A 111,104-nucleotide genomic window follows, 5' to 3' on the forward strand; every position below is an offset into this window, starting at 1 on the left:
ATCCGCGAAGAAACCAGCGGGATGGAATTGCTCCAGATCGGCCAGGAGCAGCTCGACGCGTACGGCTGTGACAGCTACCGCGACATGATCACCTCCTGCTCCCGCCCGGAGGACGAGAAGCACTTCCAACTGTCGGGCAACAGCGCCGACTACGTCGCCGAGATGGTCGTGCTCGCGACGGGGTTCAACGACGTCCGTCCGGATCCGCCGTTGCCACGGACCGGCCGGGGATTGCACTACTGCCTGCACTGTGACGCACACATGTTCGTCGACGAACCTGTGTACGTGATGGGTCACGGCGAGAGTGCCGTTCACGTCGCCGCGATTATGCTGAACTTCACCGACGAGGTGGACCTGTTGATCCGCGGCAAAGAGCCCGAGTGGAGCGACGAGAGCGCCGCCGTCCTGGAGAACCATCCCATCGATGTGATCCACGCGGACATCACTGGCGTCCAGAACGGCGAAGACGGCTGGCTGAAAGCGCTCGAGTTCGAAGACGGGCAGACTCGCGAGTACAGGGGCGGCTTCGCGATGTACGGTGCGGAGTACAACAACGGTCTGGCCCGGGAACTCGGCTGTGCGATCAACGACGACGGCACGATCCAGGTCGGCGACCACGGCGAGACGTCGGTCGACGGTGTCTATGCGGTGGGCGACTGCACACCGGGGCACAACCAGCTCCCGATCGCGCTCGGACAGGGAGCGAAAGCCGGCATCGATATCCACTTCCAGTTGCGTGACTTCCCTCGCGAACCCGAGCAACTCGACGACCTGGGACCCGTCCGCGCCGAGGAGGTCCCCGGCATCCCGGACGAGCTACTGGAACAGGCGATCGACTTCCATACCTACGAGCGACAGTAGCACACGAAATTCACATCCCTTCGTGCCGGTTCGCTCGCTCGTGAATTCGCTCGCTGCACGGGCGCGAGGGGCGCTCGTTCGATCGTCGAACAGATCGGCCTTTGTGGCGTGAGGAGGCTGCATTCGAAGGGTGTGAAATACACCGAAAGACACAGTAATCTGTATATCCATAGATTTCTGTATACCCAGTATCACCGTCAACGTTGACGACAATCTTAAAGAGCGAATGAACAACCACCCGGAAATCAACTGGAGTGAAGTCACGCGACAGGCCATCCAGGAGAAGATCGAAACACTGGAACTGATGGCGGAACTGACCAGCGAGAGCGAACTCACTGACAGCGAGGTCCAGGACATCGCCCGGAAGATCAACGAGCGGGGACGCAAGCGAGCTGACGACGAGTTGGGAAAGACCGAATGAAGCTGGTCATCGACGCCAACGTTGTCATCTCCGCCCTCATCGCCGATGCGAAAACGCGGGAGCTCATCGTGACGCTTGAGCCCAAACTTCTGACGCCCGCGTTCGTCTCCGACGAGATCGAGAACTACGAGGCGATGATCGCGGAGAAGTCCGGGATGGAACCGGACCGAGTGGCATAGTTCATCGATCTCCCGTTCCAGTATATCGACGTTGTCCCGGCGGAAGACTTCCACCCGGCCATCGAGCGCGCAGACGAGGCGATCGGCGACACCGATCCCGACGACGTGCTCTATCTGGCGTGTGCGATTGCCAGCGATGGGGGCATCTGGAGTGACGATGCTAACTTCGATCAGCAGAATCTGGTCGAGACGTACTCGACAAGCGAAGTGATCGAGTCGTCCGACAAGCTCGCTCCTCACGATCGCACCCAGAAAATCGCCGCGACGGCCGATCGGCTTGCCGGCCTCGTCGAGGTCGCCGACACGGAGACCGTCAAGGAAGTCGAACCGGACATCTAGACTGCCTTTGACAGTATCGACGACCTCACGCGGACTACAGACAGCGATGTCTCTGATTCAGAAACTCGGACTATCCTTCTTTATCGGTCCGAATGAAAGACACCAATAATGCCGGTTGAATAACAACTATCGGGATATTTGATGACACGAATATCTTCATGTCTTTGTCCAGAGTGATACTAATCGCCAGAGCCGAGTGGAAACGTCACCGGCGAGCATACGGCTCAATATTCACGGCTCGACCTATCTTGCTTGCTATTATCGGCGTCACTGGAGTTCTTCTTGGCTGGTTCGCATATTTTATCGGACACCGGTTTACCACAGCTCAGTCACTACCGTATGCCCGGCTGAGCGCGCTCGTGAGTGGTGCGTTCGTCTGGCTGGTCTGGCGCAGTTCGAAATACACCCATACCAGATTCGAACAGGTAAACTCCGATCTGCTGTTGACGACTGTGCCTGCAAGCACAGCCTCTCTCGGACTGCTTGGCTTCGTCTATGTGCGCTTGCTTGCAACACTCGCCCTCCCAACATTGGGCATCGCGATCGGAACGGCCGTTGGACTCGGGTCAGTACTGATCGCGTTCACCGTTATTTTCGCTATCGGAAGTATGGCAGCAGCAGCCACCGTCGTTGGGACGGCGAGTAGACTCGTTGTTCGTCTTGTTGCACTCCGGGCCGTCCGCGTACGATTCTATCGCGATTTCTTGATCGTGTTCGGTTGGATCCAACTCGTCATCGGGGCCATGCTCTTGCAGGAACTGTCGGTATCGCTGGTCCCGCTCATCGCGGTTTTCGACGCGATACCACTCGCTTGGTTCGTCGATCTAGCACTCCTCGGCAGTATAGATGCTGAACTCGGATCGCCAGTCCGTGCGCTGGGTGCAATTGCTGTCGTCGCCGTCACCGTTCCGGTTCTCGCACTCCTGACGACCGTCTTCGCCCGTCGCGTGTGGGAAAGCGAACCCACGAGTGCGATAGGAACACGCGGCTCACATTCGTTGCTTGATGAAGGCGTTCTAGAGCGGTTCACTGGCGACCGACTCCCCCGTGCAGTGTACACCGTCGCCCGAGAGCGATGGCTCATCGAACGGCGTGTTCCACGTGGGTTGCTGTCTTCGGGGTATGCCCTGCTGTTCATGGGCGTGTTCGGGTTCCCGCTGGTCGCGCTTGCAGGAAGTCCGACTGCACTCCTGTTATTCGTCGCTGTCACGATCGGCCCCACTGCAGGCATTGCCTTCGGCTCGGATCCAATCGGGACGGAATATCGGACAATCCCGGTCTGGGTTTTCTCCCTGCTGCGACATCCGGTCTGGATATTGCAGGCATCCGCGTCATCAGACGTTTCAATCCCGGTCTGGGTTTTCTCCCTGCTGCGACAGGACGGTGACATCGGGTACTTCGAGGAGCAGGGCGGTTTCAATCCCGGTCTGGGTTTTCTCCCTGCTGCGACCGGATCTACGGCGCTCGGGCGCGGATCGAAAACATCGTTTCAATCCCGGTCTGGGTTTTCTCCCTGCTGCGACCCGGCGGATTCCGCTACCGAGAGCGTGCCGGAGTGGTTTCAATCCCGGTCTGGGTTTTCTCCCTGCTGCGACAACCGGGCGGCCTTCAATAGCGTTGTATGCTTGCCGTTTCAATCCCGGTCTGGGTTTTCTCCCTGCTGCGACGAGTGCACTGAAAGACGAGTTGAACGTTCTCGGCGTTTCAATCCCGTCGTGGGTTTTCTCCCTGCTGCGACCCCTCTTTGTCCTCGGGGTGGTTTGGGACGATCTCCCCGTTTCAATCCCGTCGTGGGTTTTCTCCCTGCTGCGACGCTATGGTCGTTCTGTAAGCGATGAATCTTCCAGATCGTTTCAATCCCGTCGTGGGTTTTCTCCCTGCTGCGACTATAGACTTCAACGCGGTGCGTGACGGCTTTATGCGTTTCAATCCCGTCGTGGGTTTTCTCCCTGCTGCGACGACAGCATTGAGTTTTACACTGTTCTATCCAGTGCGTTTCAATCCCGTCGTGGGTTTTCTCCCTGCTGCGACAACAAGCGCTACCTCCAACTCGTCGGCGACGTCAAGTTTCAATCCCGTCGTGGGTTTTCTCCCTGCTGCGACGGTACATCGACGCTCCCGTGGTCGTAGTGCATGCTAGTTTCAATCCCGTCGTGGGTTTTCTCCCTGCTGCGACCATATCGTGCTGTTCCAGCGCGGCCTTGAGATGGTGTTTCAATCCCGTCGTGGGTTTTCTCCCTGCTGCGACTGTTGATGATGGCCAGGATGAGCCAGAGGTGCAAGAGTTTCAATCCCGTCGTGGGTTTTCTCCCTGCTGCGACCGACGACCCTCGCGATGGGCGTCGCGCTCGCCCTGTTTCAATCCCGTCGTGGGTTTTCTCCCTGCTGCGACCAGAAACTTTCCTAAGGTGATCTCAATGACTATCAAGTTTCAATCCCGTCGTGGGTTTTCTCCCTGCTGCGACACGGCGACGGCGATCGCCACTACGTCGAGAACCCGGTGTTTCAATCCCGTCGTGGGTTTTCTCCCTGCTGCGACTCGTCTCCGGCGCGGACGGCGTCCCTGTTCTTGATGTTTCAATCCCGTCGTGGGTTTTCTCCCTGCTGCGACCTGGGTGACGGCTACTGGCAAGGAGTTCCTCCGCGAGTTTCAATCCCGTCGTGGGTTTTCTCCCTGCTGCGACCTGGGTGACGGCTACTGGCAAGGAGTTCCTCCGCGAGTTTCAATCCCGTCGTGGGTTTTCTCCCTGCTGCGACCTGACAGCTAGCGTCAGCGTTCCCGTGACCGCCAGGTTTCAATCCCGTCGTGGGTTTTCTCCCTGCTGCGACGCGACGCTCCACATCAAGGCGCCCGAGCACCAGCGTTTCAATCCCGTCGTGGGTTTTCTCCCTGCTGCGACAGTCTCGCGGACCTGGATATCGTACTGGCCGTAGTCAATGTTTCAATCCCGTCGTGGGTTTTCTCCCTGCTGCGACGCGCCAACAGGAACTCCTGCACCTCCTGCCAGCCTCGTTTCAATCCCGTCGTGGGTTTTCTCCCTGCTGCGACACGCAGACAGTCGCGATCGCGTCGTCCGCGAGTTGATGTTTCAATCCCGTCGTGGGTTTTCTCCCTGCTGCGACCCGACGCCTTCGGTGGTGTGATCGACCGGTTTAGTTTCAATCCCGTCGTGGGTTTTCTCCCTGCTGCGACGTCATTCAGCTCTCGGAGGAACTCTTCGATCACATGTTTCAATCCCGTCGTGGGTTTTCTCCCTGCTGCGACGACGCTCTGCACGACTCGCCGAGCGTAGCCCGCCGTGTTTCAATCCCGTCGTGGGTTTTCTCCCTGCTGCGACGCCGCATTACAGCGGCGACGACGGCCACGTAGATAAGGTTTCAATCCCGTCGTGGGTTTTCTCCCTGCTGCGACTCCATTACCTCGCGGCAGTGTCGGCAGGCGGCGATGTTTCAATCCCGTCGTGGGTTTTCTCCCTGCTGCGACACGACGGCAGGGACTGATCGCCATGTCCGGGACTGATGTTTCAATCCCGTCGTGGGTTTTCTCCCTGCTGCGACGACGCTGGTCCTGGGCGACGTGCTCGCGACAGATCGGTTTCAATCCCGTCGTGGGTTTTCTCCCTGCTGCGACCGGACGTCCTCGCGGGATCGCTCGGCGGCGTCGCGATGTTTCAATCCCGTCGTGGGTTTTCTCCCTGCTGCGACGGGAGAATCAGTTTGACGTACGGCGCGAGCGGGAGCGTTTCAATCCCGTCGTGGGTTTTCTCCCTGCTGCGACGATCTCGGCCGTTTCAGGCTCTCTACTTGTGTGTGGTTTCAATCCCGTCGTGGGTTTTCTCCCTGCTGCGACAGGGGGTCGAAATCCGTCCAGAGCGAGTATAAATCTTGCTCCGCTCGTGAATTTCGCGCCCCTGTTCGTCGACCGGGGCCGTACAGAGACTTCAAAAAGGTCCACGAAGATATCGACTCAGGTCTGCAATGACCAGGCCTTCGATAGTAGCTCACCCGAGAACGAAACCCTGACTTGTTTGGCTTTTTCACTCGTGTCCGCCTCGACGACTTCGGCCTCTTCGAGAGCATTGACGTGTCGAATGACGGTGCTTTTTGATTGGCCGGTCCCGTCGGCAATCCCCGTGAGCGTCTGCCACCCGTCGCCGATGACGATCGATTCAAATGTTTTCTGCGTGCGCTCGGGCACTCGCGCGGTCAGCTCCGGTAACGACAGTGGACGGACATCCTGGTCGATATCACTGAAAAACAGCGCCTGATCGACACGGTGTGAAAAAACGAGCGACGCGATCGTCAACGGAAGCAAGATATCCCGCGCACCACCGCCAAGGGAAACGATCGTCTCGGACTCGTCCGGGACTGACTCCAGTATAGCACAGCACTCCCGAACCGTCTTTTCGAAACCCTCTGTCGAGACTCGCTCGATGGTGTGATCTGCAGCTGCTTCGATCTCCTGCAGTAGCGACTCGACGTCTGCAATTGCTCGGTTCGCTCGTTCAGTATCGGATTCCTCGTCTGGACGGATCATTACGACCGTATCGTCCGCGCTGAGGCCAGTCGTGACGACTGGGCGGGTCACCCGCCGCGTGTCGTAGCCGATCGGCGAAACATAGGTCCGCATGCGTTGTCTCTGCGCGGCCTGGAGTAAATGCGTGTCGCTGCACTCTGTCGAAGTGGCCCGCCAAAAGTTGCGCCGTCGCGCATACATCTGATTACTTCCAAATAAGTTTTAAGTGCTTATCGTGTGAACGGCGGGCCATGGCACTTACCGACGGGCTGGACGGCCAAGCCAGTCCGAGGGTCCGACGAGTGACCGCGACGCTGACGCCCGACTCACGGTTTCCCGTTCCGCAGTCTGACGGATACTCCGTGTATTCGGCACTGCTATCGATCTTGTCGGATACTGACGAGGATGTCGGTTCGAGCGTCCACGACTCTGAGTTGGGGAGCCTCCACTGCAGCGGGTTACAGGGGCGGTTCGGCGAGAGTGACCGGCCGCATCACAAGACGCTGCTTCCGGGCGAAACCTACGAGCTTTCGCTTGGGATCGTTCACCCCGACGACGAGGCCGTCTTTCAGGCACTCGTGAACGCGCTCGTGCTGGAAGGCGAATCGATCAAATTGAGTCACGGATCGCTCACTGTCGAGCGCTTCGAGAGCGAGAACGCGAGTCCCGAGGAGCTGCTGGAACAGGCGAGCGAGTACGACGATCCGACGATCGAGATCACGTTCGAGACGCCGACGTGTATCGAGGAGAGCGGGGAAGTAACGACGATGTTCCCCCACAGGTGGGCGGTGTTCAACTCGCTGCAGGGCAAGTGGAACAAGTCCTGTCCCGAGGATCTGGAACTCGACCTCTCACGGAAAGACGTCGAAGCGCACGTGATTGAGAAGCCAGATCCGGGACAGCATGACGGATACTGTCTCGACACCCACAGCGTGCTGGTCAATCGCGTCAAGAACGACGACGGGGAAAACCGGAACCTCTTCTCGCAAGGGTTCACAGGCACGTGCGCCTACGAGTTCAAGGACGCGAGCGAGAGCGTCGAGAATGCGGTGACGGCCCTGGCGCTGTTCGGGGAGTACAGTGGTATCGGGAGTGCGGTTGCAAGAGGGTGCGGAGATGTGGAGGTCGAAATAGATTCATGAATCAAAAGACAAAACACTCGATAGAAGCGGCTGAAAACGCCCATCGCTGGCTCGTCGACAGTAGCCTCTATTCGAACGTCCTCACGAGTGCGGGTGAATACGACTCCAAAATCGAACCGGAAGAAAACGCGTCGCTTGCTGCACACGTCCTGAACGCGGTCACCGTCGCGGTGAACTCCTTCGTCTACGATGCGTTCTCGCCAGGGGACGACATCGAAGACTACGAGGAGGAGATTCGAGTCCTTGCGTCCGCGACGGCCCTCCACGACACGAACAAGTACGTCCGCGAAGCGTACGAGTTCGAGGCTGACGACAACACGGGAGCGGCCTTCGAGGTTTACTTTGGCGACCACGACGAGGTCGACAACGAAGGGGACGACTTCGGAATCGAGGAGTTTCTCGGTGAGGGATACCGTGAGGATCTCCTCTATCTCGTTCAGCGGTGTGAGATCGGCGAGGATAGCCGAGAAACCCGACGGATGGACACCGAGTTCCGCGGTCTGGAGCGGTACTGCAGGATCGGCGATCAAGTCGCGTCGATCGCACAGCGAGATGGCGTCAACGCGGTGTACGAGAAACTCGTCGAGAAGTTCGACGAGCGAACCGTCCATCACCTGTCGTTCGATGCGCTCGAACAGCCAGTCCTGAACGACCTCCTCGTTGGATCGGTCAAGGAAGTCCTGAGCGGAGACGGCGACAGAGAGGCGTTCGGTGTTCCGATTGGAAGTACGGCCGATACGGTGGTTTACCTCGGGGACGATATCAATCGCAAGGAGCTACGGACTCAGGTCGAGGAAATCGTTCCGAGCAAGGTCAACGAGGAATTCGACTTTTCCTGCAAGCTCAATTGGAACGCCTTCGATTACGACATCCTCGCCGAAGTCGGCATTCCAGTGGCCGAAAAGGAGGAGATCATCGCCGACGCATTCCGCGACCTGCTTCACGATGGAACGGCGGGTGTCGAGGGGTTCGAACACATCCCTGAGGAGTTCGATCAGTACTTCCCGGTCCTTGCAAAAGCGATCTATCTCGACGGTCGGTCGGAATTCGACGATGAATCGATCCAGGATGCCTATGACGAAATCCGCGAGAACCAAGGGGCACAGAAAGCCAAAATTCACTTCATCGCCTACCTGATCCGAGAGTTCGACGACGTTCAGCCGTTCTTACAGACGCTTCTCGAAGAGCTTGAGCCGGATCTTCATGAGGAACTCGAACCGGAAAGTGACGCTATCGGCACCGCCATTGATCGGTTCTTCGGTAAAACCGCCGTTCGGACACTCGGAACGAAAGACGAGATGTGTTTCCTCTGTGGCGAACAGACCGAAACCAAGTATCAGAAGGGTCTGAGCGCAATCTACCGGACTCAGGAGTACTCGCGGCGGGTCGAACCACACGCCAAGTACAAGTCGATCTGTGAGGTGTGCAACCTGGAATACGCACTCCTCGCCGATATCTGCGACCGGAGTGGCATCAGTACGAACAACGACCTCGAAGTGGCATATTTCTACTTCGACGACTTTCTCGGCGACGTTCGACTCCGGGGTCGTCGATCGGGGAGCATCGTGCAGGGCGATACGATCGACATCGACGACCCGGAGATCACGAGGAGTTTGATCGGTCCGCAGTACTTCATCCAGCCGTTCTACATCATCGACGAGAATCACCGGATGTCGGTTGTCCGCCAGATCATGCAGACGGCCAGGGACTCTGGGATGAAGGTGGTCATCGGACGCCCGTTCACGCGCTTCCAGAGCGCGGACGAGGTTTTCACTGACGAGGAGGCCACCCGACCACAAGAACTCTTGGGACTCGACGAAGCGCGACGGTTCGGACCGCTTCCCGACTTCGTCGATTGGACAGACGACTCGCATCTCCGACGAGCACTCGCGCTGTTCAAGATCATGAGCATGGTCGGGCAGGATGCGAACATGTCGAATCCGTACATTCACCTCGACAGAGACACCTTCCACAGCATCGCGAATTACGCAGTCGTCAACCACGACAATGCAACTGGACTGTCAGATATCAGATCGTACTTCGAGACGTATCACACGGAGGCATTCATGAACATGCAAACGGTCGCTGAACGAGGGATCGACCTCTTCGGCGAGCAATACGACAGCAAGTACAAGAAAACGAAGGTCTTCCGCGAGGCGCTGGACGCGTTCCTCAGCGGCATGCACCAGGATATGGACGACGAGGAGTTACTCGAATACGTTGCGAGCCAGGTGTACGCCGCCGCGGACCGGGAGGACTACGCAGGCCACGTCGAAACCGAAGACGCGAAGGCCTTCGTCGAAGCGCTCCGGTCGTATCTGGTCGAGAACGACCTGCACGACCTGAAGAAACTGTCCGACTGGGAAGACGCACTGGTGAACTCGTACTACTACGCGTACGACCAACTGCTGTACGACTAACAATGACACTCGAAACCCCCGACAAAGGCCTCGTTGAATCGTTCGACATCTACCGCAAGCGCAAGCCCTCGGTGACGCTCGTCGTTCGGCGCGAGATCCTCGAACCGACGCTGTTCCGAAACTCCAACCACGATCGTGCGGAAACCCAGGAGTTCGGTGACAAACTCCACGCACAGGTGAATGGAGAGAAGTTCACGAGCAAGGAGCGGCTGACCGGTCTCGACCTGCTCCGACGCCTGGATGACGACCTTGTGGACGACGCCTACGCGTACAACGAGCCGACCAACCTAGAGGAATCGCTTAACGTCGATACGGTGACCTACGGGCTTGCGGGGACCGGTGATCAGGACTTCGCCGTCAAATCCCGCGTCGTCGAGGGATACACCTACACGACAGAGGAGTACGACCTGATGAACAAGGAAACTCGCAATGCGGTCCACGAGTCCGGGACGATGCGCGACGAGAAGGGCGAACAGTCCGAAGCGCTGTTCGATTTCGTCAAAGTCCAGCCTGGGAACGATCTCGTCCACTTCATTACGCTCGAGGCAGCGACGTCCGAGATGCTGCTGTACACTCTGCACAACGTACTGAACACGGGGAAGTACGGAGCTCGCGAAACCCGGACCGGGCGAAACGTCCGGAACGAAATTCTCGGCGTGGTCCTCGGAGATCACGACACCTCCCTCTCGACTGGCGAACTCCTGATGGAATATCACGAACCCGGCGACGACCTGACCGACAGCATCGGGTCATACGTCAGTGAGGTTCGGCAGTCGGACTGGGACGTGTACGGCGATATCGCCGGAGCCGATCCAAGTCCGTCGTGGTTCGATCGCATGGTCGCCGTTGCCGGACGGGAAACTGACGACGCCGACGAAATCCTTCGAGAGGAGTTCGAGTCGCTGACCGCAGCTGCTCGTGACACCTTCGGCGTCGACAATGATTGAACGGACCTACGAGGCAACGCTGTACGCACCGCTCTTCTATTCGAGTTCGGAAGGGCGGTCGATCCGGACCCAGCCGACGCTCTCGGCAACTGCGCTCATGCACGCGCTCGGCTACCGGTACTTTGGGCTCGAAAAGCGATACGCCGAACGCGGCGACGAGGCGACGAGTCCCGATTACAGCCATCTCGTCGAACAGCCGTACTTCGTCACCGACATGCGGCCGGTCAGCGTGGAGACCGACGAACGAACGTTTCGAAGCACGGACTACCGATCTGAGCGGCACTTCACGACGAACGACAAGGACGTAGCTGAACGAATCAACGGCAAGAAGGCCGTTCCAAACATCCTCGAAACCTCCGGCGCAGCGTGGCAAACCATTCGGAACTACGTCGGAATCGCGCCAGGGTCGACCTTTGAGTTCACGATCTGGAGTGACGATCCGCTCCCAGACCGGCCGTTCTTCCGGATGGGTGTCAAACAGACCGGTGAGTTCAGAGCGCAAGAACGGTCCCTCAGTACGATTGTTCTCAACAAGTTTCTGCTCTCCGAAGTCTACGGTCTTCCGGATGATCTGCTGACCGAAGCGATGAAACGGAGTGCATCTTTCAACCGCGGCAACGATCCACGACTCCAGCACTTCGTCAGCGTCGATCCGTCGTTCGTTCGCGACCGGATCGTTCCGGAGGTGGTCTGATGCGAATTCGTGGGGCGAATCTGGCGACCGAAGAGCCAAAATATGGTTTTGAGGATCGAGGATTCGACTACGCCAGGGCGTTTCAGAACCGCGTTGCTGAGTGGGTTCACGAGGGTAACGAACCGGTCGCTGTCCTTCGTGCACCGACTGGCGCGGGGAAGACCGCCACCTTTCACGAACTCATCGAGGCCAATGACATCACACTACTCGTCTATCCGACGAACGCATTATTGAAGCAACAGGCCAGCCGGTTCGAAGACGAAGGCGTGGCCACGAAAGTACTCACGGGCGACACACTCGAAGGTCACCACCGCGAACGCACGGAAAATCTCCTCCAAGCCGTCACGAAATACGCGAGCGATCACGATGTAGTCGTCACGAACCCGGACATCCTCCAAGCCATTGTCCAGGACATGTATTCCGGCGGCCAGGCGATGGAGTTTTTCGATCGGTTCGACGCGATCGTCTACGACGAATTCCATTTTTACGGAGATCTAGCCGCTAGTGGTCTCCTCCTGCAAACGCGGATCATCGCGGATCGCAATCCGACTGCTCAGATCTTGCTTGCCTCGGCCACGCCAAACGAAGCCTTCGTCGAGTTCGTTCAGTCGGTTTTCGAACTCCCTGTCGAAACAATTGACTCGGAATATGACTCCAAGGGCGATCGATTTCGACATGAGGTCCAACTTGACCGTCGTGAAGCTGACCGGATCATGGATGATCGTGAGGCCGTCGTCGAGCGACTCCGGGATGCCATCGATGGTGTCGAACCAGGGGAAACCCGAGCAGTCGTGGTCTTCAATAGCGTGAAAGACAGCAACGACTTCCACGCGTATATCGAATCGAACCATCCAGATCTCTTTGAACGTGTCGAGAAGGACAATGGGTTCGACACGAACGATCCGGATTTCGATATCAGAGAGCGGGAATTTTCCATCCTCAACACCACGAGCAAGGGCGAAGTCGGACTCGATTACGACATTCGGACCCTGATCATGGAAACACCTCGGGGACCGACAGCGGCCAGCGATTTCCTCCAGCGGTTCGGTCGTGCTGGTCGAGAGGCAAACGCCTCGGTGGACGTGTATGGGCTCGGTCAGGTCTCCTGGAGCGATGAGATGTCGTTCCCGGAGTTTGCTTCCGAGATCTATTCGACGTTGAACGACTCGAAGATGGATCTCGATGGCCTAGCCGATCTCGTTGCACTTCGAGCCGCGTACGCACTTCACGTCCGCAATCACGGATATAACCCCGAACTTAGAGACGACTTCGCCGCCGTAGATGGATATGATCGCTGGCGTGGCTTCATCGTGTCCGTACAGGAAGCGCTCAACGATGTCGGTGGTCTCGGGGCCTCTCTTCAGAGCAACGATTTAGAAGCGAAATTTCTCACATTCACCCACCACTGCTTCGATGTCTTCCGAGGACTTCGAGGTCGATCACTCTCTGGGGACGTGAAATATCCACGCGGAGATCGAGTCGCGCTGACAAATTACGATCTTCTGACGACGCTCAGACACTACGATATCGCTGGTATCGAAGGAGATGACGTAATCGTTCTCAAGAAGGTCCGCGGCGAGCACCCGATGCAAGTAACGGCCCATTTGCCAGGATACGAATCTCGACCGCGAGATTACGGCTCCTCGATCGGTGATATCGAGGAGCGACTCAGTCAGTGGGTTCACCGCGAAATTGACCGAGGGGATTTCAACTCGACCGCCGATGTGAGCGCAGAACTCCTCCATTTGTTCTTCAAACGGATTCGCATTACTGAGGCAGTCGTCCCTGAACTCGTTCGCTGTGGGAAGTTTGAGATCGACGTCGAAAATGAGGGTATTCCATCGATTTCGGCCCATAAACGGAATGTATGACTGACGAACTTGTCAACGTCTCCGATCTGAATCAGTTTCAGTACTGTCCGCGAAGATACTGGTATCTTCACTTCTTCGACACTCAGGGCCGAAACTATCAAAGGGTAGAGGGAAAGACTCGTCACGAGAACCAAGCCACTCGGGGAGACTGGGTAAACGAACTCTATCTCGAATCCGAATCGATCGGACTCAAAGGAAAAATCGACGTGTTGGACCTCGAAGATGGCCGTAAGGTCCCTGTCGAGCGAAAGCGGGCGAGAAGCGGCGAGTATCACTGGAACGATGAGGTTCAGATCGCAGGCTACTGTCTCCTGCTTGAAGACCACATCGGCGAACCCGTCCATGAAGGTGCGATCTATCTCTACGAAACCGATCAACGAATGCACGTGCCGATTACACAAGACCACCGAAATGCAGTCAAAGACACCATCGAAGACATGCGATCAATGTCACCCGACAGTGTTCCATCCCTCGTCGACAACCCCAACAAGTGCGAAAAGTGCTCAACCCGCGAATACTGCATGCCTGCCGAAACAGCCCAACTTGAGCCCGAACGCGCCCAAGGCACGGGCTGGGAGGATCACATATGAAGGCCACCGAGGGAATGTTCGACGAGTCGGTCGTCTACGTCACCAAGCAGGGGACGCAGGTCCGCACCGACGAGGGAAGAATCGTCGTCTGGGATGTCGACGCCGAGGAAGACGAAGACCCGGAACTCGCCACCTATCCCAAAGAGAAACTGGACACGATCAACGTCTTCGGAGGCGTGAACTTCTCGACGCCGTTCGTCGCGGAGGCCAACGAACACGGGATCGTCCTCAACTACTTCACCCAGAACGGCAAGTACCGCGGGAGTTTCGTCCCGGAAAAGAACACCATCGCCGAGATTCGCCGCGCCCAGTACGCCCTGGGATATCCAGAAGAGCTTGCTATAGCAAAGGAAATCATCACAGCGAAGATTCGCAACCAGCGGACACTCCTCTCACGAAAGGGAGTCCATGGGACGGATGTACTCAAAGATCTCGGCGAGCGCGCTCAAAGCGTCTCGGACAAGGACGATCTTCGTGGCGTCGAAGGCGAAGCCGCCGAACGATACTTCGACTGTCTCGACGAGACGCTCGTCTCGGGTTGGACCTTCGAGAAACGAACGAAACGACCACCAGAGGATCACGTCAACTCACTACTGTCGTTGACCTATACCTTCATGAAAAACGAGGCGATGAGTGCATTGCGACAGTACAATCTCGATCCGTTTCTCGGGATTTTGCACGCGGACCGCCACGGCCGACCGTCACTTGCGCTGGATCTCGAAGAGGAGTTTCGACCGATCTTCTGTGACGCGTTCGTGACGCGACTGATCAATCGTGGTGTGTTCACGCACGATGACTTCACAACGGACAACCATCTGAGCGACGATGCGTTCAAGACCTATCTGTCGAAATTCGACGACTTCATGCAAGAGGAGTTGACCCACCCGTACTTCGAATACACAGTGACACGGCGAAAGGCGATCCGTCAGCAAGCGATCCTGCTTCGAAAGGCGATTACAGACGAACTCGACGCGTATCACGCACTCACATTCGACCGATAACCATGCGACTCGCTGTCGCCTACGACGTTAGTTCGGATTCGAACCGCCGGCAAGTCTATCGGACGCTCCAGCGATACGGTGCCTGGAAGCAGTACAGCGTCTTCGAGCTGGAGGTTAACAAAACCGAGCGCGTGGAACTCGAAGACGAACTCGAGTCTCACATTAACCCTGACGACGGCGACAGGATTCGAATCTACCGACTGTGCGATTCGTGTCTGGATGATATCTCTGACATCGGGGCAGAGCCACCTGACGAACAGTCGAACGTACTGTAGAATTTTCGTGGACCTTTTTGAAGTCTCTGTACAGCCCCGGTCGACGAACAGGGACGCGAAATTCACGAGCAGAGCAAGATTTATGATCCCTCTGGACGGATTTCGACCCCCTGTCGCAGCAGGGAGAAAACCCAGACCGGGATTGAAACCTGGGGTTCGCAGAGGCGACCTGGCTGAATCTCGGGTCGCAGCAGGGAGAAAACCCAGACCGGGATTGAAACCAAATGTCTGAGCTAGTCATGTACGCCGAGGAAAACGTCGCAGCAGGGAGAAAACCCAGACCGGGATTGAAACCCGGATGCTCGTCGAGCCACATCGTCACCTCCGGTCGTCGCAGCAGGGAGAAAACCCAGACCGGGATTGAAACTCGAGACGACCAGCACGAGTGCGAGTGCGAGTGCTTGTCGCAGCAGGGAGAAAACCCAGACCGGGATTGAAACACGCCATCCCAGCAGACCCGGCCAATAACGTCCGGGTCGCAGCAGGGAGAAAACCCAGACCGGGATTGAAACAGCTTGGCCCGGGGTACGCGCCGGTCGTGGCGTACGTCGCAGCAGGGAGAAAACCCAGACCGGGATTGAAACACTCTCTCGCGCTCTCGGCGGCTCGCAGGGCTCGGGTCGCAGCAGGGAGAAAACCCAGACCGGGATTGAAACGTCGGACATGGTCTGTCTCACATATACAACTATATGGTCGCAGCAGGGAGAAAACCCAGACCGGGATTGAAACTACTCCTTGAACTTCTGAACCTCACTCAGCCCGCTGGTCGCAGCAGGGAGAAAACCCAGACCGGGATTGAAACATCGTCCACCCGTCGGTGGTAAGATGAACCTTACACGTCGCAGCAGGGAGAAAACCCAGACCGGGATTGAAACCGGGAGGGGGACGGGCCGCCCGACGCTCCGCTCAATGGTCGCAGCAGGGAGAAAACCCAGACCGGGATTGAAACATGATCGGTCTGTTACTGTTCGTCGTGCTCGCCCGTCGCAGCAGGGAGAAAACCCAGACCGGGATTGAAACAGAGACGCGCTCGATGACGTCCGCGACGAACTCAAACGGTCGCAGCAGGGAGAAAACCCAGACCGGGATTGAAACGCTGGGATCGCGACGACCTCATCTACGACGCGATGGTCGCAGCAGGGAGAAAACCCAGACCGGGATTGAAACCAGCCCTCGCAGCGGAGCTCGGCGATGACGACCCGGCGGTCGCAGCAGGGAGAAAACCCAGACCGGGATTGAAACTTCTTCGGCGTCGCTGATTCGTTAGCGCTACTGCGGTCGCAGCAGGGAGAAAACCCAGACCGGGATTGAAACCTGCATCGGCCGCGTCGTCGACGATGTCTGACAGCGGTCGCAGCAGGGAGAAAACCCAGACCGGGATTGAAACACGGCGACGGCGGCGATCGTCGGCGGCGTGCTCGCGTCGCAGCAGGGAGAAAACCCAGACCGGGATTGAAACGGGTCTACCATGGAACCACCGAAGTATCAGGGTCGGTCGCAGCAGGGAGAAAACCCAGACCGGGATTGAAACTCATGAGAGAACCACCCCGGATGCGGGGGTGTGTCCGGTCGCAGCAGGGAGAAAACCCAGACCGGGATTGAAACATTCGTGAGCTGCTCGACGATGTCGACGACCTCTCCGGTCGCAGCAGGGAGAAAACCCAGACCGGGATTGAAACAGCTCCCGCTCATCAGCCGCAAAAACAGCAGCAGTCGTCGCAGCAGGGAGAAAACCCAGACCGGGATTGAAACTCCGGGCCGTTCTCTCCCTCGACAATGTCGGCGCGGGTCGCAGCAGGGAGAAAACCCAGACCGGGATTGAAACTAGTAATCAGTCCTGCGCGTACTTGAGAACGGCCTGTCGCAGCAGGGAGAAAACCCAGACCGGGATTGAAACACGGGCAAACCAGGGACGGGCAAGTCAACCCTCGCAAGTCGCAGCAGGGAGAAAACCCAGACCGGGATTGAAACTCGCCGGTCATACACGTAAAAGTCCGAGAACGATTGTCGCAGCAGGGAGAAAACCCAGACCGGGATTGAAACCGTCTCGCGTTGTAGGGTCATGCACACAGTCTGAGGTCGCAGCAGGGAGAAAACCCAGACCGGGATTGAAACCCGCTGGCCGTTAGCGGCCGAGTGGACCGCCCGGGAGTCGCAGCAGGGAGAAAACCCAGACCGGGATTGAAACGTATCGGCCTACAAGCTGGCCCGCATGATCGCTAGCGTCGCAGCAGGGAGAAAACCCAGACCGGGATTGAAACGCTTTGCGTGCTTGTGTGAGTGAAACTGACAGCAAGGTCGCAGCAGGGAGAAAACCCAGACCGGGATTGAAACAGGATGGCGTCGACGCTGACGATGTCGAGACGCCCGGTCGCAGCAGGGAGAAAACCCAGACCGGGATTGAAACGTTTCGGGGATCGTCTCGGTACTGCCGTCCGGGTGGTCGCAGCAGGGAGAAAACCCAGACCGGGATTGAAACGATTTCCCCAGTCCGCCAAGTGACAACTGGCCGCGGTCGCAGCAGGGAGAAAACCCAGACCGGGATTGAAACTACGGACAATCCGCCGGAGGTAATCGAGTATGTAAACGTCGCAGCAGGGAGAAAACCCAGACCGGGATTGAAACGCAGCGGCAAGAGCGGGCTCGCCGGCCGAATCTGGAGTCGCAGCAGGGAGAAAACCCAGACCGGGATTGAAACTCTTCCAGTCGGTCGGCGGTGTCCTGGAAGGTCTCGTCGCAGCAGGGAGAAAACCCAGACCGGGATTGAAACGCCGAGGGGGGACAGAACTCGCTCGACTCGTTCGGGTCGCAGCAGGGAGAAAACCCAGACCGGGATTGAAACCTTGCCGACCCCGATATGTGGGAGTCGGCGGCCGGTCGCAGCAGGGAGAAAACCCAGACCGGGATTGAAACGTCATCACGTAGTCGAGTGCGACAGTCGGCGCGACGCGTCGCAGCAGGGAGAAAACCCAGACCGGGATTGAAACGATGGCGTTCTGCGACATATTATCGCTCGGCGGTTGTCGCAGCAGGGAGAAAACCCAGACCGGGATTGAAACGGCAAGCATACAACGCTATTGAAGGCCGCCCGGTTGTCGCAGCAGGGAGAAAACCCACGACGGGATTGAAACGGCAGATTAGAGTCTTCAGTCTTGGCGTCACTGCCTTGTCGCAGCAGGGAGAAAACCCACGACGGGATTGAAACATGAGTGTGTCAGTCATTGCTGGTGCACCGCGAGGGCGTCGCAGCAGGGAGAAAACCCACGACGGGATTGAAACTTCGAGGCGTTCCAACTGGGCTATTTCGGTTCGAGAGTCGCAGCAGGGAGAAAACCCACGACGGGATTGAAACCGAATGGCGAGTTCCCGGCACAGATCGCATATAACGAGTCGCAGCAGGGAGAAAACCCACGACGGGATTGAAACCTGCACCCGACCGCTCGACTGCTAAAGCTCCGGGTCGCAGCAGGGAGAAAACCCACGACGGGATTGAAACATCGACGCGGTGGGCGACGTGCAGATGAGCGAACTGTCGCAGCAGGGAGAAAACCCACGACGGGATTGAAACGCTGGCCTCGGGGCCTTCGCCATCGCCTACGGCGGGGTCGCAGCAGGGAGAAAACCCACGACGGGATTGAAACGGATTACCGTCTTCAGCATATGCGCACTGGAAGACGACGTCGACCTGTTCGAGTGAGTCGGCGAAACAACTACAGGGACCAATATACAACGTATACGTATGACCACAACCATCCGAGTTTCCGACGACGTCAAAGATCGGCTCGAACGGCTGAAGCGCGACGACGAGACGTTTGACGAGTTGCTCGATCGACTCAGCCGAGATGAAAAGGATATCGAAGCCATCGCTGGCAGTTTCGATCGGCCAGAAGACGAGGGGCTGTCCGAATCCGTCATCCAAACACACGAGGAGCTAAACGAGTCTCTCGAAGATCGAACGGAGCGGTCTGAACAGTGATCGTGCTCGACAGCGACGTTGCGGTGAAATTGCTCCGCGAAGACGATCCGGTGGTGAAATCGCATCTGAGCCAGTACAGCAACGACGCCTGGGCGATCCCGTCGTTGGTCGGCTTCGAGTTCTTCCAGCACTACGAGCGGTTGGATGTCGTTTCTCAGACCCAGCAGCGGCTTCTCAGAGTCTTCGACGAGATCCTTCCATTCACAGACGATGTCGCAGTTGAAGCGTGGCGACTCAACGATCGGCTCCTTTCACAGGATGTTGCACTCGACAAACTCGACCTCCTGAACCTTGCCACCGCCCGCGAAGCCGGCGCGACGTTCGTCACTCACAACAGCAACGACTTCGACAAACCCCCGATCTACCAACTCGTCGATCTCGACGTCATCGTTTCCTGACCTCTGTCCGGTTCTGTGGTCGAAGAACCCCGACAATCCAGACCGAAATTAGCTGAATGCAGGCGCTAAGCCCTCTCCCTCAAGGAGTCGTTCGAGAATCTCCGATTTTCGGACGACACCGCGGTCCGCGCGAGCGGACAAGCAGCGCAGCAGGGAGGGAATACAGCGCCGTCTTCGTTTTTCAGACACCGTGGTTGTTGCAAGCTCACAGGTCTACGTAATGCAAGCATATATTAAGTATCAATCGTATAGTATACATACGGTGAAACGGAAGACAATCACCATCCGAAAAGACCAAGAAGAATGGATTCAGGAGAATCACCTGAACCTCTCCTCGTTCATCCAAGAACAACTGGATGAACGTATCGAAGAACGCGACTTATAGCCCATGAATTACAACTACAGGTATCGCCTCACGCCGACCAAAGCCCAGCGTGAGACGCTGGATTACCACCGCGATACCTGTAGACAGCTTTACAACCACGCCCTGTACCGCTTCAACCAGATTCCCGAAGACGAGGGTACTGTCAAACAGCGTGTCCGCACAATCCGTGACGAAATTCCCGACCTCAAAGACTGGTGGGACGCACTTACCGACGTGTACTCGAAAGTGCTTCAGCCTACCGTCATGCGGATTGCGAAGAATATCAAACGCCTCGGACAGCTCAAAGAGCAGGGCTACAAGGTCGGTGAACTTCGGAGGAAGTCACAAATCAGTTCCCCTGTCCGAACAGCGAGTCAGTCTCGAAGATCGCAAGTGTCTCGACCTCAACAGTGACGGCGTCGGCAGAGGAACCGACAGCCAGATCCTCGCCGGAGAACAGGTCGCGAGTCTCGACAGTCGGGCGGAGCTGGACCCGCCGCGGTTCGGGTGCGAAGTTGACGACGACCACGCGTTTCTCGTCGCCGGCGTCGCGGCCGAACACGAGCACGTCGTCGGTAGCGTCGGTCCGGTGGGCCTCACGCACGAGGTCGGCGGTCGGGCCGAAGACGGGCGAGTCGTGATAGCAGTCGATCAGCGCGTCGACGAACGCGAAGTGCGCCTCGTCGTACTCCTCCCAGTTCATGAACGCCCGCTTGTAGGGGTCTTTCTCGATGTCGTCGAAGCGGTCGTCCCGGTCCGCGAAGGAGCTCTCCCGGCGGGTGCCATACTCGGCGATGAGCCGTTCCTGCCCGTAGTAGAGGAAGGGCACGCCGGGCAGCGTGAACGCGGCCGCCAGCGCGGCGCGCTCGGCCTGGGCGGGGTCCTCGCGGTGGCCCTCGGCCTTGGCTTCCCAGTAGATGCGCGGTTCGTCGTGGTTCTCGGTCGTGTTGAGGATGCGACTGTATGTGGGGAAGCCGTGCTCCGTCCGGGCGTCGATCGCGTCAAGCAGGTCGCTGGGCGGGCGCTCGCCGCGGGCGACCGCGTGGGCGGTGAACATGAACTCGGTCGTGTCGAAGTGCAGGTCGAACTCCGACTCGTCCATCGAGGTGAGATAGGGGATCGACTCGTCGAGCCACATGAACTCGGCGTCCTTCTGTCGGGTGAGCCGGCGGGCCTCCTTCCAGAAGGAGTGGGGGACGCCCCAGGCGATGTCACACCGGAAGGCGTCGACGTACTCAGACCAGAAGTCCACCGCGGCCAGGATGTGCTCACGCAGCGCCACGTTGCCGTAGTTGAGGTTGGGCTGCAGGCGGACGTTGAAGAAACTCGTCTGGGCCGGCGCGGCGTCCTCCTCGGAGGGGGTGGTCTGGCGGTCGAACCAGTCGAAGTACGGCGAGTCGGTGTCCCAGGCCTCGACGTCGGGGAACGCGTAGGGGTCCTCGGGCTGGTCGCCGAGCTCGGCGATCGTGTCCTGCCAGTGGTCGTTGGTCCACCCGCAGTGGTTGACCACGAGGTCGAAACACACCCGGATGTCCGCCTCGTGGCAGGCGTCGACGAACGCCTCGAAGTCCGCCAGCGTGCCGAGGTCGTCGGCGACGTCGAAGTAGTCGGCCGTGCTGTAGCCGTGGGGGCCGCCGGGCGGCGTGTCGATCTCCGGGCTCCAGGCCGGGACGATCGGTGTCAGCCAGACCACGTCGACGCCCAGGTCCGCGAGGTAGTCAACCTTCTCGGTGAGGAACGCGAAGTCGGCCTCACCGGACTCGCCCGCGAACGACCGCGGGAAGATCTCGTACATCACGGCGTCGTCGAGCCACTCCGGGGGCCGGTTGGGGTACTCGATCCCACCGTCGGGCTCGAGGACGATCTCGTCGGTCGCGCCCACCCGAACCCCATCGAAGGGGGCCGCGAACAGGCTGGTCGGTTCGTCGACGGCCTCGACCGGGATCCGAGCGGTCGTCCCCTCGACGGTGACGTCCTCGGCCGAGAGGGCGGCGGCGTCGTGGGGCCGAAACGAGACCGCCAGATCGTCCTCGACGGTGAAGGCGTCGGCGGCGAGTTGCGGGTTCGACTCGACGACGAACGCCCCGGCCTCGGCGTCGAACTCGCCGACGAGTTCGAGGTGGGGCGGACCGCCGATATCGGCTTCCTCGACGCCGCCGACCGCGCCTTCGATGTCGAAGACTTCGATTTCGTCGTCGAGGTCTGGCGTCGGAAACGCCTCGATCGTCAGCTCGTGGGTCCCGTCAGGGGCGTCGAGTTCGAGGCGGTAGACGCCCGGCGTATCGGGCTGGAACTCGACGGTGTTGTGCAGTCCTTCGTCGTACTGGGTCCGGTCGTCGTACGGTGTCGGCGCGTACTCAAGGCCGGCGTCGCTCCCGTCGGGCGTCTCGAGCAGCCGCCACGTGAAGTCGCTTCGATCGGACGGGTCGGGGTCGCGCTCGGGCGTCCCCGCGACCGTCGGTGCGAGGTTGTCCCGGTCGTAGCCGTGAGCCATATCGACGTAGATCGGGTCGACGATCCGCTCGCCGACCTGGACGAACCGCGGCGGCCCGGGATGGTGCGTGTCGGTGTGAGAGTGATCAGTCATGAATGTGCTCCTGTAGGGAAACGAGTCACGCCGATATCCGCGACGCCCGGCGAGAAAAGTGTTCCGTCGCTCGGTTCACCGGCACGGGGCTAGCCACTCCAGCACGGACGGGGACCACGACGGCGCGACCTGCCGCCAGCCGAACCTATTTTCGGCTGGCCACCGACGAGACAGGTATGAGCGACCTGCTCTCGGACGACGAGATCGACCGTCAGCTACCGAACGGATGGGAACGGGACGGCGAGGAGATCACCAGGGCCTTCGAGTTCGACTCGTATCTCCCGGGCGTGGGGTTCGCGTCCGCGGTGGGCGGCCTCGCCGAGGAGGCCTGGCACCACCCCGAGATCACGATCACGTGGGGCGAGGTCGAGGTGCGGCTGACGACTCACGACGCGGGCGGGATCACCGAGAAAGACATCGAGCTCGCCGGACGCTGCAACGAGATTTACGAGTGATCGGACGAGTGAGTCGTCGTCGCCGCTCGATGGCGGTGCCGGCACGACCGAACCCTGTCTCGAGCTAGCGTCATACGTGGAACCGCCACTGGTGTTTTCCGGGTCGGCGTGTACGTCGCACGATAGCGTTGCCACGGGCCGCGAGTTTAAGACCGCCGGCGTGCACACACGTGTATGGACGAACTAGACAAGGACCCGGAACTGCGAAGCTCCGAGGTCACGGAAGGCACGGAACGCGCCCCGCACCGGGCGATGTTCCGAGCGATGGGGTATGACGATCAGGACCTCTCCTCGCCGATGGTCGGGATCGCCAACCCGGCGGCGGACATCACACCCTGTAACGTCCACCTCGATGAAGTCGCCGAGTCGGCCTACGAGGGCATCGACGAATCCGGCGGCATGCCCATCGAGTTCGGGACGATCACCGTCTCCGATGCGATCTCGATGGGGACCGAGGGGATGAAGGCGTCGCTGATATCCAGAGAGATGATCGCCGACTCGGTCGAACTGGTGAGTTTCGCCGAGCGAATGGACGGGCTGGTGACGATCGGCGGTTGTGACAAGAACATGCCGGGGATGATGATGGCCTCGATCCGGACCGATCTCCCTTCAGTGTTCCTCTACGGCGGGTCGATCATGCCCGGCGAGCACGACGGCCGCGAGGTGACGATCCAGAACGTCTTCGAGGGCGTCGGGGCGGTCGCGCAAGGCGAGATGTCCGAGGACGAACTCGACGAGATGGAACGCCACGCCTGTCCCGGAGCCGGCTCCTGTGGCGGGATGTTCACGGCCAACACGATGGCCTCGGTTTCGGAGGCGCTCGGGTTCGCGCCGCTGGGCAGCGCCGCGCCGCCGGCCGAGGAGTGGTCGCGCTACACGGTCGCCCGCGAGAGCGGCGAACTCGCCGTCGAGGTCGTCGAACAGCAACGTCGACCCTCGGATTTCCTCACCGAGGCGAGCTTCGAGAACGCGATCGCGCTGCAGGTCGCCGTCGGCGGCTCGACCAACGCCGTGTTGCATCTGCTGGCGATGGCCGCCGAGGCGGGCGTCGACCTCGACATCGAGGACTTCAACCGGATCAGCGCACGCACGCCCAAGATCGCCGACTTCCAGCCCGGCGGCGAACGGGTCATGAACGACCTCTACGAGGTCGGCGGCGTCCCGGTCGTGCTGCAGGCCCTGCGCGACGCCGACCTGATCGACGGCGATGCCCGGACGGTCACGGGCAACACCATCGGCGAGGAACTGGACGCGATGGAACTGCCGACGATCGGGGAACTCGACGTCGACTACCTCCGGCCGGTCGAGGACCCGTTCCACGAGCGGGGCGCCATCCGGATCCTCTCGGGTAACCTCGCGCCGGACGGCGCGGTCATCAAGATCACCGGCTCCGATCACCTGCACCACGAAGGGCCGGTCAGGGTCTTCGAGGAGGAGTCCGAGGCGATGGAGTACGTCCAGGAAGGCCACGTCGAGGCCGGCGACGCGATTGTCATCCGCAACGAGGGGCCACGCGGCGGGCCCGGCATGCGGGAGATGCTCGGGGTCACCTCGGCGGTCGCCGGCCAGGGCCACGCCGAGGACGTGGCGCTGCTGACCGACGGACGCTTCTCGGGGGCGACTCGCGGGTTCTCGATCGGACACGTCGCGCCGGAGGCGTACGTCGGCGGCCCGATCGCCGCACTCGAGGACGGCGACCTGATCACGATCGACATCGACGACCTCGAGCTGTCGGTCGATCTCAGCGACGACGAGATCGAACGCCGACTCGAGGCGCGCGACGAGCCCGAGCCGAACTACGAGGGCGGGTTCCTCGCGAAGTACCACCGCGACTTCGGCTCCGCGGCGAACGGTGCGGTGACGAACCCGGCAGCCAAGTGGGAGTGATACTGGTGGCTATACGTTCGTAACGATATCTGGCACGACGGCGTGCCAGATCATTTCGAAATGGTATAGCCACCAGTATGAGTCGACGGGCGCGTACCGGTAGCCGCTTTCTCAACAGAGGGTCACCGGTAATACTCCGGCTGTGTTCGCGTTTGAGAAGAGTTAAGTCCGAACTGGAGCGAAAATCTCGACGTGCAACCGAACCAGTGGGTCATGGCGGTTATCGTGGGACTGCCGTTCCTCGCTGCAGCCCTGACGCCGCTCGTCTACCGGCTGCTCGGCGAGCGAACTGCCTACGCGTCTGCGGCGGTTGCGGCTGTCTCGTTCGGTCTCGTCGGCTGGTTTGCGACGACCGGCGCGCGCGGGCTCGTCTCCTGGACGTGGATCGACGCGCCCGGGTTCGAGGTCGCGCTGTCGTTTTACGTCGACGGACTCTCGCTTCTGATCGGCTTTCTGGCCAGCGGGATCGGCGTCCTGATTCTCACCTACTCCGGCGGATACATGCACGAAGAGCCGGGGAAAATGAAGTTCTACGCGACGCTGCTGGCCTTCATGGGGTCGATGCTCGGCGTAGCGTTCGCCGCCGATCTCGTGGTGCTGTTCGTCTTCTGGGAACTGACCAGCATCTCGTCGTTCATTCTGATCGGCCACTACACCGGCGAGTCGTCCTCGCGGTACGCCGCCCGCAAGTCGATGCTGATCACGGTCGCGGGTGGACTGTTCATGTTACTTGGATTTCTGTTCCTTGCCGGCGAGGGAGGGACCTTCCAGTTGCTCGGGACCGATCGGGCGCTGCTCGCGCAGGCCGAATCACTGCGCGAGGGACTCCGTGCGGACGGGCTGTTCGTGCCCGCGCTCGTGTTGATCGGGATCGGTGCCGCCGCCAAATCCGCGCAGGTCCCACTGCATATCTGGCTGCCCAACGCGATGGAAGCGCCCACGCCGGTCTCGGCATTTCTCCACTCGGCGACGATGGTCAAGGCCGGCGTCTACCTCGTCGGACGCTTCCGCCCGCTTCTGGCCTCCGAGGAATGGCAACTGCTGTTCGTGGCGATGGGGCTGGTGACGATGACCGTCGCCGCAATCCTGGCCGTCGGAGCCAGCGATATCAAGGAGTTGCTGGCCTACTCGACGGCGTCGCACCTCGGGTTGATCATCGCCGGGTTCGGCGTCGTCGGAGGCGGTGCGAGCGCCTACGGAGCCGAAACCGGGTCGTTCCACGTTCTCAACCACGCCGCGTTCAAGGCCGCGCTCTTTCTCGTGGCCGGGATCATCGCCCACGAGGCCGGATCGCGCCTGATCGACGACCTCGGCGGGCTGTGGCGTGACCTCCCGATTGCCGCCGGCGTGACGGTCATCGCGGCGCTCGGGATGGCCGGCGTGCCGCCGTTCAACGGCTTTTATTCCAAGGAGTTCCTCTTTGAGGCGACCTACGAACTCGCGCACGCCTCGGGCGGACTGTGGTGGATACTGCCCGCGGTCGCCGTCTTCGGGAGCGTGTTCACGTTCCTGTACTCGATCCGGTTTTTGATGCTGTTCTTCGGTGAGAAACCCGACGCGCTGGGGCACATCCACACGCCGCCGTGGTCGATGCGACTGCCCGCGGTCGCGCTGGCCGTCGTCGCCGGGCTCATCGGACTCGGCGGGATCACCGCGACGGCTGGCGTCCACATCGGCCCGCTCGAGGAGTTCGTCCGGCAGGTCGTCGGCGCGACCGCGATCGATCAGAGTGGCGAGCACGGCGCGCACTTCTCGTATTACCTGCCGACCGAGCCCACCGTGCCGGTACTGATGAGCGCGACGACGATCGGGCTCGGGGTGGTCGCCTATCCGTTCTACGACCAGCTCCGGGACGTCGTCCGTCGGCTGCGCTCGGTTTCGCTCCTCAGCGCGAACTGGTACTACGACTCGGTCGTCGAGGGACTCGATCGCTCGCGCGCGGTCGAGTCGACGATCCAGACGGGGCTGCTTCGGACCTACGCGCTGGTGTTGTTGCTCGCTGTGAGCGTCATGACGCTGCTCGCCTACGCCACAGCGGCCGTCGGACTTCCCGCGTTCGGGAGCGTCGCGAGTCCGATCCCGATGGTGATCGTCCTCGGGGTCGCGGTCGTGGCCGCGTTCGCGGTCACGCGGGCCCCGTCACACATCGCGGGCGTGCTGACGCTCTCGATTCTGGGGTTCATGGTCGCGATCTTCTACATCCTGGGAGACGCGCCGGACCTGGCGCTGACACAGCTACTCATCGAGACGCTGGTGCTGGTGCTCTTTTTGCTCGTCTTGGACAAACTCCCACCGTTCTACGGCGAGGCGCGCCGGTGGGTACTCGCCCGGGACGCGGCCGCGTCGGCGGTCGTCGGCATCACTGTCTTTTTGACCGTCTTGGTGACGACGGCCGCAAGTCCCGCCAGCAGGATCTCGAACTTCTTCCTCGAGCGCGGGGGCGTCCCGGCCGAGCACGGGACGTGGATTCTCGAGTACGGCGGCGGGGCCAACATCGTGAACGTCATTCTCGTCGACTTCCGCGCGTTCGATACGCTGGGCGAGATATCAGTGATCGCGATGGCCGCGCTGTCCGTGATTACGCTGGTCGCGATGCGCGAACGAGGTGACCGACAGTGACAGAGAACGAACCGACAGTCATCGCCCGTACGGTCGTTCGGATCGTCGTGCCCATCATCCTGGTGACGGCAGTCGCGCTGCTGTTGCAGGGACACAACGCCCCCGGTGGCGGGTTCATCGGCGGAGTCCTGACCGTCGTCGCGTTCGCGCTGATCTACATCATCTACGGGCTGGAGTACTTCGAGACGGAACTGCTCCATCGGACGGCACTGCCGCGTGCGCTTCCCGGCGAGCCGGTCGAGGACGATAGCCAGCAGCGTCCCGGCGTGACCAAGGAGTTCAGCGAAGTACTGGCGATCGGTCTGGCGCTGGCCGCCGGGAGCGGAATCGTTGCGATCGCGCTGGGATACCCGTTCCTCAGCCAGGCCGTCGTGTTCGTCACGGGAATCCCGCTGTTTCACGAGATCGAGGTCGCGTCGGCGCTGGCGTTCGACATCGGGGTGTACTTTGTCGTCGTCGGCGGGCTACTGACGGTCATCGCGGTGGTGGGTGCGGAATGATCGGCAGCGCCCTCGCCGCCGGCGGCACCGGTGGGTACGTTCCGGCTCGGGAACCGCAGTTCGTGCTGGCGGTCGTGCTCGGGTTGCTGTTCGCGCTCGGGACGTTCCTGATCCTCCGTCGCGACGTCGTCCGGGTCGTCTGGGGCGTCACGATCCTCAGTCAGGCGGCGAACGTCTACCTCGTGACGATGGGCGGGCTCGCCGGTTCGGTCCCGTTTGTCGGCCACGGCGGCGGGGAAGCGACGGCGACGACGGACCCGCTCGTTCAGGCGCTCGTGCTGACGGCGATCGTCATCGGGTTCGGGACGACCGCGTTCTCGCTGGTGTTGACCTACCGGGTGTACGAAGAGCACGGAACGATCGATCTGAAGGAAATCGGTGATACCAATGAGTGACGTCGTTATCGCGCCGCTTCTGGTCGCACTGGTCACGGCTGTGCTGACGCTCGTCACGCGCGCTCGTCCGGGATTGCAACGGACGCTCAGCCTCGTCGGCGGCGTCGGGTACGTCCTCGCGGTCGGTCGGCTGGTCTGGCAGGTCTTCACGGGTCCGGTACTGACCTATCAGCTGTCCGGCTGGACGGCACCGTACGGGATCACGCTCGTCGCCGACCAGCTCGCGGCGTTCATGCTCGCGATGAGCGCCGTCGTCACGATCGCGGCGCTCGCGTTCTCGACTAACTACATCGGGGCGTTCGGACAGCAGGTCGCCTACCACCCGCTCTTCCACCTCATGGTCGTCGGCGTGACGGGCGCGTTCCTCACGGGTGATATCTTCAACCTCTTCGTGTGGTTCGAGGTGATGCTCATGCCGAGTTACGTGCTCGTGGTCTTCTACAGCGGCCCGGACCACACCCGGGCGGCGCTGCAGTACACGGTCCTGAACCTGATCGGCAGCGCCGTGATGTTGCTGTCCATCGGCGGCATCTACGCCACGACGGGGACGCTCAACATGGCCGACCTGGCCGTCAGACTCGCCAACCCGGACGCGTTCGGGATCACCGTCGAGCCGGTCGTCGGACTCGCGGCGCTGCTGTTTGCAGTGTTCGCGCTCAAGGCCGGGATCGTCCCGTTCCACTTCTGGGTACCCGACGCGTACGAGGCAGCCCCCGCGCCGGTCTCGGCGATGCTGGCCGGCGTCACGAAGAAGGTCGGCGTCTACGCGATCATCCGGCTCCTCTTTACCGTCTTCGGGGCCGCACAGCTGGATCTCGGACCGTTCGGTGACGGCTCGATGTTGCTGTTCTTCGGGCCGATACTGCTCGCGATGGCGATCGCGAGCGCGTTCATCGGCGGGTTCGGTGCCGTCGGCCAGTCGAACCTCGATCGACTGTTAGCGTACTCCTCGATCGCACAGGTCGGGTTCATCGTGCTCCCGCTGGCGATCGTCGCGACGATCCCGCTGGCGGGCGGCGAAACAGTCGCTGTTCTCGGCGGTGACTTTTCGGTCCCGACAGGGACCAGCGCGAACGGGCTCCGAGTCCTCGGAATCGTCGCCGCGTTGCTGTACGCGCTCAACCACGCCGTTGCGAAGTCGCTGCTGTTTCTGGTGAGCGGCACGATCAACGAGACCGTCGGGACGATCGAGACGGACGAACTCGGCGGGCTGGCGCGCGATCGCCCGTTCCTCTCGGGCGCGTTCCTGATCGGCGGTCTGAGCCTCGTCGGGATCCCGCCGCTGATGGGCTTTTTCGGCAAACTGACCGTCTTCGAGACGGCAGCGACCGCGATCGCCACGAACGGAGCCGTCGGTGCGACCGCCGCCGTCGCCGCGCTCGGTGGCGCGATCCTCACGATCGCGTACGTCTCGAAAGTCTGGAACGACGCCTTCTGGGGGGCCCCGAGCACCCCCGTCCTCCGGGCGACGGCCCAGCCGCTCGCGCTGCTTGCGATCGTGATCGGACTCGCGCTCGCCGTGGTCGTCCTCGGGATCGGGCTTGATCCGGTCTACGAGGGAGCACACGGTGCCGCCAGCGCGGCGCTCGACCGCGGGGCATACATCGACGCTGTCGACCCGAGTTACGCGGAGGTGCAAGCATGAAACGCTGGCCGATAGTCGGACTGACGCTGGCCGTCCTGTGGCTGTTCGTCAACGGAGCACCGCTCACGCCGACCGGCATCGTGACGACGCTGCTGGTCGGGTCGCTCGTCGGATTCCCGATCGCGTTCCTCTTCCGGCGGTTCTACACCGCCGAGATGAACGTCCGCGGCGGGCTGATCGCGGCCCCCTTCGGGATCCTGTACGTGCTGCTGTTCGTCCGCGAGTTGCTGGTCGCGAACCTTGACGTCGCCTGGCGCGTGCTGTGGCCGTCGATGCCGATCAAGCCGGACGTCGTCGAGGTGCCGCTGCGCGTCGAGTCAGATTTGGCCGTAACAACGATCGCAAACAGCATCACGCTCACGCCAGGGACGCTCACGATGGATTACGACCGCGATCGAAACACGCTGTACGTCCACGGGATCACGGGTGCGGACAGGGAAGCCGTTCTCGAGCCGATCCGACGGTGGGAGGACTACGCACTGCGGATCTTCGACGAAGAGCGCTCCCCGGGCGATCCCGTCCCCGACCCTGCCGAGGGGCTCGGAGGTGACGACGATGGCGAGTGAACTCCCGGCGGTGCTCGATACGGCAGTGCTGGCCGCGCTCGTGCTCGCCAGCGTGCTCACGCTGCTTGCGAGCTACCGGGTCATCGTCGGCCCGACGACGCCGGACCGGGTCGTCTCGCTTGACACAATCGGGACGAACGTCGTCGCGATCGCGATCCTCTATGCGATCCAGACTGGCGAGGGACTGTTCGTGACCGTGAGTCTCGTCCTCGCGATCATCGGGTTCGTGAGTACGATCGCCGTCGCACGCTTCGTTACGGAAGGTGACATCATCGAATGACCATGCACGTACTTCGCGTTGCTGTCCTAGCCGCGTTGCTCGCGATCGGATCGTTCTTCCTGCTCGTCGGGACAGTCGGGTTGCTCCGGTTGCCCGACGTCTACAACCGAATGCACGCCACGAGCAAGGCGACGACGCTGGGCGCGGCGTCGCTGTTTCTCGCCGGCGCAGTGTACTTCGGTCCGGAGGGCCCTGGGCTGGTGTCGCTGGTCGGGATCGTCTTTCTGTTTCTGACGGCCCCGACGGGCGCACACGTCATCTCTCGGGCCGCCCACAAGATGGGGGTCCCGTTTTACGGTGACGCCGACTGGCCGGACCCGGGACGCGAAGAACAGTAGTACGTCGCTACGTGATGTTCGCCAGCCGATCCGCGACAGCCGCCCCGAGAGTCGCCTTCGAGCCGCTGACTGCCTCGACGTCGTCGTCGACCAGCAGCGCGCGCGTCTCGTCTTCGCCCATCACGGCCGCGTCGTTGGCCACGACGAACGCCAGTCCGACCCGATCGCGCAGCTCGCGTGCCTGCTCGATCATGGCCTCGTCGTCACCGCTCGTCTCGGCCTTGAACCCGACCATCGGCAGGTCCGGGTGCGCCTCCCGAATCGTATCCAGTACCTTCGGCGTCGGCTGGAGGTCAAGCGTCAGCGACGCCTGCCCCGAGCGGAGCTTCTCGTCGGCGGTCTCGACAGTGTAGTCAGCGATTGCCGCCGCCGAGACGAGCGCGTCCGCGCCCGCAGCGGCGTCCTTGACGGCCGCGAGCATCTCTGCCGTGCTCTCGACCGATTCGACGGTCGCGTAGGGGACATCCGGACCGTCCTGCACCAGCGTCACGTCCGCCCCGCGGACGTAGCAGGCTCGCGCGACCGCACGGCCGGTCGCCCCGCTCGCGCGGTTCGAGAGCGTCCGGATCGGGTCGATCGATTCCGTGGTCGCGCCGGCCGTGACGACGACGTGCCGGCCGTCGAGCGGGCGGTCGCCGACGGCGCGGGCGACGCCGGTCGCGATCGCCTCGTCGCTGGCGATCTTGGCCTTGCCCTCCTCGATCCGTGGCTCGACGAAGTGGACACCCCACGACTCGAGCTGTTCGATGGCCTCGAGCACGCCCGGGTGGTCGTACATCGGCTTGTGCATCGCCGGGACGACGACCACCGGCAACCCCGATCCGAGCGCGGTCGTCGCACACGTCGTCACCGGCGTGTCGTCGACGGCGCTGGCCATCTTGCCAACGGTGTTGGCCGTCGCCGGCGAGACCAGGTACACGTCCGCCCAGCCCTCGACGCCGCAGAGATCGACGTGTTCGACGGCCCCGGTGATCTCGGTGACGACGTCGTTCTCGGTCGCGAACTCGACCGACCACGGATGGATGATGTTCGTCGCCTCGGGGGTCATGACGGCCCGCACGTTCGCCCCGCGACGCCTGAGTTCGTGGACGAACTCGACGGTTCTGACGGCCGCGATCGACCCCGTGATCCCGAGCGCGACGTTGATGCCCTCCAGCATACCTCCCGCTTGGCCGGGCGGGGGTTTGAAACCATCTCTCTCGGAACAGGCGAAGCAATCCGTCGGTCGCCGAAAAGCATGCTTGTCTCGAAGTCGATATCCCGCACGCACCATGAGCGACTCCGACAAGACCAGCGAGGCACTGCAACGTGTCCGGGAGACGTTCGAAACGGCGGCAGACGAGGCCGAAGACATGGGCGAGAAGGCCCGAGAGGAAGTCGAAGAGGCGATCGACGAACTGGAAGAGCGAATCGAGAAACTGCGGTAGTCGGGACGCGACATCGCGTTCGCCAACAGTCAGTTCTATAGTCGCGGCATCCGAACCCGCGTCCGTGTCCGACGACACCCGTCACGACCGTCTCTCCAGACAGTCGACGCCCGGCCCTCGGAACTCGCTGATGCACTGGCCGGAGACGCGCCATCCCCTGCGGATCGTCGTCAATTTCGTGATCGTCTGGCTCGTCCGTTACTCCCCGAGCCTGCGGGCGAAAAACTGGCTGCTTCGACGGCTCGGTTCCGACGTGGGAACCGGCGTCGCCTGGGCGCTGACGGCCACCCCCGACGTCTTCTGGCCGGAGTTGATCACCGTCCGCGAGGACGCGATCGTCGGCTACGACGCGACGATCCTCTGTCACGAGTACCTGCAGGACGAGGTCCGGACCGGCGAGGTCGTGGTCGGCGAGCGGGCGATGATCGGTGCCGGTGCGGTCGTCCTCCCCGGCGTCGAGATCGGCGCGGACGCACAGGTCGCGGCCAACTCGTTAGTCGACGCGGACGTGCCGCCCGGCGCGACCGTGGCCGGCGTCCCCGCCGAAGTCGTCTCCGGACCCGACGGGTCCGACCCGGACTCGGGTGCGTGAGCGGTCGCCGGGAAACAGGTATTTGCGGGTCCGGACCGTACGTCCCGCCGATGTCGGATCGCCCCGAGGAGTACCCGCGTCCCGAAGCCCTCTCGCATACCTTCTACGTCTACGAGGTCGATCGCGGCGACGGCGAGATCAGGTACTACGGCGAGCCGCTGACGCCGAAAGCCAGCGTCGTCGACCGGGTCGCGCCGCTGTTTCGCGATCGCGGGTATCGAGTCACGCTGCGCTACGAGACCGGCGAGCACGTCCTCGTCGCCCAGAAACGGTCGGTCGGCGTCGACGGGATCCCCTGGGTCAACGTCGCCCTCTTCGCAGCCACGATCCTGACGACGCTCGTCGCCGGTGCCCAATGGTACGACATCCCGCTGACGGGGAACCCGATCGCGATCGCGGGGGCGTGGCCGTTCACCGTGGCCGTGCTGGGCGTGCTCGGCGTCCACGAGTTCGGCCACTACGCGCTGAGTCGCCGCCACGACGTGCAGGCGACGCTGCCGTACTTCATCCCGCTGCCGAACGTGCTGGGGACGCTCGGGGCGGTCATCCGAATGAAAGACCACCTGCCGAGTCGGACGGCCCTGTTCGACATCGGCGTCGCGGGCCCGCTGGCCGGCCTGGTTGCGACGGTCGCTGTGACGGCGGTCGGCGTCTCGCTGCCCCCGATCGAGGTGGGTTCGGACGCGCTGATCCGGCAGGTCGAACTCGGGTATCCGCCGCTGATCCAGGCGATCGCGTTCGCCCTCGGGGAGCCACTGGTCTACGAGGACCCGTCGCTGATGGTCAACCCCGTCGTGCTCGGCGGGTGGGTCGGGGCGTTCGTGACCTTCCTCAATCTCCTCCCAGTCGGGCAACTCGACGGCGCACACGTCGCGCGAGCGCTGATCGGCGATCGACTCGACCGCCTCCAGATGGCGGTCCCCGCCGTCCTGTTTTCGATCGCCGGCTGGCATCTGGTGTTCGGCGACAGTCGCGCTATCACGCTCTGGATAGTCTGGGGCGTGCTCGCGCTGGTGTTGAGCCGGGTCGGCGGCGCACGTCCGATCGACCAGTCCGGCGTCGACCGCACGCGCAAGGCGATCGGCGTGCTGACGCTCGTGGCCGGACTGCTGTGTTTCACCCCTGCACCGATCGTCTTCGCCGGATGAGGAGGTGCCGGTTCTCACCGGAACTGCTCGAGCCGCGCCGCGAGCTGTCTGGCCGCCTGTCCCGCCGCGCCGAAGTAGGCGTCCGCGTCGCCGCGGGCCTCCTCGCCGGCGAAGATGATCCCTCGCGAGGAGTTGACCAGCCCCACGTCGAGGCCGGACGCCTCCGGGCCGTCCCACTCGACGAGCCCGTGTTCGACGGCGGCCTCGGCGTCGCCGCCCTGCGCGCCGACCCCCGGGACGAGAAACGGGAGATCGGGGACGGCCTCGCGGATAGACTGGAGTTCGTCGAGGTTCGTCGCGCCGACGACCAGCCCGACGTTGTCGTTGTCGTTCCAGAGGTCCGCCAGCGCGGCGACGCGCTCGTACAGCGGCTCGCCGGTGGCCAGTTCGAGGTCCTGCAGGTCCGCACCGCCGGGGTTCGACGTGCGACCGAGGACGAACACGCCGTTGTCCTCGCGCTGGAGGAACGGCTCCAGGGAGTCGCGGCCCAGATACGGGTTGACCGTGATCGCGTCGGCGTCCAGTCCGTCGGGATCGAGCGCGCTCGCGTACTGGCGGGCCGTGTTGCCGATGTCGCCCCGCTTGGCGTCCAGCAGGACGGGCACGCCCTTCCCGTGGGCGTAGGCGATCGTCTCCTCGAGGGCGGCCCAGCCGTCGGGCCCCTCGTAGAAGGCCGCGTTGGGCTTGTAGCAGGCGGCATGCTCGTGGGTCGCGTCGATGATCCGGCGGTTGAACTGAAAGCGCGGCAGGTCGGCGTCGGCGACGGACTCCGGGAGGCGATCGGGATCCGGATCGAGTCCGACGGAGACGACGCTGTCGACTGCGTCGATGCGCTCGGCCAGCCGGTCGAAGAATCGCATACCGGCTACTCGGGCGGACGGTCACTCAAAGATTGCCTTTGGCCGGCCCGGATCGGACTTGCGGACCGCTGCAAGGGCGGTCAGTCGCTGTCTCCGACTTGCCGGCAGCGCCTTTCGCACCACCGTTCGTCAGTACGGTTGCCCCGGTCACAACGGAACGGTCCACCCCGTACGCAAAAGATTCTGACATGCGCCAGACAGTCCGATCTATCTCTGACATGCGCCAGACAGTCCGATCTATCTCTGACATGCGCCAGACAGTCCGATCTATCTCTGACATGCGCCAGACAGTCCGATCTGTCGGCAGCGATACATCGACCGACGACAGTCCGCTCGCATCTACAGTTCGATCCGCTCGACGATCCGGTCGCCCTCCTGATGGGTGTTGACCGCGACGATCCGGATGTCGTCTTCGAGCCCCGAACCGTTCAGTTTCGCCTTGAGGAGGTTGTCGACCTGATAGACGCCGGCGGCGTTGTTCATCTCGATTTCCACGAGGACGACGCTGTCATCACCCTGCTGGAGACGGACCGTCTCGATCGCCTGACTGGAGACCGTGTTGATCCCCCGACCGCCGTGCTCGTAGGGGATCCGCGAGCGTCCTCGCTCCATATCAAGCGCGTCGGCAACCCTGACGACGCCTGCCTCCGTCGTGAGCGGCTCCTCTTCGGTGTCGTGACAGAGAATCGCGTGCAGTATCTCGCCCTTGAGTCTGATCCGCTCTTCGACGTCGTACGAGGGAATCCCTGGGAGAAATCGATCGAGCACGTCCGCAGCCAGCGGGATCGAGTAGTACGGGTGTTCGTCCCGGTGGACGATATGGCCGATATCGTGTAGCGTCGCAGCGAGCGCGATGATGACGGCCTCGTCGGCCTCCTCGAGGCCCTGGTCGGCCGCCCCGTTGAACGGGACTGAGCCGCGCTTGAGCAGGTCGTAGAGACACAGCGCACGGTTTCGGACGATGGAGATATGTTTCGGTCCGTGATCGTTGTATCGCTTGCGTGCCACGGGGTTTACGTTCTGAGCCGCCAGCAGCGCCTGTATCTCGTCGTCGTCTTCGATCCGCTCGAGGACGTCGTTGACGCGCTCGTCCGGGAACGAGTGATCCGCATCGGGGTCATAGACGCGCCCGGCGGTATCGTCGTCCGTGTCCTGTTCGCTCATACGTGTTCGTTGGTCGCCGGCAAAAAACGCTTGCCGATCCGGGAACCGTGTGTGCCGTCAGTCGCGCGCCGACCGATTTTTGTGGTCCCGTCGTGAGGGTGCAAACGGATGCAGACCGATTCCGAGCGAGGAGCCGAGCAGCGAGGCGTTCGCGAGCAGATTCGGTCGGCCATGATCGGTGGCCTGGCCGTCACGGTCCCGATACTGGTGACGGTGTTCGTGCTCAACTTCGCGATGAACCTGCTGCTCAATTCGGTCGGACCGCTCGCCGCGCTGTTGCAGGTGCTCGGTATCGACAACGATATCGCGTCCACGCTCGCCGCGCTGGTGACACTGCTCGTGATCATCTTTCTCATCGGGTTCGCCACCGAACGGAGTCGCGCGTCCCGTCGGATCGAGCAGGCGTTCAACCGGGTCGTCTCCGAGATACCCGGGGTCGGAGCGATCTACAGTAGTTTCAACGAGATGAGCGACCTGCTGCTGGACAGTGACGTCCAGAGCTTTCAGGAGGTCAAACTCGTCGAGTACCCGACCGAGGGATCGTATTGCGTGGCGTTCGTGACCGCCGAGACGTCCCAGAACATCCGCGACGCGACGGGGATCGACGGGATGACGACGCTGTATCTGCCGATGGCACCGAACCCGGTCATGGGCGGGTTCGTCGTCCACGTCGACGACGAGCAGGTCTACGACGTCGACATGACAGTCGAGGAGGGGATGCGATCGGTGGTGACCAGCGGCGTCGCGGTCAACAGCGCCGAGGACGTGCCGATCGAAGACGTGCCGGGCACCGGCGACCGGTCGATCGTCGAGAACGTCTCGGAGCGGATTTCCGATTCCGGCAGCGAGTGAGCCCGATGAGTTACGAACTGCGCGAACACACGGCCGACGTCGCGGTCGAAGCCACCGGAGAGACGATCGACGCGGTCTTCGGAGCGGTCGCTGACGGTCTCGCCGCCGCGATGCACGACGACCCGCCCGGGGAAGGCAGACGGTTCGAACTGACCCGGACGGCCGAATCACGGGAGGCGCTCCTCTTTGATTACCTCGACGAGCTCATCTACCAGCGAGACGTCAGGGCCGTGCTCCCGGTCGACAACGAGGCGACCGTCCGGGAGACGGCAGACGGGTGGACGGTCACGGCAAGCGCCCGGGGCGTCCCGCTGTCGTCGATCACGGCTCGGGAAGTCAAGGCTGTCACCTACTCGGAGATGCGACTCGAGTCGACCGCCGACGGCTGGCGAGCGTACGTGGTATTCGACGTGTGATAACGCTCCGAGAAGTCTCGATCAGGCCTGTTCGGCGGTCCGTTCGTAGGCGGCTTCCAGTCGGTCGATCGCCCGGTGAACCGGGACGGGGACGCCGGCCCGGCGTGCGACCAGCGCGACCGGCAACAGCGCGATGCCGACCAGCACGGTCAGTTGGTACAGTGCGAACAGGGTCGTGTGGTACAGCCGTGATTCCATCGGTCTTTCCTCGCCTGAGTGTGGGCTATTCAGCGTATATAAAAATTTCTGACGGAGATATGGTAGTTTGACAGATAATGAAGAACTATTGCCGCTACGTCTTGCGATTCAGGTATAGTTGGACTATACTCAAGTCGATGTGATTTTCCCCGGAGTGACGGGTAATCGAGCGGTTGGAAACGGCCGTCATAGCCATAAGTTATGGCCATTATCGGGGTGGCGTGCGCGCCGGGGCGAATCATAAAACACCAAGAGGCTCGGGCCGGTATGGACGCGTATGAACTACCTCGTCGCAATGGAAGCCGCCTGGTTGGTGCGAGACGTCGAAGACATCGACGACGCGATCGGTGTGGCGGTCAGCGAAGCAGGGAAGCGATTGAACGACAAGGAGATGGATTACGTCGAGGTCGAGGTCGGTGCGACGGGCTGTCCGGCCTGTGGCGAGCCCTTCGACTCGGCCTTTATCGCCGCCGACACGGCGCTTGTCGGTCTCGTCCTGGAGATGAAAGTGTTCAACGCCGAGAGCATGGAACACGCCCAGCGGATCGCCAAGAGCGAAGTCGGTGGTGCGCTCCGGGATGTCCCGCTGAAAGTGATCGAAACCGTCGAATTCGAAGCGGACGAAGAGGAAGTCGAAGCGTGACGACCGTCCGGGGCCGCCGGTAGCTTTTTGCATTACCCTGGGTTATACAGTGGCATGAAACTCCCGACGCCGGAAGACCTGCGCGAGCGCCGGACGGAGCTGGATCTCACCCAGAGCGAGCTGGCCGAGCGAGCCGAGGTGTCCCAGCCGCTGATCGCCCGGATCGAGGGCGGCGACGTCGACCCCCGGCTCTCGACGCTCCGGCGGATCGTCAACGCCCTGGAGGAGGCCGAAGGGAGCATCCTTCGCGCCTCGGACCTGATGAACGAAGCCGTCGTCAGCGTCGCGCCGGACGACTCGGTCCGCCACGCCAAGGACGTCATGGACGGGAAGGGCTACTCGCAGGTGCCGGTGATCCGTGACGGGTCGCCGATCGGCCTGATCGGCAACACCGACATCCGACAGCGGTCCGACGAGAACGTGGGCGAACTCCCGGTCGCGGAGGTCATGCACGAGTCGATCGCACAGGTCGAACCCGACGCCACGATCGACGAGGTCGACACGTATCTCGATCACAAGGCCGCCGTGCTCGTCGTCGAGAGCGGACGGACGGTCGGCATCATCACCGACGCCGACATCGCCGCCCACGTTTCCTAGGTCGTCGGGCCGACCCGCCGGTACCGAAGTGGTGGTCTCGCGCCGACGGACAAGATTGATACAACGGGGTGTGCTACTGAACCGTAATGTCGCTGTTGCCCTCGAAGCCGGACACGCCGGCCGCCGAGGCCGAGTCCGAACCGCGGGTCATCGGCGTCGACAGCGACGACGCCGACGACGTGATCTCGGCGCTCTCTTCGGATACTGCCCGACGGCTACTGGCCGAACTCCACGAGGAACCCGCCCCGCCCGCTGAACTGGCCGACCGCGTCGATACGTCCCTGCAGAACGCCCAGTACCACCTCGAGAACCTCCAGTCGGCCGGCGCGGTCTCCGTCGTCGACACGGCTTACTCCGAGAAAGGACGGGAGATGGACATCTACGCGCCGGCCGACCAGCCGCTGGTCATCTTCGCCGGCGGCGAGGACGAGACGACCGGTCTCAAGGCGGCGCTCTCCCGACTGATCGGCGGCCTCGGCGTCCTCGGGATCGGGAGCCTCGCGGTCCAGCGGCTCTACGGCGACGCTGGAGTCGGGAGCGACGCAGTACCGGCCGGCAACGAGACGACTGGTGGGGCCGCCGGCACGACGCCGACCGGCGAGACTGCCGTGAACGGGACTGACTACGTCCTCCAGGCGACGAACGCGACGACGACTGCGACGGACGCAGCGACGACAGCGACGGACACAGCGACGACAGCGACGCCGACTCCGGAAGCGACCGACGCGGCGGCCGGCATCGAGCCCGGACTGCTGTTTTTCGCCGGCGGCGCAGTCATCCTCGCGCTGTGGCTACTGGTCTGGTATCTCCGGTAGCTCAAAACGCCGTTTGACCTTCCGGTACGCCCTTTATGTTACCGCCGATAGGCGCAGATGGTGACGGCGACACGCGGTCCGGCCACCCGCGAACGCACGTGCCGTCGCCGTCTCCCGCTGGTCCGTTTTTCGGCCCTCCAACAGGGATCGTCGACCCGAACGTTGACGTGACCTATCGACGAAATGCAAGCGATGCTCCTGCAGGCCGGACCGGAGTTGACACCCGAGATCGCCGTCGTGTTCGCCATCGTCGCGGCGGCAGTGATGCTGTTCGTCAGCGAGGTGATCCCGAGCGACGTCACGGCGCTGTCAGTGCTCGTTTCGCTTGTCGTCTTTCGGGAGTACACGGGCGTCGACGCCGAGGCCGCCCTTTCGGGATTCGCCAGCACCGCGACGATCACGATCCTCGCGATGTACATCCTCAGCGCGGGCGTCAGGCGGACCGGCGTGGTCAGCCGGCTCGAACGCGTCGTCGCGGCGTACGCCGGCGACAGTCGACAGCGACTGCTCGGCGCAACGATCGGGATCACCGGTCCGCTGGCCGGCGTCGTCAACAACACGCCGGTCGTCGCGCTGTTCATCCCGATGATCACGGACCTGGCCGACCGGACCCACACCTCGCCATCGAAGTTCCTCATTCCCCTCTCCTACGCGGCGATGCTCGGCGGGACGCTGACGCTGATCGGCACGTCGACGAACCTGCTCGCGAGCTCGGTGGCCGCGGATCTCGGCGTGGCCGGCACGCCGTTTTCGATGTTTCAGTTCACACCGCTGGGGGTGCTCGTGTTCGCGGTCGGTTCGGTCTACCTCCTGACGGTCAGTCCGGCGCTGTTGCCGTCCCGGATCGAACCACACGATCTCACCGAGGAGTTCGGCCTCGGCGGTCGGCTCGCAAGGGTGTACGTCCCGGAATCGTCGTCGCTGATCGGTCTCACGCCGGCACAGGTCCGAACGGACGCCATCAAGCCCCTGCAACTCGTCCGGGGCGAGGAGACGTTCGTCGCCGCCGGCTCGGACCGGACGATCGAAGCCGGCGACGTGCTGACGATCCGGGCCGAGACGCCGGTCGCCCAGTCGATCGCCGAGGTGGCCGGCCTGCGCCGGCTCCCGCAGGCGAAGGTGACCGAGGAAGAGCTGGCGCTGGGGTCGGGTCGCGGGACGCTCGCGGAGGTGATCGTCCCGGGCGGCTCGGGACTGATCGGACAGGCGATCGGCGACGCGCGTCTCGAAGAGCGATTCGACGCGACGGTGCTGGCCGCCCGGCGCGGCGGGGAACTCGTCGTCGAGGACGTCGCCGACGAGATCCTCTCGGAAGGCGGCGGCCTGTTGATCTACGCCACACAGAGCGGGATCGAACACCTCGAAGAGACGGGTGAATTGCTCGTCACCGAAACCGTCGGAGACGGGTTTCCGGAGCCGGAGCCGATCGACTGGCGCGAGGCGGGACTCGCGGTCGGGATCGTCCTCGGAGTGATCGCGGTCGCCGCGACCGACCTGCTGGCTATTTCCGTCGCGGCGCTCGGCGGTGTCGTCGCGATGGTCGTCGGCGGCGTCATCGATCCGGAGCGGGCCTACGCGGCGGTCGAGTGGAACGTGATATTCCTGCTCGCGGGCGTGATCCCGCTCGGGCTGGCGATGGATCGCACTGGCGCGGCGGCGTATCTCGCGGCACACGTCACCGACGTGTCGACTGCACTGCCGACCCTCGCGACGGTCGCGCTGTTCTACCTGCTGACAGGGCTGCTCGCGAACCTCATCACGCCGGTCGCGAGCGTCGCGCTCGTGTTGCCGATCGCCGTCTCGACCGCGGCAGATCTGGGGGCCAGCGCGTTCGCGTTCGTGTTGGCGGTCACGTTCGCGGGCTCGACGGCATTCATGACGCCGATGGGGTACCAGACGAACCTGATGGTCTACAGCCCGGGCGGGTATCGGTTCACCGACTACGTGCGGGTCGGCGCGCCGCTCCAGTTGCTGCTGGCCGTGGTGACGACGCTCGGGATCGAAGTGATCTGGGGCGTGTGATCGCGGTGGGGCATATTCCTTTGTGCTCGGGGTGCCAACTACCGACGATGACGATACTCGTGCCAGTCGCGAGCGGTCCACTCCGGGATCGCGTGCTCGAGACGGCGATCGAACTCGGAGCGGCGTTCGGGGAGGACCTCTACGTCGTCCATCTAGTCGACGAGGAGACGGCCGACGGAACCGCAAAGCGGGTCCGCGACGAGATCAGAGAGCGCGTCCGATCCGCGGACATCGCCGCGACAGTCTCACTGGAGTACGTCGGGCACGGACTCGCCCGTGCCGGACCCCGGATCGGCCAGGACGTGATCGAACTGGCCGCCGACGTGACCGTCACGCACATCGTCATGGGACACACGTCGAAGGGACTGCTCGAAGAGCTGACCCGGGGTAGCGCGGCACAGGCCGTCATCGACGCCGCGACGGTCCCGGTGACGGTCGTACCGGACGCCGCCGAAACTCCGGCACCAGAGGAGTGACTCGCTCTATCGTCACGTCGAACGGGCCCGTTCGGACCCGTCCGAAACCCGCGGCCCGTGAGTTCACGCAGACGCGCCCGCTCACGCTCGTTCGACGGTCAGATCGACCGTCCACGCGTCGTCGCTGTGAGCCGTCAGCGTCTCGTAGAACTGCCGCAACCCGGCGGACTCCGTCGCCGGCAGGACGTACAGCTCGACAGTCCCGTCCCGGACCGCGACACGGAAGACGTCCCCCGTCTGCCCGTCATGAACGAGATACAGCGGCATCGGGAGGTCCAGCCAGTCGCCGTACGTGTACGGCTCCGATTCGAGGATCGCTTCGACGAGCGCCCGCAGGTCGGATTCGGACCGGTCGCCCGTCGGTCGGAGACGGAAGACCGTCTCGCCCTCGTACTCGACCCCGCCACTGTAGGGATAGCGCCGCTGCGGACGGGCGGGTATCTCGAAGGACGGTTCCGGGGGCACACCCGGCGTTACGGCGCGATAGAACATAAAAACGCGCCCGCGACTACGACTCGTCTGTCGGCTTCTTGCCGGCGCGATCCCTGGCCTGTTCGACGAATTCGTCGACCGAGACGCGCTTTTCACCGACCGTCGCGCCGACGAGCGCGCCGAGTCCGGCTCCGGTACTGGCCGCGTTGCGACTGACGAGTCCACCGACGAACGCGCCGATCGAGGCACCGACTGCGGCGTACTTTGCACGACTAATCGCCTGTTTGATTCGATTCGCCATACTTCTAGTACGGCTTTTGACGTAATAAAAGTGCGTGTCTCCCGGCACTACTGGACGGTGTAGCCTTCGTCTTCGAGATACTCCGTGACGCGGTCGACGTGATCGCCCTGAAGTTCGATCCGACCGTCGTCGACAGTGCCCCCACACGCGAGTCGCGATTTGAGTTCCGAAGCCAGTTCTCCGACGGCGACGTCGTCCGGGTCGAGGCCGTCGATGATCGTCATCTGCTTGCCGTATCGCCGCTCGTCTGTCTCGACAGTGACCTCCTGCGACTCCTTTGCGACGTCCTCACAGACACAGAGCTCCTCCGGGAGTCCGCACGTCGGGCAGACGTCTGCCATCGTCTTGAGTACGACCGGCGGCGTGAAAAGCTCTGTCCCCGCAGCTGGGTCAAGGGGCTACTCGTCTTCTTCGACGGGCGCGCGCATGTCGTCGATGACCAGCACGAGGACGTTGTTCGTCTCGTCTTTGCCATCGATCGTCCCGATAATCTGCAGGCCCGCCGACGGCGTCGGTCCGGCAGTAATCGTATCGCCCGGCTCGAAGTCGGACATCGATCCCTGGAGGTAGATCTCGGCGCGGCACTTCTCGGGGTGGTGGACGCTCGTCAGATTGATCTCGGTGACGTTCGCTTCCTCGACGAGCTCGCCGTTGTGATAGAGTGAGACGTCCGCGGACCGGTCCATCTCCTGAATCTGCAGGGCGTCGTAGGCCTTCGCAGTCGGTTTGTACCCGCCTTTCGGACCCGGGACGCCCTCGACCAGCTGCAGAGCTTTGAGGCTCTGCATCTGGTTGCGGATCGTCCCCGCGCTGCGGTCGATCTCCGCTGCGATCCGCTCGCCTTTGACCGCGCTGTCGCTCTCGCGGTAGCTGTTGATCAGTTCCTGCAAGATCGTCTGCTGGCTCGCCGTGAGCTCGATACCGGACATGGTCAGTGTTCGTAACTCCGTACCAACGGCTAAAACAGTTTTTATCCAGTTCGATCGTTTACGTCAGCCAGCTAGTATACCCCGAGCCCGTGCGACTCTCGTGCGTGTTCGAGAAGTTCCTCCGTGCTCTCGAACTCCGCACCACAGGTACACGTGTGATACCCCGTCTGGGATTGCTGGCGTGTCGCCATACACGTTCACTTCGTCCCGGAGTATAATAATTGTTTGTGGACGTTTGGTGGTCGCGTTAAGTTAGAGGATGAGGCGGACGAGTTCTGAGTGTCTATGACAGAAACCGGCCGCCTCAGCGAGAGTATCGCGTGGATAGACTTGTCGTTTGTGGAGCGAGATCGGACTCCCGAGTGGGCGATTCAAGTAGGCATCCGATGTCACTTGGCAGGTATGTCATTACGGGATGCCAGTCAGTTTCTCGATGAGTTGGGAGTCCAACGGAGTCATGTAGCGATCCACGAGTGGGTTCACAAAGCCGATCTACAGCCAATTTCGACAGTCACTGCGGATCAGCTTACGGTCGACGAGAAAATGATCCGCCTGCATGGACAGCAATTCTGGCTGTACGGCGCTGTCGATCCCGCGACGAACGAAATATTGCACGTGAGCCTATTTCCAACGGCGAACAAACAGACCACGCGGTGGTTTCTCGACGAACTCCATCGTCGCTATCAGCTCGACAACGTCCTGTTTCTCGTTGATGACGCCGATTACCTTGCTCCGGTCCTGGCTGAAGATGGCTACCGATTTCAGATACTCGCACATGGAAATCGGAATGCCATCGAACGTGTCTTTTGGGAGGTAGAACGACGAACATCTTCGTTTGCAAATAGTTTCAGCCATGTCGAGCTAGAGACAGCTGAAGAATGGCTCGAAGCCTTTGCCGTCTATCACAACTCACGCCAAAGTTAACGCGACCCGTTTGGTACCGAGACACACACTTCGGCGGCGACGAAAGTGTACATATGACGATCCTACCGTCGAAAACCGAGGGATTTTCCAGAGAACGTCCGCTCGACATCGAGACGAGACAAGACGAGTGGGACGCTCGTTGAGGAGCGTGTCGACCGATCGCGGCGATCGGCTCTCGTTGCCGATAACCACGCTCAAGGCCCTGGCCCGTCCTGTATCGGGTATGTTCGACGAGATTATGGAGAAATTCGAAGACAGTCCGAGTCAACAGCGGGTGATCCGGTTGCTGCTTGAGCGCGGGTTTTCGGTCAGCGACGAGGGTCGTGTCGTCTCGGGCGGGATCGAGATCCCGAACACGGGAATCGCCCGCGAGATCGACGTCGATCGACGGGTTGTCGACGCCACGACCACCGCCATCCTCGAAGACGAGCAACTGCGGCGCATCTTCCAGAACATCTCCGCGATCCCGAGTCTGATGGACCTCGCGCCGGTATTGGACCTGTCGGTCCTGACAGTGACAGTCTCCGACGCCGAAGCCACGGGAATCGTCGCCGCCGTCACGGGGGCAATCGCCGAACACGGTATCGCGATCCGGCAGGTCATCAGCGACGACCCGGAGTTCTCCGACGAGCCGAAGCTGTACGTCATCACCGGCCAGCCCCTCCCCGGCGAACTGATCAACGAGATCCGGGAGCTGTCGTTCGTCAGAAAGATCGAGCTGCAGTGATCGACCGAGGGGGCGACATCACTCGTCGTCGGTGTCGATCACGCGCTTGCCGGTCTCCTGGGGGACGACTCGCTTCTCGGCGTCCTGCCAGTCGCGTTCGAGTTCCCGCCCCTCGAACAGCCGATCGAGAAACACGGCCAGCGCGGCGATCTCGGAGTGGGGCTGGTTCGTCACACCGACGTTGAAATCGGCGCGCTCGTAGATCTCGAAGGGGACTTTCTCCGCGCCGACGACGACGAGCAGCGGTTCCTCGCGGTGGGCGGCCCGGACCTCGGCTTCGACGTCCTGGATCGGCTGGCCGTACATCGTCAGGTGTGCGATCGAACCCTCCCACGACCGCACGCGACTCAGCGGCCGATCGGTCACCTCGACCTCGAAGGGGCCGCCGAAGCGGTCGGTGATGTCCGTAACGGTCTCTTTGCGTCCTGCCGCCGCCTCTTCGAGGACGAGTCGATCGGCTCCGAGCGCACGCGCGGTGAGTCCGACGTGGGTGGTCATCCGTTCGTCCCGCCCCGGACGATGGCCGAGTCTGAGGACGACGACGTCGGGCTGGTCTTGCATACTCGACTCCTCTTTCGGGACGGGTTAGCCGCTTTCGGATCGGTCGGACGTCACAGCGCGTCGTCGACGGCCTGCGAGACCGTCTCGAAGTCGTAGCGACCGAGGGCGTTACCGTTCACGAAAACCGTCGGGGTCGAGTCGACGCCGAGGCTGTCGCCGTACTGTCTGTCGGCTACGACCGTCGTTTCGTACGTTTCGTCGACGGCAGCCGATCTGACGGTTTCCGGATCGGCACCGACCTCTTCGGCCAGCGTTTCGTAGAGCGACGGGCCGAGATCCGACTGGTTTTCGTACAGTCCGTGTGAGAACTCCCAGAACGCGTCTTCGCCGACGGTATCCTGAACGGCCCGAGCGGCGTTGGGTGCGCGCCAGGATTCGTCGCTCAGCGGAAGCGGGAAATCGTGGTGTTCGTATCGGACCGTTCCCGGCTCGACGTACTCGCTGATGAGATCCGGGAGATGGTCGAGAACAAAGGTCGCACAGTGGCCACAGACGTAATCCTCGAACGCCATAACGGTCACGTCGGCGTTCGAGTCACCTCGAACTGGTGTCGGAAGCGTCTCGGCGTCCGGATCGACCGTCGTTTTCGTTCCCCCACGGCTGAGTGCACCACAGCCGGCGAGCCCGACTGAGCCCGCGACAGCCCCGCTCACGAGGAACCCGCGGCGTGTCGTCGACGTTCGCTCTGTCATGAGACTGGATCCGCGTCCGACTCGGATAATATCGTCTGTCCAGGCCCGTGTTGCCCGTTCTATCGTGCCCAGTGGGTCGTCGTCGCTTCGCAATCGACGCTCACGGCACACAGCCACGCCCGGATCGTCCGTTCTCCGGCCGGACGGTCGGGATCGGAAACCGTCTCGACGAGCCGCTCGCCCGGTTCGAGCGTCCCCGTCCGCAGGGCCCGGTGATGGCAAGGGCCAAATCCCTCCGGGCGCTACGGTCGGGCGTGCAAATCGTCGGCTACGAGACGGACACGCCGGGCGAGGAACCGGCGCTGCTGCTCGCGGACGACGGGGACGTCCAGCGGCGGGCGCTTCAGCCGGGTGAGCGACTCGAGCTGTCCTTAAAACAGCGCCACTGTGCCGGGACGATTGACGGCTCCGGCGACACGCTTCGCCATCTCGCCTGTGACGCTCAGCAGGCACCGTACTGTCCCCAGCACACCGACCGCTGGCCGTGTGCGCGCTGCACGGGAGACTGTGACCTCCCGCTTTCGACGTGTCGGGAAGAGCACGCCGTCTATCTGGCGGCGTTCGCACCGGCGACGTTCAAGGTCGGCGTCACCCGATCGTGGCGGCTCGAAACCCGGCTCCGCGAGCAGGGGGCGGATCGAGCAGCCCACATCCGAACCGTCGAGAACGGTCGCATCGCCAGACAGATCGAGGCGGACATCGCGACCGACGTGGGCGACCGCGTCCGCGTCCCGACGAAGATCGAGGGCCTGCACCGCACTGTCGATGCCGACGCCTGGGCTGATCTCCTCGCGGGGTACGACCCCATCGCGACGTATACCTTCGACTACGGGCTTGATATCGACGATCGGCCGGTCGTCGAGACGATGGCGACCGGGACGATCCGAGGCAGCAAGGGGCGGGTGCTCGTGCTCGAGCGGGCGGGGAGCACCTACGCCGTGGACATGCGTCAGCTGATCGGGTACGACGTGGGCCGTCAGGCCGCATCGCGGCAGTTACAGTCCAGTCTGAGTGCTTTCGAGTGATTCGATCCGTCCTCGATTCGACTGTATTTCGTCCTCTCCCTGTTAGCACAAAACACTTATAGAAGTCACGAGCAGTCGAGGACGTGCAACGCGAACACGCACTTGTGGGGGCGGCGGCGGTGGTGCTCGTCGTCGCCGTCCTGCTCGCGCTGATCGCACCGGGGGCCCTCGCAGACGGCGAGGACGATCCGGAGCCGCAACCGGAAGGGAGACTGGACCTCTCCGAGATCCGTCTCACGCCCGCGGCAGTCTCCGAGGACTCGGCGACGCTGACGGTGACGAACTGGCTCGCCCACGAGGGCGGCACGTCGGAGAACGTCTCGCTGCTCGTCCGCGCGATCGACACTGATACCGGCTTCGTCGAGACGCGCGCGGGGAGCGACGTCGGGGACCTCGAAGGCGACCGCGACGAGCCGGTCGAGCTGAACGTGACCGTCGAGCGATCGGGTGGCTACCGCTTCGAGACGCTGGTCTTCGTCGACGGCGAGCGCCGAACGACTCGTTCGACGGAGATCGACGGCGTCAAAGCCCTCCGGCCGGCCGCCGCGAGGACGGGGCTTCAGTTTCACGAGTTCGGCCCGCTGTTCCCGACGGTAACCTATGACATCGTCTCGACGGACGATGACACTGTGACGATCAACACGACGGCGTTTCTGACCAACCACGGCGATCAGCCGGCCGAAGACCTCCAGTTGCTCGTGCGCGCCCGGCAATCGGATTCGAACATCGTCGCCGACCGCGCCACTGTCGGGGTCGAAGACGTCCGTCCGGGGCGGACGGGCACGCCGACCGCGCGCCTGTCGGTCCCTGACAACTACTCCTATCAGCTCGACGCGATCCTGACCCGTGACGACGTGATCGTCGATACCGCGGCCGCTGGGGCGAACCTCGATCCCACGGAGACCATCGAGGTGAACCGGACGACCCGTTCGATCGACCTGAACGTCGACGACTTCGTCGGGGACGACTCCGACGACAGGCGTGAACGCGAACCCGAAACCGCGACCCCTGAGACCGGCGGCGGTGACGGTCCCGGCTTCGGCGTCGCCGTCGCGCTGGTCGCCGTTCTCACAAGCGCGCTCATATTCAGACGGACACATGACTGATACTGGCAACGCTTCCGACGACACAGACGAACAGCCAGCGCAACCACATTCGGAGGCGTCCGACGGCACTCTGGACCCGCCGACTGACGACGAGAGTGCCTCGACCGAGACGCCGTCCGAGAACGTCTTCGTCGACGACGCCGCGGACGACGGGGGTGATGAATCGGTCGTGACTAGCGAGACGGGCGGAGACACGCAATCCCTGCAGGCGACCCTCGAGTTCGCCGCACTGGCCGGACTGGCGCTGTTCGCTGCCGTCACCGCGTACGGGTTCTACACGAACGCCAGCCGCGCGATTTCGGAGTTCGTCGCTGCGTCCTACGTGTCGCTGTTCCAGGCGGCGTTCAACCTCGCGCTGCTTTTGGTTACGCTGGCCGGCCTCTCGCTGCTGGCGCGTCGCCGGTTCGATTTCGCCGGGTAGCGACAAGACAACGTTTTTCCGAACCCCACGCGAAAATCGGAGCATGACAGACGACGAGCAGTCAGATCAGTCCGACGCCGAGGAACAGGAAGACATCCCATCGCCCCGGAACACGCCCCGGGCGTCCGACCCTGAAGAAGGCGAACACGGCGAAGACGACGCGGCCGACGAGGGCGGCGACGACGGGAAGTCCTTCCGCGAGCGCGTCGAGGAGATCCGTCAGCAGCGCTCCGAGGAGCGCGAAGAAGGCGAGGGCGGAGAGATGAGCCGCGAAGAACGCATGGAAGAGATGATGGGCGGTGGCGGCCCCGGCGGCATGGGTGGCGGCAATCCCTTCGCGCAGATGATGGGCGGCATGATGGGCGGCGGCGGTCCCGGCGGCATGGCTGGCGGACCCGGCGGGCGCGGCCGTGAAGAAGAGGACAGCGACAACGAAGAGATGGTCCGCGAACTCCGCAAGCTCCGCGACGAGGTCCACGACCTTCGGCGGTCGGTCGACCGAATCGCCGACGCGCTCGAAGACTAGGAGCGGTTTTCCCACCTACTCGACTGCGACGTCAACGAGCCCTGATAGTGGTTGCTGTCCGTCTGTTCCACGCGATCAATCGTTACAGCAACGAGCTGTGACCGCTCAATTGAGAGCCCCGGAGGCGAACTCCGGGCCGCTTTGCACGACGACCCGTGCGCCCAGAAGTGACGCTGACCACCGACAGCGCAGAGACTGTTACTGGAACGTTCGGGAGATCTCTTCGTCGTCCTCGGCTTCCTGCTGGATCTTCTCCCAGGCGTCGTAGAAATCCTGTTCGACGATCTCGGAGCGGTCGTCGCGGATGGCGAACATTCCGGCCTCAGTGCAGATGGCCTTGATGTCCGCCCCGGAGGCCTCGGTAACCTCCTCCGCCAGCGACTCGAAGTCGACGCTCTCGGCGAGGTTCATGTCCCGGGTGTGGATGCGGAAGATCTGTTCGCGCCCCTCCTTGTCGGGCTTTGGCACCTCGATGAGGCGGTCGAAGCGGCCGGGCCGGAGGATCGCCCGGTCGAGCATGTCGAAGCGGTTGGTCGCGGCGATGATCCGGATCTCCCCGCGGTCCTCGAAACCGTCCATCTCGCTGAGCAGTTGCATCATCGTCCGCTGGACCTCCGCGTCGCCGGAGGTCTTCGACTCGGTGCGCTTGCTCGCGATCGCGTCAATCTCGTCGATGAAGATGACGGCGGGTTCGTGCTGGCGAGCCAGCTCGAACAGGTCCCGGACGAGCTTCGCGCCCTCGCCGATGAACTTGTGGACCAGTTCCGAGCCGGCCATCTTGATGAACGTGGCGTCGGTCTGGTTGGCGACGGCCTTGGCCATCATCGTCTTGCCCGTGCCCGGCGGGCCGTGCAGCAGGACGCCGCTGGGCGGGTCGATCCCGACCTCCTCGAACATGCCGGGACTCTTCAGGGGCATCTCGACGGTCTCGCGGACCTCCTCGATCTGCTCCTGAATGCCGCCGATGTCCTCGTAGCCGACGTCGGGGCTCTGGTCGACTTCCATCACGCGGGCGCGGACGTCGGTCTCGTCGTCGAGCGATTTGACGATCGACAGGGAATTGTTGACCGCGACCCGGGCGTCGGGTTCGAGGTCCTCGCGCATCTCCTCGGTGACCTCGGTCAGCGCTTCCTGGTTGTTGCCGTGCTGTTTGATGATGACCCCCTCGTCGGTGAGTTCCTGCACGGTGGCGATGAACAGCGGCGACTGCTTGAGCTTCTTGTTCTCGTGGGTGAGTCGCTCGAGTTTCTGCTGGTACTTGTTGTTCTCGGCGTTCGCGTCGAGTAACTTGTCTCGCATCTCTTCGTTCTGTGACTCCAGCACTTCGAGACGCTCCTGCAGGGCCTCGATCTTTTCCTGCTGGGAGGCGTCCTCGTCGTACGGGAGATTGACTTCATCGACGGTGTCCGTCATTACCCCCTCGGTAGTGGATGTGTTCATAAGAGGTTTCGGGTGGTGTCAGATGTGTCTCCCACGGAAAGACGGTTTATGTCGCTCGCGACGACCCGCCCGACGATAACACCGAATTGATTACCATAGAGCATATTTTAGAAGAGAAAATATTATTACTCTGTATCCACTCGTTCGGGGTACGATGAGCACGACCGAGCCGATCGCTACGGATGCACCGACGGACCACGACCGAGAGGCACTGCGAGAGCTCCCCCCGAGCGCGAAGCTCGTCGCAAAAGCCCTAGAGTACAACGATCAGTTGACCCAGAGTCAACTCGCCGAGGAGACGCTGTTGCCCGGCCGGACGGTCCGGTACGCGCTGAACCGGCTGGAGGAGATCGGCGTCGTCGACGCTCGCTTCTCCTTTACCGACGCCCGCAAGCGCGTCTACTCGCTGCAGACCGAGTGACGCTCCACGAACCGAGGATGCTTCGTTGACCACACACTCGGTTAGCCAAGGAAAAGCCCACATTCTGACAGGAATGACGTGCAACATGCAGAGGCTGTATACAGCAGTTGGTCGTCGTTTGTTTCATCTCATCATCGTCGGAATAGTAGTTTTGGTAGGTCTGCGTATCGAGTGTTGTCAGTCGCCACTCTGAGACAAGATTGATATCCATATACGCCATTTTGTTAGCTATGATTCAAGTCAATACGGATGTGTCAGGGTCACGTCCACCAGAAAACCGATGGTGGATCCCGATCGGCATACTCGTTGCGCTCATTCCGATTATGATAGTTCTTGGGCTGGTTGCTCCCCCAGACGCCTTCTACGCACTATTTATTGCGCCTGTTGCTTTGCTCGGCTTCGTTCTCACTTTTTTCTCACCCATCTTCATTCATCTCGATAAACAGTATGTTGAGTCAGTTTCGACGTGGAAACCATCTAGTTGGTACTATTATATAATATTCCCGCCAATTACGCTTCTATCAATCGTCTATGTCTACCAGCGCCACAAATATGTGGGCGTACCGTGAGAGTCTACTGATGAGTCGATACTCTGTCTCTACCAATTCGTCGCCTCACCGGTTGCCGAACGATCAGTGACCGATACGCGCTGTGCATCTTGCACGCGAATCCTGACAAGACTTGGATAGGCAGAGCGTGCGAAGCTTTCTATGACAGGTTCCCTCTAGAGTTCGGTAGCAACTGGCTCCCGTGAGGAACGGGACGCCTCTGGTGTCCACCCAAAAGGTGACCCATCATTCGTCTTTAACTAAGCCTGATGGTGATTATTGAGTGAGGAATTATTACTGATACCAGATAAATGGATTTCAAGAGGTGAGACGCTGTTCATAGTGGAATTAGTCGATAAACGATGCTGCAAACCGGTATTTCCCGCAATTTAGCGAGTGTACAGATGAGATCTGACCAAAAATCACGGCTGAGTAGTATTACTCTGAGTATTAGCTAAAGACGGATGGCTTCACGGAGTATCCGCACGAAGGGTGGATAAGGACGAAGCCGCCGAAATGGAGGGGCGAGGTCATACCAGGTAAGTCACCTGGGGCCGGTTTTGCGGGTGATGACCACATTCATATGGCGTCAGTGCCAAGTTTAGAGCAGAAATGGAGTTTGAAGAGTTCAAGCGAGTCCTCGAAGAGCAGACGGGAGACCGCTCCCAGCTCAGCAAGGACTCGTATGAAATCGGGCGTAAGCTCGCTAACCTCCCTGATTAGCTACTCTGCTCCTCGCAGCCGATCAACAAACGCACGTTTCCCATCGTCAGTTTCTCCCTGCAAGTGAGTAGCGTCGGCCTCATTCAGAGCGGTCTCAACGAACTCACAGGACCGGTCAAGATGACGATTTGTGTAGTAGCTCCGATGATCAGTTCGGTTTACATTAATCTCCGCGAGATCGATCTGGATACCCTCTTTCCGCTCAACGCGTTCATACCCGTACTGATGCGCCCACTTCAACAACGGAAGCTGATTCCGGAGCGTGAGGATACGTTTTGAGTCGTAAATGAACTCCCGCACCCACTGGTACCACCGGCCTTCTTCTCCGGTGTCCGGCATTGAGAAGCCCTCGTCGTAAGAAGTGAGATACCGGTCAAGCAGCCCAATTCCAGTCCGGTGATTCGTGTTTGGCATTGGATGAGCGAGAATGAAGTACGAGAGCAATTCCGCACCCACATCGGGTACCAACTGCCGCCACTCGACGCGGTTCAGCACGCCCGGGATCTTCTCCAGATCCATCTTCTTGTAAGTGGAAAAGTCCGCTCCTTGCTCCTCCTTCTCTGTGAGTATCCCGTCGAAAATATCGATGACGGCAAAGAGAATCTGCTTATCGCCTTCAGAAAACTCCGTATCAAACCACTCAATGACCTCTTCTTCGGTCTCAAACTCGGGGTACGCCGCATCGAATAACGTCCGCGTGTACAGGAGGTAGATCGTCTCACCGCCGACTGATTCGTCAGCAATGGCCATCTCAATGTCAGACTGCTCCGACAGCTGAGTCGCCTTCTCAGACCGAACCTGCTTGTCGTCACTGATGAATCGGAGTGTGAACCGATTATCGGCTGGGTGGTGCAGCTGTAGCACCGGTGGTTCATCGGTCATACGTGGTCAGCGAACCACTCGGGTGCGCCTGTGTATTCCGCCCAGCAATGTTTGTGACACGGCTCGCCACGCGGGTTTGGAATCACCTTATCGAGATCAACTTGCTTGCCGCACAAATCACATTCGGCACTGTGACCGTGCGTCCGCTGGTCAGTCGAGAGGTTCTTTGTCTCAATGTACAGCTCGTGCAGCGCTCGGGGAGTCAGCCCGACTAGCACCTTTTCGTGGTCATCCTTGTTGCGCCGTTCGGGAGTGTATGTCAACACCCAGCCCTGACCCTTCTCTCCATCGCCGGCTGGCCCAAGTGAGATCGTTTGCGCGAGCTCGTCCGGGACGTAGTGCCACTCGTTGTCAGCGAACCGGGGGTAGTGACCCTTTGGACGTGGATTCTCGGAATCGACATCATCGTCTTCGCTCATACGAGACCAGCCTCCTCGAAGGCCTCGTTCACGACTTCGGGCGTCGGCGCGTTCAGATACGGTTCGATGGCCTGGAAGGAGTCCCATCCACCAACCTGCATCACGACGCGGGGATTCACCTGCTTCTCGACAAGGAGGCGCTGCGCGAACCGCCGGCGGAGATCGTGGCTGGAGACGTACCGATAGTCGTCGTCACCGGTTGCTTCCGCCGCACGCTCGGCAGTCCGCTTTACGACATCTCGGACGCCGCGTTCGGACAGTTCCACGAGCGGCTGATGCCGGTCAACGTTCTCGGCGTTCGCGTACCGGTGAATATCGCTTTCTACGTCCCGGGGCAGGTATGCATTCCGTGGCTTCCCCCCGTTTCCGCTCGTGTCCTTGCCCTCGGGGACGCGGAGCCGGTAGTGTTCGCCGTCCTCCGTCCGCCGGACGTGCCGCGGTTCGATCTGAGGAATCTCGAACGCACGCAGACCGACGTACCCGCCGAGCTGGATGATCAGGTCGTCACGGTGGGTAGCAGCGTGCCGTCGGAGCTCTTCGAGCTCCGTGTCTGTCATCCAGACTTTGTACTCGTCGTCTTTTGCAGTCGCCTCCAATCTCATGCATACTTGTTAGGAAAACTTTGCACTTAGTGCTACGGGAAACCTCGTGATCGAGTCCAAAACCCGCCATATTCCACGGTTCGTTTCCGACTTCTATGGCAAGTCAGCACTCGATAGATTGGAGCAGCTAAACGCTCAGTACCTTCCCAAGCGTAGAGTGTAGAATGGTAGGATCAAAACACATAGCCATCGGATATTTTCAACACAGCGTACGAGATATAGAGGGTGTGTACAGCAGTCGTATCCGCGCGAGCGGAGCGAGTGCGGTTCCCGGCGCGAGGCCGAAGGCCGAGCAGTTCGCTTTTTCATTGAAGTTTTTGCGCCGATCGAACGCCGACGCTCTCATAGGGATTAGCGTAGAAATCCATAGATTTCGCCCGGGAACGATGATCCGGTATCCCGATCGGAGTGACAGTTCCTCCGATCAGCTACGCTAATCCCTATCAGTTGACGGATTTCGACAGCTCCGCCCCTGCTTTGAACTTCACGTCGTTCGATGCGTCGGCAGCCCCGACAAGGTGCAGTACCGGTGCATCGAGCGCCGTTATAACGGCCGATGGGCGGACATCGGCGTCGTCGTCACAGTCGCGAGTGTCGTGCCGTGCAAGTGATTCGTGGGACTGGACTCCCCAGCAGTAGAGGTCCCCGTCGTCCCTGGACACTGATACGGTCGGTTGTAACGATTTACCGGTGCGATCGCATAACGGATGCGATCGATCCGGAACAGACTTACAACCGACCGTATGAGTGGGCACCCGCGGGCAAGTACTCGGCGTCCGGGTCGTACTGGCTCTGTAGCGTGATATTCGAGTATTTCGTCCGCCCGGGCTTTTTCCGAACGACTCTGTCGTCGGTTACCGTCTTCTTGAGGTCGATACCGCCGTCCTCAATGTCCGAGCGCGTGACGCCGACGACGAGGTTCGGGCCGTCGGCGACCAGCAGCGTCGCGCTGTTCTCGTAGAGCGCACCGTCGTCGATCTGCCAGCCGCCCACGAACAGCAGCTGGTCCTCGTGGCGGATCCGACGCACGAACAACAGCGCAGGCAGCGGGAGCGGACTGTCCGGCGGCGTCGCTGCCACGGGAACGACGAACGTCTCGGACACAGTCGCCTCCCCGATGGTGGTATCTTCGCCCCAGGAATCGTTATAGTCGAAGCAACAATCGTTCTCCCCACTCAGTTGGCCCGAGACGCGCTCTGCAAGAGCCGCGCCTTGTCTCTCACACGCCTCCAAAGACATATATGATACTCGATATATGTACGGTTTGATCGGGGCCACAACTCCACGGTAAGGCCGTACTGCGCAACGTTCGAAGCCCGGAACTTTCACTTTCACCGCGGTCTCGGAACCCCTTTAGGACGGGACGGCCTACCCCCGCGCAATGACGCGGGTGATCCACACGGGCGACACGCACCTGGGGTATCAGCAGTACCACGAACCCGCCCGTCGGGAGGACTTTCTATCGGCGTTCCGGCAGGTGATCGAGGACGCCGTCGCCGAGGACGTCGACGCGGTCGTCCACGCCGGCGACCTGTTTCACGACCGCCGACCGGGACTCGCCGACATCATGGGCACGCTGTCGGTCCTGCGGACGCTCGAGGACGCCTCGATCCCGTTTCTCGCCATCGTGGGCAACCACGAGACCAAGCGCGACGCCCAGTGGCTGGACCTGTTCGAGTCGCTGGGGCTGGCCACTCGGCTGGGAGCCGAGCCGGTGACGATCGACGGGACGGCCTTCTACGGGCTCGATTACGTCCCCAAGTCCCAGCGTTCGTCGCTTGCGTACGACTTCGAGCCCAACGACGCCGACCACGCGGCGCTGGTGGCACACGGGCTCTTCCAGCCGTTCGATCACGGCGACTGGGACGCCGAGGCGGTGCTCGCGGAATCGCCCGTCGACTTCGACGCGATGTTGCTCGGCGACGATCACACCCCCAAACGCGCCGAAGTCGGGGACACGTGGCTGACCTACTGTGGCTCGACCGAACGCACGAGCGGCTCCGAGCGGGACGATCGCGGGTACAATCTCGTCACCTTCGATGAGGGGGTCGACATCCGCCGGCGCGGCCTGCCGACCCGCGAGTTCGTCTTCGTCGACGTCGCACTCGAGGCTGGCGAGGGGTACGGTCGCGTCCGCGATCGCGTCCTGCAACACGACCTTGAGGACGCGGTCGTCATCGTGACGATCGAGGGCGACGGCGAGCCGATCACGCCCGCGGAGGTCGAGACGGTCGCGCTGGAGGACGGGGCGCTGGTCGCTCGCGTCAACGACCGCCGGGAGATCGAGCCGGACGAGGAGGTGTCGATCTCGTTCGCGGACCCGGATGACGCTGTTCGTGAACGGATCCGCGAGCTGGGACTGAGCCCGGCCGCGCGGGACATCGACGAGACCGTCCGCGCGAGCAAGGTCGCCGACTCGAACGTCGCCGATCGCGTCCAGCAGCGCGTCGCCGGGATCGTCGAGCAGGCCGATCCGGGCGCGTTCGAGGCGGCCGAGGGCGAACCCGACGCCGCGTCCTCCGACGACGCATCTGACACCGGATCGGCCGAGGTCGCGCAGTCGGACGGGGACGGACAGGCCACCATGGAGGAATACCTATGAAATTCACGCGCATCTCCCTGGAGAACTTCAAGTGCTACGGCGACGCCGATCTGCGTCTGGATCCGGGCGTGACGGTCATCCACGGCGTCAACGGCAGCGGCAAGACGTCGCTGCTGGAGGCGGCGTTTTTCGCGCTGTACGGGGCCCGGGCGCTCGACGCGACGCTGGAGGAGGTCGTCACGACCGGGGCCGAGGAGACGGTCGTCGAGCTGTGGTTCACTCACGCCGGGGGCGAGTACTACCTCAAGCGCCGCGTCCGGGCGACCGGCGAGCGCCCGACGACCGCCGAGTGCGTGCTGGAGGGGCCGGAGGCGACCTACGACGGTGCCAGAGACGTCGGCGATCGCGTCGCCGAGCTCCTTCGCATGGATCACGAGGCGTTCGTCAATTGCGCGTACGTCCGTCAGGGCGAGGTCAACAAGCTGATCAACGCGACTCCGGGCGAACGTCAGGACATGATCGACGAACTCCTGCAGCTTGGCAAGCTCGAGGGCTACCGCTCGCGGGCCAGCGACGCCCGCGTCGGTGTCGGTCGCGTCCGCGACGACAAGCAGGGTGCGCTCGCACAGCTCGACGAACAGATCGAGGCCAAAGAGGACAAGGACTTGCCCGGGACGCTCAACGAACTCCAGACAGAGCTTCAGGAAGTCAACTCGGAGATCGACCGCTTCGAGGAGCAACGCGAGGCGGCCGTCGAGACCCTCGAAGAGGCCGAATCAGTCCTCGAAGAGTACGAACAGAAGCGTGAGGAACTGGAGACCGTCGAGTCGGAGATCGAAGACCTGGAGGCGACGATCGCCGAGACGGAACGCGAGCGAGAGTCGCTGCAGTCGGAGCTCGGCGAGTTGCAATCGACAGTCGAAGACCGCGAGGCGACGGCGCAGTCGGCCCTTGAGGAGTCGGATCTCGACGTCGACGCGGACGTCGCGGCCATCGAAGAACGACTCGCTGAACTCGACGAACGTGACGAACAGCTCCGGAACGAGATCGAGGAGCATCGACTCGAGGCCAGCGAACACGCCAGCGAGGCCGAAAGCGCACGCGATCGGGTCGACTCGCTGGAGTCACAGGCCGCCGAGAAGCGCCAGCGGGCGGACGAACTCGAAGCGGAAATCGAATCGGCCGAGTCGAAGCTCGACGAGCGGCGCGAGCGGATGGACGAACTCGACGAACAGATCGACGAGCTTCGCGCCCAGTTCGAGGACGCTCCGGTCGATGTCGGGGACGCCCAGCAGCACCGCGAAGCGATCGCCGACGATCTCGATACCGTCCGGGACGAACTGACGGAGCTATCGGCCGAGATCGACCGGCAACGGGAGGCCATCGAGGAAGCCGAGGCGCTGCTTGCGGCGGGCAAGTGTCCGGAGTGTGGTCAGGATGTCGAGGGCTCGCCCCACGTCGAATCGCTCGGCGAGCGCCGCGAGGACCTCGAGAAACTGAAAGACGAGCGTGGCGAACGCCGGCAACACCGCGACCGGCTGCAGGAACGACTCGAGCGGGCGGAGACGCTCGAAGACGCCGAAGACGAGATCGAGCGCCTGCGCGAGCGTCGCGAGACCGTCGAGGGACTGCTCGAGGAGCAGGCCGCCGATATCGAAAGCGACCGCGAGCGGATGACCGAACTCCGGGAGTCCGCAGCCGACCTCGAAGAGGAGGCCGAACAGGTGCTCGAAGACGCCGAGCAGGCCGAGCAACAGGCCGAACAGGCGCGCCAGCAGGTCGGGTCGATCAACGAGCGTCGGACCGAACTGAGAGAGCGGCGACAGCGACTCGAGGCGGCGCTCGAGGCACTTGAGGCGATCGACGACGCCGAACGCGAGATCGAGCGCCTGCGCGAGCGCCGCTCGGACCTCGCCGAGACGAACGGAGAGCGCCGCGAACGGCTCGCCGAGAAACGCGAGCGCCGATCCGAACTCGAAGAGGCGGCCGACGACTCGCAGATCGAGGCCGCAAAGGCGGAGAAACAGAACGCGACGGAGTACATCGAGCAGGTCGACGAGCAGTTAGCGTCGCTCCGGGAGCGTCGTGACGACCTGCAGAACCGGATCGGCGGCGTCAAGCAGGAGCTCGAAACGCTGGAAGAGCTTCGAGAACGGCGCGAGGAACTCGCGACGGTCCTCGAGCGGCTCGAATCGCTGTACGAGGAGACCGAACAGCTGGAATCGATGTACGGACAGCTCCGGGCGGAACTGCGCCGGCGCAACGTCGAGACCCTCGAACGGATGCTCAACGACACCTTCGAGTTGATCTATCAGAACGCCTCTTACTCGCGCATCGAGCTGGACGGCGACTACGAGCTGACGATCCACCAGAAGAACGGCGACACGCTCGATCCCGAACAGCTGTCGGGCGGCGAGCGGGCGCTGTTCAACCTCTCGCTGCGGACCGCGATTTACCGCCTGCTGTCGGAGGGTATCGAGGGGACGGCCCCGATGCCGCCGCTGGTGCTCGACGAGCCGACCGTCTTCCTCGATTCGGGACACGTCTCACAGCTCGTGGCACTGATCGAGCGGATGCGCGAGCTGGGCGTCGAGCAGATCGTCGTGGTCAGTCACGACGAGGAGCTGATCGGCGCGGCCGACGATCTCGTCCACGTCGAGAAAGACCCCACGAGCAACCGCTCGCACGTCGAGCGACTCGACTCGCCGGTCCTGGCGGAAGCCGTCGAGTCGGACTAGTCGAGATCGGACGGAACCGGCGTACCGTCCGCCGCGATCGCGTCCTGTGCCGCGTCGGTCGTCCGGTAGCCCCGCTGGCCGTAGACGGTCGTCGGCACGATCAACCCGGCCGCCCGGAGTTCACTCGCGGTCCCGTTGAGTTCGCTCTCACAGGCGTCGAACCGATCGAGCAACTGCCGCGCCGAGGCGGGACCGCCGACTGCCAGTTCGAGCACGAGTGCGAGCGCCCGTTCGGCGCGGTCCCGCGAACCGGAATCGCCAGCAGTGACGCCAAGCCAGTCGGCGAATTCGCTCGGATCCACCGCCGACAGTTCCGAACACGGTCGGGTCGTCATCGTTCCCTCCGGCAGCGCTCTGATCCGACATTCCTCGTCGCCCGAACGCTGGAGGATCCCGTAGGTCTCCCCGTCACTGACCAGCTGCATGATCGAACGGACGGTGCACGCGCCGAAAGCGGTTTCGACCGGGGCCAGTTCGGCCGCTGAGTCCGACTCTTCCGGTCCCGAAAGACACTTACAGCGCCATCTAATTATATCTCATTACACGATGTCGAAGCAAGCCGAGTTCCCCGAGTATCTCGACGTCGATTACGCCGACGGCGAGGGGGAAGACCCCGAGGACTACAGGAGTATCGAGGACAAGATCGAGAAGGCGATTGAGGTCACCCGCGAGGGACTCCAGCAGTACGAGAATCCGGTCGTCATGTGGACCGGCGGCAAGGACTCGACGCTGACGCTGTACTTCGTCAAGGAGGTCGCCGACCGGTTCGATCTGGAGGTGCCGCCGGTCGTCTTTATCGACCACTACCAGCACTTCGACGAACTCATCGACTTCGTCGAGCACTGGGCCGACGAGTGGGACCTGGAGGTCATCTGGGCGCGAAACACCGATGTCGGCGACTACGTCGACGAGCACGGGCTGGAGCCGGGCGACGACATCCCGATCGACGCGCTCAGCGAGCACAATCAGCACCACGTCCGAAACCTGCTGGAGTACGAGGAGGAGACGTTCCCGTTCCTGCTGGATACCTACGTCGGCAACCACCTGCTGAAGACGGTCGCGCTCAACGACACCCTCGAAGCGCACGATGTCGACGCCGTCCTCTCGGGTGTGCGCTGGGACGAACAGGAGGCCCGCGCCGACGAGACGTTCTTCTCGCCGCGCCACGACCCGGACATCTATCCGCCTCACGACCGCGTCCAGCCGATCCTGCAGTTCACCGAAGCCGACGTCTGGGAGACGTTCTGGAACTTCGTCGTCCCGGACACCGTCGAGGCGTTCCCCGAAGACGGCTACGTACCCCAGGGCCAGGACGACTTGCCCGACGGCGTCGGGAAGGAAGACGTCCCCGTCTCGCCGAAGTACTTCGCCGGGTTCCGCTCGCTCGGCAGCGAGGTCAGCACGGACAAGGCCGCCGAAGAGCCCGCCTGGCTGCAGGACATGGCCAACACGACCGAGCGCGCCGGCCGCGCTCAGGACAAAGAGGACCTGATGGAACGGCTGCGCGACCTCGGCTACATGTGATGGTGACTGGCCGGTAGGACTCATACGGTCGGTTGTAACGATTTACCGGTACGATCGCATACCGGGTGCGATCGATCCGGAACAGACTTACAACCGACCGTATCAAAGTCGACGCCCCCGATACGACGTATTTTTGCTCGTCGCGGCGTTACAGCGAGCGATGACAGACGAGTTGCCCGACGCGGTGCGCGAGGCGTTCGAGGCCCGCGATAGCTACGACCTGCGGGACGACCACGCGCTCGTGACGACGACGGCGTTCGACGCGAGAGTGACAGTCGAAGCGACCGAGGCCGACTGGAACAGTCAGTACGTCGTGACAGTCGAGGTTCCGACGCTGTCGGCGGCCGTCGAGGACGTCGTCGGCCCGGCCGTCGAGGACGGCTGGTTCGAGACGCTCGAACGCCGACTCGAGGACGCCCCGATGGCAACGCGTGCGAACCTCGAACTGGACGCCTTCGAGGTCCGGCGCGAAGACCAGCGCGTCGAGATCGCCTACGCCTTCACGCTCGGGAGCGAGTCCCAGGCGGCCGATATCGCGAAGACGCTCGTCGAGTACGTCGAGGGGACCTACGTCGAGGGGATCGTTCCCGGGTACGACTACCGACCGCCGGTTTCGGGACTGCTCGATCAGGCGCAGTCCGGGGACGCCGCGGGCGAGCGTGGCGGGACGCCGCTGTAGGGACAGGCCAATCGCATCCGGTCGGCTAGTCCATCGCGATGTACGTCTGCGTTCCCTCGACGCCGTCGATCTCCTGGATGTGCGTGGCGGCGATGTCTTTGACGTGTGCCGGCGAGTCGACCTCGACCTTCGCGATGAGGTCGACGTCGCCGGCGACGATGTGCGCCTCGACAACGCCGTCGAGTCCTTCGATCGCAGATTTGAGTCGATCCGCCTCGCCAGTGTGAGCTTTGACCATAACGTATGCGATAACCATGTTCAGGCACCTCCGAGCGCCGCGCGGCCGGTTTCTCCGACGACGATACTCCGAACGTCCCCGAGAGCGTCGAAATCAGCGACGACGACCAGCCGGTCGCCGTCCTCCAGCGACACGTCGTCCGTTGGGACGGTCATCGGTTCACCCTCCTTGCCGAAGGCGAGCAGACGGCTGTTGGCGGGCAGTTCGAGTTCGCTGATGCTGTAGCCCTGGACCGGCGACGCCGCGTTGATCGTCAGCTCGACGAGCTGGACGTCGTGGGCGACGTCGGCGATCGCCCGGATGTTCCCGCCGAGCAACGCGTTCTTGGTGGCGATCGCTCCGAGACGTTCCGGGTAGACGACCTCGTCGACCTCGTCGGCGTATTTGCGGTAGATTTCTTCCCGGTAATCCTCGTCGATCCGCATGACTGTTCGACAGCCGTAGTGGTCGGCGATCAGGCACGCGAGGAAGTTGGTGTTGAGATCGCCAGTCAACCCGCCGAGCGCGTCGGCCGATTCGACGTCCGCTTGCTGTAACGTCGATTCGAGCGCGCCGTCGCCCTCGACGACGGTGAACCCGTCTGCACTGGCCCGTTCGGCCCGCTCGCCCGATCGCTCGACGAGCACGACCTCGTGGCCGCTCTCGCGGAGCGCGCGGGCCGTCCGTAACCCGACGCGTCCTGCACCCACGATAACGTATCGCATATGGGGGAATATACTGACCGGGGGAATAAAGGTATGCACCGCGGCAGGGGCGCAACTTACTTGCTATGTGATATTGTACCATACATCATAATGGTCCGGGCGTTCGTTATGATCAAGACGGCAGCGGGGAAGTCAGAGGAGCTACTGGCCTCGATCGGCGCGGTCACGGGCGTCGAGGAAGCGCACATCGTCGCCGGACAGTACGACATCATCGCCGAGACCGACGGCGAGGACGTCTACGAAGTGATGCAGTCGGTTTCCGGCGAGATCCGCGGTCTCGACGGCGTCTCGGACACGCGGACGTACATCTCGCTGGAGTGAGCTCCGGCGTCGGTTGCCGCGAGCGATACGGCAAAGCGTATCGAATCGGTATCGCGGGTATGGTCGACGTCGCGGACGCGATCGGTCTCTCGGTCATCCTTTTGCTCAACAGCGCCATCGCGGCGTTGCTAACCCGGTTTTTCAGGGTCCGACTGGAAACCGCCTGGGGGAGTCTGACCTATGTCGCGTTCGTGGGGACGATCGTGCTGATAGCGACGACGCTCGTTCTCGGGGGCGGACTGGGGCTCGGTCCGAACCTCGGCTCGCCGGCGGTGGTCGTCATGGGCGTGGTCGTCCTGCCGCTGTCGCTCGGGGCGACGTTCGATTACTTCTGGATGCCCGCACCGGAGGAGATCGAGTTGCCCGATCGCCGGGCGACGTGACCGCGGCCGGGACACGCGGCGGTCGGCCCCACGGCGTTCTCGGTGGAAACACACTTTGTGTCCCGGACTGCAACGGACGGGTATGGTCACGTCTAGCGCCCCTGGGAAGGTGTATCTCTTCGGGGAACACGCGGTCGTCTACGGCGAGCCGGCCGTCCCCTGCGCGATCGAACGCCGCGCCCGGATCACTGCCGAACGTCGAGGCGACGACAGACTGCGCGTCAACGCGACCGACCTGACGCTCGACGGGTTCACCGTCGAATACGACGGCGACGCGACCGGGACGCCGGACGTCGACGTCGCCGAGCCGTTGCTCGAAGAGGGGATGGGCTACGTCAACGAGGCGATCGAACAGGCCCGCGACGCGGCCGACGCGCCCGACGCCGGATTCGACGTCACGATCGAGAGTTCGATCCCGCTCGGTGCCGGACTCGGCTCCTCCGCCGCAGTCGTGACTGCGGCCATCGACGCCGCGACGCGCGAACTGGGCGTCGAACTCGACGCCGCGGAGATCGCCGACCGTGCCTACCACGTCGAGTACGAGGTACAGGACGGCCAGGCCTCCCGTGCGGACACGTTCTGCTCGGCGATGGGCGGGGCGGTCCGCGTCGAGAGCGACGACTGTCGGCGGATCGACGACGTGCCGAACCTCCCGTTCGTGATCGGCTACGACGGCGGTTCGGGCGACACCGGCGCGCTGGTCGCCGGGGTCAGAGACCTTCGCGAGGAGTACGACTTCGCCGCCGACACCGTCGGGGCGATCGGCGACATCGTTCGACAGGGCGAGCAGGCGCTCGAGGCCGGGGATCTCGAGGAACTGGGCGAACTGATGGACTTCAACCACGGTCTGCTGTCAGCGCTGGGCGTCTCCTCGCGCACGCTCGACGCGATGGTCTGGGCGGCCCGCGAGGGGGACGCGCTCGGCGCGAAACTGACCGGTGCTGGCGGCGGCGGCTGTATCGTCGCGCTCGATCCGGACGACGGAACCGAGACGGCACTCCGCTACACGCAGGGCTGTGAGTCGGTCTTCCGGGCGGAACTGGACACCGAAGGCGTACGGGTGGAATCGTGACGACAGTCCTCAAACTCGGCGGGAGCGTCGTCACCGACAAAGACGAGCCGGAAACCGTCGACCGGGCAGCGCTGACGGACGCGGCGGACGCGATCGCCGAGGCGAACGGCGACCTCGTCGTAGTTCACGGCGGCGGGAGCTTCGGACACCCTTCTGCCGCCGCTCACGGCGTCACCGACGCGGCAGGAACCCACGACGCGGCCGGCATCCGCGAAATCCACGACGCGATGGGCGAACTGAACGCGGCCGTCGTCGGGGCGCTGCAGGATCGGGACGTGCCCGCGCTTCCCGTTCGCCCGCTCTCGGTCGCCTACCGTGACGACGGCGGGGGGACTGCGTTCCCCTCCGAACCGGTCGCGACGATGCTCGCGGAGAGGTTCGTCCCGGTCGCCCACGGCGACGTGGTGGCCCAGCGCGGCGCGGGAGCGACGATCCTCAGCGGCGACGAGATTGTCACGCTGCTGGCCGAGCGACTGGACGCCGACCGCGTCGGGGTCTGTTCGACCGTCCCGGGCGTCCTCGACGGCGACGGCGAGGTGATCGACCGGATCGACGACTTCGAGGCGGTCGCGTCGGCGCTGGGCGAGAGCGAGGCGACCGACGTGACCGGGGGCATGGCCGCGAAGATACGGGCGCTGCTGGAACTGGAGACGCCGGCGTCGGTGTTCGGGCCGGCACAGTTGCGGACGTTCCTCTCGGGCGGTCGCCCCGGGACGCTCGTCGCTCGGGACTCGACACCATAGAAGCCGGGCGAGACTGCCGGAGGCGTCGGGGTTTAGCCCGGCCGTCCCGAACCGCGGGCATGACCGACGACCCGCTCGCGCGCAACCGCCTCGAGAACGAGGAGAGTCCGTACCTCCAGCAGCACGCCGACAACCCGGTCAACTGGCAACCCTGGGACGAGGCCGCACTCGAGGCCGCCCGCAAGCGCGACCGACCGATCTTCCTGTCGATCGGCTACTCCTCCTGTCACTGGTGTCACGTGATGGCCGAGGAGAGCTTCGAGGACGAGACGGTCGCCGAGGTGCTCAACGAACAGTTCGTTCCGATCAAGGTCGACCGCGAGGAACGGCCCGACCTCGACAGCGTCTACCAGACACTCGCCCAGCTGGTCAGCGGCCGCGGCGGCTGGCCGCTGTCGGTGTGGCTCACGCCCGACCAGCAGCCCTTCCACGTCGGGACGTACTTCCCGCGAGAGCCGCGCCGCGGGATGCCCGGCTTCCTGGAGGTGCTCGGGAAGTTGCGAGCCAGATACACCGACGAGCGCGAGGAGATCGAAGCCCGCGCCGAGGAGTGGACCGAAGCCGTCGAGGACGAACTCTCATCGACCCCCGAACGGTCGGGCGAGGTCGGCGACGACCTGCTAGCGAGAGCCGGCGAGACCGCGGTACAGCGCGCCGACCGCACGCACGGCGGGTTCGGATCGGGCGGCCCGAAGTTCCCCCAGACTGGGCGGCTCCGGATCCTGTTGCGTGCCTACGGGCGGACCGGTCGCGAACAGTTCCGGACCGTCGCGACCGAGGCGCTGGACGCGATGGTCGAGGGCGGGATCTACGATCAGGTCGGCGGCGGTTTCCACAGGTATGCGACCGATCGGGAGTGGGTCGTCCCGCACTTCGAGAAGATGCTCTACGATAACGCCGAGATCCCGCGCGTGCTCCTGTTGGGCTATCAGGCCACCGGCGAGGACCGCTACGCCGAAGCCGCCAGCGAGACCTTCGAGTTCCTTCGGCGAGAGCTTCGCCACCCCGAGGGCGGGCTGTTCAGCACGCTTGACGCGCGCAGCGCGCCGCCCGACGACCCCGGAGCGAGCGAGGAGGGGGCGTTCTACACCTGGACGCCCGCGGCGGTGCGCGAGGCCGTCGGGAGCGAGACCGACGCCGACCTGTTCTGTGATCGCTACGGCATCACCGGGGCCGGCAACTTCGAGGGCGAGACGGTCCTCACTCGCGACGCCCCGATTCCGGAGCTGGCGGAGGCGTACGAACTCGACCCGGATGCCGTCGAGGATCGACTCGAAACCGCCCGCAAGCAGGTCTTCGACGCGCGGAGCGAGCGACCGCGACCGAACCGCGACGAGAAGGTACTGGCCGGCTGGAACGGGCTGGCGATCTCGGCGCTCGCGTCGGGCGGGCTCGTCCTCGATCCGTCGTACGCCGAGACGGCCGGCGAGGCGCTGTCGTTCTGTCGTCGACACCTCTGGGACGGATCCGACGACCGCCTGCACCGTCGATACAAGGACGGCGATGTCCGGATCGACGGGTATCTCGAGGATTACGCTTTCCTCGCGCGCGGCGCGTTCGACACCTACCAAGTGACCGGTGACCTCGAACACCTGTCGTTCGCGCTCGACCTCGGCGACGCGTTGGTCGAGCGGTTCTGGGACGCCGACGCCGGGACGCTGTACTTCACGCCCGCCGGCGGTGAACGCCTGATCGCCCGGCCACAGGAGCTGTCCGATCAGTCCACGCCCTCGAGCGCGGGCGTCGCCGCCGAGACGCTGCTCGCGCTCGATGGCGTCCGGCCGGACGATCGCTTTGCCGAGGTTGCCGCGGGCGTACTCGAGACGCACGCCGACACGATCGAACGCGACCCGCTCCGACACGCGTCGCTGACGCTGGCGGCCGATCGCTACCGGAACGGCTCGGCCGAGCTCACGATCGCCGCCGAGTCGATCCCCGACGAGTGGCGAGATCGGCTGGCGACGACCTATCTACCGGCCCGGATCCTGACTCGTCGGCCGCCGACGGCCGACGGACTGGACGCGTGGCTCGATCGGCTCGAGATGGCCGACGCGCCACCGATCTGGGCCGGCCGGGACGCTCGTGACGGGCAGCCGACAGTCTACGCCTGCCGGGCGTTCGCGTGCTCGCCGCCCCAGCACGACCTCGAGGCGGCGATCGAGTGGCTGCGAGACTAGGGAGCAAGTCCCGAAACGCACCGTGGGCGTCCGGAACGCGACGCGTGGCGGTTCCCCTCACGCATCGCGAACCTGGCGTGCAAAACAGCTACTCGAGCGATTTCGCCCGGTTGTGGAAGTCGCCGCCGCAACTACAGGTTCCGGGGTTTGTCGTCGCCTCGACGATCGTCCCACACTGGAGACACTCGTATTGCGACGGCGATTCCGGATCGTTCGTACCTTCGACATCCTGGCTATGTGGCATCAAAGATAGGGAGGGTTCGGGAACACAAGTATTAATCGCAAAAGGAATATAATGACGTATTATTACACCTAGTTCGCCTGTGACTCTCGGGAGAGCGCGGTCGGGTAGACCGGCCGAGGCCTAGTTCTGCCCGAAGTACTCACGGATCCGCTCGGCCAGGTAGACCGGGATCGAGACCGGCTCTTGCTCGACGAAGCGGGCGATTTCCGTGTCGTCGTGCTCAACAACCACGGTCGGGATGTACTCGATCCCGTACGCCTCGACTTTCGGGCCGGCTTTCGAGCCGTCGTCCAGTTTCTCGACGGGGATCTCCTCGATTCTGTCGTCGTCGACGCCGGCCGCCTGCAGGGCCGCGCCGAGCGTCGGCAACTGGGCGCGACAGTCGCCACACCAGTCGCCGCCCCAGACGATGTAGGTCAGCTCGTCGTGTTCGGCAAGCGTGTCGATCGTATCGGTGTGTGCGTCTTCGTTGAAAACGGGATCCGGCTCCATCGTGTCGAGACTCATACCCAGGGGTTCGGGCCCGTTCGATAAAACGGTCGCGACTGTCGCAAAAACGGCACCGCCTACTGCTGGTCGAAGGCCGCGACCAGTTCCGAGGCAGCGGCGCTGACGTCGCGGTCGGCGACGAACGACGCCATCGCCGTGCTCACGACGCGCGCGCCAGCTCAGACGCTGTTCGACCGCTACGAGACGTCGTAGCTCGCGACGGTCGCCCGACCCCACTTTTACTATCTCGTCGGTCGTCAGTTCGGACATGGACGTCGGCGTACTCACCGTCCCGCTGGGGGACCAGCCGCGCGAATCGGCTTTCGAATATCTCGCCGGACTCGGCGTCGACGCCGTCGAACTGGGCTGTGGCGGCTATCCGGGATCGGATCACGTCGATCGATCGGCGTTGCTGTCCGATCCCGACGCGCGGGACGCCCTCCGGGACGATCTGGACGCACACGACCTTCGCGTGAGCGCGCTCGCGACCCACAACAACCCGCTCCATCCCGACGAGCAGCGGGCGGCCGAGGCCGACAGAGAACTGCGCGAGGCGATCGAACTCGCGGCGCTGCTGGACGTGGGGACCGTGACCTGTTTCTCCGGCTTGCCGGCCGGCGGCCCGAACGACGAGGTGCCCAACTGGGTGACCACGCCCTGGCCGGGCGAACACGCCAACGCCCACGAGTACCAGTGGGAGGTCGCCACCGAGTACTGGCGGGAGCTGGCGAGTTACGCCGACGAGCACGATGTCGATCTGGCGATCGAGATGCACCCGAACATGCTGATCTACGAGCCGACGGGACTGCTCGAACTCCGCGAGCGGACCAGCGAGCGCGTCGGCGCGAACTTCGACCCCTCGCACCTCTACTGGCAGGGAATCGAAATCACCGACGCGATCAGACTGCTGGGTGAGGCCATCCACCACGTCCACGCCAAGGACACCCGGGTCTACGACGAACAGGTCCGGACGAAGGGCGTGCTGGATACGACCGCCTACGACGAGGTCGCCGACCGGGCCTGGCTGTTCCGGTCGGTCGGGTACGGCCACGGCGAGGACCACTGGCGGGACGTCGTCTCGACGCTACGGATGGTCGGCTACGACGGCGCGCTCTCGATCGAACACGAGGACGCGCTTACCTCCGCCAGCGAAGGGCTCGAAAAGGGCGTCGAGTTGCTCCGGCGCGTCGTCTTCGAGGACCAGCCCGGCGACGCGTTCTGGGCGTGACGCTGTCGTCCGACTGACAGTTCCGGGCAAGGTATTTTCCGCTGTCGCCCGACGTGGTACCCATGACACTCTCCGTTGGAATGCTCGGATACCGGTTCATGGGTCGGGCCCATGCCAACGCGCTCGCGCGATTGCCCATGTTCTTCCCAGACGCACCGACTATCGAGCGAGGGGTACTGATCGGCCGGGACGAATCCGCCCTGTCCGAGGCGGCCGACCGACTCGGGTTCGAACGGACGACCACCGACTGGCGGGACGCGATCGACGAGGTCGACGTCTTCTACAACCTCGGCCCGAACCACCTCCACGCCGAACCGTCGATCGCGGCGCTCGAGGCCGGGGCGGCCGTCCTCTGTGAGAAGCCCCTCGCGGCCGACGACGCGACCGCCGAACGCATGGCCCGGGCGGCCGCCGACGCGGCCGTCCCGACGGCGACGGCGTTCAACTACCGGTACGTCCCGGCGATCCGGTACGCGAAGCGATTGATCGACGCCGGCGAGCTCGGCGAGATCCGCCACTTCCGCGGGCGCTACCTCCAGGACTGGCTGGTCGATCCCGACGCGCCCTGGAGCTGGCGGCTCGACGCCGACCTCGCCGGCAGCGGCGCGCTCGGTGATCTGGGCGCACACACGGTGGATCTCGCGCGGTATCTCGTCGGCGACATCGCCGAGGTCAGCGGCCAGTTGCGGACGTTCGTCGACGAGCGACCGACTCCGGACGGCGAGGACTCCAGCGAGGTGACCGTCGACGACGCCTACAGCGCGCAGGCGGCCTTCGAGAACGGGGCCGTCGGGACGCTCGAGGCCTCGCGGTTCGCGACCGGCCACAAGAACGACCACGCGATCGCAATCCACGGCTCGAAGGGGAGCCTGCGGTTCGGTCTCGAACGGCTGAACGAGCTCGAGGTCAACCTCGAGGGCGACCGCGGCTACCAGCGCGTGCTCGTCACCGACGAGGACGACCCCTACGGCGAGCGCTGGTGGCCCCCGGGACACGTCCTCGGGTGGGAACACACGTTCGTCCACGAGAACTACGAGTTCCTCACGGCGGTCGCGGACGGCGGCGAGTACCGCCCGAACTTCGCCGACGGGGCGACTGTCCAGCGCGTGCTGGCGGCCATCGAGGAGAGTGACGAGCGCGGCGAGCGCCTGAGAGTCGAATGAGCGCAAGCGACGACGAGACGGGGCGGGTGACACTCGCGTTCTCGCTGGCGGCCGTCGAACGACTCGAGAACCCGACAGCGGCGTTCGAGGACGCACAGACCTGGAGCCGGGCGGTCGGCCTAATCGACGACGACACCGACCGGATCGAGCGGCTCGTCGAGCAACACGACCTCCGACAGGACTTCGACCTGCAGGGCCGAGACAGATGGCTCACTCTGGACGAGGTCCGCGAGACGACCTCAACGCCGCGACACGTCTACGTCGGGGCGAGCGACGACGACATGCGCGTCTCGACGATGTTCGACTGGGAGTACGTCCGCGTCACCGAGGCCGCCGAGAAGGCCGACTGGGCGGTCGCCGAACCCTCCGAGTCGGGTGTCCTCGCCCGACTTCTGTCGGCCGTCCGGAGTCTGTTCAGGTGAGGCGACGGCCCCGTCACAGGACTCGATAGCGCTCAGTGCCGGTCAGCAGTTCGACGCGCCGACAGCCGGAGAGGGAAAAGCAATTGCCCGCCGCCCCCCACGTTGCAGTATGCGCATCGCCGTGCCCAACAAGGGCCGTCTCCACGAGCCGAGCGTCGAGTTGCTCGAACGCGCCGGACTGCACGTCGTCGACGGTGCCGACCGAAAACTCCACGCCGAGACGGTCGATCCCGATGTGACGATCCTGTTCGCCCGAGCCGCCGACATCCCCGAGTACGTCTCCGACGGGGCTGCCGACGTCGGCATCACCGGCCTCGATCAGGTCGCCGAGGCCCGGCGGGAGAACCTCGTCGAACTGCTCGATCTCGAGTTCGGGAGCTGTAAGCTCGTCCTCGCCGCGCCCGAAGACGGCGACATCGCTACCGTTGGCGACCTCGACGGCGGGCGGGTCGCGACCGAGTTCCCCAACGTGACCCGGGAGTTCCTCGACGAGCAGGGGGTCGACGCCGAGATTACCGAGGTCTCGGGCGCGACCGAGCTCACCCCGCACGTCGACATCGCCGACGCGATCGTCGATATCACCTCGACCGGGACGACCCTGCGGATGAACCGCCTGTCGGTCGTCGCGGACGTGCTCGAGTCGTCCGTCCGACTGTTCGCCCGCGAGGACACCCGCGACCACGAGAAAGTCCGGCAGGTCGAGACGGCGCTGGGATCGGTTCTCGCTGCCGATGGGAAACGCTATCTCATGATGAATACTCCGGCCGACGCCCTCGACGAGGTCAAAGAGGTGCTTCCCGGCATGGGCGGGCCGACAGTGATGGACATCGCGGGCAGTGACGACGTCGCGGTCCACGCGGTCGTCGACGACAGCGAGGTCTTCGAGACGATCAACGCGCTGAAAGACGTCGGTGCGAGCGACGTTCTCGTGACCGAAATCGAGCGTCTCGTCGAGTGACCGCTCCCGGAGCGGCGTCGTCCGACCGCCGACCAGCAGAACGTCACTCGACGATGTCCGTCGATGCAGTCGTATCCGTCTGGACGTCGGTGTCGAGATCGATATCTTGGATGAGATCGACCAGTTCCCGCAGTCGGGGGAACGTGTAGGCGGTGAGTTCCACGTCCGTCGATTCGGCGACGATGTCGGAGTCGACGACGAAGGCGATATCCTCCTGTGGCCAGCCGCCCATCTCGTCGACGATGTCGCTGGCGGGCCCGTACGCGAACGACGGCGTCGAGATGTCGATCGTCGTGTCGAGGACGTTCGCCCAGCCGTCGATGTAGCCGGAGGTCATGATGTTGCCGATCTCCTGCATGGCCGACCGCTCCATGTCGGTGAACAGGCCATCCGCAGGCTCGTCGCCGCCCATGCCGCCGACCATCTGTCCGACCAGTTGCTTGCTGTCGCGCGGTTCCAGCAGAAAGAGCACGTACCCGTGTGGCGGATCGACCAGTTCGACGAAGATCCCGACCTGTTTTTGCGAGCCGAGGTGAGTCTTGACGTCCTCGATGTCCAGAAAGTTGATCTTCGAGACCTCGATCCCGGCGTCGATCCCGGCCAGCTGACTCAGGTGATCGGCGACCGTCTCCGAGCCCTCCTTCGCCATCTTGTTGAACAGATCCAGCTTTCGAACGTCGACCTGGAGGCTCATATCGGTCACTCCGACTGCAGGACCGTAATACTGCCGCCCGCTCGATCACCTTCGATAACGGCTCCGACGCCGGTCGCGATCACTGGTCGAGGTCGTCAGGCGTCAGCGTCGTGGCGGTCCGCCAGTAGTGATCGAACGTGTCACTCGCCCACGAGCGGACGGCCTCGTCGTCGGTGTCGATCGACGCCCGCAGGACGCCGGTCTCGTCGCGCAACAGCATGTGGACGGTGTCGTCGGTGATCGTTACTGCGAGCGGGATTCCCTCTTCCCGGACGTGAATTTCGGTGTCCGGCGCGTCCAGCAGCGAGCGAAGCCGATCGCGGAGTTCGGGATCGTCAGCCAGCGCTTCGATCGCGCTCCGTGAAAGCACGCCGGCAAACGACAGCTCGCCGGCGCTCGCTCGCCGCTCGACGACCGTCAGGTTCTGTTCGTTGAACGCATGCGAGAAAGCTCGCACCTCGCCTGCCGCGCCGACCAGGTCGAGCAGGCGCTTGACGGGCGCGTTCGGACGGGTCTGGGTTGGCGTCGTGATCGTCGCGTCCGCGAGATGACGCAAGTCGAAGTCCATCGCGTGCGTCGGGAGATACCGCACCAGCCCCCGGAGTTCACATTCCGTTTCGAGGATCTCGAGGAGGTCGGTCAGCCCGCGAGCGACGAGTTTGCCGGTCGCGGTCGCGATGTACTCGCTGCCGTCCTTGCGGACCCACGACCGCTCCTGAAAGTCGCCGAGGATCCGCCCGAGCGTCGCCTGGGAGGCGTCGGTATCGGCTTCGAGTTCGCGCCGCGTCCGGCGCTGGTCGGCCAGCGCGGTCAGCACTGCCACGCGGTTCTCCGAGCGCGCGAGGAACTCGACCTCCTCCAGCACCGATTCCATACTCGTGTGTCCGACCGCGGAGCAAAAACGCTGTCCGTTCCGACAGCGATTGGGCCGCCGAACGTCGGCACCGATCGGCGTGACCGTCTCGGGACCGTTCCAATTTTCAGCAGCAAACAGCAGTATCTCGCACGAAGCGAGAGTAACTGTGTGTCGCTGGGCTTGACACAGAACTTTTGCTGCCATCAGCGTGTCATAGAAACTTCCGCACGCTCTGCTTATCCAAGTCTTGTCAAGACACTCGTGCAAGATACAACGCGCGTATCTGGCACTGATGGAATTTTGATCGACAGGAGTCGTAATCGCTGATACAGCGACCTCAGAGGCCTGCATGAATTGGCGACTGCAAGTACCTATCTGGACACATCTTGGTAACAAAGTGCTTTCCTTCGGCTGTCTAGTATGTATACATGAGGAACACCCAAGAGTTCTACTACGAGCCCGACGAGACCGAACAGCTCAGCACAGCCGTCGTCACGGCGGTCGCTCAAGCGCACGATGAGGATGTGCTTGAACAAGAATGGCTCATCAGTGACGACATCAACACGGACGCCCTCGATGGCCTCTTTCAGGAACGGAATCTCGATATGACCATCCAGTTCGAGGCCGACGGGACGACCGCGACGATCATCGCCGACAGAGATGGAAACCCCCGCATCAAAATCGAATCACACCGCTAAGTTACACGCTCCGCGAAGAGTTGGTTCAGCAGCTTTGGTGCGAAACAACGACGGTCTTTGTGCTGACTACAGCCTCTGTATGTTGCACCGCGTTCTGCAAGCATATCTACTCCAACATTTCACTATCCGGTAGCACCGCAGAGAATCGGCTGTGAATGTTTCTATGACACGCTATGCCATTGTTTTTCGTCCCTGTCGGAGTGACAGCGGGCGCGATAAACGCCGACCCGCCACCAGCAGTCACTCTCGACTGTCCAGTATACGCTACGGGAGCGTTGCCGAACGCGGGACGCGAGCCAGCGGAACGGCCAGCTAGCTCGATTTCAGAGTCTCCCGTATAGGAAGACGTGAAATTCGAGTCTAGCGAGTCCGACTCCGCGTAAAACACGCGGGCCACGTTGACAGCGCCAACGTAGTCACGGTCAGCCTGAAAGCCACACCGCGAGTTATCACAACGGAAGTGACCGCCGTGCCAGACCTCGTAGTCGTAGTCAGGCGATTTCGTTGTATGTCCTGTCGAGCCACAGCGAGGACACGACCGACTCGTGTTTCCTGCAGACACTCTCTCAACGTGAATACCCGCAATATCGGCGCGGTATTTGATGTTCTCGATAATCTCTCGACGTGCCCATGACGACAGTTCCCATGAGAGCTGTCCGTCACCCCGTGGTGGTGAGAGTGAACGCAGGTCTTCGTGGACGATAGCGTCCACGTCGTACACTACGGCGAGTGCGAGGATTTGGTTGGATACGTCGTGGACAAGTTGTTCGCGCTTGTGTCGAAGCTTGTTGTTCACTCGCTCGTACTCCGATTGAATGTGTTTAAAGTGGTCTGTATGGTCGCGTCCTTGTCGGCGTAGATGAGCGAGTTTCGAGTTGAGTTGATTGCGCTCCCGATTCAGATTCCGCATCCTCTCTCGTTCCGTATTCTGGATGAAATACGGGGTGGAGAGTTGTTCTCCTTCGTTGTCTACGACGACAGCGGTTGCATCTTTCCGAAGACCGCCATCAATCGCCAATACGGTTTCAACATCGTCAGGAGTGTCTCTATGTTCGACTTCGACAGGAAAGGATAACTCGTAGTAGTCATCTCCTCTCTTCGACGTGTTAGGTTGGAATGATGGAGCGGAGAGACTGCCGTTGTCGACGAGTTCGTGAAAGGCGTCGTAGCCATCTAAGGTGTATTCTGTCCATGTCCAGTCACCCCATGTGTCGGCTTCAAGTGTATCAGGGGTTTTGAGTTCGACAGTGAGTTGTTGCGTGGATTCGTCGTACTGGTATTTGACTGCTTGTCCGCTGGTCGGGCCGTCATCTGCTGAATACGGTAGCACCCCAGAGGAGTATTCAGGGCAGTCTTGGAAGTCGAAGTACGTCTCTGGATACGTGCCGTGAACGTCGTAGTAGGCGTTCAACTGGTCGATGAGGAGGTCAACGTACCCAGAGGAGAGGTATCCGTCGGAGTCCCAGAGTCGTTCCTTGATTCGTCGGGTATGGATGCGTCGAATCTTGTGGTCTGGGAGGAGCGGCTTGATAGTCTGAAAAGCGTCTCGTTTGTCGGCGTGGCTTCGCAGGGTTTCACCGACTTTCTGCAACAGGCAGCGTTTGTATCTGGAAGGGAGGTAGATATTGAACTCGTCAAACGCTTCATGTTCGTCAAAGTATTTCCACGCTTGATGCGAGGATTCGTGAATCTCAGATAGGTGGTCTGGCGTCCAGTACTGCTCGATAAGCGTGTTTGCTGTCTGCGTGGTGAGCGTGGCGAGCCGGTTGTATCGCTCTCGCTCCTCGTCTGGCAGGCGGACTGGGAGGGAGAGGTGTGTAGAGGACATGTATGTAGTATCAGTCGTCTTGGGATAGTCGGATGACGGCGACTTCTTCACCAAGCCATTCTTTCGGAACGAAGACGTGTGCGCCCGTTCCTGTTTTGGTTACATCCTTCGTGATTGCTTCCTCGCCTTGGAATGTGAACTCGGCCATACCCAATGTAGATTAAATATACATTTAAACGTTTGGGGTAGCTTCTCGATTTGCTGCTGACTGCTGCTGTTTACTGCCGAATTTTGTAACTGTTACGTAACCCTGTCGAGTCTCGCTGTGTGGTCGCGTGCAATCGTTGCACGCCGTGTTCGTCTTGCAACCCCCGAACGTGCTGCACGGGATCGGCCGATACGGGGCCGTGAAAGTCTTTCTGGAGGAACCTATGGGGATCCAGCCCCGCTATATAGCTATGATCTCAGTTCACGCTCTGGAGGTGCCGCGCTGAATGGTCGGCCGCCGCACGCTCGCGCTGTTTGCCGCCGCGAGTCTGCTGTTCGGCGGAACGTTCGTCGCCGCGAAGGCCGGACTGGCGTACTTCCCGCCGGTGCTGTTCGTCGCCTTCCGGTTCGATATCGCCGCGATCGTGCTGGTCGCGTTCGCCGTCGCGACGATCCCGCGATCGGAGCTCGTCCCGCGAACCCGCGGGGACCTGCTCGGCATCGTCGCGACCGGTGGGCTCGTCATCGGGCTGGCCAACGCGTTGCTGTTCGTCGGCCAGCAGTCCGCGACCAGCGCCGTCGGCGCGATCGTCTTCGGGCTCAACCCGATCCTGACGCCCGTGTTCGCCGCCCTCCTGCTGTCCGACGAGCGCCTGTCGGCTCGGGGCGCTGGCGGGATGGCGCTCGGTCTGCTCGGCGTCGTCCTCGTGGTCGATCCCGACCCGGCGACGCTACTCGCCGGCGGGTTCGGCAAACTCCTCATCCTCGCCGGGGCCGCCAGCGGCGCGCTCGGGACGGTGCTCGTCCGTCGAGCGGACGCCACGCTCTCCAGCACGGCCCGAACCGCGTGGGGACTCCCGCTGGCCGCGGCGCTCACCCACGGGCTGAGTCTGGCGACCGGCGAGTCCGCGTCCGCGGTCGTCTGGTCGGGCGAGGCGCTGCTCGCGCTCGGATACGTCGGGGTCTTCGCCGGCGCGATCGCCTACATCGTCTACTTCAGTCTCATCGACACTGCGGGCGCCATCAAGGCCAACCTGATCTTCTACGTCGTCCCGGCCGTCGCGACGGTCGGCGGCTGGACGCTCCTGGGCGAGACGATCTCGGCGCTGACCGTCGCCGGCTTCCTGACGATCTTCGCCGGGTTCGCACTGATGGGCAGCGAGTCTATCGCCACCTGGTGGGGATCCGTCAGACCTGCGTCCGCCGGCGGCGACAGCGAGTCGGTATCGTACCCCTCGCGCGCGGACTGATATGCGGTATGACCGCACGACTGCATCGGTCGTCCCGGTAAATCGGGACAACGATCCGTATCAGACCCGGGAGCCACCGAGCGCCTGAAGTGAGTGGAGACCCTGACTGCGATTGATGAGTGACACCGGGAGTCCGCTGTCTCCGGATCGACCGGACGTGGACCGGGCGTTCGAAGTCGATGCGCCGTTCGAGCCGGCGGGCGACCAGCCCGAGGCGATCAAACGACTCGCCGAGGGTTTCCGGCAGGGTATGGACAAACAGACGCTGCTGGGCGTGACCGGCTCCGGCAAGACCAACACCGTCTCGTGGGTCATCGAGGAGATCCAGCAGCCGACGCTGGTCATCGCCCACAACAAGACGCTGGCGGCCCAGCTCTACGAGGAGTTCAGGGAACTGTTCCCGAACAACGCCGTCGAGTATTTCGTCTCCTATTACGATTACTACCAGCCCGAAGCCTACGTCGAGCAGACCGACAAGTACATCGAGAAAGACGCCTCGATCAACGAGGAGATCGATCGCCTTCGCCACTCGGCGACCCGGTCGCTTCTGACCCGCGAGGACGTCATCGTCGTCGCGTCGGTGTCGGCCATCTACGGCCTGGGCGATCCCCGGAACTACGTCGACATGTCGCTGCGACTCGAGCGCGGCCAGCGCATCGACCGCGACGAGTTGCTCGGTCGGCTGGTCGATCTCAACTACGAGCGCAACGACGTCGACTTCACGCAGGGGACCTTCCGGGTGCGCGGTGACACCGTCGAGATCTACCCGATGTACGGCCGGTATGCCGTCCGCGTCGAGCTGTGGGGCGACGAGATCGACCGCCTCGTGAAGATCGATCCGCTGGAGGGCGAGATCAAAAGCGAGGAACCGGCCGTGCTGGTCCACCCCGCGGAACACTACTCGATCCCCGAACAGCGCCTCCAGCGGGCCATCGACGAGATCGAACAGCTGATGGAGCAACGCGTCTCCTACTTCGAACGGCAGGGCGATCTCGTGGCCGCCCAGCGGATCGAAGAGCGGACGACCTTCGATCTGGAGATGCTCAAAGAGACGGGGTACTGCTCGGGCATCGAGAACTACTCGGTCCACCTCTCGGACAGGGAGTCCGGCGAAGCGCCCTACACCCTGCTCGATTACTTCCCCGATGACTTCCTGACCGTCATCGACGAGTCACACCAGACGATACCCCAGATCCGCGGCCAGTACGAGGGCGACAAGTCACGCAAGGACTCGCTGGTCGAGAACGGCTTTCGGCTGCCGACCGCCTACGACAATCGGCCGCTGACATTTGAAGAGTTCGAGGAGAAGACCGACCGGACGCTGTACGTCAGCGCGACCCCGGGCGACTACGAGCGCGAGGTCAGCGACCGGATCGTCGAGCAGATCGTCCGCCCGACCCATCTGGTCGATCCCGAGATCGAGGTCAGCCCGGCACAGAGTCAGGTCGAGGACCTGCTGAATCGGATCGACGACCGGGTCGAGCAGGACGAGCGCGTGCTGGTGACGACGCTGACCAAGCGCATGGCCGAGGACCTGACCGAATACCTCGAGGAGGCCGGCGTCGCCGTCGAGTACATGCACGACGAGACCGACACGCTGGAGCGCCACGAACTCGTCCGCGGACTCCGGGCCGGCGAGTTCGACGTGCTCGTGGGGATCAACCTCCTGCGGGAGGGGCTCGACATCCCCGAGGTGTCGCTGGTGGCTATTCTGGACGCCGACCAGGAGGGCTTTCTGCGCAGCGAGACGACGCTCGTCCAGACGATGGGGCGGGCAGCGCGAAACGTCAACGGGCAGGTCGTCCTCTACGCGGACGACCCGAGCGACGCGATGGAGTCGGCAATCGAGGAGACCCGTCGCCGCCGACGGATCCAGCGGGAGTACAACGAGCAACACGGGTTCGAGCCGACCACCATCGACAAGGAGATCGGCGAGACGAACCTCCCCGGGAGCAAGACCGACACCGGCGACGCCGCGGGGATGGACCCGGACGACGCCGACGAGGCCGCGCGACTGATCGAGGACCTCGAAGAGCGGATGGAGGCCGCGGCCGACAACCTCGAGTTCGAACTCGCGGCGGACATCCGCGATCGGATCCGCGAACTCCGTGAGACCTACGACCTCGACGGCGAAGAGGAGGGCGTCGTGCCGGAGCCTGGCCCCGGCGAACGCTGAGTGGCGCTTCGACCGTGGGGCTGTGAGTTCCCGATCTAACTCCTTTCCTGTCGAATGACCCATATGTATTTTGAGGCGTGCAAGATACAGGGCGCATATCTAGCACCAATCGTTCTGAAGATGGTGTCACACAGCGGTGGATGGCAGAGTCCTTTCGACAGTCAAGCGAACGCAGGACTCCGTACTACGTTCGCGGGTCTGGTTCCGGGAGTTCCGTGAGATTGTTCTCCTCGTCGTGTTCCACACCCTCGAGAAGCTCGCAAGAACACTATGATCCGGCTCACACCCCACCATTTTCAATAAAAATAATCGAACGGAAATATATTTCCAATTGTCTTCCGCAACGTCCGTATATGGGTTTGCTAAGCATTGGCGTGTATGTTGCGTCAGTGTTGGCTGTTGGAAGCAGTGTGATGGGGAAACGGACTGAGAGAGAAATGCTGTTCGTGACAGGAGCCGTAGTGGGGACGTTCGCGATCGGACTTGGGATTCTCAACGGAGTAGTGTCAGGGATTATAGCGGGCGCGACAGGGGGAAATGGAGGTGCAGGGTTTGTGTCGATGATCGTCGGAATTTTCGGGGGGACGATAGCGTGGAACCAGTACTATCAATACGACCCTGACAAAGCTGATGAGACGGCTGAAGCAGTAGAAAAAGGAATCGAGACTGCTGCGGAAAAAACTGCTGAAACCGCTGAGGCCATTGAGGAGGGCGCTGAGAAATTGGAAAGAAAAGCCGAGGAGCATCAGAAAAAGAGAAAGAAAAAGAAACTGAAAGAGCAACGGAAACAGGCAATTAAGCACGCTGTCTGGCAAATGAAGTGCCCCGAATGCGGGCAGGTGTGGACTCGCAGTCGGTCACGGATGCCAGACGTGCCCGAGATATACGGAATGCGCGTGGTCGGAATCCACGATACGTTAAACTATGTCCAATTTCAGTGTCTCCAGTGTAATCAGACCCAGAAGGTCAAGGTGAGTAACGTCGATTTGTTTCGGGGTGGCTGAGGCGGCACAATTCTCCGACTGGCGCGACTATCGGGTCAACCTCCCGGCTGGCTGATCGTCCAGACTGATAGTTGCGTGCTCGTCCGGAGCTGGTCGCCGTTCGTCTGCGTTCCGGCGACCGGTTCTAACGGCCGCATCACTTACTCCACGGATCAGGGCGGGTGGGGGAAAACAGAGGGATGAACTCACGGGCCGAGACGTGAGGTACCACTAACTCGCTCGGGAAAACCGTCGCTACGTGCCGGGTTGCTCACTGCATGTCGTCCATCCGGCGGATCCACGCACTCGGGTCGTCGAGTTCGTCGTCGCTGGGCAAGTTCGCGGGTCGCTCCCACACCCGTCCGGCGAACTCGATCCCGCGGGCGTCGACGACCGCGTCGAAGAAGTCCTTGCCGCGCTCGTACTGGCGACGCTTCATGCCCAGCCCGAGCGCGCGCCGGATCAGTTTCTGTATCGGCCCGCGACCCCGTCGGCGGCGCTCGATCTCCGCGCGGAGGTCCTGATACTCCTCGTCGAAGGCCCGGTCCATCAGCAACTCGGCGTAGCCCTCGACGGCGGTCATCGTCGTGTCCAGTTCGCCCAGCGTCACCCGGTCGATGTCGCCCTCTGCGAGCCGATCGACCGCCGCCTCCATCCGGGATTCGAGGTGGTCGGGCAGCCACGGGGCCGCGCCGAACTCCGCGGCGTGGGTCACCTCGTGGAAGGCGATCCAGCGGCGAAACCGGTCGCTGTCGGCCTCAAGCGAGTCGGCGACGCGCCGGACGTTCGGATAGACGAAATATAGGGCGTGGTCGTCCGCACCGTCGCCGTCGGCCAGCAACAGCGGGTCGTACTGCCCGAGGACGTTGCGCGCGAGAAACGAGAGTGCGACCGTCATCGAGCTGGTGTTGATGACGCGGGCCGCGGAGGGGAACATCCCGACGCGGTCTTCGAGCGGTGCCATCACCCGCCGGAACGTCTCGATGTTGTTGTCGATCCAGTGGTGGCGGTTGATGATCTCGATGGTGTCCGGGAGGTCGAACTCGAACCCGGAGACCTCGCGGACGCGGTCGCGGGCGTCGCGCACGTCAGTCGCGTAGCCCTCGCGCTCGCCCGGGCCGACCTCGAGCGTGCCGGGATCGGTCCCGGCCTTCGAGGCCTCGGCGACGGCGTCCCAGTCGATCGGGCCCGTCCCCGAGGCCTCCGTGACGGCCCGGACGCTGCGATAAAGTCCCATACCCGCCGTACGGGACCGGCGAGTAAAGGACTTCGGCTCCTACTCGCGTCGCTTGCGGAGCACGGCGATAACGACGAGCACGAGCGCTAGCAGGGCGAGCGCCCACACCGACCGCGACGATCCGCCGTCGGGTTCGCTCTCGTCGTCTGATTGGGCACTCGTGACGGAACTGAACGGCAGCGAGACGATGCCGTCCGCCGATCCCTCGATCGAGGCGTCGTCGAGGTGGATCTCGAGGAACGTGAATTCGGCCATACATGATCGTTCGCGGACGGAACACAAAACCGTTGCCCAGACGTTCGAGACCGCCGACGACGATCGCGGCTGTTCGACCGCCCCGAGCCGTAGTCGCCCCGCCATCGTTCAGAGCAGCCGACACGACTGCCGAGCGGTTCGGAAATGGTAAGTATCTCTCGGGGAAACGCCCGGTAGCGTGACATCGACAGCGCGGCGCGCGGGCGCGTTCGCCGTCGTCGGAGCCCTGTCGCTGGCGGTCCCGGTACTCGAGCGCCTGTTCGATCGGCCGACGACGACCGTCGCCGCGGCCGTGCCGTTTCTGGCGATCACCGCCATCGCGCTGGCCGCGGCCGACGACGGCGTGCTCTTCGAGCTGTTCGCCCGACCCGGCGATCGACGAGACGGCAGACTGTATGGGCTAGCCGGCTTCGCGTTCGCTATCGCCGCGCTCTCCGTTCCTGCGACGTACTTCGGGATGGCGCTCCCGGCGTTCGTCACGAGCGTCGTCGTGCTCTCGGCCGGGAACCTCGCCGCTCACACGGCCCGCGCCCGCAACGTCGAGCCGTTCGGTGCGATGGCCGCGTTCGTCACCGGCGGGACGCTGGCCGGCATCGGCGGCTATCTGGCCGCGGCCGCGATCCTTGAAACCGGGTTCGCGCTCCCCGAAGTGGTCTTTCTGGCCGCGACCGGCGCGCTGACCGGCGGGCTGGTTCGATCGGTGCTGTTCGAGCGCGACGAGCCGATCGTCCTGCTCGTGATCGGGCTGTTGCTGTGGCTCTTTTCTGACCTCGAGATCGCCGTCACAGCGACCGGCATCGCCGCCGCGCTCGCCGTCACCGTCGCGCTCGGATACGTCTCGTATGCGCTCGATACGGCCTCGATCCCGGGCATGTTGACCGGTGTCCTCCTGAGTCTGCTGACGCTGGTCGTCGGCGACGTCGGCTGGTTCGCGATGTTGATCACCTTCTTCGGACTCGGCGGCCTCTCCTCGAAGCTGCGGTACGACCAGAAGGTCAAGCGTGGGATCGCCGAACCGAACGAGGGGGCCCGCGGCAGCGGCAACGTCCTCGCCAACTCGGTGGTGGCGCTGTTCGCCGTCATCGCTCACGCCGCCAGTCCGCGGATGGCGGCCGCCCCCGAGGACCTGTTCCTGTTCGTTTTCGCCGGCGCGGTCGCGGCGGCGATGAGCGACACGCTCTCCAGCGAGATCGGCGGACTGTACGACAACCCGCGGCTCATCACGACCTTCGAGGTCGTCGAGCCCGGCACCGACGGCGGCGTCACCTGGCAGGGGGAACTCGCCGGGCTGGTCGGAGCCGCGCTGATCGCCGGCATCGGTGCCACGGCGTTCGATCTCGGTGGTCGCGGCGTCGGCGTCGTCGTCGCCGCCGGGCTGGTCGGGATGACCGTCGACAGCGTTCTGGGTGCGACTATCGAGGGGGGGCTGGTCGGCAATCAGGGCGTCAACTTCCTCGCGACGCTCGCGGCCGGACTCGCCGCAGGCGGGTTCGCGATCGCCGCGGGGGCCGTCACGCTGTGAGTACCGATGACCGTTCGAGAGATCCGGGCCGACGACCGCGACCGACTGCGGGAGATCCAGCAGGCCGTGCTGTCCGATCCCAGTCCGTCCGTGCTCGCGGCGGCGCTGGACGGGCCGCTGTTCGGCCTCGTCGCCGAAGACTCGGGTGCTGTCGTCGGCTACCTGCTGGCCGTGATCGGCGAGACGCGCACCTACGTGCCGGAACTGGCAGTCGCGGCCGACACACAGCGCAGGGGACACGGGTCAGCATTGCTCGCGGCGGCGATCGATCGACTGTGCGAGCGCAGCGTCCGGACCGTGCGACTGACGACGCGCGCCGACGATCCGGCCGCACGAGCGTTCTACGAGCAGCAAGGGTTCGAGAGCGTCGAGCGAATACCCGATCACTACGACGACGCCGACGGCGTCGTGTACGAGCGTCGGATCGACGGCTAGCGAGTGTCGAGCGACGACCCCGCCGATCAGGAGACGACGCGAAGACGGACTGACGCGGGCTTTTTGACGAACTGTCCCTCTTCGGTCGCAATCACTTCCCCGACGCCGCGCTGGGCGGCCACGTCGAGCACGCGCTGGTCGACCGGACCGTCGACGACGACCGTCGCGGGCGTCGTCTCCGCGTCGGCGATGGCATCGAACGCCGCTCCGGCATCGCGTTCGTCGAGCGGGTTCAACCCCTCGTCGAGCAGTCGAACTCGCCCGCTTTCACCCTCGATGACGCGTGCAATGTGATCGCCGAGCGTCCGTTCGCGCTCGCTCGCCCGACTCTCGCTGGAGTCGTCGTCTTCGCTCGCACTGGCGTCTCCGACATCGCTCTCGGCTGCTTCGACGTCGTTGTCGTCCGTTTCGGCGTCTTCGTCCGCTGGCGCCGATCGACGCTCGGGTTCGGCACTCGCCGTCGGCCCGCCTGCAGTCGTATCGTCGGACAGGTCGTCACCGTCGGTCGCTGTCACTCGCGCACTCGCGCCGTCCGCAAGCGTCTGCTGTTCGTCGCCGGTCGCCTCGAGTGCCTCCTCGTAGGTCGTCTTCTCGCGGAGAGCGGTCATGACCGCCTCCCGAGAGAGATCCTCGACCGACTTGCCGTCGGGCGCGAACGCGACGTAATCGACGTCACCGACCTGCGCCAGTTCGCGCAGGATGAGCTCCCCGCCGCGATCGCCGTCGAGAAACGCCGTCACCGTGCGTTCGTCGGTCAGGCGAGCGACCGCGTCGGGGACGTTCGTCCCCTCGACGGCGATGGCGTTCTTGATGCCGAACTGCAGCAGCTGCAACACGTCAGCGCGCCCCTCGACGACGATGATCGCGTCGCTGTCGGCGACCCGAGGACCGGCCGGATACCCCTCGAAGTCGGTGATCCGCTCTGCGCGGGCCTGCCGGCGGACCTCCTCGATGAGTTCCTGACTCGAGAGGACCGACTCGTCGAACCGCTCCAGCAACTCGGTCGCTCGCTCGACGATCTCGCGGCGCTTGGCCTGGCGGACATCTTCGAGATCGGTCACCTCGAAGGTCGCCCGACACGGCCCGACGCGGTCGATCGTCTCCAGACTCGCCGCCAGGATGGACGTCTCGACGCGATCGAGGCCGCTGGCGATCGTCACCCTGCCCGTCGACTGGCCGCCCTCCGAGTCGATCTCGACGTCGATCCGACCGAGTTTTGCCGACTCCTGTAGCTTCCGGATCTCGAGTTCGTCGCCGAGCAACCCCTCGGTCTGACCGAAGATCGCACCGACGACGTCACTCCGTTCTACCACCCCGTTGGCGGTGATCTGTGCGTGAATGAGGTATTTGGATGAATCCTGCATTGGTGATCTGGGTCGCGTGACCCGGTGAGAGTGCCATGACTGAGCGCATGGGCGGTCATCTGTACGAGAGCCAATCGCAAATGCCTGTCGAGGGTCTCTCGTCTCCCTCCGACAGTTTTGATCAAAATAATTCTTCAAACGGGCAGGTAGATGATCAACAGTAACGGTTAAGTCGGTATAGTAGTAAATACCTTCACCCGTGACCGAACGAGTACAGATCCTCCTGTGGGGCGTCGTCGCGTTCACATTGATCGCGCTGGCCGTGCCGTGGTTCATGTGGCGTTCGGGGACCGTCGTTGCCGGGCTGCCGATCTGGATCTGGTGGCACGTCGGCTGGCTCGCGCTGGCAAGCGTCGTCTTCTACGTCTTCACGCAGCGGGCGTGGGGACTCGGCGTCGAGCGCGGAGGTGGTCACCGTGGCTGACGTCGCGCTGCAGGTCGGCATCATCGTCGGCTATCTGCTGGTCGCGCTGGCGATCGGCGTCGTCGCCTACCGCCTGACAGAACGCACGGCCGAGGACTATTACCTGGCCAGTCGGACGCTCGGAACGGTCGTACTGTTGTTTACCACCTTTGCGACGCTGCTGTCGGCGTTCACGTTCTTCGGGGGGCCAAACGCCTCTGCGGCGAACGGTCCGGAGTGGATCCTCGTCATGGGCGTGATGGACGGTGTCATCTTTGCGGTGCTGTGGTACGTGATCGGCTACAAACAGTGGCTGGTCGGCCAGCACGAGGGCTACGTGACGCTGGGCGAGATGCTCGGCGATCGGTTCGGGTCGACCGCGCTGCGAATCACTGTCGCAGTCATCAGTGTCTTCTGGCTGTTCCCGTACGTCATGCTCCAGCAGCAGGGCGCTGGAACGGCCCTGAAAGCGCTGACCGACGGGGCGATCCCCTACTGGGTCGGGGCCGGCGGCATCACGCTGTTCATGATCGGCTACGTCGCGCTGGCGGGCATGCGAGGGGTCGCCTGGACGGACACCCTTCAGGGACTGTTCATGCTCGTGATGGTCTGGGTGGCCTTCGGGTGGGTCCTCGTCTCGATCGGTGGCCCCGTCACGGCTACCAGCCGACTCGCGGAGACGAATCCGGAGTTCCTCAAACTCGGCGGCGGCGCGTACTCGCCGGCGTACATCGTTTCAACGGCCGTCTCGATCGCCTTCGGCGTGACGATGTTCCCGCAGGTTAACCAGCGGTTTTTCGTCGCCAAGTCCGAGGCCGTCCTCAAGCGGACGTTCGCGCTGTGGCCCGTGCTCGTGGTCCTGCTGTTCGTCCCGGCGTTCATGCTCGGCGCGTGGGCGGCCGGATACGGGATCTCTCCAGCGGACGGCAACGTCCTGCCGCTGTTGCTCAACGAGTTCACGCCCGGCTGGTTCGCCGCGCTGGTCGTGGCCGGCGCGATGGCCGCGATGATGTCCTCCAGCGACTCGATGTTGCTGTCTGGCTCGTCGTACATGACGCGTGACATCTATCGACAGGTCGCCGAGCGTGCCAGCCAGCGTCGCGAGGATCTGATCGCCCGGGTCGGCGTGGCCGTCTTTGCGACCCTGTCGTTCGTTGCGAGTCTGTTCCAGCCCGGAACGCTCGTCGAGATCGGCGAGACGGCGTTCGGCGGGTTCGCACAGCTCGCACTGCCCGTGATCGTCGCGCTCTACTGGCCCGGCACGACCCGCAAGGGCATGCTGGCCGGCGTACTCGGCAGTCAGGCGTTCTATCTCGCCAGCGTCTTCCTGTCGGTCGTCCCGTCGTCGTATCTCGGCGGCTGGTCTGCCTCGATCGTCGGCATGGTCCTCGGGCTGGTGCTCACAGTGACCGTCTCGCTCGCCACTGCCGCCGCGCCGGAGGAAAACGCCAGCCGGTTCAGCGATCTACAGGCGATCGACGCGGATTAACACCTTTTTGTCGGCGGCTACGCTACCCACACCACATGCATACCCACATCGTCCCGGTCGGATTCGACTACGACCGGTTGATCGCGCCGCTCGCGGCCTCTGTCGGGCTTTCGGAGATGTTTACCAATGCCCGAAACCACGCTCGAACCCATCGCTCCGGACGAGGCGGTACGCCTCTACCTGCGTGACCGTCAGAACGAATTAGCCGACGCGACCATCGACTCCTACCGGTACAAACTCGAAAAGTTCGTAGACTGGTGCGAGACGGAAGACCTTGAGAACCTGAACTCGCTTTCGGGGCGTGACCTACTCCGGTTCAAGCAGTACCGTGCCCAAGACCTGAATAGCGTTTCGCTCAAGGGCCAACTCGACGCTCTGCGGGCGTTCGTGAAATGGTGCGAGTCCATCGACGCTGTCGAGCAAGACCTTCACAACAAGGTTCTCTCACCCTCGCTGAACGACGGCGACCGAGAGCGCGACGTGTTACTCGACTCCGACGCCGCGACAGACATACTCGACCACCTCGCCCGATTCGAGGGTCGCGTTAACTTTGGCGTGAGTTGTGATAGACGGCAAAGGCTTCGAGCCATTCTTCAGCTGTCTCTAGCTCGACATGGCTGAAACTATTTGCAAACGAAGATGTTCGTCGTTCTACCTCCCAAAAGACACGTTCGATGGCATTCCGATTTCCATGTGCGAGTATCTGAAATCGGTAGCCATCTTCAGCCAGGACCGGAGCAAGGTAATCGGCGTCATCAACGAGAAACAGGACGTTGTCGAGCTGATAGCGACGATGGAGTTCGTCGAGAAACCACCGCGTGGTCTGTTTGTTCGCCGTTGGAAATAGGCTCACGTGCAATATTTCGTTCGTCGCGGGATCGACAGCGCCGTACAGCCAGAATTGCTGTCCATGCAGGCGGATCATTTTCTCGTCGACCGTAAGCTGATCCGCAGTGACTGTCGAAATTGGCTGTAGATCGGCTTTGTGAACCCACTCGTGGATCGCTACATGACTCCGTTGGACTCCCAACTCATCGAGAAACTGACTGGCATCCCGTAATGACATACCTGCCAAGTGACATCGGATGCCTACTTGAATCGCCCACTCGGGAGTCCGATCTCGCTCCACAAACGACAAGTCTATCCACGCGATACTCTCGCTGAGGCGGCCGGTTTCTGTCATAGACACTCAGAACTCGTCCGCCTCATCCTCTAACTTAACGCGACCACGAGATTACCCCGAAGAGACAGTGACTCCGTACAATATAGTAGGTGCTGTAAGATTATAATTGTGGGGAATTATAACTCTATAGACAATGCGCCAGAAGAATTAGAAGCCACTCACACAGCCGCACAGAGGCGCAGAGCGCACGTCAGATACGACGGCCAATACCACTCGCCCCGCGACGAACGCTTACACGGGCCTGCTGACGCCGCTCTCACGGCTCGCTGTCGATGCGACTATTCTCGAAAGTAGTGGTAGAAGTATTCTCTTTCCGGTTTAGGGGATGTACGGAGTCAGTTTTCGTCGTCGGGTTCGAGTTCGTTTAGATTCAGTTCGCCAGCGAGGTACGCTTCTCCCTCGTCGGTAAGAACGAACACCGCGTTTCCGTAATCAGCGATAAGGGACTTCTCAACCAGCACGTCGCACCGCTTGTGAAGGTAAGAGCGAGAGAAGTGGATATTCGGGTGGTTCGCCATTTTCGTCGGCGTTCCACTCTTATGCTCTTGTAGGTACTCCATGATTTTCTCGTCTGCGAGGGTAGTCCACTCCGCCGAGAGGCGCATTGTGCCGAATGTGGCGGCGTCAGGCGTTAGCACCCACGAATAGTGATTTTGAGAACGTTTAGTGACTATAAGATCGATATAAGTAGTTGCCGCTTGATTGCCATATTGCAATGGAACTGAATCGACGGCAATACCTTGCGACCCTCGGAACAACCGCAAGCGCCCTCGCTCTCGCAGGATGTAGCGGCGATAGTAACGGTTCCGAAGACGGCGACGGTGATTCAACGGATACGCCGACCAGTGGCCCCACTGGCAATCCCGTGGACATTATCGAGACATGGCACAGCGCGTTAGACGACGGTGATATTGATACAGCAAACAATCTTATCCACGAAAACGCGTCAGAAGAGACAGGCGTGACAGAAATAACCGAAGGACAGGGAGAGTTCTACAATGGGAACTCGGTAACTCTCGACAATACCGAAATCGTTGAAGAAGATGATAACGTAGTCGTTGTTGAAGTGACGACCACCGTTGCTGGAAACACAGAAACATCCACATTGGAATTACGAAGTCAAGATGGTGCGTGGAAAGTTTACGGAATTAGGGATGAATAAAGCGAGCGCATAGAAGGACTACACGAAAAACAGGACAGACCGAGAAGGACTACGGCGAACTCGGGTTCCGTATTCTACAAATTCTCGAACATATGCGGTGAGCGCGCGCGGTTGCCCTCGGGATAGACGGCTACCGTTGAAATCCTAATCCATCGAAAGCGCCACGTACAGGAGTTCTTTCTACACAATCCATTCCGGAATGAGGGAAGAACTGAAAAGGCCACAGTACCTACGTATGTACGAAAGCCCACGAGGGCGCGGCGGCAAACATCGGTGATGTGCATAACAACGGTCGCAGAACTGGTGTTTTATATAAACACCAACCCGTTGTACCGCATATGCATACCCACATCGTCCCGGTCGGATTCGACTACGACCGGTTGATCGCGCCGCTGGTGCGCGAGCAACTCGACGTCGATCGGGCGATTCTACTGGAGGGGGCGGTCGGCAGCGAAGCAAACGTCGAATACTCCCAGCAACTGGCCGCCCAGCTGGAGACGGACTTCCGGAACCTGCTGGGTGCCGAAACCGAACGGATCGCTCTGGAGGACGTCTACGACTACGACGCGGCCTTCGAGGAGGCCTACGCGCTGATCAACGCCGAACTCGATCACAGTCCGGAAGCCGAGGTATGGGTCAACATCTCCGCGATGCCCCGGCCGGTGTCGTTTGCCTTTGCGACGGCAGCAAACTCGATCATGGTCGAACGAGAGGGCGACCGCGATCGGATCCACACCTACTACACGGCCCCCGAGAAATACCTCGAGACGGAGCTGGCCGAGGAGTTGCGCGAGGGGATCGACATCGTGACCGATCTCGGCCGAGAGCTCGACGACGAGCGAGTCGAAGCGTGGCTCACGAGCGCCCGGGACCTGCTCTCGGAGTTCGACGAGCGCGGGACGACAATCGGAGCCAAGGAGATCGACGGCAGTTACGTCGTCGAACTCCCGGTCGCGTCGTTCTCGAACGTCAAGCCCTTCGAGGAAGTTATCCTGTTCACGCTAGGCGAACACGGCGAGTTCGAATCGGTCTCCGAACTCGCCCAGCAGCTGGCCGAAGACCTCGGCGAGGAGTACACCGACAGCTTCCGCTCGAAGGTCCTGTACAACGTCGACCGGCTCGGACCGGGCGGCAAAGGATACATCGAACAGGAATCACACGGCAAGTCCTACCGGACCCGGCTGTCGCGCATCGGACAACTGTGGGTGCGCGCTCACTCCAACGAAGACGACCAACTGTGACGGCCTCTGTCCACCTAGAAATTCAATTTCAGACAATACTCACGCGCAAACGTTCACGATAGATGGTGTGTGGTATCGATCGACAACCCAAATATCAGGGTGCGAATCGTCCATGAGTGGAACCGTGTCGCAGGGACCGAGCGATTTATCCGTGTACGGAATTGTGTTTTAGGTACAATGACGGACGTAGCGATCATCGGTGGCGGACCGGCTGGATTGAGCGCAGCGGTGTATACGGCACGTGCGGATCAGGAGACGCTCGTGTTCGACAAGGGCGACGGCACGACGGAGAACGTCGACTTCATGGAGAACGTCTACGGCTTCCCGGAGGGCGCGACGGGCCCGGAACTCGTCGAGGTCGGTCGCGATCAGGCGACCAAGTTCGGGGCCGAGATCGTCAACGAGGAGGTCGTCCGCGTCGCCGAGGAGGGAGACAGCTACCTCGTCGAGACGGAGGCCGACGAGTACGAGACCCGCGGGATCATCCTCGCGACGGGCGCGTCCTACGAGTCGCCCGCGATCCCCCACGTCGACGACTACGAGGGCAAGGGCGTCTCCTACTGTGTCGAGTGTGACGCCTTCTTCTACAAGGACTCGCCGGTCGGCATGGTCGGCGCGGGCAACTACGCCGCCAAGGAGGCGATGATGATGCTGGATTACACCGACGACGTCCGCGTGCTGACCAACGGCAACGACCTCGAGATGGACGAGGTGCTGCAGGAACAACTGCAGGAGGAAGGCATCGAGATCATCACCGAACCCGTCGACCACATCGTCGGCGACGAGATGGTCGAAGGCGTCGAACTCGACGGCGGCGACGTCATCGAACTCGAAGGGCTGTTCGTCGCGCTCGGCGCGGCCGGTGGCGCGGACATCGCCGACATGCTCGGGATCCCGCGAGACGGATCGTATCTCGACGTCGACGAGGAGCAGTTCACCGGCGTCGACCGGGTCTACGCTGCCGGCGACCTCACCGGCGGCCAGCGTCAGGTCAACGTCTCCGTCGGCGAAGGGACGACGGCCGCGATCAACCTGCTCGAGGACTTCCGCGGCGGCGAGTACGTCGACTACAAGAAGATCGAAGCCTAGAGCGGCTCACCGCACCAGCGTCTCCGCGATCGTTTCACGGTACTGCGTTGCCAGTTCCGCGACGACGAGTCTGTCCCGTGGATCGAGACCAACGAGGAACAGCGCGAGCAGGTAGCTCGCAAGTCCGACAGCCGTCCCGACTGCGACAGCAGCCGGACCGGACAGCGACGCCCGCACTGCGAGCATCGCCGCGACCATCACACCCCCAGCGGCCAGCGGCCGCAGGAACGACCGATCGAACGGGAACAGTCCCTCGAACCGGCGGAGCAACAGCACCTGCAGTCCGTTCTGTGTGGCGATCGCCAGCGACGTCCCCAGCGCTGCGCCGACCAGGCCGTATCTGACGGTGAACGCGTAGGTCAGCGCGACGTTCAGCACGGCCAGCAGCCAGTCCAGCGCCATCCGGGCGTACTGGTGGTCGGTCATCATCAGCAGCCAGCCGGTCGCGCCGACGGCGCTGCCGACGAACACGCCGCCGAGATACACGACCAGCGGGACGTACCCACGTGCGTACGTCGAGCCGAAGACGACGAGCAGTCGCTCCCCGTAGACGCCGAGCACGGCGAGAAACGGCAGCACTGTCGTGACGATGAGTCGGGTGATCGACGAGTAGACGGCGTTCAACGTTTCCATGCGGTCGTCGGCGTACAGGTCCGAGGCGACCGGCGGCAACAGCTGATTGAACGACAGAAGCGGGATCCAGGCCAGCGAGATCAACACGAGCACGACGTTGTACGTCCCGGCGTCGACGGTCGTCAACAGCGCGCCGACCAGCAGGATGTCGGCCCGGTTTTGAAACACCTTCCCGAGGCTGCTCATCGCGACCGGTCCGGCGTGGTTGTAGAAGCGTCTCGCCTCGCCGCGGACCCCGCGAACCCGTGGGACGATACCGGTCGAACGGATCGACGCGGGGACGCCGACGATGACCACTGCGAGCATGCAGGCGACGATCGCGCCCGCGACGCCGACGACCGAATAGCCCAGCGCCAGCGCGATCGCTGCGCCGGTGAGCCGCGCCGACGGTCGCAGGAGCTTGTTGAACAGGACTTCCCCGCGAGCGGAGCCGATCGCCCGGAACGTCGCCGCGATAACCATCACGAGCCCGAAGAGTCCGACGAGCAGTCCGAACAGCCGCAGCGCCGGCACGAACGCCGGTTCGATCTCGAGACGCGCCCCGAGCACCGGAGCGAGTACCCAGAGGCCGGCCGCGAAGACGACCCCGAACCCGAGCGTCGTCACGTAGGCCAGTCCGACCACGCGAGAGCGCTCGTCGCTGTCCTCGGCCGCGGGGAGAAACCGCTGGAGCGCGGGGACGCTCCCGAACGTGACCAGCCGCGTCAGGACCTGCGCGATCCGCCAGGCCAGCGCGTACACCCCGTAGGCGACGGGACCGAGTCCGCGTGCGAGGACGAACTCGGTCGCGGTCGACAGGGCCCGCTGGGCCGACACGGCCCCGGAGGTGACGACGGCACCGTGGGCGATCGTGACAAGCGCGTCTCGTTCGGCCTCGTCGATGTCGGAATCTCGTGGCACGCGATCAGAGCAGTGCGCCGACGGCGGCGATCGCTTCCTCCGCGACGATGCCGAACCCGGGCAACAGCAGGACCGTCACGACGGCCGCGCCGACGACCGCGGCGTAGATGCCGGTCGGGTAGGAGTCGATCTCCCGGGGGGTCTCAGGCGTCTCGATCCACAGCGCCTTGACCAGCCGCGAGTAGTAGTACAGGCTCAGCGCGCTGTTGATCAGCGCGATGACGACCAGCCACCACAGGCCGGCTCCGATCACGCCCATGAAGAGGACGTACTTCGAGAGGAAGCCCGCGCCGACGGGCAGCCCGGCCAGACTGAACAGGAAGACCGTCATCGCGACGGAGGCGATCGGCGCGTCCCGCCAGAGCCCGTTGTAGTCCTCGAACCGTCGGCCGACGCCCCAGTACTCCGCCAGCGCGACGAACAGGAACGCGCCGGTGTTCATGAAGCCGTAGACCAGCAGGTGCAGCATGCCGGCACCGAGCACGAGACTGTCGTTGCTCACGCCCGCGAGCAGGCCCTCCGTGCCTGTGCCCGAGAACGCGGCCAGCGCCATCAGGACGTACCCCGCGTGGCCGATCGAGGAGTAGGCCAACATTCGCTTGACCTTCTCCTGGGTCGCGGCCGCGAAGTTACCCAGCGTCATCGTCACGATCGACAGGATCAGAAACGCCAGCGTCCAGTCGAAGGTCCCCGAGACCGCCTCGAGCGGGAACGCGACGGTGAACGCGCGGAACGCGAGCACGAACCCGGCCGCCTTCGAGGCCGAGGAGAGGAAACCGGCGATCGGCGCGGGCGCGCCCTCGTACGCCTCGGGTGCCCAGAAGTGGAACGGAACGGCGGCGGTCTTGAACGCGATCCCGCCGATGACCATCAGGATGCCGAGTCCGAGGATTCCCGGCCCGCCGGTGAGCGCGTCAGTAGCGATCGCCTCGGCGATCAGGTCGAACCGCATCACGCCCGTCGCGCCGTACACGAGGCTGATCCCGTAGATGAAGATCGCAGAGGACAGCGCGCCGACGAGGAAGTACTTCAGGCCGGCCTCGACCGAGCCGCGGTTGTGCTTGAGATAAGCCACGAGCGCGTAGGACGGCAGCGAGACGAGCTCGACGGCGACGAACGCGGCGGCCAGACTGTTCGCTGAGGCGACCATCGCCATCCCGGTCGCCGCCAGGAAGACCAGCGAGTAATACTCCGCCTGATAGGGCTCGTCGGCGATGTAATCGTGACTGCCGAGCACGACGAGGGCGGTCACGCTGCCGAACAGCGCCGTGAAGAACAGGCTCATCTCGTCGACGACATACGCGCTGTCGAACAGTTCGACGGACACGCCCTCCGCGAGGAACCAGCCCGAGAGCACTACGGCGGCCAGCGAGCCGACCAGTCCGGCGCCGGTCAGGACCGTCAGGCTCAGCGAGTCCGATTCCGGCTCGATACTGTCGAGCAGGAACAGCGCCAGCGCCGTGGCGGCGAAAGCGAGCATCGGTGCCAGCGCAGTCCAGTCAGGGAGATTGACGAACGGATCCATCAGACACCACCTCCGAGGCTATCGACGATCGGATCGATCGCGTCCTGGATCATCCCCATGAAGAGGTCGGGGTTGACTCCGAGGACGATCACACAGGCGAGCAGGACGGCCAGCGGTGCGACATCGTGCAGCGGCGCGCGACCGACCTCGTAGTCGGTCCCGAGGTCGAACTCCCCGAAGAGCGTGCGCTGCATGGCCCACAGCAGGTAGCCCGCCACGATGACGATGCCGAACATCGCCGCGGCCGTGAACAGCGGCGCGGCCGAGAGATACGGCGCGTCGAAGGATCCGAGGAAGACGAACACCTCGGCGGCGAAGCCGCTCATCAGCGGCAGCCCCATGTAGCCGAAGGCGGCGGCGACGAAGATCCCGACCGTCCAGGGCATCCGGTCGGCCATCCCGGACATATCGCCGACCATCCGGGTGTGGGTCTCGTTGTAGATGACGCCGACGACCATGAACATCAGCCCGGAGATGAACCCATGGGAGATCATCTGGAAGGTCGCCCCGCCGATCCCGTAGGTCGTGTACGCGACCAGTCCGAGGATGACATAGCCCATCGAGGAGATCGAGGAGTAGGCCACGATCCGCTTGAGGTCCTGCTGTGCGAGCGCGAGCATCGCGCCGTAGATCACGCTGATCACGGCGATCGCGGCGATGATCTCGGCGTAGTCGGTCGCGACGTCCGGAAGCATCGTGAAGTTGAACCGCAGCAGGGCGTAGGTCCCCATCTTCAGCAGCACGCCGGCCAAAAGCACCGACACCGGCGTCGGGGCCTCGACGTGGGCGTCAGGCAGCCACGTGTGGACCGGCACGATCGGGACCTTCACCGCGAACCCGAAGAACATTAGCGCGAACGCGAACAGCTTGACCGTCTCGGGGGCGAAGCCGGCGATCGAGCCGACGGCACCGCCGGCCTGCAGCGCCTGTGCGACCTCGGGCAGACCGAGCGTCGTCACGCTATCGCCCATCGCGAACACGAGCGTCAGGAACCCGACGAACATGATCAGGCTCGCGACGTTCGTGTAGACGAAGAACTTGATCGCCGCGTACTTGCGGCGCGGGCCGCCCCAGATGGCGATCAGGAAGTACATCGGCACGAGCACGACCTCCCAGAAGACGAACCACAGGAAGAAGTCAAGCGCCGCGAACACGCCGAGCAGCCCGAACTCAAGCAGGAGCACGAGCCCGTAGAACTGCGACTCGCGCTCGTCGATCGGCGTCCAGGCGCTGACGATGGCCGCGGTCGTCAGGATCGTCGTCAGCACGACCAGCGGCAGGCTCACGCCGTCCAGTCCGACGTGCCACTGGAGCGTGTAGCCGATGTCCATCCACTCGATCGTCGTCTCGTAGGCGATCTCGCCGCCGTCGAGCAGGGCGTTGCCGCTGCCCTCGAAGTCCAGCCACAGCCAGAGACTGCCGACAAGCGGCAGGAGACTGAGCGCGGCCGCGAGTTTGCCCGCGTACCGGTCGGGGGCGAACGCCACCACGCCGGCGGCAAGCAGCGTCGCGACCAGCAGCGCTTCGATCAACATCAGAACCACCCTCCCGTGACGCCGAAGAAGCCGACGAGCAGGATCAGCCCAAGCGTCAGCAGGGCGACGTAGTTACGCACGACGCCGGTCTGGATCCGCCGCACGCCGCGTCCGGCTGCGCGGCTCGCGGTGCTGATCCCGTCGACGACGCCGTCGATGATTCCCTGATCGAACGTGTCGGCGGCTTTCGCGGCCGGGACCGTCAGTCCCGTCGCGAGCCACACCTGGAACTCGTCCTGGTAGTAGTTGTGCATGAGAAGCGTCTTGACGCGACCGAGTCTGTCAGTGTGCTCGACCGGTTCGGGCACGTTGTACAGCCGGTAAGCCAGCCCGGCACCCGCGAGCGCCAGTCCCAGTGAGAGTCCCGCCGAGACCAGCAGGCCGGTCGTGCCGATGTCGGCCGCGCCGTAGCCCGCGAACGCCTCGGTCTCCAGCAGTTCCGCGTAGTGGTGGACGCCGGTCAGGTACGACTCGGGACCGTAGTCGAGGAACTGGTGAAGGAAGTCGATGTTCGCCCCGGTCAGCTTCTTCACCGGAACCATGTTGATCGCACCCAGCGTCGCCGCGAGCACGCCCAGGACGACCAGCGGGCCCTTGACGTTCCAGCGGACCGGCTCGGGGTCCTCGGCGAGGTCGGTCCGCGGTTCGCCGTGGAAGGTGAGAAAGACCATCCGGAAGGTGTAGAAGCCGGTGAACGCGACCGCGAGCAGCCCCATGGCGTACCCACCGAGCAACAGCGGACTCTCGCCCAGTCCGTGGACGAGCGTCTCGTAGAGCACCTCGTCTTTCGACCAGAAGCCCGCGAACGGGAAGATCCCCGCGAGCGCGAGCGACCCCGACAGGAACGTCCAGTAGGTGACCGGCATCCTCTCTTTCAGGCCGCCCATGTCCCACATGTTCTCGTTGTGGTGCATGGCGATGATGACCGACCCGGCACCGAGGAACAGAAGGGCTTTGAACACGGCGTGGGTCGTCAGGTGGAACACGGCGGCGACGTAGCCGCCACCGCCCAGCGCGAGCATCATATACCCGTACTGAGAGATCGTCGAGTAGGCGAGCACCTGCTTGAGTTCCTGTTTGACGACGCCCATCGTCGCCGCGAACAGGGCGGTGAACCCGCCGATGAAGGCGATGACGCCCAGCGCGGTCGGCGAGAGCGCGTAGAAGCCGTACATCCGGGCGACGAGGAAGACGCCGGCCGCGACCATCGTCGCCGCGTGGATCAGCGCCGAGACGGGCGTGGGGCCTTCCATCGCGTCGGGCAGCCACGTATGTAGCGGGAACTGCGCGGATTTGCCGATCACGCCACCGAGCACGAGCAGGCCGACGACGGTGAACCACGCCTGCTCGCCGAGTCCGAGGAACGTGTTGACAGCGTGTTCGCCCTGCAGGGCCTGTTCGGCCAGATGTGGGAAGCTCTCGCTGCCGGCGAACGCGCCGGTCCCGAACGTCGCGAAGATCGCGACGACGCCCACGAGGAAGAAGTAGTCACCGAACCGGGTGACAATGAACGCCTTTTTGGCGGCGCTGGGCGGACCGGCCTCGCGGAACCAGAAGCCGATCAGCAGGTACGAACAGAGCCCGACCAGTTCGAAGAACATGAACGCCATCAGGATGTTGCTGGCGAACACGAAGGCGAGCATCGAGAAGCTGAACAGGCCGAGCCCGGCGTAATACCGCGGCAGTCCGGTCTCGCCCTCGTCGTTCATGTAGCCCAGCGAGAAGACGTGCACGAGGAACGAAATGAGCGAGACGACGACCAGCATGAGCGCCGAGAGCGGGTCGACCAGCACGCCCAGTTCCAGCGAGAACGGGGCCGAACTGCTCCCCTCGAGGAACGTGTACAGCGTCTCGTTGTAGCCCGCGTCGGCACCGTCACTGGTCGCGACCGTCAGCGCCACGAGCAGCGACAGCACCAGCGAGCCGCCGGTCGCGGCGATACCAGCCAGCGCGCCCTTCTTGGGCAGGTATTTGCCCGCGAACAGCGCGACGACGAACGATACCAGCGGCAGGAGCGCGATCGCCGGAACGAGATCGTATACCCAGGTCATGTTACCACCGCATCGTCGTTGGAACGCTCACGTCGATCGTCTCGAAGTTGCGATACAACACGAGGATGATGCCCAGACCGATAGCCACCTCGGCCGCGGCCAGCGCCATCCCGAACAGGGCGAAGACCTGCCCGGTGAGGTTGCCGTGCTGGAGCGAGAACGCGACGAGGTTGATGTTCGCGGCGTTGAGCATCAACTCGACGGACATCAGATAGATCAGCGCGTTCTCCCGAACGAGAATTCCGAGCAGGCCGATCGAGAAGACCCCGGCCGACAGCAGCAGGTACCACTGGGTCTCGATCACGACTCGTCACCTCCCTCCTCGCGTCGGGCCAGCAAGATCGCGCCGTCGAGCGCCGCGTCGAGCACGACCGCGATCGCCAGGAACGCGAACAGGAACCCTTCGGTCACGAGCGACGACTGATCGACGAGATCGAACAGCGCGTAGCCGATCCCCTCCATGACGCTGGCTCCCGCTTCGAAACCTGCGGGAGCGTCGAACCCGGCGGTCAGGAAGACGGCCGCGAGCACGCCGAACAGCGCGAGCGCGGCCACGCCCGGCAACAGGTCGAGGTCGCGTGCCAGCCGCGGGCGGTTCATGCGACCACCTCGCTGTCGTCCGTCTCTGTCTGTTTGCGCGTGAGCATCACGGCGAAGGTGATCAGGATCAGGACCCCGCCGACGTACACGAGGACCTGCATCACTGCCAGGAACGGCGCTTGCGCCAGCACGAAGTGGACGGCGACGCTCAGAAGCGCCATCCCGAGCAACAGCGCCGAATGCCACACGTCACGCACCAACACGACGCCCAGACTCGATCCGAGCGTGACGAGGGCAAACAGCGCAAAAGCCAGTGTCTCATACACCATACTACCGGCCACTCCGACCGGGTGCCCTTTGAAGATTACTGTCTCAAACGCTCGTATCGACAACTAGTCGCAATATTTTCCCACACTCACACTGATAGAAGCGACTCAATCGGCGTTGCAGACCGAGGAACAGAGGAGATTGGCGTCGCGCGCGAGTGGATGCGACCGGCCTCACTGGAAGGTCCGGCCGACGTTGCCACTCTCTTCGAGTTCGCTCTCACGCGTGTCGAAGCGCTCCTCGATCTGCTCGTAGCGTTCGCGGGTCTCCTGATCGACGCTGGGGCCGACCTCGTCCATCGCGTCCTCGAAGTGCTCGCGGCCGATCCGGACGTTGCTGACGCTGTCGTCGACCTCCTCCGGCGAGACGCTGTTGATGAACTCCCGGCTTGCAGCCATCGAAGCCTCGCGGCACAGCGCCTCGATGTCCGCGCCGACGTAGCCGTCCGTCTCGGCGGCGAGTTCGTCCAGATCGACGTCCTCGGCCAGCGGCTTGTCCTGAGTGTGGACCTCGAAGATCTTCCGGCGCGCCTCCTCGTCTGGCACGGGCACGTGGACGTGTCGATCCAGCCGACCCGGACGCAACAGCGCCGGGTCGATCAGGTCCGGCCGGTTCGTCGTCGCGACGACGACGACGTCCTCCAGGTCCTCGATCCCGTCGAGTTCGGTCAGCAACTGGGAGACGACGCGTTCACCGACGCCGGAATCGCCCATACCCTGGCCGCGTTCGCCGGCGATCGAGTCGATCTCGTCGAAGAACACGACCGTGGGGGCGTTCGACCGGGCCTTCTCGAAGACCTCCCGAACGCCTTTCTCGCTTTCCCCGACGTACTTGTTGAGCAGTTCCGGCCCCTTCACGGAGATGAAGTTACTCTGGGCCTCGTTAGCGACGGCCTTGGCCAGCAGCGTCTTGCCAGTGCCCGGCGGGCCGTACAGCAGGACGCCCTTCGCGGCCTGCATGTCCATCTGCTCGAAGACCTCCGGGTACTCCAGTGGCCACTGGATCGTCTCTCGCAGGCGCTCTTTGGTGTCTCCGAGACCGCCCACGTCTTCCCAGGAGACGTCCGGGACCTCGACGAAGACCTCCCGCAGCGCCGACGGTTCGATCCCCTTCAGCGCCTCCTTGAAGTCGGTCTCGGAGACCTCCATCGACTCAAGGATCTCGGCGTCGATCTCGTCGGCCTCCAGGTCGATCTGCGGGCGGATCCGCCGCAAGGCGTTCATCGCGGCCTCCTTGCTCAGCTGTTCGAGGTCGGCCCCGACGAAGCCGTGGGTGTTCTCGGCGTAGTGGTCGAGGTCGATCTCCTCGTCGAGGGGCATCCCACGAGTGTGGACCTGCAGGATCTCCTTGCGACCGTCGCGGTCGGGGACGCCGATCTCGATCTCCCGGTCGAATCGGCCCCCGCGCCGCAGCGCGGGATCGACGGCGTCCACGCGGTTGGTCGCGCCGATGACGATGACGTCGCCGCGCTCCTCGAGCCCGTCCATCAGGCTCAGGAGCTGGGCGACGACCCGGCGCTCGACGTCGCCGGAGGTCTCGCCGCGCTTGGGCGCGATCGAGTCGAGTTCGTCGATGAAGACGATCGCCGGCGCGTTCTCCTCGGCCTCGTCGAAGACCTCGCGGAGTTGCTCTTCGCTCTCGCCGTAGAACTTCGACATGATCTCCGGGCCCGAGATCGTCGTAAAGTAGGCGTCGATCTCGTTAGCGACGGCTTTCGCCATCAGCGTCTTGCCGGTACCCGGCGGGCCGTGCAGCAGGACGCCCTTGGGGGGTTCGATCCCCAGCTGCTGGAAGAGCTCGGGGTGGCGCATCGGGAGTTCGATCATCTCCCGGACCTGTTCGAGCTCCTCGTCCAGCCCACCGATGTCCTCGTAGGTGACGCTGGGCGTCTCTCGCTCTTCCTGCTGAGGTCCGCCGGTGATCTGCTCGGCCGGCTGTTCGCTGATCTCGATCTCGGTCTGGTCTGTCACGACGACCGTTCCCTCGGGATCGGTCTCGGCGATCTTCAGCGGGATCTTCTGCCCGCCGACGTTCGAGATCGGCCCCAATCCCAGCGAGAACGGGACGGTCTGACCCTGCGTGACGGCCTGACCGCTGAGCTTGTTGCGGACGTGGGGAGCGATGTTCCCGCGCACGCGGAGGTTCTGCGGCAGTGCGACGGTGATCGACCGGGCGGGCTTGACATCGGCCTTTTCGATCTCGACGGTGTCGTCGATCCCGACGTTGGCTTCCTGCCGGAGTCGCCCGTCGATCCGGACGATTCCCTCGCCGCTGTCCTCGGGATAGCCCGGCCAGACGCGCGCGACGGCGCGACCGCTCTGCCGCCCCTCGATGACAATGTAATCGCCGTTCTCCAGATCGAGTTCATCCATCGCGACCCGATCGATCGCGGCGAGTCCCCGACCCGCGTCCTTCTGCTTGAGTGGTTTGACAGTGAGTTTCATCGATCCACCTCGACAGTGAGAACGCCGTTTCTGATAAACGCTCGTGCGTCCTCGCCCTCGGGCAGGTCCAGATCGTACTGTTCGGGTTCGGCGACGACGATCACGGTGTCGCCGACGATCTCGGCCGTGGCGTCGCTCGTGCCCAGGTCGGCCGCGAGAACGACGCTGTCCTCGTACTCGTAGCGGCTCACCGGCACGTCTTCACTCAGCCGTTGCGTTGCAGTCATGCTAACTCCAAGTTAGTAATACTACTATATAAATCTTTCTCAGATTGGGTGGGTGACGGGGGTTGATTCATCGACTATCGGTCGAATTGCAGTTCACATCCGAAGAAGGGGCTGGGATCAGCGGATGTCGTCGAGGTCGTCCTCGTAGTGGCTGTGTTCGTCGTCCGGGAACGCGCCCGACCGGACGGCATCGACGTAGTCTTCGACGGCCGAGCGCATCTCGCCGCGGACGTCACCGAACGCCTTCGAGAAGGGCGCGACCGATTCGGAGAGGCCGATCACTTCGTCGACCGTCAGCACCTGTCCGTCGCAGTCGGGGCCGGCTCCGATCCCGATCGTGGGGATCGAGATGGCGTCGGTCACCTCGCTTGCGACGTTCGCGGGAACGTGTTCGAGTACCAGCGAGAACGCGCCCGCTCGCTCGTGTTTGTACGCCAGATCGAGGATCTGCGTCGCGGCGGACTCGTCGGTCCCCTGGCGGAACAGCCCCGTCTCGTTTTCGTGCTGTGGGGTCAATCCGAGATGCGCCTGAACGGGGATGCCGAGCTGGGTGAGCCGTTCGGTGAGTTTGACGGTGTGGGGCCCGGATTCGAGTTTGACGGCGTCGGCGTCGGCCTCCTTGAGCATCCGACCGGCGTGTTCGATCGCCTCGTCCGGATCGACCCCGAAGGAGAGAAACGGCATGTCCGCGACGACCATCGGCTCGTCGGCCACCCGCGCGACCGCGGCCGTGTGACTGGCGATCTGATCGACGGTGACGGGAAGCGTCGAGTCGTAGCCCAGCCGGAGGTTCCCGACCGAGTCCCCGACCAGCAGCATGTCGACCCCGACGTCTTCGAGTATCTCGGCCGTCGGCGCGTCGTAGGCCGTGAGCATCGTCAGCGGCTCGTCGTCGCCTTTCCGATCCCGGATGTCCTTCGCGCGCATGTACAGTCGTTCGACCGCGGGAAGGAAAATCCTCCCGGTGGCGGGGGAGAACGTCCGGGATCGAAACCGATTCCAGTTCCGGGGCCACAACGACGGGTATGCCAGCGCGCGTCGAGACGACCGATCCGGACGGAGTCGATTACGGGTGGGTCATGCAGGTCACGTTCGTCGCGACGATCGTCGTCGGTGCGCCGGTCGTCGCAGTCGCCTCGGCGTTCGTCGATCTCGCGTCGTGGGGAGCGCGCGCAGCGTTCGCCATCCGGGTCGGTGCCGTCGTCTGGTTCGTGACCGCCGTCGGCGTCTACGGTTACGCGCGCCGCCGATCGAGCCGGTCCGAGACCGACTGAAAGTCGACGCCGGCCCGTCGTGCCGTCTCGGCGTCGGATTCGGAGTCGCCGACGAACAGCCCGCGCTCCGGGGGTACCTCCAGCGCAGAGAGGGCGGCGCGCAGCGGCTGTGGATGGGGCTTCGACTCTTCGACGGTGTCGCGCCCGATCAGCACGTCGACCGCGCTGTCCAAGCCGTGGACTTCCAGCGCGATCCGGCAGGCGGACTCGGCGTTCAGCGAGACGACGCCGGTCGGGCCGTCTCTCGGGAGTTCGTCTGCCAGTGCCAACTTGCTGGAAGTGCGTGCTCCCTCACGCTCGAACGCCGCAATCCGCCGCTCGACGGTCGGATACTGTTCGGCCTCCTTCGCGCGATCGAGCAACTCCCAGAGGGTCGATCCGCCGGTCTCGATGCCTCTCGCCTCGAGGACGGCGGCGACCCGCAGGCGGACCTCTCCCCAGTCGACATCGAGATCAACCAGCGTCCCGTCGAGATCGTAGACGACAGCGTCGTATTCGTCAGTCACGGATATCAGGTGTCAGCCAGTTCGACATCGAGTCGGTCTTCGAGAGCAGTGATGACTGAGCCGCCGATTCCGGCCTGGGTCGCACGTCCCTGTTCGACCGCAAGCAGTTCGGATTCGTCGAGTCCGAGTTCGTCGGCCAGTTCTTCGCGCTGGAGTCCCGCGTCCTGCCGTGCCTCGGTGACACGCCGACCGTAGTCGGTGACGAGATACGGCAGTTGATCGTCGTCGTAGTCGGCACCCTCCTCCCAGTGGGAGGCGTCGGCCTGCTGTGCGTCGTGGATCCGGGCCGCGTTCTGTGCGGCGCGTTTCTCCCGGCTGGGTTCGTCGTCGGGAGCCCCTCCGCTGGAGGTGCCCTTCGCGTCGTCGCGGTGCTGGGCGCAGCTCGCACAGACCTGCAATTGTGCGCCAGCGATATTGACCGTCTGCAGCGAGGCGTCGGTCGCGCCGCAGAGCTCACAGCTCCCGCCGGTGTCATCCGACCCGCCACCGGTCGAGTATTTTGCCATGCGTCTGTATAGTAGGTTGATTGTCTTGAAACAACCGTTTCCGACCGGCGTCACGGTACGGCACCGAGTCCCGGGGGGCGAGCCGAACCGACAGTCATTTTACTCCCCCTCGGGAATACACGGGTGCGGAAATCGCAAGGCGCGCGTGGGTAGCCAAGCCAGGCCAACGGCGCAGCGTTGAGGGCGCTGTCCCGTAGGGGTCCGCCGGTTCGAATCCGGTCCCACGCATTTCTGTCGCTCGCAAATCCGCGAGCGACTGTTATCGTCAGCGGATTTGAACCAGACGAGTCGCAGCCCGCGCAGCGAAGCGAGCAGGACCGTCTCGGCGAGGTTCAAATCCGGTCCCACGCATGTTTGCCACGAGCAAACTCGCGAGTGGCAAATTCGTTCAGCGGGCGTGGTTTCGTCGTGGACCACGCCGCTCGCTTCGCTGTGCGTTTCGTCTGTGTCAACCCAGCACACGTACTCTTGTGACTCAGAGTGGTTGCTGTAACGATTTACCTGTGTGACCACACGTCGTCGTGTGGTCGACCCGGAACAGGCTTACAGCAACCACTATCACGGGTTTGCTCGCCACAAAAAGAGCCGGTGGAGGGATTTGAACCCTCGGCCTATTCCTTACGAAGGAATCGCTCTCCCAGTCTGAGCTACACCGGCACTGCGTCGCGTACATACTCGTTGGGGCGAATCCCAAAATAAGGGTTGCGAATCGAACCAGCGATGGGATGTCGCAACGACCCGGCCTCGCGGGACCCTCCTATGACTGGGCCGAATCGATCGTCTGAATCCAGCCAGTAGTTTAACACGTTCCAGACCGTGAATAAGTGCATGTCACGACACAAACCGCGTCCGATTGCGAACCTCGCCTGGCTTCTGAAGATGAAGCGCCACCAGCAGTGGACTCAGGGAGCGACGCATCGAGATGAGAAGCCAACACACAAGCTGGGGCAGGCAGACAGTAGCGAGCCCGAATCGAGCTCACCGGGTATGCACGACACGGCAGACATGCGGGAAATCCACGATACGGACCAGTCTCACACCGCCCCAGTGGATGTCATGGACGACGGCGACCGGTTCGTCGTCCAGGCCGACATCCCGGGCTACGAGAGTGAGGACATCGACCTTCGACTGGAAGACGAACAGACGCTCTGGATCGACGTAGACGAGGATGCGAGACGTTCCTCCTCTGATACGGACTACGTCGACCGGCAGCGACCCGACAGGAGCGGAACGGTGACGGTCGACGTTCCGGACCCCGTCGACGGGACCGAAGCCTCAGCCACGTACGAACGCGGTGTTCTCACGGTACGGCTCCCGAAAGCAGACGGCGTTGACGGCCGAACGATCGAAATCAGCGAACGCTAGAACAGTCGCACGTCGAGACAGACGTTCAACTCGTGTGGCGCGTACGATCGAACGGTGTGGCGCGTCTCGACTTCGATGTCGTACCCGGCAGGCTCGGCAGCCTCGCGGATCGCCGCCTCGCCCGGCCCGTAGGGGTCGTCCTCGTGCTGGATGTCGTAGTAGTGCAGGACACAGTCCTCGCCGGCCAGTTCGACCGCGGTATCGAGAAACTCGTCGGCGCTGTGAGGCAGGTTCATCACCAGTCGGTCGGCCCAGCCGGCGTACTCGCCGGTCGTCTCCCGGGCGTCGCCGGCGATCGCGGTCACCCGATCGGCCACGCCGTTGCGTTCGGCGTTGGCCCGGAGATACTCGATCGCGGTCTCGTTGATGTCGACGCCGACCGCGGTCGCCCCGCGTCTCGCGGCCGGGATCACGAACGGGCCGACGCCGGCGAACATGTCGAAAACGCGCTCGCCCGACTCGACCTGCTGGACGACGCGGTGGCGCTCGGTCGCCAGCCGCGGCGAGAAGTACATCTCAGCGACGTCGACCAGGAACTCGCTACCGTACTCGCGGTGGACGGTCTCGGTGCCGTCGCCGGCCAGCACGTCCCACTCGCGGACGCGCTGCTCGCCTTTCACTTTCGACGCGCGGTTGAGGACCGTCTCCGCGGGGATCGACGACTCCATGATCGCCGCGGCGACCTCGCGGGCGCGCTCGTCGTCGTCCTCGTCGACGATGACAATGTCACCCAGTCGCTCGTAGGTCGGTTCGAACCCCAGGAGGTCGGCGGGCAGCGTCTGCCCCTCGCGGACTGGCACGTCGCGAGGCACGACCGACAGGTCAGCGGGGACGGCAGCGGGATCGGTAACCGGCAGGAAGAGTTCGCCGTCCTCGTGGACGATCTCGTGATCGTGATCCAGCAGGGCGGCGTCGTCGAGTCGCTGGCGAGTCGCCTCGCCGTCCTCGCGGGCGACGCGAACGCACGGACGTTCCATACCAGTCGTTCGCCCAGCGCCGGCGGTAAGCGTGTCGGTTGGCTTATCCACCCGGGACGCGCAGTGCTCGTATGCTCACCTTCGTCGGTCTGGGACTGTACGACGAGCGTTCGATCACCCTCCAGGGGCGAGACGCCCTGCAGGCGGCCGACCGCGTCTTCGCCGAGCGATACACCAGCCGGCTGGTCGGCGCGAGTCTCGAGGACGTCGAGGTAGCACACGACGTCGAGATCGAACCCCGGACCCGGGAGGGCGTCGAGCAGGATCCCGAGCCGATCCTCACGGCGGCCGAGAACGGCGACGCCGTCTTCTGCACCGCAGGCGATCCGATGATCTCGACGACGCACGTGGATCTCCGTCTGCGCGCCCACGAACGCGGGATCGACACCCGGATCGTCCACGGCACGACCGCGGCCGCGGCGGCAAGTTCGCTGACGGGCCTGCAGAACTACCGATTCGGCAAGGCGACAACGCTGCCGTTCGAGTCCTCCCACGGTGGCGACGGCGTCCCGGACAGCGTCATCGAGACGATCGAGGCCAACCGCGAGCGCGGGTTACATACGCTGGTCTTTCTGGATATCAAGGTCGACGACGACCGCGAGGACTACATGACCGGCGGTGAAGCCGCGTCGTTGCTGGCGGCCAACTGGAACGGGACCGCACCGGCCGTGGTGGTCGCCCGGGCGGGCAGCCCCGAGCCGCTCGTCCGCGGCGACCGCCTCGAGGAACTCGCTGGAACGGACTTCGGCGACCCGCTGCACCTGCTCGTGATTCCCGGAAAGCTACACTACGTGGAACGGGACGCGCTGGTGGAGCTGGCGGGGCTGCCCGCCGAAGCGGCCGAGAGGCTGCTCGTGTAGGCTGGCACACAGGGGAGACTAGGCCGTCTCGTCGCGGTCGCGACCGCCGTCAGCCCGCGCGCCGACCCCGAACGCGCGCTGGAGGTCGTACTCGTTTCGGGTGAGGACGTACAGCGCCTCCTCGACGATCGCGAGTACCTCCGGCAGGATCTTGATGACGACGTAGGTAATTCCGATCAGTGCGAAGACCGACAGGAACTGCGCGAGGATCCGGTCGGCGACGATGTACGAGACCTCGATCCGGTTGACGCCGAACGCCGACATCACGAACTCGGGGAAGACCTGCAGACGCTGGTATCCGAACGTGTACGCGATGAAGACGTTCCGGGCGATGTTGAGCACCCAGATGATCCCGACCGCGACGGCCAGCGCCTGCAGTTTGCGGGCCAGCGGGGCGCGAACGGCCGCGATGAGTCCGCCGAAGATGGCCATGCTCCCGATTCCAGTGCAGGCCATCATGATCGTGTACGAGACGGCCCGCACGTCGGGCACATGGAAGAAGAACGTCTTGTGATACGGCTCGACCGGATCGGCGGGCCCGAGGTCGGCCGGGAAGTTGTTGCCGGCGATGACCTCGAAGTCAGCTCCGATGAGCGAGAGGACGGCGGCGGTCTGGTCGGTGACGATCGCGATCAGCGGGTTCCGGAGGAACGGGAGCGTCGAAAAGGGCAGGTAGATCAGCCACGCGACGGCGACGGCCCGCGAGACGACGACTAGCCGATCGCGACCGCTGGCGAGCAAGTAGCCGACGTACAGCGACAGCGGAATCGCGAGGACGACAGCGACCCCCTCGGTGATGCTCTTCTGGTCGAAGACGAACTGGTAGATCGCCGAGACCCAGAACAGCGCCAGCACGCCCCAGCCACCGACGAGGACATAGCGGGCGAGTCGACGGTCGTACAGGTCGATTATCGCCCCGGACAGGAAGACGAGCAGGACGAGCCACGAGAGTGGCCCCCACCACTGGTGGGCCCATTCGAACGCGCCGACGAGTCCGAGAGTCATCGAGTACCGTCACGTATACGGATGACGGATATAGGTCTTGTCGTCGGCGAAGTTCGGGAAGTATCACGCAGGAGTATGAGAAGACCTCTCTCAAAAGGTTTATTTCTCCCAGTACCGTCGTTTCGCCCACGATGTACGTCGGTGATCGATTTACACCGCGGTCCGAATGATCACCGACCGTCAGGTCCGCGATTTTCCGCCCCCGGTGGCGGTGTGATTCACCATGGCTAAATCAGAACAAGAGCGATCCGTATCGGTCGAACTGCCAGACGGCTCACAGCTGCACTTCGACGAACCGGTCACCGTCGAAGACGTTGCCTACGAGATCGGCCCCGGACTGGGCGAGGACTGCCGGGCCGGTCGCGTCGACGGCGAGCTGGTCCCGCCGGAGTACGAGATCACCGACGACGCCGAGATCGAGATCGTCACGCCCGGCAGCGACGACTATCTCAATCTGATCCGACACTCGGCGGCGCACGTCTTCGCACAGGCGCTCCAGCGGATTTATCCCGAGGCGGAACTGGCAATCGGCCCCTGGACCGACGAGGGATTCTACTACGACATCGCCGGCGTCGACATCGACGAGGACGACTTCGAGGAGATCGAGGCCGAGATGGCGGCGATCGTCGAGGCCGACTACGACATCGAACGCGTCTATCGGGACCGCGAGGAGGCACTCGAGATCTACGCGGACAACGAGTACAAGCGGGACATCCTCGAGACCGAGGCCGCCGGGGAGGAGCCGGTTTCCTTCTACGTACAAGACGACTGGCAGGACCTCTGCAAGGGGCCACACGTCGAGTCGACCGGCGAGATCGGCGCGTTCGAGCTCCTGCAGATCTCCTCGGCGTACTGGCGGGGCGAGGAGGAAAACGAGATGCTCACCCGCGTCTACGGGACGGCCTTCGAGAGTGAGGACGACCTCGAAGCGTTCCTCGAACGCCGCCGGAAGGCCGAGGAGCGCGATCACCGCAAGATCGGCCAGGAGCTGGACCTGTTCTCGATCGACGAGACGACCGGGCCGGGGCTGCCGCTGTATCACCCCAACGGCAAGACCGTCCTCAACGAACTCTCCGAGTACGTCGGCAACCTCAACCGCGAGGCCGACTACCGCGAGGTCGAGACGCCCCACGTCTTCCGTACCGAACTGTGGAAGAAATCGGGCCACTACGACAACTACCGGGACGACATGTTCCTGCTTGACGTCAACGACGAGGAGTACGGGCTCAAGCCCATGAACTGCCCGGGTCACGCGACGATCTTCGACCAGCAGCAGTGGTCCTACCGCGACCTGCCGGTCCGGTACTTCGAGGACGGCAAGGTCTATCGCAAGGAACAGCGCGGCGAGCTGTCCGGCCTCTCCCGGGTGTGGGCGTTCACGATCGACGACGGTCACCTGTTCGTCCGCCCGGACCAGATCGAAGACGAGGTCGAGGCGATCATGGACATCATCCTCGATACGCTGGAGACGTTCGATCTGGATTACAACATCCAGTTCGCCACCCGGCCCGAGAAATCGGTCGGCAGCGACGATATCTGGGAGCGCGCCGAAGCCCAGCTCGAATCGGTCCTCGAAGACCAGGACATCGACTACGAGATTGAGGACGGCGACGGCGCGTTCTACGGGCCGAAGATCG

At 63.2% G+C, this 111,104-nt stretch carries 113 protein-coding genes, 2 tRNA genes, 2 pseudogenes and 2 CRISPR repeat arrays (2 of these 119 cut by a window edge); of the genes and pseudogenes, 70 read left to right on the plus strand and 47 right to left on the minus strand.

What is annotated here, in order from left to right; translation table 11 throughout:
• The 3 genes and pseudogenes from HSR122_RS09815 to HSR122_RS09825 form a co-directional block, all read left to right on the plus strand.
• Positions 1-861, plus strand: the 3' portion of a protein-coding gene (locus HSR122_RS09815) for an NAD(P)/FAD-dependent oxidoreductase (RefSeq protein ID WP_229112201.1). The gene continues 168 nt to the left of window position 1, outside the view; only the last 861 of its 1,029 coding nucleotides appear in the window; the start codon falls outside the window, past its left edge; it ends in the stop codon at positions 859-861.
• A 181-nt stretch (positions 862-1,042) separates the two neighbouring features.
• Positions 1,043-1,282: a hypothetical protein gene (locus HSR122_RS09820; RefSeq protein WP_394355564.1), complete on the plus strand. Its 240-nt coding sequence runs from the start codon at positions 1,043-1,045 to the stop codon at positions 1,280-1,282.
• A pseudogene (locus HSR122_RS09825) lies at positions 1,279-1,686 on the plus strand (PIN domain-containing protein); the annotation flags it as partial. The gene HSR122_RS09820 and the pseudogene HSR122_RS09825, both read left to right, overlap by 4 nt.
• A 1,379-nt stretch (positions 1,687-3,065) precedes the next feature.
• Positions 3,066-5,650: direct repeats of the CRISPR family, unit length 37 nt; unit sequence GTTTCAATCCCGTCGTGGGTTTTCTCCCTGCTGCGAC.
• Positions 5,651-5,767: 117 nt separating this feature from the next.
• Here the strand turns inward: HSR122_RS09825 and csa3 are convergent.
• Positions 5,768-6,517 (minus strand): CRISPR-associated CARF protein Csa3, encoded by a 750-nt coding sequence (csa3, locus tag HSR122_RS09830; RefSeq protein ID WP_229109530.1) that lies wholly within the window; start codon positions 6,515-6,517, stop codon positions 5,768-5,770.
• Positions 6,518-6,567: 50 nt separating this feature from the next.
• Here csa3 and cas6 point away from each other — a divergent pair, with 50 nt between their 5' ends.
• The 11 genes and pseudogenes from cas6 to HSR122_RS09885 form a co-directional block, all read left to right on the plus strand.
• Positions 6,568-7,458, plus strand: coding sequence for a CRISPR system precrRNA processing endoribonuclease RAMP protein Cas6 (cas6, locus tag HSR122_RS09835; RefSeq protein ID WP_229109531.1), 891 nt, complete (start codon positions 6,568-6,570; stop codon positions 7,456-7,458).
• Positions 7,455-9,878 carry a hypothetical protein gene (locus tag HSR122_RS09840; protein ID WP_229109532.1) on the plus strand — a complete coding sequence of 808 codons (2,424 nt, stop codon included), beginning with the start codon at positions 7,455-7,457 and terminating at the stop codon, positions 9,876-9,878. The genes cas6 and HSR122_RS09840 overlap by 4 nt, the downstream gene beginning before the upstream one ends.
• Positions 9,879-9,880: 2 nt before the next feature.
• Complete coding sequence (gene cas7d / locus HSR122_RS09845) at positions 9,881-10,825, plus strand: type I-D CRISPR-associated protein Cas7/Csc2 (RefSeq protein ID WP_229109533.1); 945 nt, start codon at positions 9,881-9,883, stop codon at positions 10,823-10,825.
• A complete protein-coding gene (locus HSR122_RS09850; RefSeq protein WP_229109534.1) occupies positions 10,818-11,519 on the plus strand; it encodes a hypothetical protein in 702 nt (233 codons plus the stop codon). The genes cas7d and HSR122_RS09850 overlap by 8 nt, the downstream gene beginning before the upstream one ends.
• On the plus strand, positions 11,519-13,390 hold the full coding sequence (cas3, locus tag HSR122_RS09855) for a type I-D CRISPR-associated helicase Cas3' (RefSeq protein WP_229109535.1): 1,872 nt from the start codon (positions 11,519-11,521) through the stop codon (positions 13,388-13,390). The genes HSR122_RS09850 and cas3 overlap by 1 nt, the downstream gene beginning before the upstream one ends.
• Positions 13,387-13,980, plus strand: coding sequence for a CRISPR-associated protein Cas4 (gene cas4 / locus HSR122_RS09860; RefSeq protein ID WP_229109536.1), 594 nt, complete (start codon positions 13,387-13,389; stop codon positions 13,978-13,980). The genes cas3 and cas4 overlap by 4 nt, the downstream gene beginning before the upstream one ends.
• Positions 13,977-14,981: a type I-D CRISPR-associated endonuclease Cas1d gene (gene cas1d, locus HSR122_RS09865; RefSeq protein WP_229109537.1), complete on the plus strand. Its 1,005-nt coding sequence runs from the start codon at positions 13,977-13,979 to the stop codon at positions 14,979-14,981. Before cas4 ends, cas1d begins: the two co-directional genes overlap by 4 nt.
• Positions 14,982-14,983: 2 nt before the next feature.
• The gene (gene cas2, locus HSR122_RS09870; RefSeq protein WP_229109538.1) at positions 14,984-15,256 is read left to right on the plus strand and encodes a CRISPR-associated endonuclease Cas2; all 273 of its coding nucleotides are present in this window, start codon (positions 14,984-14,986) and stop codon (positions 15,254-15,256) included.
• Positions 15,257-15,368: 112 nt separating this feature from the next.
• Positions 15,369-18,897: direct repeats of the CRISPR family, unit length 37 nt; unit sequence GTCGCAGCAGGGAGAAAACCCAGACCGGGATTGAAAC.
• A 98-nt stretch (positions 18,898-18,995) separates the two neighbouring features.
• Positions 18,996-19,232: an antitoxin VapB family protein gene (locus tag HSR122_RS09875; protein ID WP_229109539.1), complete on the plus strand. Its 237-nt coding sequence runs from the start codon at positions 18,996-18,998 to the stop codon at positions 19,230-19,232.
• Complete coding sequence (locus tag HSR122_RS09880; RefSeq protein WP_229109540.1) at positions 19,229-19,630, plus strand: type II toxin-antitoxin system VapC family toxin; 402 nt, start codon at positions 19,229-19,231, stop codon at positions 19,628-19,630. The genes HSR122_RS09875 and HSR122_RS09880 overlap by 4 nt, the downstream gene beginning before the upstream one ends.
• 388 nt (positions 19,631-20,018) lie before the next feature.
• A pseudogene (locus HSR122_RS09885) lies at positions 20,019-20,339 on the plus strand (helix-turn-helix domain-containing protein); the annotation flags it as partial.
• 4 nt (positions 20,340-20,343) lie between these two features.
• Here the strand turns inward: HSR122_RS09885 and HSR122_RS09890 are convergent.
• Positions 20,344-22,581 carry an alpha-amylase family glycosyl hydrolase gene (locus HSR122_RS09890; protein ID WP_229109542.1) on the minus strand — a complete coding sequence of 746 codons (2,238 nt, stop codon included), beginning with the start codon at positions 22,579-22,581 and terminating at the stop codon, positions 20,344-20,346.
• A 176-nt stretch (positions 22,582-22,757) separates the two neighbouring features.
• On the opposite strand from HSR122_RS09890, the gene HSR122_RS09895 reads away from it, so the two are divergent.
• The 9 genes from HSR122_RS09895 (at position 22,758) to mnhG (ending at position 31,266) form a co-directional block, all read left to right on the plus strand.
• Entirely contained in the window at positions 22,758-23,036 is a 279-nt protein-coding gene (locus HSR122_RS09895) for a 4a-hydroxytetrahydrobiopterin dehydratase (RefSeq protein ID WP_229109543.1), read from the plus strand.
• Positions 23,037-23,210: 174 nt separating this feature from the next.
• Complete coding sequence (gene ilvD / locus HSR122_RS09900; RefSeq protein WP_229109544.1) at positions 23,211-24,923, plus strand: dihydroxy-acid dehydratase; 1,713 nt, start codon at positions 23,211-23,213, stop codon at positions 24,921-24,923.
• A gap of 192 nt (positions 24,924-25,115) precedes the next feature.
• Positions 25,116-27,542, plus strand: a complete 2,427-nt coding sequence (gene mbhE / locus HSR122_RS09905; RefSeq protein ID WP_394355522.1) for a hydrogen gas-evolving membrane-bound hydrogenase subunit E — start codon at positions 25,116-25,118, stop codon at positions 27,540-27,542.
• Entirely contained in the window at positions 27,539-28,042 is a 504-nt protein-coding gene (locus HSR122_RS09910) for an MnhB domain-containing protein (protein ID WP_229109545.1), read from the plus strand. The genes mbhE and HSR122_RS09910 overlap by 4 nt, the downstream gene beginning before the upstream one ends.
• Positions 28,039-28,437 (plus strand): sodium:proton antiporter, encoded by a 399-nt coding sequence (locus HSR122_RS09915; protein ID WP_229109546.1) that lies wholly within the window; start codon positions 28,039-28,041, stop codon positions 28,435-28,437. The genes HSR122_RS09910 and HSR122_RS09915 overlap by 4 nt, the downstream gene beginning before the upstream one ends.
• The gene (locus tag HSR122_RS09920) at positions 28,430-30,082 is read left to right on the plus strand and encodes a complex I subunit 5 family protein (RefSeq protein ID WP_229109547.1); all 1,653 of its coding nucleotides are present in this window, start codon (positions 28,430-28,432) and stop codon (positions 30,080-30,082) included. The genes HSR122_RS09915 and HSR122_RS09920 overlap by 8 nt, the downstream gene beginning before the upstream one ends.
• Positions 30,079-30,648: a Na+/H+ antiporter subunit E gene (locus HSR122_RS09925; protein ID WP_229109548.1), complete on the plus strand. Its 570-nt coding sequence runs from the start codon at positions 30,079-30,081 to the stop codon at positions 30,646-30,648. The genes HSR122_RS09920 and HSR122_RS09925 overlap by 4 nt, the downstream gene beginning before the upstream one ends.
• Positions 30,638-30,928: a monovalent cation/H+ antiporter complex subunit F gene (locus HSR122_RS09930; protein WP_229109549.1), complete on the plus strand. Its 291-nt coding sequence runs from the start codon at positions 30,638-30,640 to the stop codon at positions 30,926-30,928. The genes HSR122_RS09925 and HSR122_RS09930 overlap by 11 nt, the downstream gene beginning before the upstream one ends.
• Positions 30,929-30,930: 2 nt before the next feature.
• Positions 30,931-31,266, plus strand: coding sequence for a monovalent cation/H(+) antiporter subunit G (gene mnhG / locus HSR122_RS09935; protein WP_229112203.1), 336 nt, complete (start codon positions 30,931-30,933; stop codon positions 31,264-31,266).
• Between the two features lie 7 nt (positions 31,267-31,273).
• Here mnhG and coaBC read toward each other — a convergent pair whose 3' ends face one another.
• Positions 31,274-32,425, minus strand: a complete 1,152-nt coding sequence (gene coaBC / locus HSR122_RS09940; RefSeq protein WP_229109550.1) for a bifunctional phosphopantothenoylcysteine decarboxylase/phosphopantothenate--cysteine ligase CoaBC — start codon at positions 32,423-32,425, stop codon at positions 31,274-31,276.
• Between the two features lie 112 nt (positions 32,426-32,537).
• Between coaBC and HSR122_RS09945 the strand changes: the two genes are divergently transcribed.
• From HSR122_RS09945 to HSR122_RS09955, 3 genes are all read left to right on the plus strand, one after another.
• Positions 32,538-32,693: a hypothetical protein gene (locus HSR122_RS09945; RefSeq protein ID WP_229109551.1), complete on the plus strand. Its 156-nt coding sequence runs from the start codon at positions 32,538-32,540 to the stop codon at positions 32,691-32,693.
• 64 nt (positions 32,694-32,757) lie between these two features.
• On the plus strand, positions 32,758-33,285 hold the full coding sequence (locus tag HSR122_RS09950; protein WP_229109552.1) for an acyltransferase: 528 nt from the start codon (positions 32,758-32,760) through the stop codon (positions 33,283-33,285).
• A gap of 50 nt (positions 33,286-33,335) precedes the next feature.
• Positions 33,336-34,433: a site-2 protease family protein gene (locus HSR122_RS09955; RefSeq protein WP_229109553.1), complete on the plus strand. Its 1,098-nt coding sequence runs from the start codon at positions 33,336-33,338 to the stop codon at positions 34,431-34,433.
• Positions 34,434-34,447: 14 nt separating this feature from the next.
• Here HSR122_RS09955 and pyrF read toward each other — a convergent pair whose 3' ends face one another.
• Both pyrF and HSR122_RS09965 read right to left on the minus strand, forming a co-directional pair.
• A complete protein-coding gene (gene pyrF / locus HSR122_RS09960) occupies positions 34,448-35,293 on the minus strand; it encodes an orotidine-5'-phosphate decarboxylase (RefSeq protein ID WP_229109554.1) in 846 nt (281 codons plus the stop codon).
• 339 nt (positions 35,294-35,632) lie between these two features.
• Entirely contained in the window at positions 35,633-36,457 is an 825-nt protein-coding gene (locus HSR122_RS09965) for an HD domain-containing protein (protein ID WP_229109555.1), read from the minus strand.
• A gap of 108 nt (positions 36,458-36,565) precedes the next feature.
• Here HSR122_RS09965 and HSR122_RS09970 point away from each other — a divergent pair, with 108 nt between their 5' ends.
• Complete coding sequence (locus HSR122_RS09970) at positions 36,566-37,309, plus strand: DUF502 domain-containing protein (protein WP_229109556.1); 744 nt, start codon at positions 36,566-36,568, stop codon at positions 37,307-37,309.
• Between the two features lie 5 nt (positions 37,310-37,314).
• The gene (locus HSR122_RS09975) at positions 37,315-37,725 is read left to right on the plus strand and encodes an archease (protein ID WP_229109557.1); all 411 of its coding nucleotides are present in this window, start codon (positions 37,315-37,317) and stop codon (positions 37,723-37,725) included.
• 21 nt (positions 37,726-37,746) lie between these two features.
• Here the strand turns inward: HSR122_RS09975 and HSR122_RS09980 are convergent, their stop codons facing one another.
• The gene (locus HSR122_RS09980) at positions 37,747-37,923 is read right to left on the minus strand and encodes a hypothetical protein (RefSeq protein ID WP_229109558.1); all 177 of its coding nucleotides are present in this window, start codon (positions 37,921-37,923) and stop codon (positions 37,747-37,749) included.
• A gap of 277 nt (positions 37,924-38,200) precedes the next feature.
• On the opposite strand from HSR122_RS09980, the gene HSR122_RS09985 reads away from it, so the two are divergent.
• The 5 genes from HSR122_RS09985 (at position 38,201) to HSR122_RS10005 (ending at position 42,476) form a co-directional block, all read left to right on the plus strand.
• Positions 38,201-38,566 (plus strand): DUF555 domain-containing protein, encoded by a 366-nt coding sequence (locus HSR122_RS09985; protein WP_229109559.1) that lies wholly within the window; start codon positions 38,201-38,203, stop codon positions 38,564-38,566.
• Between the two features lie 54 nt (positions 38,567-38,620).
• Positions 38,621-39,163 carry a CBS domain-containing protein gene (locus HSR122_RS09990; RefSeq protein ID WP_229109560.1) on the plus strand — a complete coding sequence of 181 codons (543 nt, stop codon included), beginning with the start codon at positions 38,621-38,623 and terminating at the stop codon, positions 39,161-39,163.
• Between the two features lie 86 nt (positions 39,164-39,249).
• The gene (locus HSR122_RS09995) at positions 39,250-39,978 is read left to right on the plus strand and encodes an ArsR/SmtB family transcription factor (RefSeq protein WP_229109561.1); all 729 of its coding nucleotides are present in this window, start codon (positions 39,250-39,252) and stop codon (positions 39,976-39,978) included.
• A gap of 192 nt (positions 39,979-40,170) precedes the next feature.
• A complete protein-coding gene (locus tag HSR122_RS10000) occupies positions 40,171-42,000 on the plus strand; it encodes an SLC13 family permease (RefSeq protein WP_229109562.1) in 1,830 nt (609 codons plus the stop codon).
• Between the two features lie 47 nt (positions 42,001-42,047).
• Entirely contained in the window at positions 42,048-42,476 is a 429-nt protein-coding gene (locus HSR122_RS10005) for a universal stress protein (protein ID WP_229109563.1), read from the plus strand.
• An 81-nt stretch (positions 42,477-42,557) separates the two neighbouring features.
• Here HSR122_RS10005 and HSR122_RS10010 read toward each other — a convergent pair whose 3' ends face one another.
• The 4 genes from HSR122_RS10010 to HSR122_RS10025 are packed head-to-tail and all read right to left on the minus strand — an operon-like array spanning position 42,558 to position 44,138.
• Complete coding sequence (locus tag HSR122_RS10010; protein WP_229109564.1) at positions 42,558-42,941, minus strand: hypothetical protein; 384 nt, start codon at positions 42,939-42,941, stop codon at positions 42,558-42,560.
• Positions 42,942-42,984: 43 nt separating this feature from the next.
• Entirely contained in the window at positions 42,985-43,209 is a 225-nt protein-coding gene (locus tag HSR122_RS10015; protein ID WP_229109565.1) for a glycine zipper 2TM domain-containing protein, read from the minus strand.
• A gap of 47 nt (positions 43,210-43,256) precedes the next feature.
• Positions 43,257-43,550, minus strand: coding sequence for a stress response translation initiation inhibitor YciH (gene yciH, locus HSR122_RS10020; protein WP_229109566.1), 294 nt, complete (start codon positions 43,548-43,550; stop codon positions 43,257-43,259).
• A gap of 57 nt (positions 43,551-43,607) precedes the next feature.
• Entirely contained in the window at positions 43,608-44,138 is a 531-nt protein-coding gene (locus HSR122_RS10025) for an HTH domain-containing protein (RefSeq protein ID WP_229109567.1), read from the minus strand.
• A gap of 285 nt (positions 44,139-44,423) precedes the next feature.
• Between HSR122_RS10025 and HSR122_RS10030 the strand changes: the two genes are divergently transcribed.
• Both HSR122_RS10030 and HSR122_RS10035 read left to right on the plus strand, forming a co-directional pair.
• On the plus strand, positions 44,424-45,062 hold the full coding sequence (locus HSR122_RS10030) for an IS6 family transposase (protein WP_229109568.1): 639 nt from the start codon (positions 44,424-44,426) through the stop codon (positions 45,060-45,062).
• 223 nt (positions 45,063-45,285) lie between these two features.
• Positions 45,286-45,789, plus strand: coding sequence for an amino acid-binding protein (locus HSR122_RS10035; RefSeq protein WP_229109569.1), 504 nt, complete (start codon positions 45,286-45,288; stop codon positions 45,787-45,789).
• Between the two features lie 18 nt (positions 45,790-45,807).
• Here HSR122_RS10035 and HSR122_RS10040 read toward each other — a convergent pair whose 3' ends face one another.
• Both HSR122_RS10040 and HSR122_RS10045 read right to left on the minus strand, forming a co-directional pair.
• Positions 45,808-46,350 carry a tRNA (cytidine(56)-2'-O)-methyltransferase gene (locus HSR122_RS10040; RefSeq protein WP_229109570.1) on the minus strand — a complete coding sequence of 181 codons (543 nt, stop codon included), beginning with the start codon at positions 46,348-46,350 and terminating at the stop codon, positions 45,808-45,810.
• Positions 46,351-46,400: 50 nt separating this feature from the next.
• On the minus strand, positions 46,401-47,042 hold the full coding sequence (locus HSR122_RS10045; RefSeq protein WP_229109571.1) for a DsbA family protein: 642 nt from the start codon (positions 47,040-47,042) through the stop codon (positions 46,401-46,403).
• Between the two features lie 215 nt (positions 47,043-47,257).
• Between HSR122_RS10045 and HSR122_RS10050 the strand changes: the two genes are divergently transcribed.
• The 4 genes from HSR122_RS10050 (at position 47,258) to HSR122_RS10065 (ending at position 50,120) form a co-directional block, all read left to right on the plus strand.
• The gene (locus tag HSR122_RS10050; RefSeq protein ID WP_394355523.1) at positions 47,258-48,067 is read left to right on the plus strand and encodes a DUF2797 domain-containing protein; all 810 of its coding nucleotides are present in this window, start codon (positions 47,258-47,260) and stop codon (positions 48,065-48,067) included.
• An 83-nt stretch (positions 48,068-48,150) separates the two neighbouring features.
• Positions 48,151-49,173, plus strand: coding sequence for a DUF7490 domain-containing protein (locus tag HSR122_RS10055; RefSeq protein WP_229109572.1), 1,023 nt, complete (start codon positions 48,151-48,153; stop codon positions 49,171-49,173).
• Entirely contained in the window at positions 49,166-49,594 is a 429-nt protein-coding gene (locus tag HSR122_RS10060) for a hypothetical protein (protein ID WP_229109573.1), read from the plus strand. The genes HSR122_RS10055 and HSR122_RS10060 overlap by 8 nt, the downstream gene beginning before the upstream one ends.
• Positions 49,595-49,637: 43 nt before the next feature.
• Entirely contained in the window at positions 49,638-50,120 is a 483-nt protein-coding gene (locus HSR122_RS10065) for a hypothetical protein (RefSeq protein ID WP_229109575.1), read from the plus strand.
• Between the two features lie 198 nt (positions 50,121-50,318).
• Here the strand turns inward: HSR122_RS10065 and pan1 are convergent, their stop codons facing one another.
• Positions 50,319-51,533, minus strand: coding sequence for a proteasome-activating nucleotidase Pan1 (pan1, locus tag HSR122_RS10070; protein ID WP_229109576.1), 1,215 nt, complete (start codon positions 51,531-51,533; stop codon positions 50,319-50,321).
• Between the two features lie 181 nt (positions 51,534-51,714).
• Between pan1 and HSR122_RS10075 the strand changes: the two genes are divergently transcribed.
• Positions 51,715-51,981, plus strand: a complete 267-nt coding sequence (locus HSR122_RS10075; RefSeq protein ID WP_229109578.1) for a MarR family transcriptional regulator — start codon at positions 51,715-51,717, stop codon at positions 51,979-51,981.
• A gap of 1,271 nt (positions 51,982-53,252) precedes the next feature.
• Here the strand turns inward: HSR122_RS10075 and HSR122_RS10080 are convergent.
• From HSR122_RS10080 to HSR122_RS10100, 5 genes are all read right to left on the minus strand, one after another.
• Positions 53,253-54,134: a hypothetical protein gene (locus HSR122_RS10080; RefSeq protein WP_229109579.1), complete on the minus strand. Its 882-nt coding sequence runs from the start codon at positions 54,132-54,134 to the stop codon at positions 53,253-53,255.
• Positions 54,131-54,553 (minus strand): hypothetical protein, encoded by a 423-nt coding sequence (locus tag HSR122_RS10085; protein ID WP_229109581.1) that lies wholly within the window; start codon positions 54,551-54,553, stop codon positions 54,131-54,133. Before HSR122_RS10085 ends, HSR122_RS10080 begins: the two co-directional genes overlap by 4 nt.
• A complete protein-coding gene (locus HSR122_RS10090) occupies positions 54,550-55,155 on the minus strand; it encodes a site-specific integrase (RefSeq protein WP_229109583.1) in 606 nt (201 codons plus the stop codon). Before HSR122_RS10090 ends, HSR122_RS10085 begins: the two co-directional genes overlap by 4 nt.
• 443 nt (positions 55,156-55,598) lie before the next feature.
• Complete coding sequence (locus tag HSR122_RS10095) at positions 55,599-55,817, minus strand: hypothetical protein (protein WP_229109585.1); 219 nt, start codon at positions 55,815-55,817, stop codon at positions 55,599-55,601.
• Positions 55,818-55,884: 67 nt separating this feature from the next.
• Positions 55,885-56,259, minus strand: coding sequence for a hypothetical protein (locus tag HSR122_RS10100; protein WP_229109587.1), 375 nt, complete (start codon positions 56,257-56,259; stop codon positions 55,885-55,887).
• A gap of 277 nt (positions 56,260-56,536) precedes the next feature.
• On the opposite strand from HSR122_RS10100, the gene mre11 reads away from it, so the two are divergent.
• Positions 56,537-57,757, plus strand: coding sequence for a DNA double-strand break repair protein Mre11 (gene mre11, locus HSR122_RS10105; RefSeq protein ID WP_229109588.1), 1,221 nt, complete (start codon positions 56,537-56,539; stop codon positions 57,755-57,757).
• Complete coding sequence (gene rad50 / locus HSR122_RS10110) at positions 57,754-60,435, plus strand: DNA double-strand break repair ATPase Rad50 (RefSeq protein ID WP_229109589.1); 2,682 nt, start codon at positions 57,754-57,756, stop codon at positions 60,433-60,435. Before mre11 ends, rad50 begins: the two co-directional genes overlap by 4 nt.
• Here the strand turns inward: rad50 and HSR122_RS10115 are convergent.
• Positions 60,432-60,860 (minus strand): DUF7346 family protein, encoded by a 429-nt coding sequence (locus HSR122_RS10115; protein WP_229109590.1) that lies wholly within the window; start codon positions 60,858-60,860, stop codon positions 60,432-60,434. The genes rad50 and HSR122_RS10115 overlap by 4 nt on opposite strands.
• Before the next feature lie 121 nt (positions 60,861-60,981).
• Between HSR122_RS10115 and HSR122_RS10120 the strand changes: the two genes are divergently transcribed.
• Both HSR122_RS10120 and HSR122_RS10125 read left to right on the plus strand, forming a co-directional pair.
• Positions 60,982-61,959 carry a phosphoadenosine phosphosulfate reductase family protein gene (locus tag HSR122_RS10120; RefSeq protein WP_229109591.1) on the plus strand — a complete coding sequence of 326 codons (978 nt, stop codon included), beginning with the start codon at positions 60,982-60,984 and terminating at the stop codon, positions 61,957-61,959.
• Between the two features lie 160 nt (positions 61,960-62,119).
• On the plus strand, positions 62,120-62,638 hold the full coding sequence (locus tag HSR122_RS10125; protein WP_229109593.1) for a DUF5813 family protein: 519 nt from the start codon (positions 62,120-62,122) through the stop codon (positions 62,636-62,638).
• Positions 62,639-62,663: 25 nt separating this feature from the next.
• Here HSR122_RS10125 and HSR122_RS10130 read toward each other — a convergent pair whose 3' ends face one another.
• Positions 62,664-62,894 carry an Lrp/AsnC family transcriptional regulator gene (locus tag HSR122_RS10130; RefSeq protein ID WP_229109595.1) on the minus strand — a complete coding sequence of 77 codons (231 nt, stop codon included), beginning with the start codon at positions 62,892-62,894 and terminating at the stop codon, positions 62,664-62,666.
• A gap of 2 nt (positions 62,895-62,896) precedes the next feature.
• The gene (locus HSR122_RS10135; protein ID WP_229109597.1) at positions 62,897-63,580 is read right to left on the minus strand and encodes a potassium channel family protein; all 684 of its coding nucleotides are present in this window, start codon (positions 63,578-63,580) and stop codon (positions 62,897-62,899) included.
• Positions 63,581-63,670: 90 nt separating this feature from the next.
• Between HSR122_RS10135 and HSR122_RS10140 the strand changes: the two genes are divergently transcribed.
• From HSR122_RS10140 to HSR122_RS10160, 5 genes are all read left to right on the plus strand, one after another.
• Positions 63,671-63,901 carry an Lrp/AsnC family transcriptional regulator gene (locus tag HSR122_RS10140; RefSeq protein WP_229109599.1) on the plus strand — a complete coding sequence of 77 codons (231 nt, stop codon included), beginning with the start codon at positions 63,671-63,673 and terminating at the stop codon, positions 63,899-63,901.
• A 59-nt stretch (positions 63,902-63,960) separates the two neighbouring features.
• Positions 63,961-64,284 (plus strand): hypothetical protein, encoded by a 324-nt coding sequence (locus HSR122_RS10145; RefSeq protein ID WP_229109601.1) that lies wholly within the window; start codon positions 63,961-63,963, stop codon positions 64,282-64,284.
• An 82-nt stretch (positions 64,285-64,366) separates the two neighbouring features.
• Positions 64,367-65,356: a mevalonate kinase gene (gene mvk, locus HSR122_RS10150; RefSeq protein ID WP_229109603.1), complete on the plus strand. Its 990-nt coding sequence runs from the start codon at positions 64,367-64,369 to the stop codon at positions 65,354-65,356.
• Positions 65,353-66,099 (plus strand): isopentenyl phosphate kinase, encoded by a 747-nt coding sequence (locus HSR122_RS10155; protein ID WP_324254638.1) that lies wholly within the window; start codon positions 65,353-65,355, stop codon positions 66,097-66,099. Before mvk ends, HSR122_RS10155 begins: the two co-directional genes overlap by 4 nt.
• Positions 66,100-66,158: 59 nt before the next feature.
• A complete protein-coding gene (locus HSR122_RS10160) occupies positions 66,159-68,276 on the plus strand; it encodes a thioredoxin domain-containing protein (RefSeq protein ID WP_229109606.1) in 2,118 nt (705 codons plus the stop codon).
• Between the two features lie 88 nt (positions 68,277-68,364).
• Here HSR122_RS10160 and HSR122_RS10165 read toward each other — a convergent pair whose 3' ends face one another.
• On the minus strand, positions 68,365-68,520 hold the full coding sequence (locus tag HSR122_RS10165; protein ID WP_229109608.1) for a rubrerythrin-like domain-containing protein: 156 nt from the start codon (positions 68,518-68,520) through the stop codon (positions 68,365-68,367).
• A 120-nt stretch (positions 68,521-68,640) separates the two neighbouring features.
• Positions 68,641-69,027, minus strand: a complete 387-nt coding sequence (locus tag HSR122_RS10170; protein ID WP_229109611.1) for a thioredoxin family protein — start codon at positions 69,025-69,027, stop codon at positions 68,641-68,643.
• A 250-nt stretch (positions 69,028-69,277) separates the two neighbouring features.
• Between HSR122_RS10170 and HSR122_RS10175 the strand changes: the two genes are divergently transcribed.
• From HSR122_RS10175 to hisG, 4 genes are all read left to right on the plus strand, one after another.
• On the plus strand, positions 69,278-70,237 hold the full coding sequence (locus tag HSR122_RS10175) for a sugar phosphate isomerase/epimerase family protein (protein WP_229109613.1): 960 nt from the start codon (positions 69,278-69,280) through the stop codon (positions 70,235-70,237).
• A 62-nt stretch (positions 70,238-70,299) separates the two neighbouring features.
• Positions 70,300-71,400, plus strand: a complete 1,101-nt coding sequence (locus HSR122_RS10180) for a Gfo/Idh/MocA family protein (RefSeq protein ID WP_229109614.1) — start codon at positions 70,300-70,302, stop codon at positions 71,398-71,400.
• Complete coding sequence (locus HSR122_RS10185; protein ID WP_229109617.1) at positions 71,397-71,822, plus strand: DUF7124 domain-containing protein; 426 nt, start codon at positions 71,397-71,399, stop codon at positions 71,820-71,822. Before HSR122_RS10180 ends, HSR122_RS10185 begins: the two co-directional genes overlap by 4 nt.
• Positions 71,823-71,931: 109 nt before the next feature.
• Positions 71,932-72,780 carry an ATP phosphoribosyltransferase gene (gene hisG, locus HSR122_RS10190; protein ID WP_229109620.1) on the plus strand — a complete coding sequence of 283 codons (849 nt, stop codon included), beginning with the start codon at positions 71,932-71,934 and terminating at the stop codon, positions 72,778-72,780.
• Positions 72,781-72,823: 43 nt separating this feature from the next.
• Here the strand turns inward: hisG and HSR122_RS10195 are convergent, their stop codons facing one another.
• Positions 72,824-73,474 (minus strand): chemotaxis protein CheC, encoded by a 651-nt coding sequence (locus tag HSR122_RS10195; RefSeq protein WP_229109621.1) that lies wholly within the window; start codon positions 73,472-73,474, stop codon positions 72,824-72,826.
• Positions 73,475-73,553: 79 nt separating this feature from the next.
• On the minus strand, positions 73,554-74,348 hold the full coding sequence (locus HSR122_RS10200) for a helix-turn-helix transcriptional regulator (protein WP_229109622.1): 795 nt from the start codon (positions 74,346-74,348) through the stop codon (positions 73,554-73,556).
• Between the two features lie 410 nt (positions 74,349-74,758).
• Between HSR122_RS10200 and HSR122_RS10205 the strand changes: the two genes are divergently transcribed.
• Positions 74,759-75,028: a HalOD1 output domain-containing protein gene (locus HSR122_RS10205; RefSeq protein WP_209486728.1), complete on the plus strand. Its 270-nt coding sequence runs from the start codon at positions 74,759-74,761 to the stop codon at positions 75,026-75,028.
• A gap of 106 nt (positions 75,029-75,134) precedes the next feature.
• Here HSR122_RS10205 and HSR122_RS10210 read toward each other — a convergent pair whose 3' ends face one another.
• Both HSR122_RS10210 and HSR122_RS10215 read right to left on the minus strand, forming a co-directional pair.
• The gene (locus HSR122_RS10210; protein WP_229109624.1) at positions 75,135-76,856 is read right to left on the minus strand and encodes a transposase; all 1,722 of its coding nucleotides are present in this window, start codon (positions 76,854-76,856) and stop codon (positions 75,135-75,137) included.
• Between the two features lie 10 nt (positions 76,857-76,866).
• On the minus strand, positions 76,867-77,004 hold the full coding sequence (locus HSR122_RS10215) for a DUF2080 family transposase-associated protein (RefSeq protein ID WP_006065802.1): 138 nt from the start codon (positions 77,002-77,004) through the stop codon (positions 76,867-76,869).
• Between the two features lie 286 nt (positions 77,005-77,290).
• On the opposite strand from HSR122_RS10215, the gene HSR122_RS10220 reads away from it, so the two are divergent.
• The 3 genes from HSR122_RS10220 to HSR122_RS10230 all read left to right on the plus strand — a co-directional run bounded on the left by HSR122_RS10220 (position 77,291) and on the right by HSR122_RS10230 (position 81,433).
• Complete coding sequence (locus HSR122_RS10220; RefSeq protein ID WP_229109626.1) at positions 77,291-78,253, plus strand: DMT family transporter; 963 nt, start codon at positions 77,291-77,293, stop codon at positions 78,251-78,253.
• 115 nt (positions 78,254-78,368) lie between these two features.
• The gene (gene uvrB / locus HSR122_RS10225) at positions 78,369-80,429 is read left to right on the plus strand and encodes an excinuclease ABC subunit UvrB (RefSeq protein ID WP_229109628.1); all 2,061 of its coding nucleotides are present in this window, start codon (positions 78,369-78,371) and stop codon (positions 80,427-80,429) included.
• 353 nt (positions 80,430-80,782) lie between these two features.
• Positions 80,783-81,433 carry a hypothetical protein gene (locus HSR122_RS10230; RefSeq protein ID WP_229109639.1) on the plus strand — a complete coding sequence of 217 codons (651 nt, stop codon included), beginning with the start codon at positions 80,783-80,785 and terminating at the stop codon, positions 81,431-81,433.
• Between the two features lie 250 nt (positions 81,434-81,683).
• On the opposite strand, the gene HSR122_RS10235 is transcribed toward HSR122_RS10230, so the two are convergent.
• Complete coding sequence (locus tag HSR122_RS10235; protein WP_229109641.1) at positions 81,684-82,649, minus strand: zinc-dependent metalloprotease; 966 nt, start codon at positions 82,647-82,649, stop codon at positions 81,684-81,686.
• Positions 82,650-82,688: 39 nt separating this feature from the next.
• Positions 82,689-82,904, minus strand: a complete 216-nt coding sequence (locus HSR122_RS10240; RefSeq protein ID WP_229109642.1) for an MYXO-CTERM sorting domain-containing protein — start codon at positions 82,902-82,904, stop codon at positions 82,689-82,691.
• 178 nt (positions 82,905-83,082) lie between these two features.
• On the opposite strand from HSR122_RS10240, the gene HSR122_RS10245 reads away from it, so the two are divergent.
• Both HSR122_RS10245 and HSR122_RS10250 read left to right on the plus strand, forming a co-directional pair.
• Positions 83,083-84,426, plus strand: coding sequence for a DUF92 domain-containing protein (locus HSR122_RS10245; protein WP_229109644.1), 1,344 nt, complete (start codon positions 83,083-83,085; stop codon positions 84,424-84,426).
• A gap of 6 nt (positions 84,427-84,432) precedes the next feature.
• Positions 84,433-84,861 (plus strand): GNAT family N-acetyltransferase, encoded by a 429-nt coding sequence (locus HSR122_RS10250; RefSeq protein ID WP_229109646.1) that lies wholly within the window; start codon positions 84,433-84,435, stop codon positions 84,859-84,861.
• 26 nt (positions 84,862-84,887) lie between these two features.
• Here the strand turns inward: HSR122_RS10250 and dnaG are convergent, their stop codons facing one another.
• Positions 84,888-86,225: a DNA primase DnaG gene (dnaG, locus tag HSR122_RS10255; RefSeq protein ID WP_229109648.1), complete on the minus strand. Its 1,338-nt coding sequence runs from the start codon at positions 86,223-86,225 to the stop codon at positions 84,888-84,890.
• A gap of 199 nt (positions 86,226-86,424) precedes the next feature.
• Here dnaG and HSR122_RS10260 point away from each other — a divergent pair, with 199 nt between their 5' ends.
• The 3 genes from HSR122_RS10260 (at position 86,425) to HSR122_RS10270 (ending at position 88,738) form a co-directional block, all read left to right on the plus strand.
• Positions 86,425-86,649 carry a DUF3311 domain-containing protein gene (locus HSR122_RS10260; protein ID WP_229109649.1) on the plus strand — a complete coding sequence of 75 codons (225 nt, stop codon included), beginning with the start codon at positions 86,425-86,427 and terminating at the stop codon, positions 86,647-86,649.
• Positions 86,642-88,117: a sodium:solute symporter family protein gene (locus tag HSR122_RS10265; RefSeq protein ID WP_229109651.1), complete on the plus strand. Its 1,476-nt coding sequence runs from the start codon at positions 86,642-86,644 to the stop codon at positions 88,115-88,117. Before HSR122_RS10260 ends, HSR122_RS10265 begins: the two co-directional genes overlap by 8 nt.
• 126 nt (positions 88,118-88,243) lie before the next feature.
• The gene (locus tag HSR122_RS10270) at positions 88,244-88,738 is read left to right on the plus strand and encodes a site-specific integrase (RefSeq protein ID WP_229109653.1); all 495 of its coding nucleotides are present in this window, start codon (positions 88,244-88,246) and stop codon (positions 88,736-88,738) included.
• Here HSR122_RS10270 and HSR122_RS10275 read toward each other — a convergent pair.
• Positions 88,662-89,300: an IS6 family transposase gene (locus HSR122_RS10275; RefSeq protein WP_229109568.1), complete on the minus strand. Its 639-nt coding sequence runs from the start codon at positions 89,298-89,300 to the stop codon at positions 88,662-88,664. The genes HSR122_RS10270 and HSR122_RS10275 overlap by 77 nt on opposite strands.
• Positions 89,301-89,635: 335 nt before the next feature.
• Positions 89,636-89,905: a MarR family transcriptional regulator gene (locus tag HSR122_RS10280; protein ID WP_229109654.1), complete on the minus strand. Its 270-nt coding sequence runs from the start codon at positions 89,903-89,905 to the stop codon at positions 89,636-89,638.
• 110 nt (positions 89,906-90,015) lie between these two features.
• Between HSR122_RS10280 and HSR122_RS10285 the strand changes: the two genes are divergently transcribed.
• The 3 genes from HSR122_RS10285 (at position 90,016) to HSR122_RS10295 (ending at position 92,792) form a co-directional block, all read left to right on the plus strand.
• The gene (locus tag HSR122_RS10285; RefSeq protein ID WP_229109656.1) at positions 90,016-90,462 is read left to right on the plus strand and encodes a hypothetical protein; all 447 of its coding nucleotides are present in this window, start codon (positions 90,016-90,018) and stop codon (positions 90,460-90,462) included.
• A gap of 338 nt (positions 90,463-90,800) precedes the next feature.
• Positions 90,801-91,703, plus strand: a complete 903-nt coding sequence (locus HSR122_RS10290) for an HFX_2341 family transcriptional regulator (protein ID WP_229109657.1) — start codon at positions 90,801-90,803, stop codon at positions 91,701-91,703.
• A gap of 177 nt (positions 91,704-91,880) precedes the next feature.
• The gene (locus HSR122_RS10295) at positions 91,881-92,792 is read left to right on the plus strand and encodes an NAD(P)/FAD-dependent oxidoreductase (protein ID WP_229109659.1); all 912 of its coding nucleotides are present in this window, start codon (positions 91,881-91,883) and stop codon (positions 92,790-92,792) included.
• A 6-nt stretch (positions 92,793-92,798) separates the two neighbouring features.
• On the opposite strand, the gene HSR122_RS10300 is transcribed toward HSR122_RS10295, so the two are convergent.
• From HSR122_RS10300 to panB, 10 genes are all read right to left on the minus strand, one after another.
• Positions 92,799-94,325: an oligosaccharide flippase family protein gene (locus tag HSR122_RS10300; protein WP_229109661.1), complete on the minus strand. Its 1,527-nt coding sequence runs from the start codon at positions 94,323-94,325 to the stop codon at positions 92,799-92,801.
• 4 nt (positions 94,326-94,329) lie between these two features.
• Positions 94,330-95,850 carry an NADH-quinone oxidoreductase subunit N gene (locus HSR122_RS10305; protein ID WP_229109663.1) on the minus strand — a complete coding sequence of 507 codons (1,521 nt, stop codon included), beginning with the start codon at positions 95,848-95,850 and terminating at the stop codon, positions 94,330-94,332.
• Entirely contained in the window at positions 95,850-97,385 is a 1,536-nt protein-coding gene (locus tag HSR122_RS10310; RefSeq protein WP_229109667.1) for a complex I subunit 4 family protein, read from the minus strand. The genes HSR122_RS10305 and HSR122_RS10310 overlap by 1 nt, the downstream gene beginning before the upstream one ends.
• Entirely contained in the window at positions 97,385-99,436 is a 2,052-nt protein-coding gene (nuoL, locus tag HSR122_RS10315) for an NADH-quinone oxidoreductase subunit L (protein ID WP_229109668.1), read from the minus strand. Before nuoL ends, HSR122_RS10310 begins: the two co-directional genes overlap by 1 nt.
• Position 99,437: 1 nt before the next feature.
• Positions 99,438-99,740 carry an NADH-quinone oxidoreductase subunit NuoK gene (gene nuoK, locus HSR122_RS10320; RefSeq protein ID WP_229109669.1) on the minus strand — a complete coding sequence of 101 codons (303 nt, stop codon included), beginning with the start codon at positions 99,738-99,740 and terminating at the stop codon, positions 99,438-99,440.
• Positions 99,737-100,036 carry a hypothetical protein gene (locus HSR122_RS10325; RefSeq protein ID WP_229109670.1) on the minus strand — a complete coding sequence of 100 codons (300 nt, stop codon included), beginning with the start codon at positions 100,034-100,036 and terminating at the stop codon, positions 99,737-99,739. The genes nuoK and HSR122_RS10325 overlap by 4 nt, the downstream gene beginning before the upstream one ends.
• Positions 100,033-100,305 carry an NADH-quinone oxidoreductase subunit J gene (locus HSR122_RS10330; RefSeq protein ID WP_229109671.1) on the minus strand — a complete coding sequence of 91 codons (273 nt, stop codon included), beginning with the start codon at positions 100,303-100,305 and terminating at the stop codon, positions 100,033-100,035. Before HSR122_RS10330 ends, HSR122_RS10325 begins: the two co-directional genes overlap by 4 nt.
• Positions 100,306-100,476: 171 nt before the next feature.
• Positions 100,477-102,747, minus strand: a complete 2,271-nt coding sequence (locus HSR122_RS10335) for a CDC48 family AAA ATPase (protein WP_229109672.1) — start codon at positions 102,745-102,747, stop codon at positions 100,477-100,479.
• Positions 102,744-102,974 carry a DUF7127 family protein gene (locus HSR122_RS10340; RefSeq protein WP_229109674.1) on the minus strand — a complete coding sequence of 77 codons (231 nt, stop codon included), beginning with the start codon at positions 102,972-102,974 and terminating at the stop codon, positions 102,744-102,746. The genes HSR122_RS10335 and HSR122_RS10340 overlap by 4 nt, the downstream gene beginning before the upstream one ends.
• A 117-nt stretch (positions 102,975-103,091) precedes the next feature.
• The gene (gene panB, locus HSR122_RS10345) at positions 103,092-103,901 is read right to left on the minus strand and encodes a 3-methyl-2-oxobutanoate hydroxymethyltransferase (RefSeq protein ID WP_229109676.1); all 810 of its coding nucleotides are present in this window, start codon (positions 103,899-103,901) and stop codon (positions 103,092-103,094) included.
• Positions 103,902-103,999: 98 nt separating this feature from the next.
• Between panB and HSR122_RS10350 the strand changes: the two genes are divergently transcribed.
• Positions 104,000-104,248 carry a DUF5822 domain-containing protein gene (locus HSR122_RS10350; protein WP_229109677.1) on the plus strand — a complete coding sequence of 83 codons (249 nt, stop codon included), beginning with the start codon at positions 104,000-104,002 and terminating at the stop codon, positions 104,246-104,248.
• Here HSR122_RS10350 and HSR122_RS10355 read toward each other — a convergent pair.
• Both HSR122_RS10355 and HSR122_RS10360 read right to left on the minus strand, forming a co-directional pair.
• Positions 104,209-104,760, minus strand: a complete 552-nt coding sequence (locus tag HSR122_RS10355; RefSeq protein WP_394355565.1) for an HAD family hydrolase — start codon at positions 104,758-104,760, stop codon at positions 104,209-104,211. The two genes, HSR122_RS10350 and HSR122_RS10355, sit on opposite strands and share 40 nt — an antisense overlap.
• Positions 104,760-105,260, minus strand: coding sequence for a helix-turn-helix domain-containing protein (locus HSR122_RS10360; protein ID WP_229109679.1), 501 nt, complete (start codon positions 105,258-105,260; stop codon positions 104,760-104,762). Before HSR122_RS10360 ends, HSR122_RS10355 begins: the two co-directional genes overlap by 1 nt.
• A gap of 143 nt (positions 105,261-105,403) precedes the next feature.
• On the opposite strand from HSR122_RS10360, the gene HSR122_RS10365 reads away from it, so the two are divergent.
• Positions 105,404-105,488: transfer RNA gene (locus HSR122_RS10365), tRNA-Leu, on the plus strand.
• A gap of 355 nt (positions 105,489-105,843) precedes the next feature.
• On the opposite strand, the gene HSR122_RS10370 is transcribed toward HSR122_RS10365, so the two are convergent.
• Positions 105,844-105,917: transfer RNA gene (locus HSR122_RS10370), tRNA-Thr, on the minus strand.
• Positions 105,918-106,247: 330 nt separating this feature from the next.
• Between HSR122_RS10370 and HSR122_RS10375 the strand changes: the two genes are divergently transcribed.
• Complete coding sequence (locus HSR122_RS10375; RefSeq protein WP_229109681.1) at positions 106,248-106,625, plus strand: Hsp20/alpha crystallin family protein; 378 nt, start codon at positions 106,248-106,250, stop codon at positions 106,623-106,625.
• On the opposite strand, the gene HSR122_RS10380 is transcribed toward HSR122_RS10375, so the two are convergent.
• Positions 106,622-107,602, minus strand: coding sequence for a class I SAM-dependent methyltransferase (locus HSR122_RS10380; RefSeq protein WP_229109687.1), 981 nt, complete (start codon positions 107,600-107,602; stop codon positions 106,622-106,624). The two genes, HSR122_RS10375 and HSR122_RS10380, sit on opposite strands and share 4 nt — an antisense overlap.
• Positions 107,603-107,673: 71 nt before the next feature.
• On the opposite strand from HSR122_RS10380, the gene dph5 reads away from it, so the two are divergent.
• Entirely contained in the window at positions 107,674-108,462 is a 789-nt protein-coding gene (dph5, locus tag HSR122_RS10385; RefSeq protein WP_229109688.1) for a diphthine synthase, read from the plus strand.
• 18 nt (positions 108,463-108,480) lie between these two features.
• Here dph5 and artA read toward each other — a convergent pair whose 3' ends face one another.
• Entirely contained in the window at positions 108,481-109,467 is a 987-nt protein-coding gene (artA, locus tag HSR122_RS10390; protein WP_229109690.1) for an archaeosortase A, read from the minus strand.
• Positions 109,468-109,690: 223 nt separating this feature from the next.
• Between artA and thrS the strand changes: the two genes are divergently transcribed.
• Positions 109,691-111,104 carry the 5' portion of a threonine--tRNA ligase gene (gene thrS / locus HSR122_RS10395; protein ID WP_229109691.1) on the plus strand. Its footprint extends 542 nt past the window's final position, so only the first 1,414 of its 1,956 coding nucleotides appear in the window; it begins with the start codon at positions 109,691-109,693; its stop codon lies beyond the right edge, outside the window.

This window comes from Halapricum desulfuricans, assembly GCF_017094525.1.
Taxonomy (GTDB): Archaea; Halobacteriota; Halobacteria; order Halobacteriales; family Haloarculaceae; genus Halapricum; species Halapricum desulfuricans.

What these genes read in the sequence shown, in the direction of transcription:
- HSR122_RS10000 (WP_229109562.1), top strand. Translation starts at nt 40,171, where the DNA reads ATGCTCCTGCAGGCCGGACCGGAGTTGACACCCGAGATCGCCGTCGTG.
- HSR122_RS10005 (WP_229109563.1), top strand. Translation starts at nt 42,048, where the DNA reads ATGACGATACTCGTGCCAGTCGCGAGCGGTCCACTCCGGGATCGCGTG.
- cas1d (WP_229109537.1), top strand. Translation starts at nt 13,977, where the DNA reads ATGAAGGCCACCGAGGGAATGTTCGACGAGTCGGTCGTCTACGTCACC.
- HSR122_RS09890 (WP_229109542.1), bottom strand. Translation starts at nt 22,581, where the DNA reads ATGACTGATCACTCTCACACCGACACGCACCATCCCGGGCCGCCGCGG.
- rad50 (WP_229109589.1), top strand. Translation starts at nt 57,754, where the DNA reads ATGAAATTCACGCGCATCTCCCTGGAGAACTTCAAGTGCTACGGCGAC.
- HSR122_RS10325 (WP_229109670.1), bottom strand. Translation starts at nt 100,036, where the DNA reads ATGAACCGCCCGCGGCTGGCACGCGACCTCGACCTGTTGCCGGGCGTG.
- HSR122_RS09980 (WP_229109558.1), bottom strand. Translation starts at nt 37,923, where the DNA reads ATGGAATCACGGCTGTACCACACGACCCTGTTCGCACTGTACCAACTG.
- ilvD (WP_229109544.1), top strand. Translation starts at nt 23,211, where the DNA reads ATGGACGAACTAGACAAGGACCCGGAACTGCGAAGCTCCGAGGTCACG.
- HSR122_RS10065 (WP_229109575.1), top strand. Translation starts at nt 49,638, where the DNA reads ATGACAGACGACGAGCAGTCAGATCAGTCCGACGCCGAGGAACAGGAA.
- cas2 (WP_229109538.1), top strand. Translation starts at nt 14,984, where the DNA reads ATGCGACTCGCTGTCGCCTACGACGTTAGTTCGGATTCGAACCGCCGG.
- HSR122_RS10275 (WP_229109568.1), bottom strand. Translation starts at nt 89,300, where the DNA reads ATGACAGAAACCGGCCGCCTCAGCGAGAGTATCGCGTGGATAGACTTG.
- HSR122_RS10200 (WP_229109622.1), bottom strand. Translation starts at nt 74,348, where the DNA reads ATGGAATCGGTGCTGGAGGAGGTCGAGTTCCTCGCGCGCTCGGAGAAC.
- mnhG (WP_229112203.1), top strand. Translation starts at nt 30,931, where the DNA reads ATGCACGTACTTCGCGTTGCTGTCCTAGCCGCGTTGCTCGCGATCGGA.
- HSR122_RS10205 (WP_209486728.1), top strand. Translation starts at nt 74,759, where the DNA reads ATGAGGAACACCCAAGAGTTCTACTACGAGCCCGACGAGACCGAACAG.
- hisG (WP_229109620.1), top strand. Translation starts at nt 71,932, where the DNA reads ATGCGCATCGCCGTGCCCAACAAGGGCCGTCTCCACGAGCCGAGCGTC.
- HSR122_RS10330 (WP_229109671.1), bottom strand. Translation starts at nt 100,305, where the DNA reads ATGGTGTATGAGACACTGGCTTTTGCGCTGTTTGCCCTCGTCACGCTC.
- nuoL (WP_229109668.1), bottom strand. Translation starts at nt 99,436, where the DNA reads ATGACCTGGGTATACGATCTCGTTCCGGCGATCGCGCTCCTGCCGCTG.
- HSR122_RS10250 (WP_229109646.1), top strand. Translation starts at nt 84,433, where the DNA reads ATGACCGTTCGAGAGATCCGGGCCGACGACCGCGACCGACTGCGGGAG.
- HSR122_RS10080 (WP_229109579.1), bottom strand. Translation starts at nt 54,134, where the DNA reads ATGACCGATGAACCACCGGTGCTACAGCTGCACCACCCAGCCGATAAT.
- cas3 (WP_229109535.1), top strand. Translation starts at nt 11,519, where the DNA reads ATGCGAATTCGTGGGGCGAATCTGGCGACCGAAGAGCCAAAATATGGT.
- HSR122_RS10025 (WP_229109567.1), bottom strand. Translation starts at nt 44,138, where the DNA reads ATGTCCGGTATCGAGCTCACGGCGAGCCAGCAGACGATCTTGCAGGAA.
- HSR122_RS09930 (WP_229109549.1), top strand. Translation starts at nt 30,638, where the DNA reads ATGGCGAGTGAACTCCCGGCGGTGCTCGATACGGCAGTGCTGGCCGCG.
- HSR122_RS10380 (WP_229109687.1), bottom strand. Translation starts at nt 107,602, where the DNA reads ATGGAACGTCCGTGCGTTCGCGTCGCCCGCGAGGACGGCGAGGCGACT.
- HSR122_RS10090 (WP_229109583.1), bottom strand. Translation starts at nt 55,155, where the DNA reads ATGAGATTGGAGGCGACTGCAAAAGACGACGAGTACAAAGTCTGGATG.
- HSR122_RS09975 (WP_229109557.1), top strand. Translation starts at nt 37,315, where the DNA reads ATGAGTTACGAACTGCGCGAACACACGGCCGACGTCGCGGTCGAAGCC.
- HSR122_RS09965 (WP_229109555.1), bottom strand. Translation starts at nt 36,457, where the DNA reads ATGAGCGAACAGGACACGGACGACGATACCGCCGGGCGCGTCTATGAC.
- panB (WP_229109676.1), bottom strand. Translation starts at nt 103,901, where the DNA reads ATGCGCGCGAAGGACATCCGGGATCGGAAAGGCGACGACGAGCCGCTG.
- artA (WP_229109690.1), bottom strand. Translation starts at nt 109,467, where the DNA reads ATGACTCTCGGACTCGTCGGCGCGTTCGAATGGGCCCACCAGTGGTGG.
- HSR122_RS10195 (WP_229109621.1), bottom strand. Translation starts at nt 73,474, where the DNA reads ATGAGCCTCCAGGTCGACGTTCGAAAGCTGGATCTGTTCAACAAGATG.
- HSR122_RS10280 (WP_229109654.1), bottom strand. Translation starts at nt 89,905, where the DNA reads ATGCGCCTCTCGGCGGAGTGGACTACCCTCGCAGACGAGAAAATCATG.
- HSR122_RS10305 (WP_229109663.1), bottom strand. Translation starts at nt 95,850, where the DNA reads ATGGATCCGTTCGTCAATCTCCCTGACTGGACTGCGCTGGCACCGATG.
- HSR122_RS10335 (WP_229109672.1), bottom strand. Translation starts at nt 102,747, where the DNA reads ATGAAACTCACTGTCAAACCACTCAAGCAGAAGGACGCGGGTCGGGGA.
- HSR122_RS09895 (WP_229109543.1), top strand. Translation starts at nt 22,758, where the DNA reads ATGAGCGACCTGCTCTCGGACGACGAGATCGACCGTCAGCTACCGAAC.
- HSR122_RS10035 (WP_229109569.1), top strand. Translation starts at nt 45,286, where the DNA reads ATGTTCGACGAGATTATGGAGAAATTCGAAGACAGTCCGAGTCAACAG.
- HSR122_RS09985 (WP_229109559.1), top strand. Translation starts at nt 38,201, where the DNA reads ATGAACTACCTCGTCGCAATGGAAGCCGCCTGGTTGGTGCGAGACGTC.
- HSR122_RS10165 (WP_229109608.1), bottom strand. Translation starts at nt 68,520, where the DNA reads ATGCCACATAGCCAGGATGTCGAAGGTACGAACGATCCGGAATCGCCG.
- HSR122_RS10050 (WP_394355523.1), top strand. Translation starts at nt 47,258, where the DNA reads ATGGCAAGGGCCAAATCCCTCCGGGCGCTACGGTCGGGCGTGCAAATC.
- HSR122_RS10170 (WP_229109611.1), bottom strand. Translation starts at nt 69,027, where the DNA reads ATGAGTCTCGACACGATGGAGCCGGATCCCGTTTTCAACGAAGACGCA.
- HSR122_RS10350 (WP_229109677.1), top strand. Translation starts at nt 104,000, where the DNA reads ATGCCAGCGCGCGTCGAGACGACCGATCCGGACGGAGTCGATTACGGG.
- HSR122_RS10175 (WP_229109613.1), top strand. Translation starts at nt 69,278, where the DNA reads ATGGACGTCGGCGTACTCACCGTCCCGCTGGGGGACCAGCCGCGCGAA.
- HSR122_RS10375 (WP_229109681.1), top strand. Translation starts at nt 106,248, where the DNA reads ATGCACGACACGGCAGACATGCGGGAAATCCACGATACGGACCAGTCT.
- HSR122_RS10140 (WP_229109599.1), top strand. Translation starts at nt 63,671, where the DNA reads ATGGTCCGGGCGTTCGTTATGATCAAGACGGCAGCGGGGAAGTCAGAG.
- HSR122_RS10270 (WP_229109653.1), top strand. Translation starts at nt 88,244, where the DNA reads ATGCCCGAAACCACGCTCGAACCCATCGCTCCGGACGAGGCGGTACGC.
- cas6 (WP_229109531.1), top strand. Translation starts at nt 6,568, where the DNA reads ATGGCACTTACCGACGGGCTGGACGGCCAAGCCAGTCCGAGGGTCCGA.
- HSR122_RS10030 (WP_229109568.1), top strand. Translation starts at nt 44,424, where the DNA reads ATGACAGAAACCGGCCGCCTCAGCGAGAGTATCGCGTGGATAGACTTG.
- pan1 (WP_229109576.1), bottom strand. Translation starts at nt 51,533, where the DNA reads ATGACGGACACCGTCGATGAAGTCAATCTCCCGTACGACGAGGACGCC.
- coaBC (WP_229109550.1), bottom strand. Translation starts at nt 32,425, where the DNA reads ATGCTGGAGGGCATCAACGTCGCGCTCGGGATCACGGGGTCGATCGCG.
- mvk (WP_229109603.1), top strand. Translation starts at nt 64,367, where the DNA reads ATGGTCACGTCTAGCGCCCCTGGGAAGGTGTATCTCTTCGGGGAACAC.
- HSR122_RS10015 (WP_229109565.1), bottom strand. Translation starts at nt 43,209, where the DNA reads ATGGCGAATCGAATCAAACAGGCGATTAGTCGTGCAAAGTACGCCGCA.
- HSR122_RS10160 (WP_229109606.1), top strand. Translation starts at nt 66,159, where the DNA reads ATGACCGACGACCCGCTCGCGCGCAACCGCCTCGAGAACGAGGAGAGT.
- HSR122_RS10180 (WP_229109614.1), top strand. Translation starts at nt 70,300, where the DNA reads ATGACACTCTCCGTTGGAATGCTCGGATACCGGTTCATGGGTCGGGCC.
- HSR122_RS10240 (WP_229109642.1), bottom strand. Translation starts at nt 82,904, where the DNA reads ATGGCCGAATTCACGTTCCTCGAGATCCACCTCGACGACGCCTCGATC.
- dph5 (WP_229109688.1), top strand. Translation starts at nt 107,674, where the DNA reads ATGCTCACCTTCGTCGGTCTGGGACTGTACGACGAGCGTTCGATCACC.
- HSR122_RS10130 (WP_229109595.1), bottom strand. Translation starts at nt 62,894, where the DNA reads ATGGTTATCGCATACGTTATGGTCAAAGCTCACACTGGCGAGGCGGAT.
- HSR122_RS10085 (WP_229109581.1), bottom strand. Translation starts at nt 54,553, where the DNA reads ATGAGCGAAGACGATGATGTCGATTCCGAGAATCCACGTCCAAAGGGT.
- HSR122_RS10215 (WP_006065802.1), bottom strand. Translation starts at nt 77,004, where the DNA reads ATGGCCGAGTTCACATTCCAAGGCGAGGAAGCAATCACGAAGGATGTA.
- HSR122_RS10115 (WP_229109590.1), bottom strand. Translation starts at nt 60,860, where the DNA reads ATGCAGCTGGTCAGTGACGGGGAGACCTACGGGATCCTCCAGCGTTCG.
- HSR122_RS09970 (WP_229109556.1), top strand. Translation starts at nt 36,566, where the DNA reads ATGCAGACCGATTCCGAGCGAGGAGCCGAGCAGCGAGGCGTTCGCGAG.
- HSR122_RS09945 (WP_229109551.1), top strand. Translation starts at nt 32,538, where the DNA reads ATGAGCGACTCCGACAAGACCAGCGAGGCACTGCAACGTGTCCGGGAG.
- HSR122_RS10040 (WP_229109570.1), bottom strand. Translation starts at nt 46,350, where the DNA reads ATGCAAGACCAGCCCGACGTCGTCGTCCTCAGACTCGGCCATCGTCCG.
- HSR122_RS10290 (WP_229109657.1), top strand. Translation starts at nt 90,801, where the DNA reads ATGCATACCCACATCGTCCCGGTCGGATTCGACTACGACCGGTTGATC.
- mre11 (WP_229109588.1), top strand. Translation starts at nt 56,537, where the DNA reads ATGACGCGGGTGATCCACACGGGCGACACGCACCTGGGGTATCAGCAG.
- HSR122_RS10340 (WP_229109674.1), bottom strand. Translation starts at nt 102,974, where the DNA reads ATGACTGCAACGCAACGGCTGAGTGAAGACGTGCCGGTGAGCCGCTAC.
- HSR122_RS09925 (WP_229109548.1), top strand. Translation starts at nt 30,079, where the DNA reads ATGAAACGCTGGCCGATAGTCGGACTGACGCTGGCCGTCCTGTGGCTG.
- HSR122_RS10235 (WP_229109641.1), bottom strand. Translation starts at nt 82,649, where the DNA reads ATGGGACTTTATCGCAGCGTCCGGGCCGTCACGGAGGCCTCGGGGACG.
- HSR122_RS10075 (WP_229109578.1), top strand. Translation starts at nt 51,715, where the DNA reads ATGAGCACGACCGAGCCGATCGCTACGGATGCACCGACGGACCACGAC.
- HSR122_RS09850 (WP_229109534.1), top strand. Translation starts at nt 10,818, where the DNA reads ATGATTGAACGGACCTACGAGGCAACGCTGTACGCACCGCTCTTCTAT.
- HSR122_RS10145 (WP_229109601.1), top strand. Translation starts at nt 63,961, where the DNA reads ATGGTCGACGTCGCGGACGCGATCGGTCTCTCGGTCATCCTTTTGCTC.
- HSR122_RS10285 (WP_229109656.1), top strand. Translation starts at nt 90,016, where the DNA reads ATGGAACTGAATCGACGGCAATACCTTGCGACCCTCGGAACAACCGCA.
- HSR122_RS10220 (WP_229109626.1), top strand. Translation starts at nt 77,291, where the DNA reads ATGGTCGGCCGCCGCACGCTCGCGCTGTTTGCCGCCGCGAGTCTGCTG.
- HSR122_RS10060 (WP_229109573.1), top strand. Translation starts at nt 49,166, where the DNA reads ATGACTGATACTGGCAACGCTTCCGACGACACAGACGAACAGCCAGCG.
- yciH (WP_229109566.1), bottom strand. Translation starts at nt 43,550, where the DNA reads ATGGCAGACGTCTGCCCGACGTGCGGACTCCCGGAGGAGCTCTGTGTC.
- cas7d (WP_229109533.1), top strand. Translation starts at nt 9,881, where the DNA reads ATGACACTCGAAACCCCCGACAAAGGCCTCGTTGAATCGTTCGACATC.
- cas4 (WP_229109536.1), top strand. Translation starts at nt 13,387, where the DNA reads ATGACTGACGAACTTGTCAACGTCTCCGATCTGAATCAGTTTCAGTAC.
- HSR122_RS10125 (WP_229109593.1), top strand. Translation starts at nt 62,120, where the DNA reads ATGACAGACGAGTTGCCCGACGCGGTGCGCGAGGCGTTCGAGGCCCGC.
- HSR122_RS09990 (WP_229109560.1), top strand. Translation starts at nt 38,621, where the DNA reads ATGAAACTCCCGACGCCGGAAGACCTGCGCGAGCGCCGGACGGAGCTG.
- HSR122_RS10185 (WP_229109617.1), top strand. Translation starts at nt 71,397, where the DNA reads ATGAGCGCAAGCGACGACGAGACGGGGCGGGTGACACTCGCGTTCTCG.
- HSR122_RS09875 (WP_229109539.1), top strand. Translation starts at nt 18,996, where the DNA reads ATGACCACAACCATCCGAGTTTCCGACGACGTCAAAGATCGGCTCGAA.
- dnaG (WP_229109648.1), bottom strand. Translation starts at nt 86,225, where the DNA reads ATGCAGGATTCATCCAAATACCTCATTCACGCACAGATCACCGCCAAC.
- HSR122_RS09920 (WP_229109547.1), top strand. Translation starts at nt 28,430, where the DNA reads ATGAGTGACGTCGTTATCGCGCCGCTTCTGGTCGCACTGGTCACGGCT.
- HSR122_RS09995 (WP_229109561.1), top strand. Translation starts at nt 39,250, where the DNA reads ATGTCGCTGTTGCCCTCGAAGCCGGACACGCCGGCCGCCGAGGCCGAG.
- HSR122_RS10210 (WP_229109624.1), bottom strand. Translation starts at nt 76,856, where the DNA reads ATGTCCTCTACACACCTCTCCCTCCCAGTCCGCCTGCCAGACGAGGAG.
- pyrF (WP_229109554.1), bottom strand. Translation starts at nt 35,293, where the DNA reads ATGCGATTCTTCGACCGGCTGGCCGAGCGCATCGACGCAGTCGACAGC.
- HSR122_RS10295 (WP_229109659.1), top strand. Translation starts at nt 91,881, where the DNA reads ATGACGGACGTAGCGATCATCGGTGGCGGACCGGCTGGATTGAGCGCA.
- HSR122_RS09915 (WP_229109546.1), top strand. Translation starts at nt 28,039, where the DNA reads ATGATCGGCAGCGCCCTCGCCGCCGGCGGCACCGGTGGGTACGTTCCG.
- HSR122_RS09840 (WP_229109532.1), top strand. Translation starts at nt 7,455, where the DNA reads ATGAATCAAAAGACAAAACACTCGATAGAAGCGGCTGAAAACGCCCAT.
- HSR122_RS10120 (WP_229109591.1), top strand. Translation starts at nt 60,982, where the DNA reads ATGTCGAAGCAAGCCGAGTTCCCCGAGTATCTCGACGTCGATTACGCC.
- csa3 (WP_229109530.1), bottom strand. Translation starts at nt 6,517, where the DNA reads ATGTATGCGCGACGGCGCAACTTTTGGCGGGCCACTTCGACAGAGTGC.
- uvrB (WP_229109628.1), top strand. Translation starts at nt 78,369, where the DNA reads ATGAGTGACACCGGGAGTCCGCTGTCTCCGGATCGACCGGACGTGGAC.
- HSR122_RS10230 (WP_229109639.1), top strand. Translation starts at nt 80,783, where the DNA reads ATGGGTTTGCTAAGCATTGGCGTGTATGTTGCGTCAGTGTTGGCTGTT.
- HSR122_RS09955 (WP_229109553.1), top strand. Translation starts at nt 33,336, where the DNA reads ATGTCGGATCGCCCCGAGGAGTACCCGCGTCCCGAAGCCCTCTCGCAT.
- HSR122_RS10310 (WP_229109667.1), bottom strand. Translation starts at nt 97,385, where the DNA reads ATGTTGATCGAAGCGCTGCTGGTCGCGACGCTGCTTGCCGCCGGCGTG.
- HSR122_RS10135 (WP_229109597.1), bottom strand. Translation starts at nt 63,580, where the DNA reads ATGCGATACGTTATCGTGGGTGCAGGACGCGTCGGGTTACGGACGGCC.
- HSR122_RS10360 (WP_229109679.1), bottom strand. Translation starts at nt 105,260, where the DNA reads ATGGCAAAATACTCGACCGGTGGCGGGTCGGATGACACCGGCGGGAGC.
- HSR122_RS10045 (WP_229109571.1), bottom strand. Translation starts at nt 47,042, where the DNA reads ATGACAGAGCGAACGTCGACGACACGCCGCGGGTTCCTCGTGAGCGGG.